Origin of the sequence: Aquibacillus sediminis, from assembly GCF_005870085.1 — a bacterium.
In the GTDB taxonomy this organism is placed as follows: domain Bacteria; phylum Bacillota; class Bacilli; order Bacillales; family Amphibacillaceae; genus Aquibacillus_E; species Aquibacillus_E sediminis.
Window position 1 is genome coordinate 230,685 of sequence record NZ_SZNM01000004.1, and the last position, 103,677, is coordinate 334,361.

113 protein-coding genes, 2 other RNA genes, 1 pseudogene and 2 riboswitches (1 of these 118 cut by a window edge) are annotated in these 103,677 nt (G+C 36.1%); of the genes and pseudogenes, 80 read left to right on the plus strand and 36 right to left on the minus strand.

Annotated elements, in window-relative coordinates; translation table 11 throughout:
- The 4 genes from FCI53_RS06410 to FCI53_RS06425 all read left to right on the plus strand — a co-directional run.
- A protein-coding gene (locus FCI53_RS06410; protein ID WP_138416995.1) for a menaquinol-cytochrome c reductase cytochrome b/c subunit crosses the window boundary here: on the plus strand, positions 1 to 524 show its 3' portion. Its footprint begins 244 nt before the window's first position; only the last 524 of its 768 coding nucleotides appear in the window; its start codon lies beyond the left edge, outside the window; its stop codon occupies positions 522 to 524.
- 60 nt (positions 525 to 584) lie between these two features.
- Positions 585 to 1,172, plus strand: coding sequence for a lipoprotein heptaprenylglyceryl N-acetyltransferase LhaT (gene lhaT, locus FCI53_RS06415; RefSeq protein ID WP_138416997.1), 588 nt, complete (start codon positions 585 to 587; stop codon positions 1,170 to 1,172).
- Between the two features lie 70 nt (positions 1,173 to 1,242).
- Positions 1,243 to 1,998: a sporulation protein YpjB gene (locus FCI53_RS06420; protein ID WP_138416999.1), complete on the plus strand. Its 756-nt coding sequence runs from the start codon at positions 1,243 to 1,245 to the stop codon at positions 1,996 to 1,998.
- A 70-nt stretch (positions 1,999 to 2,068) separates the two neighbouring features.
- Positions 2,069 to 2,758, plus strand: coding sequence for a zinc metallopeptidase (locus tag FCI53_RS06425; protein WP_138417001.1), 690 nt, complete (start codon positions 2,069 to 2,071; stop codon positions 2,756 to 2,758).
- 223 nt (positions 2,759 to 2,981) lie between these two features.
- Here the strand turns inward: FCI53_RS06425 and FCI53_RS06430 are convergent, their stop codons facing one another.
- Complete coding sequence (locus FCI53_RS06430; RefSeq protein ID WP_138417235.1) at positions 2,982 to 3,857, minus strand: YitT family protein; 876 nt, start codon at positions 3,855 to 3,857, stop codon at positions 2,982 to 2,984.
- A gap of 350 nt (positions 3,858 to 4,207) precedes the next feature.
- Between FCI53_RS06430 and dapB the strand changes: the two genes are divergently transcribed.
- The 16 genes from dapB to FCI53_RS06510 all read left to right on the plus strand — a co-directional run bounded on the left by dapB (position 4,208) and on the right by FCI53_RS06510 (position 20,052).
- Positions 4,208 to 5,008: a 4-hydroxy-tetrahydrodipicolinate reductase gene (dapB, locus tag FCI53_RS06435; protein ID WP_138417003.1), complete on the plus strand. Its 801-nt coding sequence runs from the start codon at positions 4,208 to 4,210 to the stop codon at positions 5,006 to 5,008.
- Between the two features lie 16 nt (positions 5,009 to 5,024).
- Positions 5,025 to 5,447 (plus strand): methylglyoxal synthase, encoded by a 423-nt coding sequence (gene mgsA, locus FCI53_RS06440; RefSeq protein ID WP_138417004.1) that lies wholly within the window; start codon positions 5,025 to 5,027, stop codon positions 5,445 to 5,447.
- Positions 5,444 to 6,574: an N-acetyl-alpha-D-glucosaminyl L-malate synthase BshA gene (bshA, locus tag FCI53_RS06445; RefSeq protein ID WP_138417006.1), complete on the plus strand. Its 1,131-nt coding sequence runs from the start codon at positions 5,444 to 5,446 to the stop codon at positions 6,572 to 6,574. The genes mgsA and bshA overlap by 4 nt, the downstream gene beginning before the upstream one ends.
- Before the next feature lies 1 nt (position 6,575).
- Positions 6,576 to 7,781: a CCA tRNA nucleotidyltransferase gene (locus FCI53_RS06450; RefSeq protein WP_171038086.1), complete on the plus strand. Its 1,206-nt coding sequence runs from the start codon at positions 6,576 to 6,578 to the stop codon at positions 7,779 to 7,781.
- Positions 7,757 to 8,734: a biotin--[acetyl-CoA-carboxylase] ligase gene (locus FCI53_RS06455; RefSeq protein ID WP_138417011.1), complete on the plus strand. Its 978-nt coding sequence runs from the start codon at positions 7,757 to 7,759 to the stop codon at positions 8,732 to 8,734. The genes FCI53_RS06450 and FCI53_RS06455 overlap by 25 nt, the downstream gene beginning before the upstream one ends.
- A 13-nt stretch (positions 8,735 to 8,747) precedes the next feature.
- Complete coding sequence (panB, locus tag FCI53_RS06460) at positions 8,748 to 9,545, plus strand: 3-methyl-2-oxobutanoate hydroxymethyltransferase (protein WP_138417013.1); 798 nt, start codon at positions 8,748 to 8,750, stop codon at positions 9,543 to 9,545.
- Between the two features lie 36 nt (positions 9,546 to 9,581).
- Complete coding sequence (gene panC / locus FCI53_RS06465; RefSeq protein ID WP_138417015.1) at positions 9,582 to 10,454, plus strand: pantoate--beta-alanine ligase; 873 nt, start codon at positions 9,582 to 9,584, stop codon at positions 10,452 to 10,454.
- 357 nt (positions 10,455 to 10,811) lie between these two features.
- Positions 10,812 to 13,616 (plus strand): ATP-dependent DNA helicase DinG, encoded by a 2,805-nt coding sequence (gene dinG, locus FCI53_RS06470; protein ID WP_138417016.1) that lies wholly within the window; start codon positions 10,812 to 10,814, stop codon positions 13,614 to 13,616.
- 58 nt (positions 13,617 to 13,674) lie between these two features.
- Positions 13,675 to 14,484 (plus strand): ComEC/Rec2 family competence protein, encoded by an 810-nt coding sequence (locus tag FCI53_RS06475; RefSeq protein ID WP_138417018.1) that lies wholly within the window; start codon positions 13,675 to 13,677, stop codon positions 14,482 to 14,484.
- A gap of 432 nt (positions 14,485 to 14,916) precedes the next feature.
- Positions 14,917 to 15,090 (plus strand): YpmA family protein, encoded by a 174-nt coding sequence (locus FCI53_RS06480; protein WP_138417019.1) that lies wholly within the window; start codon positions 14,917 to 14,919, stop codon positions 15,088 to 15,090.
- Entirely contained in the window at positions 15,056 to 15,586 is a 531-nt protein-coding gene (locus FCI53_RS06485) for a cell wall elongation regulator TseB-like domain-containing protein (RefSeq protein WP_138417021.1), read from the plus strand. The genes FCI53_RS06480 and FCI53_RS06485 overlap by 35 nt, the downstream gene beginning before the upstream one ends.
- Before the next feature lie 15 nt (positions 15,587 to 15,601).
- Positions 15,602 to 16,783, plus strand: a complete 1,182-nt coding sequence (locus tag FCI53_RS06490) for a pyridoxal phosphate-dependent aminotransferase (RefSeq protein WP_138417023.1) — start codon at positions 15,602 to 15,604, stop codon at positions 16,781 to 16,783.
- Positions 16,784 to 16,805: 22 nt separating this feature from the next.
- Positions 16,806 to 18,098: an asparagine--tRNA ligase gene (gene asnS, locus FCI53_RS06495; protein WP_138417025.1), complete on the plus strand. Its 1,293-nt coding sequence runs from the start codon at positions 16,806 to 16,808 to the stop codon at positions 18,096 to 18,098.
- Positions 18,099 to 18,322: 224 nt separating this feature from the next.
- Positions 18,323 to 19,021 carry a DnaD domain-containing protein gene (locus FCI53_RS06500; protein WP_138417027.1) on the plus strand — a complete coding sequence of 233 codons (699 nt, stop codon included), beginning with the start codon at positions 18,323 to 18,325 and terminating at the stop codon, positions 19,019 to 19,021.
- Between the two features lie 16 nt (positions 19,022 to 19,037).
- Positions 19,038 to 19,709 carry an endonuclease III gene (nth, locus tag FCI53_RS06505; protein WP_138417029.1) on the plus strand — a complete coding sequence of 224 codons (672 nt, stop codon included), beginning with the start codon at positions 19,038 to 19,040 and terminating at the stop codon, positions 19,707 to 19,709.
- Positions 19,702 to 20,052: a YpoC family protein gene (locus tag FCI53_RS06510; protein ID WP_138417031.1), complete on the plus strand. Its 351-nt coding sequence runs from the start codon at positions 19,702 to 19,704 to the stop codon at positions 20,050 to 20,052. The genes nth and FCI53_RS06510 overlap by 8 nt, the downstream gene beginning before the upstream one ends.
- Positions 20,053 to 20,101: 49 nt before the next feature.
- On the opposite strand, the gene FCI53_RS06515 is transcribed toward FCI53_RS06510, so the two are convergent.
- Entirely contained in the window at positions 20,102 to 22,684 is a 2,583-nt protein-coding gene (locus FCI53_RS06515) for a PBP1A family penicillin-binding protein (RefSeq protein ID WP_138417033.1), read from the minus strand.
- A gap of 18 nt (positions 22,685 to 22,702) precedes the next feature.
- On the minus strand, positions 22,703 to 23,293 hold the full coding sequence (recU, locus tag FCI53_RS06520; RefSeq protein ID WP_138417035.1) for a Holliday junction resolvase RecU: 591 nt from the start codon (positions 23,291 to 23,293) through the stop codon (positions 22,703 to 22,705).
- A gap of 138 nt (positions 23,294 to 23,431) precedes the next feature.
- Between recU and FCI53_RS06525 the strand changes: the two genes are divergently transcribed.
- The 12 genes from FCI53_RS06525 (at position 23,432) to FCI53_RS06580 (ending at position 33,121) form a co-directional block, all read left to right on the plus strand.
- Positions 23,432 to 24,370: a DUF2515 family protein gene (locus FCI53_RS06525; RefSeq protein ID WP_138417038.1), complete on the plus strand. Its 939-nt coding sequence runs from the start codon at positions 23,432 to 23,434 to the stop codon at positions 24,368 to 24,370.
- Between the two features lie 657 nt (positions 24,371 to 25,027).
- Positions 25,028 to 25,348 carry a hypothetical protein gene (locus tag FCI53_RS06530; RefSeq protein WP_138417039.1) on the plus strand — a complete coding sequence of 107 codons (321 nt, stop codon included), beginning with the start codon at positions 25,028 to 25,030 and terminating at the stop codon, positions 25,346 to 25,348.
- A 31-nt stretch (positions 25,349 to 25,379) separates the two neighbouring features.
- Positions 25,380 to 25,739 (plus strand): DUF1798 family protein, encoded by a 360-nt coding sequence (locus FCI53_RS06535; protein ID WP_138417041.1) that lies wholly within the window; start codon positions 25,380 to 25,382, stop codon positions 25,737 to 25,739.
- Between the two features lie 205 nt (positions 25,740 to 25,944).
- A complete protein-coding gene (locus tag FCI53_RS06540) occupies positions 25,945 to 26,391 on the plus strand; it encodes a CotD family spore coat protein (protein ID WP_138417043.1) in 447 nt (148 codons plus the stop codon).
- A gap of 140 nt (positions 26,392 to 26,531) precedes the next feature.
- Positions 26,532 to 27,098 carry an SLOG family protein gene (locus FCI53_RS06545; protein ID WP_138417045.1) on the plus strand — a complete coding sequence of 189 codons (567 nt, stop codon included), beginning with the start codon at positions 26,532 to 26,534 and terminating at the stop codon, positions 27,096 to 27,098.
- Between the two features lie 62 nt (positions 27,099 to 27,160).
- Positions 27,161 to 27,460 carry a cell division regulator GpsB gene (gene gpsB / locus FCI53_RS06550; protein WP_138417047.1) on the plus strand — a complete coding sequence of 100 codons (300 nt, stop codon included), beginning with the start codon at positions 27,161 to 27,163 and terminating at the stop codon, positions 27,458 to 27,460.
- A 95-nt stretch (positions 27,461 to 27,555) separates the two neighbouring features.
- Positions 27,556 to 27,943, plus strand: an RNA gene (gene rnpB / locus FCI53_RS06555) — RNase P RNA component class B.
- Between the two features lie 158 nt (positions 27,944 to 28,101).
- Positions 28,102 to 29,235, plus strand: a complete 1,134-nt coding sequence (locus tag FCI53_RS06560; protein WP_138417049.1) for a THUMP domain-containing class I SAM-dependent RNA methyltransferase — start codon at positions 28,102 to 28,104, stop codon at positions 29,233 to 29,235.
- Between the two features lie 6 nt (positions 29,236 to 29,241).
- Positions 29,242 to 30,750: a carboxypeptidase M32 gene (locus tag FCI53_RS06565; RefSeq protein ID WP_138417051.1), complete on the plus strand. Its 1,509-nt coding sequence runs from the start codon at positions 29,242 to 29,244 to the stop codon at positions 30,748 to 30,750.
- Positions 30,751 to 31,022: 272 nt separating this feature from the next.
- Positions 31,023 to 32,111, plus strand: a complete 1,089-nt coding sequence (locus FCI53_RS06570) for a type III polyketide synthase (RefSeq protein ID WP_138417053.1) — start codon at positions 31,023 to 31,025, stop codon at positions 32,109 to 32,111.
- Positions 32,108 to 32,617 (plus strand): isoprenylcysteine carboxyl methyltransferase family protein, encoded by a 510-nt coding sequence (locus tag FCI53_RS06575; RefSeq protein WP_138417055.1) that lies wholly within the window; start codon positions 32,108 to 32,110, stop codon positions 32,615 to 32,617. The genes FCI53_RS06570 and FCI53_RS06575 overlap by 4 nt, the downstream gene beginning before the upstream one ends.
- 225 nt (positions 32,618 to 32,842) lie before the next feature.
- Positions 32,843 to 33,121: a DUF6123 family protein gene (locus FCI53_RS06580; protein WP_138417057.1), complete on the plus strand. Its 279-nt coding sequence runs from the start codon at positions 32,843 to 32,845 to the stop codon at positions 33,119 to 33,121.
- Here the strand turns inward: FCI53_RS06580 and FCI53_RS06585 are convergent.
- The 3 genes from FCI53_RS06585 to FCI53_RS06595 form a co-directional block, all read right to left on the minus strand.
- Entirely contained in the window at positions 33,118 to 33,510 is a 393-nt protein-coding gene (locus tag FCI53_RS06585; protein ID WP_138417059.1) for a ribonuclease HI family protein, read from the minus strand. The two genes, FCI53_RS06580 and FCI53_RS06585, sit on opposite strands and share 4 nt — an antisense overlap.
- Before the next feature lie 107 nt (positions 33,511 to 33,617).
- A complete protein-coding gene (locus FCI53_RS06590) occupies positions 33,618 to 33,818 on the minus strand; it encodes a cold-shock protein (protein WP_138417061.1) in 201 nt (66 codons plus the stop codon).
- A 397-nt stretch (positions 33,819 to 34,215) separates the two neighbouring features.
- A complete protein-coding gene (locus tag FCI53_RS06595) occupies positions 34,216 to 35,265 on the minus strand; it encodes a C40 family peptidase (RefSeq protein ID WP_138417063.1) in 1,050 nt (349 codons plus the stop codon).
- 257 nt (positions 35,266 to 35,522) lie between these two features.
- Between FCI53_RS06595 and FCI53_RS06600 the strand changes: the two genes are divergently transcribed.
- The 13 genes from FCI53_RS06600 to FCI53_RS06660 all read left to right on the plus strand — a co-directional run bounded on the left by FCI53_RS06600 (position 35,523) and on the right by FCI53_RS06660 (position 43,977).
- Entirely contained in the window at positions 35,523 to 36,182 is a 660-nt protein-coding gene (locus FCI53_RS06600) for an anthrax toxin lethal factor-related metalloendopeptidase (RefSeq protein ID WP_138417065.1), read from the plus strand.
- Between the two features lie 22 nt (positions 36,183 to 36,204).
- Complete coding sequence (locus tag FCI53_RS06605; RefSeq protein WP_138417067.1) at positions 36,205 to 37,164, plus strand: thymidylate synthase; 960 nt, start codon at positions 36,205 to 36,207, stop codon at positions 37,162 to 37,164.
- A gap of 17 nt (positions 37,165 to 37,181) precedes the next feature.
- Positions 37,182 to 37,673: a dihydrofolate reductase gene (locus FCI53_RS06610; RefSeq protein ID WP_138417069.1), complete on the plus strand. Its 492-nt coding sequence runs from the start codon at positions 37,182 to 37,184 to the stop codon at positions 37,671 to 37,673.
- A 123-nt stretch (positions 37,674 to 37,796) separates the two neighbouring features.
- A complete protein-coding gene (tatA, locus tag FCI53_RS06615; RefSeq protein ID WP_138417071.1) occupies positions 37,797 to 37,991 on the plus strand; it encodes a twin-arginine translocase TatA/TatE family subunit in 195 nt (64 codons plus the stop codon).
- A gap of 21 nt (positions 37,992 to 38,012) precedes the next feature.
- Positions 38,013 to 38,201, plus strand: a complete 189-nt coding sequence (locus FCI53_RS06620; RefSeq protein WP_138417073.1) for a twin-arginine translocase TatA/TatE family subunit — start codon at positions 38,013 to 38,015, stop codon at positions 38,199 to 38,201.
- Positions 38,202 to 38,457: 256 nt separating this feature from the next.
- Complete coding sequence (gene tatC, locus FCI53_RS06625; RefSeq protein ID WP_246050033.1) at positions 38,458 to 39,210, plus strand: twin-arginine translocase subunit TatC; 753 nt, start codon at positions 38,458 to 38,460, stop codon at positions 39,208 to 39,210.
- A gap of 635 nt (positions 39,211 to 39,845) precedes the next feature.
- A complete protein-coding gene (locus FCI53_RS06630) occupies positions 39,846 to 40,067 on the plus strand; it encodes a YozE family protein (RefSeq protein ID WP_138417075.1) in 222 nt (73 codons plus the stop codon).
- A gap of 144 nt (positions 40,068 to 40,211) precedes the next feature.
- Entirely contained in the window at positions 40,212 to 40,595 is a 384-nt protein-coding gene (locus tag FCI53_RS06635; protein WP_138417077.1) for a DUF5365 family protein, read from the plus strand.
- A 65-nt stretch (positions 40,596 to 40,660) separates the two neighbouring features.
- On the plus strand, positions 40,661 to 40,909 hold the full coding sequence (locus FCI53_RS06640) for a DUF2584 family protein (protein WP_138417079.1): 249 nt from the start codon (positions 40,661 to 40,663) through the stop codon (positions 40,907 to 40,909).
- Between the two features lie 225 nt (positions 40,910 to 41,134).
- Positions 41,135 to 41,671, plus strand: a complete 537-nt coding sequence (vrrA, locus tag FCI53_RS06645) for a VrrA/YqfQ family protein (RefSeq protein ID WP_138417081.1) — start codon at positions 41,135 to 41,137, stop codon at positions 41,669 to 41,671.
- Between the two features lie 82 nt (positions 41,672 to 41,753).
- Positions 41,754 to 42,722, plus strand: coding sequence for a peptide-methionine (R)-S-oxide reductase MsrB (gene msrB, locus FCI53_RS06650; protein ID WP_138417083.1), 969 nt, complete (start codon positions 41,754 to 41,756; stop codon positions 42,720 to 42,722).
- 193 nt (positions 42,723 to 42,915) lie between these two features.
- Complete coding sequence (locus tag FCI53_RS06655; protein ID WP_138417085.1) at positions 42,916 to 43,683, plus strand: TerC family protein; 768 nt, start codon at positions 42,916 to 42,918, stop codon at positions 43,681 to 43,683.
- A gap of 90 nt (positions 43,684 to 43,773) precedes the next feature.
- Positions 43,774 to 43,977, plus strand: a complete 204-nt coding sequence (locus tag FCI53_RS06660) for a DUF6501 family protein (RefSeq protein ID WP_138417087.1) — start codon at positions 43,774 to 43,776, stop codon at positions 43,975 to 43,977.
- A gap of 259 nt (positions 43,978 to 44,236) precedes the next feature.
- On the opposite strand, the gene FCI53_RS06665 is transcribed toward FCI53_RS06660, so the two are convergent.
- On the minus strand, positions 44,237 to 45,388 hold the full coding sequence (locus tag FCI53_RS06665; protein ID WP_138417089.1) for a TIGR04053 family radical SAM/SPASM domain-containing protein: 1,152 nt from the start codon (positions 45,386 to 45,388) through the stop codon (positions 44,237 to 44,239).
- 246 nt (positions 45,389 to 45,634) lie between these two features.
- Here FCI53_RS06665 and FCI53_RS06670 point away from each other — a divergent pair, with 246 nt between their 5' ends.
- The gene (locus FCI53_RS06670; protein WP_138417091.1) at positions 45,635 to 46,078 is read left to right on the plus strand and encodes a DUF2243 domain-containing protein; all 444 of its coding nucleotides are present in this window, start codon (positions 45,635 to 45,637) and stop codon (positions 46,076 to 46,078) included.
- Positions 46,079 to 46,093: 15 nt separating this feature from the next.
- Complete coding sequence (locus tag FCI53_RS06675) at positions 46,094 to 46,543, plus strand: hypothetical protein (RefSeq protein WP_138417093.1); 450 nt, start codon at positions 46,094 to 46,096, stop codon at positions 46,541 to 46,543.
- A 96-nt stretch (positions 46,544 to 46,639) separates the two neighbouring features.
- Here FCI53_RS06675 and FCI53_RS06680 read toward each other — a convergent pair whose 3' ends face one another.
- Positions 46,640 to 47,830, minus strand: a complete 1,191-nt coding sequence (locus tag FCI53_RS06680) for a M14 family metallopeptidase (RefSeq protein ID WP_138417095.1) — start codon at positions 47,828 to 47,830, stop codon at positions 46,640 to 46,642.
- A gap of 315 nt (positions 47,831 to 48,145) precedes the next feature.
- On the opposite strand from FCI53_RS06680, the gene FCI53_RS06685 reads away from it, so the two are divergent.
- Positions 48,146 to 48,385, plus strand: a complete 240-nt coding sequence (locus tag FCI53_RS06685) for a ferredoxin family protein (protein WP_138417097.1) — start codon at positions 48,146 to 48,148, stop codon at positions 48,383 to 48,385.
- A 35-nt stretch (positions 48,386 to 48,420) separates the two neighbouring features.
- Here the strand turns inward: FCI53_RS06685 and FCI53_RS06690 are convergent, their stop codons facing one another.
- Both FCI53_RS06690 and FCI53_RS06695 read right to left on the minus strand, forming a co-directional pair.
- Positions 48,421 to 48,693: an acylphosphatase gene (locus FCI53_RS06690; protein WP_342774177.1), complete on the minus strand. Its 273-nt coding sequence runs from the start codon at positions 48,691 to 48,693 to the stop codon at positions 48,421 to 48,423.
- 66 nt (positions 48,694 to 48,759) lie between these two features.
- Positions 48,760 to 49,134 carry a PH domain-containing protein gene (locus FCI53_RS06695; RefSeq protein ID WP_138417101.1) on the minus strand — a complete coding sequence of 125 codons (375 nt, stop codon included), beginning with the start codon at positions 49,132 to 49,134 and terminating at the stop codon, positions 48,760 to 48,762.
- 284 nt (positions 49,135 to 49,418) lie between these two features.
- Between FCI53_RS06695 and FCI53_RS06700 the strand changes: the two genes are divergently transcribed.
- The 17 genes from FCI53_RS06700 (at position 49,419) to FCI53_RS06770 (ending at position 60,417) form a co-directional block, all read left to right on the plus strand.
- Entirely contained in the window at positions 49,419 to 50,351 is a 933-nt protein-coding gene (locus FCI53_RS06700) for a peptidase U32 family protein (RefSeq protein ID WP_138417103.1), read from the plus strand.
- 17 nt (positions 50,352 to 50,368) lie between these two features.
- On the plus strand, positions 50,369 to 51,595 hold the full coding sequence (locus tag FCI53_RS06705; RefSeq protein WP_138417105.1) for a peptidase U32 family protein: 1,227 nt from the start codon (positions 50,369 to 50,371) through the stop codon (positions 51,593 to 51,595).
- Between the two features lie 436 nt (positions 51,596 to 52,031).
- Complete coding sequence (locus tag FCI53_RS06710) at positions 52,032 to 52,295, plus strand: hypothetical protein (RefSeq protein WP_138417107.1); 264 nt, start codon at positions 52,032 to 52,034, stop codon at positions 52,293 to 52,295.
- Between the two features lie 284 nt (positions 52,296 to 52,579).
- Entirely contained in the window at positions 52,580 to 52,876 is a 297-nt protein-coding gene (locus FCI53_RS06715) for a helix-turn-helix domain-containing protein (protein WP_138417109.1), read from the plus strand.
- 126 nt (positions 52,877 to 53,002) lie between these two features.
- On the plus strand, positions 53,003 to 53,428 hold the full coding sequence (locus tag FCI53_RS06720; protein ID WP_138417111.1) for a hypothetical protein: 426 nt from the start codon (positions 53,003 to 53,005) through the stop codon (positions 53,426 to 53,428).
- 266 nt (positions 53,429 to 53,694) lie between these two features.
- Complete coding sequence (locus tag FCI53_RS06725) at positions 53,695 to 54,165, plus strand: GNAT family N-acetyltransferase (RefSeq protein ID WP_138417113.1); 471 nt, start codon at positions 53,695 to 53,697, stop codon at positions 54,163 to 54,165.
- A 706-nt stretch (positions 54,166 to 54,871) separates the two neighbouring features.
- Positions 54,872 to 55,108: a hypothetical protein gene (locus FCI53_RS06730; protein WP_138417115.1), complete on the plus strand. Its 237-nt coding sequence runs from the start codon at positions 54,872 to 54,874 to the stop codon at positions 55,106 to 55,108.
- A gap of 85 nt (positions 55,109 to 55,193) precedes the next feature.
- Positions 55,194 to 55,526 (plus strand): signal peptidase I, encoded by a 333-nt coding sequence (gene lepB, locus FCI53_RS06735; RefSeq protein WP_281279510.1) that lies wholly within the window; start codon positions 55,194 to 55,196, stop codon positions 55,524 to 55,526.
- A gap of 23 nt (positions 55,527 to 55,549) precedes the next feature.
- Entirely contained in the window at positions 55,550 to 55,786 is a 237-nt protein-coding gene (locus FCI53_RS21350) for a hypothetical protein (protein ID WP_171038087.1), read from the plus strand.
- Between the two features lie 96 nt (positions 55,787 to 55,882).
- A complete protein-coding gene (locus tag FCI53_RS06740; RefSeq protein ID WP_138417119.1) occupies positions 55,883 to 56,437 on the plus strand; it encodes a hypothetical protein in 555 nt (184 codons plus the stop codon).
- A 252-nt stretch (positions 56,438 to 56,689) separates the two neighbouring features.
- Positions 56,690 to 57,121: a hypothetical protein gene (locus tag FCI53_RS06745; RefSeq protein ID WP_138417121.1), complete on the plus strand. Its 432-nt coding sequence runs from the start codon at positions 56,690 to 56,692 to the stop codon at positions 57,119 to 57,121.
- A gap of 89 nt (positions 57,122 to 57,210) precedes the next feature.
- Positions 57,211 to 57,408 (plus strand): hypothetical protein, encoded by a 198-nt coding sequence (locus tag FCI53_RS06750; protein ID WP_138417123.1) that lies wholly within the window; start codon positions 57,211 to 57,213, stop codon positions 57,406 to 57,408.
- Between the two features lie 98 nt (positions 57,409 to 57,506).
- Positions 57,507 to 57,923: a GNAT family N-acetyltransferase gene (locus FCI53_RS06755; RefSeq protein WP_138417125.1), complete on the plus strand. Its 417-nt coding sequence runs from the start codon at positions 57,507 to 57,509 to the stop codon at positions 57,921 to 57,923.
- A gap of 500 nt (positions 57,924 to 58,423) precedes the next feature.
- Positions 58,424 to 58,606: a PspC domain-containing protein gene (locus tag FCI53_RS06760; protein ID WP_138417127.1), complete on the plus strand. Its 183-nt coding sequence runs from the start codon at positions 58,424 to 58,426 to the stop codon at positions 58,604 to 58,606.
- A 71-nt stretch (positions 58,607 to 58,677) separates the two neighbouring features.
- Complete coding sequence (locus FCI53_RS06765) at positions 58,678 to 59,175, plus strand: DUF6199 family natural product biosynthesis protein (RefSeq protein ID WP_138417129.1); 498 nt, start codon at positions 58,678 to 58,680, stop codon at positions 59,173 to 59,175.
- Positions 59,176 to 59,324: 149 nt separating this feature from the next.
- Positions 59,325 to 59,453 carry a hypothetical protein gene (locus FCI53_RS22015; RefSeq protein ID WP_281279505.1) on the plus strand — a complete coding sequence of 43 codons (129 nt, stop codon included), beginning with the start codon at positions 59,325 to 59,327 and terminating at the stop codon, positions 59,451 to 59,453.
- A gap of 433 nt (positions 59,454 to 59,886) precedes the next feature.
- Positions 59,887 to 60,417 carry a hypothetical protein gene (locus tag FCI53_RS06770; RefSeq protein WP_138417131.1) on the plus strand — a complete coding sequence of 177 codons (531 nt, stop codon included), beginning with the start codon at positions 59,887 to 59,889 and terminating at the stop codon, positions 60,415 to 60,417.
- Positions 60,418 to 60,502: 85 nt separating this feature from the next.
- Here FCI53_RS06770 and brnQ read toward each other — a convergent pair whose 3' ends face one another.
- Complete coding sequence (brnQ, locus tag FCI53_RS06775; protein WP_138417133.1) at positions 60,503 to 61,855, minus strand: branched-chain amino acid transport system II carrier protein; 1,353 nt, start codon at positions 61,853 to 61,855, stop codon at positions 60,503 to 60,505.
- A gap of 232 nt (positions 61,856 to 62,087) precedes the next feature.
- Here brnQ and FCI53_RS06780 point away from each other — a divergent pair, with 232 nt between their 5' ends.
- The 3 genes from FCI53_RS06780 (at position 62,088) to FCI53_RS06790 (ending at position 65,860) form a co-directional block, all read left to right on the plus strand.
- The gene (locus FCI53_RS06780) at positions 62,088 to 63,647 is read left to right on the plus strand and encodes an FAD-dependent oxidoreductase (RefSeq protein WP_138417135.1); all 1,560 of its coding nucleotides are present in this window, start codon (positions 62,088 to 62,090) and stop codon (positions 63,645 to 63,647) included.
- Positions 63,640 to 64,410 carry an alpha/beta fold hydrolase gene (locus tag FCI53_RS06785; RefSeq protein WP_171038088.1) on the plus strand — a complete coding sequence of 257 codons (771 nt, stop codon included), beginning with the start codon at positions 63,640 to 63,642 and terminating at the stop codon, positions 64,408 to 64,410. The genes FCI53_RS06780 and FCI53_RS06785 overlap by 8 nt, the downstream gene beginning before the upstream one ends.
- Before the next feature lie 310 nt (positions 64,411 to 64,720).
- Complete coding sequence (locus FCI53_RS06790; RefSeq protein WP_138417139.1) at positions 64,721 to 65,860, plus strand: glycosyltransferase family 4 protein; 1,140 nt, start codon at positions 64,721 to 64,723, stop codon at positions 65,858 to 65,860.
- A 144-nt stretch (positions 65,861 to 66,004) separates the two neighbouring features.
- Here the strand turns inward: FCI53_RS06790 and FCI53_RS06795 are convergent, their stop codons facing one another.
- From FCI53_RS06795 to FCI53_RS06820, 5 genes and pseudogenes are all read right to left on the minus strand, one after another.
- Positions 66,005 to 66,376, minus strand: coding sequence for an rRNA methyltransferase (locus FCI53_RS06795; protein ID WP_138417141.1), 372 nt, complete (start codon positions 66,374 to 66,376; stop codon positions 66,005 to 66,007).
- Positions 66,377 to 66,886: 510 nt separating this feature from the next.
- Positions 66,887 to 67,638, minus strand: a pseudogene (locus tag FCI53_RS06800) (AAA family ATPase).
- 40 nt (positions 67,639 to 67,678) lie between these two features.
- Positions 67,679 to 68,107, minus strand: a complete 429-nt coding sequence (locus FCI53_RS06805) for a hypothetical protein (protein ID WP_138417143.1) — start codon at positions 68,105 to 68,107, stop codon at positions 67,679 to 67,681.
- A gap of 250 nt (positions 68,108 to 68,357) precedes the next feature.
- A complete protein-coding gene (locus FCI53_RS06810; RefSeq protein ID WP_138417145.1) occupies positions 68,358 to 68,576 on the minus strand; it encodes a hypothetical protein in 219 nt (72 codons plus the stop codon).
- Between the two features lie 475 nt (positions 68,577 to 69,051).
- A complete protein-coding gene (locus tag FCI53_RS06820) occupies positions 69,052 to 69,270 on the minus strand; it encodes a hypothetical protein (protein WP_138417148.1) in 219 nt (72 codons plus the stop codon).
- A gap of 214 nt (positions 69,271 to 69,484) precedes the next feature.
- Here FCI53_RS06820 and FCI53_RS06825 point away from each other — a divergent pair, with 214 nt between their 5' ends.
- Positions 69,485 to 70,534: a LysM peptidoglycan-binding domain-containing protein gene (locus tag FCI53_RS06825; protein WP_138417238.1), complete on the plus strand. Its 1,050-nt coding sequence runs from the start codon at positions 69,485 to 69,487 to the stop codon at positions 70,532 to 70,534.
- A gap of 291 nt (positions 70,535 to 70,825) precedes the next feature.
- On the opposite strand, the gene FCI53_RS06830 is transcribed toward FCI53_RS06825, so the two are convergent.
- Both FCI53_RS06830 and FCI53_RS06835 read right to left on the minus strand, forming a co-directional pair.
- Positions 70,826 to 71,998 carry a tetratricopeptide repeat protein gene (locus FCI53_RS06830; RefSeq protein ID WP_138417150.1) on the minus strand — a complete coding sequence of 391 codons (1,173 nt, stop codon included), beginning with the start codon at positions 71,996 to 71,998 and terminating at the stop codon, positions 70,826 to 70,828.
- Between the two features lie 237 nt (positions 71,999 to 72,235).
- Complete coding sequence (locus tag FCI53_RS06835) at positions 72,236 to 73,114, minus strand: cytochrome c oxidase assembly protein (RefSeq protein ID WP_138417152.1); 879 nt, start codon at positions 73,112 to 73,114, stop codon at positions 72,236 to 72,238.
- An 865-nt stretch (positions 73,115 to 73,979) separates the two neighbouring features.
- On the opposite strand from FCI53_RS06835, the gene FCI53_RS06840 reads away from it, so the two are divergent.
- On the plus strand, positions 73,980 to 74,378 hold the full coding sequence (locus FCI53_RS06840; protein ID WP_138417154.1) for a class I SAM-dependent methyltransferase: 399 nt from the start codon (positions 73,980 to 73,982) through the stop codon (positions 74,376 to 74,378).
- Positions 74,379 to 74,624: 246 nt separating this feature from the next.
- Positions 74,625 to 74,725: riboswitch (purine riboswitch) on the plus strand.
- A gap of 95 nt (positions 74,726 to 74,820) precedes the next feature.
- Positions 74,821 to 76,116 (plus strand): NCS2 family permease, encoded by a 1,296-nt coding sequence (locus FCI53_RS06850; RefSeq protein WP_138417158.1) that lies wholly within the window; start codon positions 74,821 to 74,823, stop codon positions 76,114 to 76,116.
- Positions 76,117 to 76,419: 303 nt separating this feature from the next.
- Here the strand turns inward: FCI53_RS06850 and FCI53_RS06855 are convergent, their stop codons facing one another.
- The 7 genes from FCI53_RS06855 to FCI53_RS06885 form a co-directional block, all read right to left on the minus strand.
- Positions 76,420 to 77,376: a tyrosine-type recombinase/integrase gene (locus FCI53_RS06855; RefSeq protein ID WP_138417160.1), complete on the minus strand. Its 957-nt coding sequence runs from the start codon at positions 77,374 to 77,376 to the stop codon at positions 76,420 to 76,422.
- A 437-nt stretch (positions 77,377 to 77,813) separates the two neighbouring features.
- A complete protein-coding gene (locus FCI53_RS06860) occupies positions 77,814 to 78,755 on the minus strand; it encodes an arabinan endo-1,5-alpha-L-arabinosidase (protein ID WP_138417162.1) in 942 nt (313 codons plus the stop codon).
- Positions 78,756 to 79,067: 312 nt separating this feature from the next.
- On the minus strand, positions 79,068 to 81,335 hold the full coding sequence (locus tag FCI53_RS06865) for a PepSY1/2 domain-containing protein (protein WP_138417164.1): 2,268 nt from the start codon (positions 81,333 to 81,335) through the stop codon (positions 79,068 to 79,070).
- A gap of 83 nt (positions 81,336 to 81,418) precedes the next feature.
- Positions 81,419 to 81,838, minus strand: a complete 420-nt coding sequence (locus FCI53_RS06870) for a hypothetical protein (protein ID WP_138417166.1) — start codon at positions 81,836 to 81,838, stop codon at positions 81,419 to 81,421.
- A gap of 813 nt (positions 81,839 to 82,651) precedes the next feature.
- A complete protein-coding gene (locus tag FCI53_RS06875; protein ID WP_138417168.1) occupies positions 82,652 to 83,077 on the minus strand; it encodes a magnetosome magnetite crystal formation protein family in 426 nt (141 codons plus the stop codon).
- An 80-nt stretch (positions 83,078 to 83,157) separates the two neighbouring features.
- On the minus strand, positions 83,158 to 83,634 hold the full coding sequence (locus FCI53_RS06880) for a hypothetical protein (protein ID WP_138417170.1): 477 nt from the start codon (positions 83,632 to 83,634) through the stop codon (positions 83,158 to 83,160).
- A 149-nt stretch (positions 83,635 to 83,783) separates the two neighbouring features.
- The gene (locus tag FCI53_RS06885) at positions 83,784 to 84,653 is read right to left on the minus strand and encodes a patatin-like phospholipase family protein (protein ID WP_138417172.1); all 870 of its coding nucleotides are present in this window, start codon (positions 84,651 to 84,653) and stop codon (positions 83,784 to 83,786) included.
- A 75-nt stretch (positions 84,654 to 84,728) separates the two neighbouring features.
- Here FCI53_RS06885 and FCI53_RS06890 point away from each other — a divergent pair, with 75 nt between their 5' ends.
- A complete protein-coding gene (locus FCI53_RS06890; protein ID WP_138417174.1) occupies positions 84,729 to 84,980 on the plus strand; it encodes a DNA alkylation repair protein in 252 nt (83 codons plus the stop codon).
- Positions 84,981 to 85,060: 80 nt separating this feature from the next.
- Here FCI53_RS06890 and FCI53_RS06895 read toward each other — a convergent pair whose 3' ends face one another.
- The 4 genes from FCI53_RS06895 to FCI53_RS06910 all read right to left on the minus strand — a co-directional run bounded on the left by FCI53_RS06895 (position 85,061) and on the right by FCI53_RS06910 (position 91,169).
- Entirely contained in the window at positions 85,061 to 88,153 is a 3,093-nt protein-coding gene (locus FCI53_RS06895; RefSeq protein WP_138417176.1) for an AAA family ATPase, read from the minus strand.
- Positions 88,154 to 88,173: 20 nt separating this feature from the next.
- Positions 88,174 to 89,364: an exonuclease SbcCD subunit D gene (locus FCI53_RS06900; protein WP_138417178.1), complete on the minus strand. Its 1,191-nt coding sequence runs from the start codon at positions 89,362 to 89,364 to the stop codon at positions 88,174 to 88,176.
- Between the two features lie 136 nt (positions 89,365 to 89,500).
- Positions 89,501 to 90,343, minus strand: a complete 843-nt coding sequence (locus FCI53_RS06905; protein ID WP_138417180.1) for a deoxyribonuclease IV — start codon at positions 90,341 to 90,343, stop codon at positions 89,501 to 89,503.
- Between the two features lie 16 nt (positions 90,344 to 90,359).
- Positions 90,360 to 91,169 (minus strand): Fpg/Nei family DNA glycosylase, encoded by an 810-nt coding sequence (locus FCI53_RS06910; RefSeq protein ID WP_138417182.1) that lies wholly within the window; start codon positions 91,167 to 91,169, stop codon positions 90,360 to 90,362.
- 299 nt (positions 91,170 to 91,468) lie between these two features.
- Between FCI53_RS06910 and FCI53_RS06915 the strand changes: the two genes are divergently transcribed.
- Positions 91,469 to 92,419, plus strand: a complete 951-nt coding sequence (locus tag FCI53_RS06915) for a DNA polymerase beta superfamily protein (protein WP_171038089.1) — start codon at positions 91,469 to 91,471, stop codon at positions 92,417 to 92,419.
- A 101-nt stretch (positions 92,420 to 92,520) separates the two neighbouring features.
- Positions 92,521 to 92,703, plus strand: a riboswitch (Lysine riboswitch).
- A 153-nt stretch (positions 92,704 to 92,856) separates the two neighbouring features.
- Positions 92,857 to 93,747 (plus strand): 4-hydroxy-tetrahydrodipicolinate synthase, encoded by an 891-nt coding sequence (dapA, locus tag FCI53_RS06920; protein ID WP_138417186.1) that lies wholly within the window; start codon positions 92,857 to 92,859, stop codon positions 93,745 to 93,747.
- 98 nt (positions 93,748 to 93,845) lie between these two features.
- Here dapA and FCI53_RS06925 read toward each other — a convergent pair whose 3' ends face one another.
- Together FCI53_RS06925 and FCI53_RS06930 are read right to left on the minus strand one after the other, a co-directional pair.
- Entirely contained in the window at positions 93,846 to 94,097 is a 252-nt protein-coding gene (locus FCI53_RS06925; RefSeq protein WP_138417187.1) for a sporulation protein, read from the minus strand.
- 91 nt (positions 94,098 to 94,188) lie between these two features.
- Positions 94,189 to 95,061, minus strand: coding sequence for a CvfB family protein (locus FCI53_RS06930; protein ID WP_138417189.1), 873 nt, complete (start codon positions 95,059 to 95,061; stop codon positions 94,189 to 94,191).
- Positions 95,062 to 95,182: 121 nt separating this feature from the next.
- On the opposite strand from FCI53_RS06930, the gene FCI53_RS06935 reads away from it, so the two are divergent.
- Positions 95,183 to 95,629 carry a YaiI/YqxD family protein gene (locus FCI53_RS06935; protein ID WP_138417191.1) on the plus strand — a complete coding sequence of 149 codons (447 nt, stop codon included), beginning with the start codon at positions 95,183 to 95,185 and terminating at the stop codon, positions 95,627 to 95,629.
- 90 nt (positions 95,630 to 95,719) lie between these two features.
- Here FCI53_RS06935 and ssrS read toward each other — a convergent pair.
- The 3 genes from ssrS to FCI53_RS21355 form a co-directional block, all read right to left on the minus strand.
- Positions 95,720 to 95,909: non-coding RNA, 6S RNA (gene ssrS, locus FCI53_RS06940), on the minus strand.
- A gap of 40 nt (positions 95,910 to 95,949) precedes the next feature.
- Positions 95,950 to 96,444, minus strand: a complete 495-nt coding sequence (locus tag FCI53_RS06945; RefSeq protein WP_138417193.1) for a VanZ family protein — start codon at positions 96,442 to 96,444, stop codon at positions 95,950 to 95,952.
- Between the two features lies 1 nt (position 96,445).
- Entirely contained in the window at positions 96,446 to 96,583 is a 138-nt protein-coding gene (locus FCI53_RS21355; protein WP_171038090.1) for a hypothetical protein, read from the minus strand.
- 178 nt (positions 96,584 to 96,761) lie between these two features.
- Between FCI53_RS21355 and FCI53_RS06950 the strand changes: the two genes are divergently transcribed.
- Positions 96,762 to 97,112, plus strand: a complete 351-nt coding sequence (locus FCI53_RS06950; RefSeq protein WP_210238483.1) for a hypothetical protein — start codon at positions 96,762 to 96,764, stop codon at positions 97,110 to 97,112.
- A 258-nt stretch (positions 97,113 to 97,370) separates the two neighbouring features.
- Here the strand turns inward: FCI53_RS06950 and FCI53_RS06955 are convergent, their stop codons facing one another.
- On the minus strand, positions 97,371 to 97,565 hold the full coding sequence (locus tag FCI53_RS06955; protein ID WP_138417195.1) for a hypothetical protein: 195 nt from the start codon (positions 97,563 to 97,565) through the stop codon (positions 97,371 to 97,373).
- Between the two features lie 193 nt (positions 97,566 to 97,758).
- Here FCI53_RS06955 and FCI53_RS06960 point away from each other — a divergent pair, with 193 nt between their 5' ends.
- The 4 genes from FCI53_RS06960 to FCI53_RS06975 all read left to right on the plus strand — a co-directional run bounded on the left by FCI53_RS06960 (position 97,759) and on the right by FCI53_RS06975 (position 103,140).
- Positions 97,759 to 98,442: a response regulator transcription factor gene (locus FCI53_RS06960; RefSeq protein ID WP_138417197.1), complete on the plus strand. Its 684-nt coding sequence runs from the start codon at positions 97,759 to 97,761 to the stop codon at positions 98,440 to 98,442.
- Between the two features lies 1 nt (position 98,443).
- Positions 98,444 to 99,448, plus strand: a complete 1,005-nt coding sequence (locus FCI53_RS06965) for a sensor histidine kinase (RefSeq protein WP_138417242.1) — start codon at positions 98,444 to 98,446, stop codon at positions 99,446 to 99,448.
- Positions 99,449 to 99,886: 438 nt separating this feature from the next.
- On the plus strand, positions 99,887 to 100,570 hold the full coding sequence (locus FCI53_RS06970; RefSeq protein WP_138417199.1) for an ABC transporter ATP-binding protein: 684 nt from the start codon (positions 99,887 to 99,889) through the stop codon (positions 100,568 to 100,570).
- Positions 100,567 to 103,140, plus strand: a complete 2,574-nt coding sequence (locus FCI53_RS06975) for an ABC transporter permease (protein WP_138417201.1) — start codon at positions 100,567 to 100,569, stop codon at positions 103,138 to 103,140. The genes FCI53_RS06970 and FCI53_RS06975 overlap by 4 nt, the downstream gene beginning before the upstream one ends.
- Before the next feature lie 258 nt (positions 103,141 to 103,398).
- Here the strand turns inward: FCI53_RS06975 and tnpA are convergent.
- A partial coding sequence (tnpA, locus tag FCI53_RS06980; protein WP_138417203.1) for an IS200/IS605 family transposase occupies positions 103,399 to 103,677 on the minus strand: 279 nt, incomplete at its 5' end.

Below are 103,677 nucleotides of genomic sequence, written 5' to 3' on the forward strand. Positions count from 1 at the left end.
CAGACTGGTATTTCTTATTTTTATATCAATTTCTGAAATATGATTTTGTAACTACTGTATATGGAGCTGTAATCGTTCCAGGGATAGCATTTGGTGCTCTTTTCTTAGCTCCGTTTCTTGATAGAGGGAAGGAAAGACGTCCGCATAAACGGCCGATTGCTACATCACTCATGTTGTTAGGTATTATTTCGGTATTTTGGTTGACGTATGAAGCAGCTGCTGCTGTTGATTGGGAAGAAAAAGCTGAAGAAAATAAACCGGAACCGACATCAGAGGTTGAAATCGATACAGAACACCCAGGTTATGCAGCTTATGAGAACAGTTGTTTAAGCTGTCATGGTGGTGAATTAGAAGGTACAGCAGGGCCATCTCTGATCGGTATCGACTATAGTGCCGAAGAAATTGAAGAAATTGCAATTGATGGTATTGGAGATATGCCACCAGGACAATTTGATGGTACGGATGAAGAGTTACAACAACTTGCTGAATTTATTGTTTCTGTCAACGAACAGGCAGAAGACTAATAAGAGATTCCCTCGCCAATCTAGGCGGGGGTTTTTGTGCATGCGAAGGGAAGCGGTTAAATGATTTATCGAATTTTAACGGACCAACGTTTTTTATTATTGTTATTACTCATTAATTTGGGTGGGACGATTTACGGATATATGTGGTATCAAGGACAATTGACTATAACTCCGGCTAAGTTTTTGGTTTTTGTTCCTGATAGCCCAACTGCTAGTTTGTTTTTTGTTATCTTTTTATTCTTTTTTATACGAGGGAAAAATGTTCCTTATATTGAGGCATTAGCTATGGTTACATTGTTTAAATATGGGTTTTGGGCGGTCGTCATGAACCTATTAACGTTAATGGTCAATGGTTCACTATCGTGGGAAGGTTATATGTTAATGGCTTCACATGGTGCGATGGCTATACAAGGATTACTTTATTCCCCGTTCTATAAGATAAAGCTTAAACATATTGTTGTAGCAGGAATTTGGACATTACATAATGATGTGATTGATTATGTGTTTGAGATGATGCCAATATATGGTAGCTTGATGAATCATATGAAAGAAATTGGTTATTTCACTTTCTGGTTAAGTATTGTTTCTTTACTACTTACTTACTATTTAACCACTCGTCGTCATCTATCTAAAACATACAATTATTAAAAATTGGTCTAAACTTGTCTCTTCTCTCATATAGTTTTAAGAGAAACTGTGAAAAGAAGAGGGGATATCGGTGAAAGGTATACATAACATAATAAAGAGCTTAGTATTGATCGTACCGATGATTGCTATTAGTGTTTATTTTCTTCTACCTACCACAGCAGAACATGCTGATTTAAGAACAACAATGTATCACTATGAACGAATGATTGAAGAAGAACGATATGATCGTGCGCACAACTTGTTAAGCAATCATAGCAATTCAATTGAACACTTGTTTCGTAAGGTAGATTCAGAAATAAGTCGTGATAACCTAATCGATATATTGGAACAAAACAAAAATCGAACTAAAACGTATGAGGATTACTCCCATCAACAAATTGAAAAAGCAACATTACAATTAGTGTTAGCTGTTGACGCTATTGATAATCCAACGGCAGCCATTTGGCTGACATGGAAAGAAGATCTAGATCAAGCTGTGTCTCAGTTAATCGAACAAGAACAAGTATCTGCAGTCCAAATCAATGATGTTATCAATAATTGGGAAATTATCCAACCTGCCATGTCACTAACTGTTACACAGGAGAAAATGGAAAGTCTTGATCAGTCGATACAACAGCTAACTTCGGATGTTTCAACCAATGAAAACAAACAACAATTAAATGCATTTTATCAACAATCAATTGAAGTGGATCAAGTGCCGAATGACAATTCTACCTTCATGCTTTTAGTTGGTGTTGTCAGTGGTGTTATTATTCTTACATTATCTTACGTTGGTTGGAAAAAATATAAAGGCGAAAAACATAAGAAACAGCTAGAAAAACATTAGTATTGACTAAATGCATGTTTTTGACTAAAATTGACCTTAAAGAAATGTAGTGATAAATGGAGGAATGCACATGTTAGGTGGTTTTGGGGGATATCTCATATATATTGCACTCTTACTGATTGTTCCTATGTGGGCACAATCTAGAGTGAAGTCAACGTATAAAAAATACTCACAAATACCAACATCATCTTATATGACAGGTGCTCAAGTTGCACGAAAAATATTAGATGATAATGGTCTTTTCAATGTAAGTATAGAAGAAACGAAAGGCATGTTATCTGATCACTATGATCCACGAAAAAAAGTAGTACGTTTATCTACTGACAACTTTCACGGACATTCCATGGCTGCTTCTGCGGTTGCGGCACACGAAGTAGGTCACGCAATCCAGGATGCACAAGCATATGCGTTTCTTCGCTTTAGACATGCATTAGTTCCATTGGCTAATTTAGGGTCAAATATGTCCTTTATTTTAATTTTAGCTGGTATCTTTATGAGTTCTATGGAATTATTTCTAGGTGGGATTATTTTTATGTCCTTTGCCGTCCTATTCCAATTTGTAACCTTACCAGTAGAATTCGATGCATCCAACCGTGCGATGGCCCAGCTTGTTTCAACTGGCGTAATCCGCAATAATGAAGAACGACCAACCAAAAAAGTGTTAAATGCCGCAGCACTTACCTATGTTGCCGCAGCAGTAGTAGCACTAGCAGAATTGGTACGATTTATTCTCATGTTTGTTGCAGCAAATGATGATTAAAGTATCAGTTTGGTAAGAATAATTAAACATTAAAAAAGCTCAGATTAATCTGAGCTTTTTTTAATGTCTAAACAATAGGTATCCTATTGGAAAATTGTTATTCCACGTTTCAATTATTCGGAGGGCATTTAGTGAGGGATACTCACAAATACATAACGGAATATCCGCTTGTAACGATAGTCTCTTCATTCCGTTTAAAAGCATGGTTTTCAAACATTCTTTTTTAATCATCAGAAAGTGGTTTTTTGTTTTCATCAAGTGTAAACCCTTCTCCTAATACATCATGAACAGAAGTAACTGCCACAAAGGCGTGAGGGTCTATTGAATGTATAATAGCGGTTAATCGAACAATTTCATTCCGACCGACAATGCAATATAACACATCACGTTTCTCACCAGTATAGCTACCACGACCTTGCAGGACAGTAACACCTCTGTCCATTTCTTTCATAATTTTATCGGAAATGTCACTACTTTTATTAGAGATAATAGTGGTGCCTCTTGCTGCATAAGCACCCTCTTGAATAAAATCAATCACTCGGGCTGCTAGGTAAACGGCAACAAGTGTATACATTCCCTCTACTAATTCCAAATAGGTAATAATCGATGTTGCGATGACAATTGCATCGAATAGAAACATCGTTTTCCCCATACTCCAACCTGCATACTTTTTTACAATACGTGCGATAATATCGACGCCACCAGTGGTACCTCCAAAGCGGAAAATAATACCTAAACCAACACCAATACTGGCACCAGCATACAACGCGACTAAAGTCATATCATCCTGTAAATTCATTGCAATGGAATATTGTTGGAATATGTATAAAAATGCAGAAACAGCTAACGTACCGATTACTGTATAGATAAAAGTATTTCTACCTAATAGTCTCCACCCAACAATAAAAACGGGAACATTTAAAACAATATTAGAAATGGCAGGATCCCAATCGAATAAAAAGTAAAATAACAAAGTAATACCTGTAAACCCACCCTCACCTAAATTGTTTTGCATATTAAAATGTACGATCCCAAATGAGAATATCGCTGAACCAATAAGGATGAAGAAGATATTTTTAAATTTGATACCAAACCGCAATGTTTTCACCTCTATTTCCTTCTTATTATTATCAATGATTGTTACTATATCACAAATTTAAGTTATAGTTTAAAAAATTTGTCAAATTGAATCCTTTTAGCTAACATTAGACATAGTAAAAGAAGTGTGGTTTCGTACACATACATTAAGTTGGAATTTTTTTCTTTAACTACGACACCTATAATAAACGGAAATTCTATCGAAAAAGTAAATACTAAAGCCCAAAATTTTGTCCTTAATTACATATGTTCGTTCACGATACATGTATTTATCTGATATATTTAAATAAATCATAATAAGAAATAAGTGAGGAAGACGATTGGACAAAACGAAAACTAAGGAGGATACATATGAATAATATAAAAGTGATTGTAGCTGGTCCAAGAGGGAGAATGGGTAGTGAAGCACTGAGAATGATTGAAAAAGAAGACACCTTTGATCTGGTTGCATGTGTTGATCACAAATATAATGGTTTAAGAGTAAGTGAAGTAGAAGGGTTACCTGCTTTTGAAGCATTTATATTCGAAGATATCGAAGAATGCTTACAAACAACGGATGCGGATGTCCTTGTTGACCTAACCACACCAGAAGTCGGGTATAAACATACAAAATTGGCTTTGCAACACGGAGTGAGACCTGTTGTAGGGACTACGGGATTTACAACAGAGCAATTAGATGAGCTAAAACAATTAGCAGAAGAGAAAGGGGTAGGAGCTGTGATTGCACCTAATTTTGCTGTTGGTGCTGTTTTAATGATGCAGTTTTCTAAATGGGCAGCAAAATATTTCCCTGATGTAGAAATCATTGAACGCCACCATGATCAAAAGTTAGACGCTCCATCCGGTACTGCTGTAAAAACAGCTGAATTAATTCAAGAAGTTAGAGAAAGTAAAAAGCAGGGACATCCAGATGAAAAAGAGACAATTGAAGGAGCAAGAGGCGCTGATCATGATGGAATGAAAATACATAGTGTACGATTACCTGGATTAGTAGCACACCAAGAAGTTGTATTTGGATCTTCTGGTCAAAATTTAACCATTAAACATGATTCATTTCATCGTGAATCGTTTATGTCTGGTGTGAAGTTATCCATCAATCAAGTAATGAAATTAAACTTACTAGTATATGGATTGGAAAATATCTTAGAGTAGAGGGAGAGAATAAAACATGAATATTGCATTAATTGCCCATGATAAAAAAAAGCCTGATATGATAAATTTTACGGTTGCCTACACAGAAATTTTAAAACAGCATGACTTGTTTGCAACTGGTACAACTGGAAAAAAGATACAGGAAGCAACTAATATGGAGGTACACCGTTTTAAGTCTGGCCCTCTTGGTGGTGACCAGCAAATTGGAGCGATGATTGCGAATAATGAAATGGATTTGGTTATTTTCTTTAGAGATCCGTTAACAGCACAACCCCATGAACCAGATATTACGGCATTAATACGTTTATGTGATGTTTACCAAGTACCGTTAACGACCAATCTTGGTGGTGCGGAAATTTTAATTCGAGCGTTAGAACAAGGATTATTTTCATGGCGAGAATTAATAAAAAAGAATGACGAGCAGGGAAATGAAGAATGAAAAAAATTGGAATAACTTGTTACCCTTCTGTTGGGGGATCAGGGATTGTAGCAACAGAATTAGGAAAATCATTAGCAAAGCAAGGATATGAAGTCCACTTTATCACATCAAGTGTACCATTTCGATTAGATAATATTTATTCCAATATTTATTTTCATGAAGTCGAATTAAATCATTATCCTGTATTCCAGTATCCGCCATATGATTTGGCATTAGCTAATAAGATGGCAGAGGTAATTGATACAGAACAGTTAGATGTACTACATGTTCATTATGCGTTACCACATGCTGTTTGTGCGATTCTAGCAAGAGAAATCGCAACACATGATGTGAAAATTGTGACAACATTACACGGGACAGATATTACAGTGCTAGGCATTGATCAAAGCTTAAAAAAAATGATTAAATATGGCATTGAAAAATCAGATGCTGTGACCGCTGTTTCTAACAGTTTAGTCAAGCAGACAAAGGAAATGCTTGATGTACAGAAAGACATCCATGTCGTCTATAATTTTGTTGATAAACAAGAATATTATAAAAGGTCCTATCCACAATTAAAGCAACAATATGGGATCGAGGAAGAGGACAAAGTCATCGTACATATTTCTAACTTCAGAAAGGTAAAACGAGTTGAGGATGTCATCCATGTTTTTGCTAAGGTTGTGAAACAAACGAAAGCAAAGTTGTTATTAATTGGCGATGGCCCCGAGTATAGTCAGATTCATAATCTAGTTACTTCACTTGGACTGGACCATCAAGTCTTATTTTTAGGGAAGCAAAAAAATATACCTGAACTGTTATCGATTGCGGATTTAAAATTGTTATTATCGGATAAAGAAAGCTTTGGTCTTGTATTATTAGAGGCAATGGCATGTGGGGTTCCATGTATTGGAACGAATACTGGTGGGATACCTGAAGTGATAAACGATTCCGAAAATGGTTTTATTGCGGAGGTAGGAGACATTGATGCGATTGCCGATAAAGCATTACAATTACTAACAGATCAATCGTTATGGACTCAGTTCTCAAAAAATAGTATCGAACATGTCAAAAACCACTTTGACTCCGATAAGATTTTAGATCAATATCTATCGGTCTATAATGAAACCTTAAAGAATGGTGATTAATATGATAGATCAACGGTTTCAAACAGCTAAAGGAATCCTTGATAGACTGGAAGCATACCATCATAAAGCCTACTTCGTTGGTGGAGCAATTAGGGACCTGTTATTGGATCGAACAACAGGAGATATCGACATCGCTACATCAGCTAGCCCGCAACAAGTTCAACAATTATTTGACAAAGTCATCCCTGTAGGTATTGAGCACGGAACAGTTGTCGTCCGCTTTGAAGGAGAATCTTTTGAAGTGACGACTTTTCGTGTCGAGGGGGCTTATTCAGATTATCGCCATCCAGATCACGTTCATTTTGTTGATCAAATTGAAGAAGATTTGGCACGGCGTGATTTTACGATTAATGCAATTGCAATGGATAAAGCGGGGGATCTCGTTGATCCATTTTCGGGCCAACGTGATCTTAACCAGCAAATGATTCGTACAGTTGGTGATCCTGAGCAACGATTTAGTGAAGACCCGTTACGAATGCTAAGGGCGCTACGTTTCTCAAGTCAATTAGGTTTTACATTGGAACCGAACACGTATGCAGCTTTAAAGGAAAATATCGAGTGGATTGAGAAAATTGCAATTGAACGAATTACAACTGAATTGGAAAAAATGTTTGCAGGTACTTATAGTGGGTATGCAATGAAAATGTTCGTAAAAGCAAATGTTGCCGAATATGTACCATTATTAGCAAAAAGTAACAGATTGCTCAAGTTTTTGGAAGTCCTAGATAGACCTTTACATTCACTTACAGAAGTAATTGCAGCTTTTTCTGTAATCGAGCCTTCTATTTCAAATGAACAATGGGCTAAACAGTGGAAATTATCCAATCAAACGAAAAATCATGCAAAACAGTTATCTGATGCTATTCAACAGTGCGATAAAACGGGCTTAGACAAATGGCTTGTTTATCAACTTGATAAACATTTGCACGCTAGTTTAGTTCGCATTACACAGATTCTATCAAGAAAACAGACCATTAATCTGGAAAATATCAAAATGCTTTATCAGCAATTGCCTATTCATACTCGCCAGGATCTTGCAATTAATGGGCATGATTTAATTAGCCTGTTTCCAAAACGAAATAAAGGACCATGGATGAAACAGTTGTTGCGTGAGATTGAATACCAGGTTGTGGTAGGAAACGTGAATAATACTAAGCAAGCGATAGGGGAGTGGGTTAAAAAATGGAATCCACCAGAAACCAACTAATTAAATTGTTAGAACAAAATCAAGACAAGTATATGTCAGGACAAGAACTGTCTAAACAATTGAACATTTCGAGGACAGCTGTGTGGAAACATATGAATGAACTAAAAAAAGATGGTTATGTGATTGATGCTATATCGAACAAGGGTTATCAGATTAAACAGTTACCACAGCAAAAATTAAGCAGTAATACACTGCATTGGGGATTGCATACAACATGGCTTGGCCAGGAACTGATGCACAAAGATTCTATTTCTTCCACACAAACCCTCGGTCACCAATTAGCGGTTAAAGGTGCGGAACATGGCACCGTTATCATAGCTGATCAACAAACAGGCGGAAAAGGTAGAATGGACAGAAGGTGGGAGTCAGACAACACAAAAGGAATTTGGATGAGCATCATTCTTAAACCGAAGTTACTCCCCCATCATGCACCACAAATAACCTTACTTGCTGCAACGGTACTTGCTGATCTCATTCAGGAAGATATAGGGATAACAACTGCGATTAAATGGCCAAATGATGTATTAGTTAATGATAAAAAAGTAGCTGGTATTCTAACGGAAATGCAAGCAGAGCAAGATCAGATTAAATATATGGTGCTAGGGATTGGGTTTAATGTGAATCAAACAAGTGACATGCTCCCAGATCACCTACAAGATATTGCGACCTCCATCAAGATGGAATCAAACCAAAGCTGGAACCAACGAGAATTAGTACAACAATTGTTACATAGGTTTGAAGACCGCTATGATCAATTTATTAAAACAGGATTTTCAACGATAAAGACATCCTGGGAAAGTTATGGTTACAAGTTAGGAGAAACCGTTACAATAAGTACGTTTAACCAACAACGCGATGTAAAACTAATAGGAATTGAAAAAGATGGAGCATTGCGAGTTGAAACATTGAATGGTGAAAGAGAAATCTTGTATTCAGCTGAAATTCATTGGTGAGAGGAAGAGTGTTGTGCGAACAAAATCTCAATTTCAAACGATGAAACAAAATAACGAAAAAATAGCGATGATTACTGCCTATGATTATCCTTCTGCAAAACTAGCTGAACAAGCTGGAATGGATATGATCTTAGTTGGTGATTCATTAGGGATGGTCGTGTTAGGGTATGATTCTACAATTAACGTTACAGTTGAGGATATGATTCATCATGGCAAAGCTGTCGTTCGAGGTGCTACGGATACCTTTACGGTGATTGATATGCCATTCATGTCGTACCATATTTCTATCGAAGATTCATTACAAAATGCAAGAAAAATTTTTCAAGAAACCAATGCACAAGCATTAAAACTTGAAGGAGCATCTGAACAAGTATTAACGTCTGTTTCCCGTTTAACAGAGGCAGGCATTCCAGTTGTCGGTCATATTGGGCTTACACCGCAAACAGTGAACGTGCTTGACGGATATAAAGTTCAGGGGAAAAATCAAGCAGATGCTGAGAGGTTAATTGAAGAGGCACGAGCCTTGGAATTAAGTGGCGCGATGGCTATTGTATTAGAATGTGTTCCTAAAAATTTAGCAGAAATAATCACATCACAATTAACTATTCCAACAATCGGAATTGGTGCGGGTGTAGAGTGTGATGGACAAGTGTTAGTATTTCATGATGTGTTAAAATATGGTGTAGATCGTTTACCGAAGTTTGTTCAAACTTATTTTGATAGTAATACACATTTTACCGAAGCATTACAAGGATATGTACAAAATGTGAAAGAACGCCATTTCCCCGATGATAGACATTCCTTTAAATAGAATAGAGGAAAAAAACTATTAAAAGGGGGAAACGTAATGAAAATCATTGAATCTGTTCAAGAAATGCAAGCATACGCGCTTGCATGTAAAAAACAAGGAAAATCAGTTGGGTTTGTTCCAACAATGGGTTACTTGCACGAGGGACATGAAGCCCTTATGAAGCAAGCAAGAAAAGAAAATGATCTTGTGGTTATAAGTATTTTTGTGAATCCATTGCAATTCGGTGCGAATGAAGATTATGATGATTACCCAAGAGACGAAAGGCGCGATATCCAAGTATGTCGTAAAAACCAAATGGATGTTGTTTTTCTACCAAAAGTAGGAGATATGTATGCCAGTTCTCAGACAATTGCGCTACACGTTGAAAAGCGGACAAACGTATTGTGTGGTCGTACAAGAGTTGGACACTTTAATGGTGTTGTAACCGTACTCGCTAAATTATTTAATATCACCTTACCAGATTATGTCTATTTTGGTATAAAGGACGCACAACAAGTGGCTGTTGTGGATTCGCTTGTGAAGGATTTGAATTACCCGATCTCCATCGTTCCTGTACCAACAAAACGAGAAGCTGATGGTCTGGCCAAAAGTAGTCGTAATGTCTATTTATCAAATCAAGAGAGAGAAGAAGCAGCGCAACTTTACCAAGCCCTTCAATTCGGAAGAACATTAGTAAAAGACGGACAAACCAAGCCAGCGATCATTGTGTCGGAAGTAAAAAATTTTATTCGACAACATACAAATGGTCAAATAGAATATGTGGAATTATTAAACTACCCAAGTCTACATACGACAGAAGAAATTGACCAACAAGTTATTTTAGCGCTCGCTGTAACCTTTACAAAAGCACGTCTGATCGATAATATTATCTTTGATGAAAACGGAATGATTCAAAACCTAATCCTGTAGAAATCAAGTTAATTAAAAAAATGTTGTTTGAGACATATATGAAAGTCTAATAATATAGCAAACATACTAGCGACCATTGTAAAATGACATCATGAGTTTATGAAAACATACTTTTAGTAGAACGAAACTCTTGCCACTACGAATGGATAGGGTTTCGTTTCTCTTTTTTCCTGCATGAATAGGTAGCAAGCATAGGATTGGACAATTAAAATTTAAGATAAATACAATTAGCTGTAATGTGCGATTCGTTTAACTAATTAGGAGTGGGGTATGAATTACTATCGACTAATGGAAGTTTTACTTAACTTGTGTATAATTATGCAGTATAAATTACAAGAATAATATGGAGGTGATACCTTGAATAAATTCGTCATCGTTGATTTAGAAACTACCGGACAGACACCTGCAAAAGGGGAACGGATCATTGAAATTGGAATAGTGGTGCTGCAAGATAACAAAATCGTTCGTGAGTATTCCAAATTGATCAATCCGAAAATTCCGATCCCGCCATTTGTCAGTTCCTTGACTGGAATTACAGATAATGATGTGATTGGTGCACCAATGTTTGAAGAGGTTGCAGCAGAAATTGCCAGTCTTTTTGACGATAGTTATATTGTTGCACATAATGTACCTTTTGATTTAGGTTTTTTAAACTTTGAATTAAATCGAGCAGGTCTAGCCTCCCTTCACCAACCTGTAATTGATACAGTGGAATTATCTCGTATTTTATTACCTAGTGCGAATGGGTTTAAACTAAGTCAGTTATCGGAATACCTGTCATTGGAACATGGTGACCCGCATCGTGCCCTATCAGACGCGTATGTTACAGCGGAACTTCTATCTTTCTTGCTTGAGAAGCTTCAAACACTTCCATATGAAACGATTGCACAATTACAACAACTGGAACCTCGTTTAAAAAGTGATTTATTTCAGATTCTGGAAGAACGGTTACAGCAGTTGGCTTTTTCAACACAACCAAGAGAAGATTTAGAGGTTTATAGAGGTCTAGCCATAAAACAAGAACTAACAGAAGATGATTTCGAAATCAATCCATTGCCTTCATTCGGTGACTTACTCGATCAGTTATTTAATCATGACGGTTCCTTTGCTAATACAATGGAGGAGTATGAAGAACGTCCTGGACAACGTCAAATGTCTGAGCAAATTTTTGATGCGTTTCAAGCAAACCAACACGCCTTGATCGAAGCGGAAACGGGAACAGGGAAATCACTGGCATATTTAATACCAGTACTTTATGATGCGGTTAAAAATAAACAGCGAGTAATCATTAGTACACATTTAATCCAATTACAAACACAATTATTAGAAAAAGAAGCCCCTGTGCTAAAAGAGTTGTTACCATTTCCGTTTAAAACTGCTTTAATGAAAGGAAAACAACATTATTTAAGTTTACAGAAATTTGAACAAGAATTAATGGATTTGGGTCAAGATAACTATGATATAACACTAACAAAGGCAATTATACTTGTCTGGCTAACTGAAACCATCACTGGTGATATTGATGAGATCCAATTGCCTTCCAGTGGGATGCGCTATTTTAGACGGATTTCAACGGATAGTGAAGGAGTAATGGACCCTCATTCACCTTGGTTTTCAAGATCGTTCTATCAGAGAGCACGTGTGAAGGCTCACAAAGCTGATGTCGTAATTACGAATCATGCTTTAATATGTTCAGATATGACAAGTGAATCTAATTTACTTCCATCATATAAAAGATTGATTGTTGATGAAGCTCATCATTTAGAGTCGACTGCATCGAAGCACTTTGGCTTGAAATTAGATTATGTAAGTATTCATAATTTGTTGAATTCGATTAGCCTCTCAAAACAAAGCAACCTTCTAACAACATTAACTAACCAATATAAACCTATCAAAAGGGTAGTAGATGATTTTAAATGGGAAAAATTGTGGGAGCAAACAAAAGAGGAATCTGATGAATTATTTAGAATGATTTTCCGGTTTGTAAGCGGACATAGTGGAAAAGATATTACAGAAAATGATACGGGACGGTTGCAATGTCGAATTGACGACTCTGTCGTGAATACGAAACAATGGAATGTAATTAAAGAGATGGTAGATAGACTGTCATTTAATGTAAGAGATTTAATACATATTCTCTCTAATGTCTTGTTAGAAGTGAAGCAATTAGATCAATTGAAGGACCAGACAGAATGCGAAAGTGAATTAAGAAATATCATCGAGCTATTGCAACGTGTGATCGATGATTGTGAGGAGCTATTTATTAAACAAGTAGAAAACCAAGTAAGTTGGATAGAAATTGAAGCAAATGGTGCTAAAAATGCTGTTTATATTTATGCTGAACCAGTCAACGTTTCAACCTTACTTCAGGAAAACCTATTTGCGACGAAGCAATCCGTTGTACTAACAAGTGCCACCTTAACGATGAAACAATCGTTTGCGTTTATCAAAGAAAGACTGGGTCTTGGTGGGTATGAAGTGTTGGAATCGAAAATTGAATCACCATATGCTTATGAATCCCAAGTACAATTAATGGTTCCAGACGATTTTCCAAACATAAAACATGGAAAAACAGAGGATTTTATAGTGGCAACATGTGAAGCCATTTATTCACTTGCTGAGGTAACGAATGGGCGTATGTTAGTACTGTTCACATCGTATGATATGTTAAAAAAAACCTATTCCATGTTAAAAGAAATCATTACGACTGATCAATATATGCTGATCGCTCAAGGTATATCAAGTGGTAGTAGAGCTCGTTTAAAGAAAAATTTCCAAGCATTTGAAAAGGCAATTTTGTTAGGAACGAGTTCTTTTTGGGAAGGTGTTGATATTCCTGGTAGTGATTTGTCTTGTATTGTGATCGTTCGTTTGCCGTTCCAACCTCCTAATCACCCAATTTATGAAGCAAAGTCTCAGCAACTGAAACAGGTTGGAAGAAATCCATTCATGGAACTAGCATTACCTAATGCGGTTATTCGATTCAAACAAGGATTTGGTCGATTAATCCGTTCGAGTTCTGATCGAGGAATTGTCTTTGTCTGTGATGATCGCTTAATTAACGCTCGATATGGAAAATATTTTGTTGAATCGATTCCCAAAGTACCATTGTCCTATCAAAGCACGCAAAAATTAATTCAAAAAGCACAGGATTGGTTATGATACGTTTTGAATTTTTACATACCCTATGATTAGATTGATGAGGTTAGGGTGATAGAGAATGAGACGTTTCAGACAAATTATTATTTTGACATGCTTAGTTATTTTGTTCACGAATGTTATGGTTCCAATCAAGAGCGAAGCAGCAGAAAGTCAACCAAAACTCTACAAGGATGAACTATATGTTGCATTTTTTAACTTACCCGATGGGGAAGCAACCTTAATTAATGTAAAAGATGGACCGAATATACTTATTAATACCGGTTCGAAGCAAAGTGAAGAAAGTCTTTTGTCACAGTTAAAGGAATTAAATATTAGCATGATTGATACATTAATTCTGACAAAACAAACAAACGATTATTGTGGAAATACAAAACGGATTGTGGATCGGTTTAAGATCGAGGAAATTGTCCACGCAGGAGATATAAACGAAACCTGTATGGGGGACCTTCCACAAGAACAATTTAATCAATGGAAAACTTCTGACTTAAATGAAGTGAGTGATCAATTATTCTTTAAAGTATTGAAAGCAGAAATTGACGGTGAAATGTCCCTAGCCATTACTTACGGGGAAACTTCTGTGATGTACTTAAGTACTAGTGATGTAAAAGATGAAGAAGAGATACTAAATTATCCACTGGAACCTGAAATCTTAAAAATCGCGGATTATGGGACAGGTCAATCACCAAGTTCTTCCTTCTTGACTGAGATTGATCCTCATCTAAGTGTTGTATTTAATTGTGAAAATTGTATACCAAATGAAGGGTTAATTGAACGTCTAAATGAGTCATGGATTGATGTTTATCATTTAGAACGAGTGGGGACAACCATAATTCGGATGAACTTAGACACTTACGAAGTCGTCTCATAATTAATGAAACTGAACCTTTGAACATGAAACATGTTGCAGTTTTAATCCATTTTAAATAATAGCAAATTCGGCATTCCTAGTTGAATGCCGAATATACATATTATGGTAAAGTCTGTTCCTAAAGGGATGTAGTTTTGCTACAATAGAGGTTATAACTTGGAGTAAATGCAGAGTTGTACTAAGTTTATTTAGGTAGTATCCATTCGAAATGAGCATGAAAAAAAACTGTGCGCTATTAGAGCGCACAGAAAAAAATGTGAGTTAGGGAAATTTGTTGAAAAAAATACTGTTGTCCATCAAAATGGAAGATGAAACTGTTATAATAAAAAGGGTATTTGTTTTCAACTTATTACTATTGTTAATCATTTTCTCAAACTTATGACTTGTAAATTTTGAGAGTTTGAAAAAATAGTATTTGTGGAGGGTAAGGTTATGGATCATAATAAGATTGAAACATTATCAACAATAAAGATTCAATATTCCGAAGACCTATATAAGGTTGTAGATGGGTTGAATCGTACGTTAAAAGAAGATGATTTAATGTTTGGACTTGCATTGGATGAGGATGATCATGAAAAAGCGATATTTACCATTTACCGTACCTAGATGGTTGACATGGGTGTTACTCATTTGTTTTGTTTTATTCATTGTATTGGCGATTTATTTGATTTCAATATACAATGAAGTACAACAAAGCAAACAATCTGGGTTTCAAGCATCAGAAGAACTTGCTTTATCCAAAACAGATCTTACTTCAGTAAAAAATGTAACCAGATACCATGGAGAGACACATTATCATGTCGTTGTAGGATCAACCCAAGATGACGAGGCTGCAATTGTTTATGTACCTGTAGACACAGAAGAGCAGAAGCTACAATTCTTCGACGCAGAGTCGTTTGTTAGTAGGGAGGATGTCATCAGTAGTTGGCAAACTTCGTGTTCTTCTTGTCAATTTATCAGTGCAAATTTAGCGATTGACAATCAGCGTCCATTATGGGAAATAAAATACATAGATAATCAAGATCGTTATGTGTTTGAATATTTTTTATTAGAAGATGGCACAAGTTATGAACATTTTCGCTTACAACGATCTTTGTATTAGGGAAGGGGATTTTATATGGAATTAGCAAAAAGAGTGCAAACCTTAACACCATCATCAACATTAGCAATTACTGCCAAAGCGAAGGCATTAAAACAAGAAGGTCATGATGTAATTGGCCTTGGAGCGGGAGAGCCAGATTTTAATACGCCAGAACATATTTTAACGGCAGCTAGTAAAGCGATGCATGACGGACTCACCAAGTATACACCGGCTGGGGGAACCGTTGAATTAAAGCAAGCTATTGTTGATAAAATGAAAAAGGATCAAGGGCTAACATATGCTAGTGAGCAGGTGATTGTGACAACTGGCGCCAAGCATGCCTTATACACGTTATTCCAAGTATTACTAAATCCAGCAGATGAAGTGATCGTACCTGCCCCTTATTGGGTAAGCTATCCAGAACAAATTAAGTTGGCTGAAGGAACGCCGGTGTTCTTAGAAGCAAAGGAATCAAATCAGTTTAAAATCACACCAGAACAACTGGAACAGACCATTACCACCAAAACCAAAGCAGTAATTATTAATTCGCCAAGTAATCCAACTGGTGTAATGTACACGGAAGAGGAGCTAAAGGCGCTTGGTGAGGTTTGTTTAAAACATAATATTCTAATCGTTTCTGATGAAATTTATGAAAAATTAATCTATACGGATCAGGCACACATTTCGATTGCCCAAATTTCATCGGAACTAAAGGAACAAACGATTATTATTAATGGTGTATCGAAGTCCCACTCGATGACAGGCTGGAGAATTGGTTTTGCTGTAGGAAATCAAACCATTATTAAGGCGATGTCCAATCTAGCTTCTCATTCTACCTCGAACCCAACATCGATTGCACAATATGCAGCGCTTTCGGCGTACACATCGTCAGGTGAGCAAGTGGAAGTGATGCGTCGAGCATTTGAAGATCGACTTGCTAAGTTGTATGATTGGATTGTAGATATTCCAGGCATCACTTGTGTCAAACCTAAAGGTGCTTTTTACTTATTCCCAAATGTTAGTGAGGCTGTCAAAAATAATGGTTTTTCAACCGTGGATGATTGGGTGAAGGCATTATTAGAAGAAGAGAAGGTTGCACTAGTTCCTGGATCAGGGTTTGGATCGCCAAATAATGTTCGCTTGTCGTATGCAACTTCATTGGATCAATTAGAAGAAGCTGCAAAACGTATAAAACGGTTTGTGTTAAATCATCAATAAGTATTATCGGAGGTAAGAAGTATTGAAAACAACAATAGATCAAGTAGCAAAATATGTAGGTGAAGAAGTAACAATAGGAGCTTGGCTTGCCAATAAGCGTTCTAGTGGTAAAATTGCCTTTTTACAATTAAGAGATGGAACTGGCTTTTTCCAAGGTGTTGTTGTAAAAGCAGCTGTATCTGAGGAAGTATTCCAGCTAGCGAAAAGTGTCACACAAGAGTCATCATTATACGTTACAGGAACTGTTGCAGAGGACACTCGTTCACCATTCGGATACGAATTACAAGTAACAAATATCGAAGTGATTCATGAAGCGATCGATTATCCAATAACACCAAAAGAACACGGTACAGAATTTTTAATGGATCATCGTCACTTATGGTTACGTTCTAAGAAACAACATGCGATCATGAAAATTCGTAATGAGATTATCCGTTCAACCTATGAATTCTTTAATGAAAATGGCTATACGAAAATTGACCCACCGATTTTAACTGGTTCATCAGCAGAAGGAACGACAGAATTGTTCCATACGCAATATTTTGATGAGGAAGCCTATCTATCTCAAAGTGGTCAACTGTACATGGAAGCAGCGGCAATGGCATTTGGAAAAGTATTTTCCTTTGGACCAACATTCCGTGCTGAAAAATCGAAAACAAGAAGACACTTAATTGAATTCTGGATGATTGAGCCTGAGATGGCTTTTATGGACCATGAAGAAAGCTTACAAGTCCAAGAACAGTATGTCAGTCATGTTGTTCAATCCGTTCTGAAAAATTGTAAGTTGGAATTAAACACATTAGAACGAGATGTAGAAAAACTAGAAAAAATTCAAGCACCGTTCCCAAGGATTTCTTATGACGATGCGGTTACATTATTAAAAGAACAAGGTTTCGATGATATTGAATGGGGCGAAGACTTTGGAGCACCTCATGAAACAGCGATTGCAGAAAGCTTTGATAAGCCAGTGTTCATCACGAATTATCCTGCAGAAATTAAAGCATTCTACATGAAGCCTGATCCAAACCGACCAGAGGTTGTTCTATGTGCCGACCTAATTGCACCAGAAGGTTATGGAGAAGTGATCGGCGGTTCCCAACGAATTGATGATTTAGCATTAATGGAACAACGATACCAGGAACATAATTTAACTGGAGAAGCTTATCAATGGTATTTAGAATTACGTAAATATGGTAGTGTACCACACTCAGGGTTCGGATTAGGTTTAGAGAGAACAGTTGCTTGGATTGCAGGTGTTGATCATGTGAGAGAAACCATTCCATTCCCAAGACTATTAAACCGTCTATATCCATAAAATTTCTTAAAATCCCTTGTAACTGATATGTTACAAGGGATTTATATCTTTAACATTTGTGTGTGGTGTTGCTTTTTCATTAGTGTATTTAAACGTAAAATCACGTCGGATTTTCTATCTAAGTGAAAAACTACAACATACAAAAAGTGTGCATGTCTTGACAAATTTTGTGGTGTCTTACTTGTTGTTCATTCATGCTATAATATTTCTTGAGGTGAATGTTAATGGTTCAGCAGCAAATTAGTTATCAAGCAATTATTAATGATCAGATGGTGTTACCATCGATATTGTTTAAGAATTACCATTTATTAGGTTTAAATGAAACTGAGGTTATGGTGATTCTTCAAATTCATCGTTTTCAAAATGAGGGAAACAGTTTTCCGACACCAAGTGATCTTGCAGGCTTTCTTTCGATTACTGAAGACGAATGTTCGCAAGTATTAAGAAAACTGATCCAAAAAAATATTTTAGCGATTGAACAATATAAAAATGATCACAATATCTTAGATGAAAAGTATTCGTTAGAAAGTTTATGGAATCAATTATATAATCCCAAAAAACAAAAACAACCATCAAAAGAACAGGATTCATCCAATATCTTTATTTTATTTGAACAAGAATTTGGTCGTCCTTTATCACCATTTGAAATTGAAACAATTAATATTTGGATTGATGAGGATGAACAACAACCATCTTTAATCAAAGCAGCATTACGAGAGGCTGTTTTGATGGGAAAGTTAAATTTCAGATATATCGACCGTATCCTCAGAGAATGGAAGCGAAAAGGGATTCGTTCTGTTGAACAAGCCCGAAATCATAGTAAGTCATTCCATGGTAATCAAGCGACAAGCAAAGTGAGTCAAACAGAAAGCCAACCAAAAAGAGACGTATCTTTATATTATAATTGGCTGGAAGAAGAGTAAGTGAAGGTGAATAACAATGTTAAATAAAAAACAAATCAGGTATTGCCTGGATGCTATGAAAGAAATGTTTCCTAGAGCGGAATGTGAACTCGTGCATAAAAATCCTTTCGAATTAGTGATTGCTGTTTTGTTATCTGCGCAATGTACGGATGCATTAGTGAACAAAGTGACCAAAACGTTGTTTCAGAAATATCAAACACCAGAAGATTATTTGGCTGTTTCATTAGAAGAATTGCAGCAAGATATTCGCTCGATTGGCTTATACCGTAATAAAGCTAAAAATATTCAAAAACTATGTCGTATGTTAATCGATGACTATGATGGACAGGTACCATCGACAAAAGATGAATTAGAAAAACTAGCTGGAGTAGGGAGGAAAACAGCGAATGTAGTAGCTTCCGTTGCTTTCAATGAACCTGCTATCGCAGTAGATACCCATGTGGAACGAGTGTCTAAACGTTTGGCTATTTGTAGATGGAAGGATTCCGTTTTAGATGTCGAAAACACTTTAATGCAAAAAGTTCCTAAAGAAGAGTGGAGTGAGACACATCACCGGATGATTTTTTTCGGTAGGTATCATTGCAAAGCGAAAAATCCGAATTGTGATCAATGCCCCTTGTTGGAGCTTTGTCGAGAAGGACAAAAACGAATGAAGGCAAGAGAAAGAGAGAAGGGATCCAGTGTTTGATAAAGGAAAACAATATATAGCGGAATGGAAAAGAAGTAAAGATACAATCGCTACATTGTATAATGAACGAAAGTATAAAGATGCAGTAGAGCCAATGTTACAACAGGTGACTGCATTCAAAAAAGCTTTATACGAAGTAAATAAAAAGAATGATAGCTCGAGAGAAACTTTTCAATCAGATGTTAAAGATTTTAGTTATAAACCGATGAATGTCACAGATAGAGTCACATTTATCGAAGAAAATCCTGAACAATATCATTGCTATATTCAGCTTAATGAACTGTTTATGGAGCTTGAAAAAATTTACGCTAGAGCAGAAATTATGGAAGCGAGAAATAGTTAATTCAGAAAAAAGAGACAATCGCCAAATGGCAATTGTCTCTTTTATTATTTTACGCAGCATCATCATCAAGAAGGTTACCAGTTAATCCATCGATCACCTCGTCAGTTCCTGACTGTTCTTCGTCAGATTCTTGATCACTATCTTCATTATCTACATTCTCATTTTGCTCATCGTCATTTTCGTTACTGTTCTCTCCATCATTTTGATCATGATTGGAGTTTCCGCGGCCATTATTATCGGATTGGTTATTTTCATCATCTTCCGTTTCATTCTCATCTTCATCCAATTCATTTTCCTCGAATTCGTCTTCGTCTGACTCAGTAGGTTCCTCTCCTATAGGGATTTGTACGGAGACAGCTTCACTCGAATTGCCATCATTTTCATCACTAACAGCAACTACTTCAATCGTATATGTTGTTTCCTTCTCAACATTACTAATTTCGATTGTTTGATCTTTGGTTGTCGATAGTTTAGTCATTGGATCATCATCTGTTCCGGCTGATATTTCAAATGAGATTGTATCTACTTCTTCTGGATATTCCCATTCGGCGGTAATAACATTCTCTTCTGGATCATACTCAGCTTTTAAGTTTTCAACTGGTTCAATTTGATCAAATTTTTCTGATTCCTCAGTTGGTTCTGTTCCTTTAACGAACAACTCTGTAACTTTTTCTGATTCTGGTGTGTAATCACTTGGTAGTTTAGCAGGATTGGATCCTTTTTCAACAGTAACTTCTACAACAGAATTAGGTTTCTCAAAGTCTGGAGTTTCGATCCCCTCTGAAATATGAGACATCGTGTCTTTAAATAATAGTTTGGCTATATTTCGAGCAGAACCACTAGGAATGCTTTTGCTTGGTGAACCATAACCGGTCCAAACGGCAATCGTATAATTCGTGGTATATCCACTAAACCATGTATCTGGAACACCTCCATCATCAGAGTTGGTCGTTCCTGTTTTACCTGCTACGTGTAAACCAGGAATATTAGCTTGTGTCCCTGTTCCATCGGTAACAACAGACTTTAACATATCTGTAATCATATATGCCGTATAATCAGACATCACTAATGTTGGTTCTGGTGTTAAATCCTGTGAACGTCCATCACTAAACACGACTTCTTTAACTGCATACGGTTCATTATAAATACCTTCATTACCGAATGCTCGATATGCTCCTGCCATCTCCATTGGTGTTACATTATTGTTGGTACCACCAAAAGCATCACGTAATGACATTGGTTCAAGATCGATACCTAAACTCTCAGCAAATGATTCTGCATTTGCAGTTCCTACTTCTTCTAATGTTTTAACAGTTGGAACATTTAGTGACCACTCTAAGGCATAGCGGGCAGTCATCCAGCCTTGATACTCCCTATTCCAATTTCGGATAGGTCCACTTGCAGTTTGGATCGGAGCATCATCATTTAATTGATGGTAGGTGGACCATTGTTCTGTTTCAATAGCTGGCCCGTAGGCAGTTATTGGTTTAATAACCGATCCAGGTTGTCTTCCATCCCCTTGGAAGGCATAGTTCCAATCTCCAGTTTTACGGTTATGCCCGCCCCCAATCGCTCGGATTGCGCCTGTTTCTGTATCTAAAACTGTTAAACCAGCTTGAAATTCATCATCAGGGTAAGGAATTGGGTTTTCTTCACTATCATTTAATAAGAATTCTACATGCTGTTGTGCATCTTGGTCGATCGTTGTATAGATTTCCAGTCCTTCATTGTATATGTCAACATCTAACTTTTCGTCAACTTCGTTTGCAACTTTTTGTATAAAGGAGTCATATGGTGTTGTATTGGAACGTTTATCGACTAGCATCGATTCAACATCCACCTGTTTAGCTTGCTCGGCTTGTTCTTCTGTAATTTTTCCATGAAGCACCATTAAGTGTAATACAGTGTTCATCCGACTTTGAGCTCGTTCGGGATTAGTGTATGGATCATAAGCACTAGGACGTTGTGGCAAACCAGCAAGTAATGCGGCTTCTGGTAAAGTTAAATCATTTACATCATCTTTTCCAAAATATATTTCTGCAGCTTTTGCTACTCCATATGCACCAGCGCCATAATAGATTTTATTGAGATACATTTCTAAAATTTCTTCTTTTTCATACTGTCTGTCTAATTTTAGTGAGAGCCATTGTTCTTGCACTTTTCGTTCCAGCTTTTTATCCGTTGATAAAAACGACCCTTTGACAACCTGTTGTGTAATGGTACTAGCTCCTTCCGCACCAAAACCTTCCTTAATGTTGGCGATAATTGCACCGCCAATACGTCTTAAGTCAATACCATGATGATTAAAAAAGCGGGCGTCCTCTGTTGCGATCACTGCATCGACAAGAACATCTGGTAACTCGTCATAACTGATCTTTGTTCGTTTTTCTGTTCCTAAATCTGCAAATAATTCTCCTTGCATGTCATATACTTTAGTTGATGCAGGATCTGCTAATAAGGATGCATCGATTTTTGGAGCATCCGTAATATAATAAGCGAAAAGACCTCCAACCCCTAAACCAGATACGAGTACGATAATACCTAATATTAATACTATTTTTTTCCAAATTGGTTTCTTCTGCTGTTTCTTTTGTTTTCTTCTTGCTGTTCGAGATTGGCCTTGATTTGCCATAACTCATCTTCCTCCGTTCTAAAAATAAAGCTCGTCTATAACTGATAAATAGTCTACTTTTGCTTGTAAGCGTAGTGGTATCTCTATACCAAATTGTTTTACTTCTGCATATGGAATGGACTTCTTCCCACCATTAAATTGACGATTCCAATATGAAAAAAGTTTCATAGCAGGGAAAAAATACGTTTCTTGTAGACTTGCAAAACGAATGATTAAAAAGCAAATTCCACCATGTTCAACAATCCTTCTCATATGATTGATTTGGTGCTCGTGAATATTGGCAAGCGGAAAAGAAGTTTTATTCTTTGTTTCCTTTGCTTCAAAATCAATATATTTTTCTTTATAAATCCCATTATAATCTGTGGTGGAGGCCTGTTTGAAATAGCCTTCCTTTATAACCGCAGCACTTCGTTTAGGATAATCCACATTAACGATTTGGACAGGAGTTGGTTTTTTATGAATGACGGCCTTATTCATACTAAGATAATAGTCATTGGTATCATTAATATCTTTTTCTAGCGTCATCCCCCTATTACTAAAGGTGGTGTTACTCCGATTCGTTGTTCGTGAAGTATGTGTTGAACGCTTTTTTCCATTCGGATAGTTCATTATAGTATTCCCCCTATGCATGACAGTATCATACCAAAATCAATCAAGACTTGGAATAAAAATGTTTATATTTTTGTGTAACATTTTGTTTACAATAATAAATACTAGCAAATACTGTTCACAAAGTAGGTGTATTTAATGAATTATGTGGATTATATTAACAGAATAACAACCCAACTTAACTATGATAACATTTCCCGTACAAAAGCATATCAAACCTTTTATCGATTATTCCCTGAAATAAAGTGGGCATTTCTAGCTAGTATGGTGTCACGAAATGCAGGGTGGAATATGACAGACCTACAAACTAGGCCATTTAAAACAATTCTTTCATCAAGGATAAGAAAACAACTATTTTCAACTTATGAACGTGCTAATTGGCTTATATTTTCTGACGCTTATCCCCAGTTACTCATTTATCAACTTTCATCACAATTAAAACAGCCACTTTTTCATTTATTAATGAAATTGTCTATATCACGTTTTATGGTACGGGAATGGATTCATTTTTGGTACAACCAAGATACCGATAGACTAATGACAGCGTTAATTATAAATGAACAAAATGTGATTCAATCTCCTGTAACGAAGCATCCTTTCTTTAAACGTCATGTTTTTCGTAACTGGCCTTATGTGATACAAGATTTGTTTCAGCTAAATACAGTACTATTTCCTAGCCGGAGTGGATATGCATTTGGAATCAATGTTCATGACTTTGGTAGTACGTCAAAGCGGATAACATTAGGTAAAAAGTTAGCCGCAGTTTTATTTCATGATGATTATTATCCAGCCTTGTACGATTTTGCCATCCATACCGAACACACTGGATCAAGATATGATTATGAGCAATACTTTTATCCAAGAATTAAATTTACTGGTAATCCGACTCTTCGAATAGTTTATCCAGCCATTTCCCATCAAGATAAAATCCGTAAAGATTGGTATGTAATGAGAGGTTGTAAACATAAATGGTGGGAACCTGTATCAATGGATGGAAGTGAAAATGATTGGCAGAGTTTTTATCGAAAACGACAAGCTTTTAAAGGCATGTATCATCTGAAAAATTTTTTTAGTTGATGGCGCTTCGTTTTACTACCACATACCACATGTAATAAGGGGCTTTATTCTATAGTTGTTGTTGCTACAGATAAGCTGTATTATACGACATAACTCGCCGCTTCCAATAAAAGATGAGTGCTTTAAAGTCGCTGCGGCAATACACTACGCTTTCCGTGGGGGGGCTGAGGCCATGCCCACGGAAAGCGTAGTATTCTGCCGGAACGATGATAAAGCACTTATTTCAATCAGAATGCAAGATTGCAAAAAAGTTATGTCGAATAATACAGCTTATGCGACATAAAAACAACGTGGATGGCGAAAGAGTTTTAGAAACTGGTAGAATTAGGGTAAAAGTAAAACCTTTGCGCTAAAGCAAAGGTTTTACTTGTTTCTTATGTGGAAGGACGGTCTGGTCCTTCTAATTTTTTGTCTCCAAATCCTGCGCGACGTTCTTCTTGTTGTTTAACGCCGTTTTTCTTGTCATTTCTTTGTGCTTTTTTGTTACTCATGTCAAACCCTCCTTCATTTTGTAGTTTGGTTCAAATCGGATTAAAAAATACAGCAATAATTAACTAAAAATGTTTGTTTTCTTCTAGTTTTGTCGTCTGTGAAGGGATGTTTGAAACTAGGGCGAATACTGTGATTACAGAAAGTTTTAAGGAGGAGGAATCGATAATGGGAGTTGCAATGAGATCATTGGATGAAAAAAAGCATGTATCTAAACAAGAATTCGAAAAAGCTTATATAGAACTTATGGAAGACATACGTATGGTAGACCAAAAATTATCTACCAAAGCAGATGATGTTGTGTTGACTATGACTTTGGCACATCGTCAGGAGATCGAGGAGTTACAGGATGAACTATTGTACTTAAGAAAAGAAATCAAACAGTTAAAACAACATAGTCAAAATAAGAAAGAACCTGTTGTAAAGGACACAACTACACAAGTTCCATTATTACATTGGTTCAAAAAATTACAATTATCCCGCAGATAATGGTACAGTAGAAGGGAAAGGCGGGACCCACATGAATGAACTAAAACAGTTAACGGATCAATTACAACTAAAGATAGATGAGCTAAAATCGAGATATTTAACAAACGAAAAACCAGAAAACAAAAGAGATCGAGATTTCTTCATGTATGTGAAGGATCAAACCACACCAACTTATGAGATGATTCAACAATGGCAAGAAGTGGCTTTAGCATTTGTTAAAGATCGCAAGGTTCAAGTTCACCCACAACAAATTGAATCAACAAGTGAAAATTTAGAATTATTGTTAATGCATAGCTATTATATTGATGTGAAACGAAAGCGATATATGGAGTTACATCATTCTATCCATTATGTTTTCGATAGGTTGTTGGAAGACTTGGAATCAATATAATTTTAATATTGATTCCATGCTTAACTTGCTGTAAATGCTTAAAAGTTTTAATCTAACGCTTAGGGTTTATTTCAATAAAGAGGTAACACCCTGACACCAACTTTTTTAAAGGAATATCCTAAAATTAGGTAACTGTCTTAGACAGGTCTCTCTTTCTTTACATAGGTTATTAATGAATCTACTAAAGAAAGGAGATCATAAAATTATGAGACATCATAAACCCTATGGAATGCATTGTGGATGCCCAAAACCGATGGATACAGTTGTGTATCCAACCAAATATAATGAAGTTCACACATGTAGTGAAAACGAAGTGAAACACGTACACCCTTCGCATACCAATGTGGTAAACCATCATTTAACGAAGAACACACATGTATATCCACACTCCACTTCTTATGATAGTACGTTTGAAAGCGTCGATGTATATGGTGGTTCTTATCAAGTCCCAAGACCACCAAGACCAAATGTCGGTGCAGGTCCAATGCCAGGGCCAGGGGTATCACCACAAGCTGGACCAATGCCAGGACCAGGGGTACCACCGCAAGCTGGACCAATGCCAGGGCCAGGTGCTCCTATGCCACCGATGGGACCAAATGTAGCTCCAGGTTCTCCGAACGTTCCAGGTGGATTTAGAGGACCAAAGAAATAACAATGCATCAAGAAGAGCTGGTCTTATTCCAGCTCTTCCTTTTATGATCAATCAATATCATTGCGTACATAATTTAGGACTCTTTTCTAAAAAATTGATATAGTTTATGAAAGAAGGGTAATTTCTAAAGGGGAATCATAATGAAAATCCTTACCGTAACAGGATATAAACCAATGGAACTGAATATATTTAAACCAAACGATAAAAAAATTGCGATTATAAAAGAAGCCATTAAAAACAGATTAATATCGTATATAGAGGAGGGATTAGAATGGGTATTAGTATCAGGCCAAATGGGGGTCGAATTATGGACGGGTGAAGTTATCTTAGATTTAAAAGAAGAATATGATATTAAATTAGGTATAATTCCACCGTTTGAAAATCATGACCAAAGATGGCCTGAACATTATCAAGCAATATCCCAAGAATTATCAATGCTTGCAGATTTTCATCAACCCCTCTATCGTGATGAATACAAGGGGCCTTATCAATTTAAAGCAAGGGACAAGTGGTTAATTGAAAAAAGTGAAGCATGTTTAGTACTTCTTGACGAAGAATACCCTGGAAGTACCAGATTCTTTTTACAAGAAGCAAAAAAAGCAGTAGAACGAAATACATATGCCAGCTATACACTTACACCGTTTGATTTAGAGGAAACGGTACAGGAATTAATGGAGCAGGATCCCAATTATTGGAACAATGATTGACATTTGAGCTTTAATTTGAAAAAATAAAGATTAAGTTGTGTGAGATATGAGGTGAATAAAAAATGTATCTAGATCGCATTCAATTAAATAGTAAAGATATATTAGAGAAAAACTTTAAGACGGCAATGCGTGGTTACAACCAAGAACAAGTAGATGAATTTTTAGATATTGTCATTCAGGATTATGAAAACTTTTATCATGAAATCGAGAGGTTAAAACAAGAAAATGATCGATTAAAGAAAAACACAGATCAGCCAAAAACAAGGTCTACTACTGGTAGTCATCAAGTAAATTATGATATTCTTAAGCGGCTATCTAATTTAGAAAAAGCTGTATTCGGTAAAAAAGTGGTTGATTCTTAATTCCTTAAATTACCAGTGATTTTTCTTGGAATCTATGCTAAACTGTTTTTATTGACGAAATAACAATTTAACATTAAAATGATTAACGCGAATGAATGTTTGAGTAATCGCTGCACGCTTCTTTAGCGTGTAGAGGAAAGTCCATGCTCACACAGGCTGAGATGCTTGTAGTGTTCGTGCTTGACGAAATCATAAGTCAAGGTAACCATGATTGGTTAACGGCAGGGAAAATACCTAAGTCTCTTATGAGGTATGGTATGAATACCTTGAAAGTGCCACAGTGACGGAGTCAGGAAGGAAACTTCTTGAGTGGAACGAGGTAAACCCCACGAGTGAGCAACCCAAATATTGGTAGGGGCATCCTTGATTAGGGAATTCAACCGAAAAAGGGACAAGCAACTAGCTTGTAGACAGATGATTACTACTGGCGTACGAGGCTGACCACCGTTTGTAGTACAAAAGTACAGAACATGGCTTACAAAACATTCATTTGGTCCTTATTTCGATAAAACAGTACCCTTTCTAAAGTCAGTTTAGCTTTGGAAAGGGTTTTTTTATGTTGTAAAGAATGGGATAATAGACAAAGGATAGCATAGTAATATAGACTTTTGTACGGTCAATACATATAAAGGAGTGCCGTTATGAATCAAGAGGTAACATTAATCGCAACTGCAGCAATGGGATTGGAATCAGTTGTAGCACAAGAAGTAAAAGCATTAGGATATACCGATCTAAAGGTAGAAAATGGTCGAGTTCAATTTAATGCAGAAGTATCTGCAATACCTAGATGTAATTTATGGTTAAGAACTGCAGATCGAGTAAAAGTTTTAGTAGGGCAATTCGAAGCGAAGAGCTTTGATGAGTTATTTGAAAAAACGAAAGCATTACCATGGGAAAGCTTCATTGAAGAAGATGGGGAGTTCCCTGTTATTGGGAAGTCCGTCAAATCGAAGCTTTATAGTGTGCCCGACTGCCAAAAGATCGTCAAAAAAGCGGTTGTAGAACGATTGAAACGTAAATATGGAATTGCTTCATGGTTAAAGGAGTCTGGTGCATTTTATCGCATTGAAGTATCCTTACTTAAAGATGTTGCAATGTTAACCATTGACACCTCAGGAAGTGGCCTACATAAACGGGGATACCGTGTTGGTCAAGGGGAAGCGCCACTAAAAGAAACGTTGGCTGCTGCGCTTATCCAACTAACCAATTGGAAAGCCGATTTTCCATTCGTTGACCCATTCTGTGGTTCTGGAACTATTCCAATTGAAGCTGCATTGATTGGTCAAAATATCGCTCCTGGCTTTAATCGTGAATTTGCTTCTGAAGGTTGGTCCCTTGTTGGAAACAAAAACTGGGAGAAAGCACTTGAAGAAGCGGAGGACCTTGCTAACTATGACCAACCGTTAACCATTGTTGGATCTGATATTGATCACAAAATGGTTGAAATTGCCAAAGACAATGCAATTGAGGCAGGACTAGGGGATTTGGTTATTTGGAAACAAATGCAAGTAAAAGATATTAGCCCAAAACAAGAAAATGGCTATTTAATTGGAAACCCTCCTTATGGGGAACGACTAGGAGACAAACCAGAAGTAGAAAAAATGTATCAAGATCTAGGGATAGCAATGAAGCAACATCCATCTTGGAGTGTCTACATTTTAACTTCGAATGAGAAATTCGAAAGCTTGTATGGTAAACAAGCAACAAAAAAACGAAAACTATTTAATGGATTTATAAAAACAGACTACTACCAATATTTTGGGAAGCATAGCTAAAAGGAGATGGAGAGATTGGCTACAGTAAAACAATTAGAAACGGGGTTTTTGGAACTACTCAAAGAACAAAGCGCCTACCAAGAATCCTTAACCCTAATTCAATGGGACTTGCGCACCAAAATACCAAAAAAAGCGGTGGAACAACGATCTGAAGTAGTCGGATTTTTATCGCAAAAGTTACATAACTTGTCCACTTCTGATCAGATGAAACAGTACATTGATGGATTGAAGGGAAAGACAGAGGATCCAATCATTCAAAAAGCGGTGGAAGAATGTGAAGAGGAATATAATCGGAACCGAAAAATCCCTGAAGAGGAATATAAAGAGTTTATTATGATCCAATCAAAATCGGAATCAGTTTGGGAAGAAGCGCGTGAAAAAGGAGACTTCTCGCTCCTACAACCTTATTTAGAAAAACTGGTAGCCTATAACAAAAAGTTTGCAGATTATTGGGGATATGAAAACAACCGTTATGATGCATTGCTACATATGTATGAGCCTGGAGTAACAACAGAAATATTAGATAATGAATTTGCACAGCTAAGAACGTCGTTAAGTCAATTAGTAGAAAAAATTAATCAAGCAACAAATAAACCTGATCCTTCTTTGTTGCAACAGCCCTTTCCTAAGCAAGATCAACAACAATTTAGTTTACAGATCTTGAATCGAATGGGGTATGACTTTGATGCAGGAAGACTTGATGATACAATCCATCCATTTGCAATTGCCTTAAATGCAAATGATGTACGAGTGACAACAAGATATGATGAAGAAGATTTCCGTATGGCTGTTTTTGGCACGATTCATGAAGGTGGTCATGCACTCTATGAGCAGAACATTAGCCCAAAACTTGCGCAAACACCACTTGCAACTGGAACATCGATGGGTATACATGAGTCCCAATCGTTATTCTGGGAAAACTTTATTGCCAGAAGTGAAGCGTTCTGGCAAAATCATTATGATTTATTTAGAAATTATGCACCAAAACAGTTTGAAAATGTAGCTTTTTCTGATTTTTATCGAGCAATTAATGAAGTGAAACCTTCGTTTATTCGAATTGAAGCAGATGAGTTAACCTATTCACTTCACATTATGATTCGCTACGAGTTAGAGAAAGCTTTAATTAATGATGAGATTGAAGTAAAAGATTTGCCGAAGTTATGGAATCAGAAAATGGAAGAATATTTAGGAATTACACCACCTTCTGATAAAGAGGGCGTGTTACAAGACATCCATTGGTCTGGTGGAGACTTTGGTTACTTCCCATCTTACGCATTAGGATATATGTATGCAGCTCAATTTTACCATAAACTATCCACTGAATTAGACATTGATAAACTAATTCAAAATGGGGAGTTCAGCCCAATTAAAGATTGGTTAACCGACCATATTCACCAATACGGAAAAATGAAAAAACCTTTACAAATTATTAAAGATGTTACAAATGAAGAATTAAATCCGCAATATCTGGTAAATTATTTAACAGATAAATATCAAGGAATTTATCAATTTTAAAACATAGTTTAGCTCTATCTAGATCGAAAGGCAGCAAGTACATGTTACTTGCTGCCTTTCGTGGTTTCAGTTGTTAAAAAAGTAAATTAACAGGTGAAAATCCCTTAAATATCCTCATTTTACCATGAATTAAGAGGTTGGACACACTTTCTCCATACATATCAAGATTTTCACCGCAAAGCTATCTTAATTAAAATATAATAATTTTCTCGTAACCAAATGTATGTACAAACCATATCGGAGGCAGACTAATAAAAAAAGTGGTGTTGCATATGGCGTGTATTTGTTCGATTGGCACAAGTCTACCGGAATATCAAAAAACACAAGATGAAGTGAAACAATTAGTAGAAACCATTTTTCCGAGACCTACAAGAGAAAAACAACGATTACTGCAAGTTTTTGATCATGCGAATATATCGAAGCGACAATTTGTTGTTCCTGAACAATGGTTTACAGAAGATCATTCGTTCGCTGAGAGAAATAAGATCTATCAACACGAAGCAATTAAACATAGTATCAAAGCAATGGACCACTGTCTAACGAATGAATACTTTGTAGAAGAACCAATTACTTACGAGGCGATTGATGCGATCTTTTTTATATCAAGTACAGGACTTGCAACTCCGTCGATTGACGCCTACTTAATGAATGAGCGTCATTTTCGTGAGGATGTTGTCCGGATACCGATATGGGGGTTGGGTTGTGCCGGGGGTGTAAGTGCGATGGCACGTGCACATGATTGGTTACAAGCAAATCCTACAAAAACGGCATTAATTGTAAGCGTTGAACTGTGTAGTTTAACATTTCAAAAAAATGACACAAGCAAAAGTAATTTTGTTGGGACAGCTTTATTTGGAGATGGAATTGCCGCCATGTTAGTTGCTGGAAGTGAATCGAGTAATCGAAAATATATAAAAGGACCCTCACCACAAATAACGAAGACTAGTTCCCACTTACAGAAAAATACCCTTGATGTAATGGGATGGGATATCGCCAACACTGGGTTTGAAGTCATTTTCGCTAAAAGTATACCAAAATTAGTCGAAACTTTATGGAAACAACATGTAACACAGTTTTTACGTACTACAGACATACAGTTAGATGAATTACAATTTTTCATTGCCCACCCTGGGGGAACAAAAGTGTTACAAGCAATGGAAGACGCTTTAAATAAATCAAAGGATACATTTCGGTTTTCTTATCAAGTGTTAAACGATCATGGAAATATGTCGTCAGTAACGGTTTTCCATGTATTAAAAAGGGTAATGGAACAACGAATCCAGCCAGGGGTACAGACAATCGTATCAGCACTCGGACCTGGATTTAGTTCAGAACTATTAAGTTTGGAGTGGTCGGATTGAGCGGATGGCTTTGGTATCTGTTTGCATTTCTTGTTTTGCAACGATTGATTGAATTAGTCATAGCCAAAAGAAATGAGCAATGGATGTACCAGAAAGGGGCATATGAAGTGGGGAAAGATCATTATAAATGGTTTATTTTAGTTCATAGTTTGTTCTTTTTGGCCTTATTAGTGGAAGGGGATTTTCAACAGTCATTTTCGCCAGTACTATTTGGGCTGTTTTTGGTCACACAATTGCTACGTATTTGGTGTCTTGTCTCTTTAGGGAAGTTTTGGAATACGAAAATTATTATCTTACCAGGAGCGCGCTTAGTCGAGAAGGGGCCATATCGATTCATGAAGCACCCAAATTATGTCGTGGTAGCTATTGAATTATTCATCATTCCAATCATGTTTCATGCCTATGTTTTAGCAATTATCTTTCCACTATTACATCTGATCCTACTTACAAAAAGAATTCCAGTAGAAAATAAAGTCCTTATACAATGTAGTCACAAAAAGTCATAGACAATCGGATCATTCTTAAATTATACTAACCTTATCAACTTTAATTGCGTGTTAAAAAAGAAGGATAATATGGATAGAGAAGTTTTAGGCAATGTAGACCCTTAGGATCTTAACGATGTTTTAACATTCGTAAGGACAGGAACATCAAACCCAACTTAAAACACCGATCTGTCATTTTATCAGGCTTTTTTGACATCAACTTTTAGATTTTTAGGTGGCATCCTTATGAACAATACATATAAGTTAGCACATTATTTAGAAGATTTATGGTCAAAGGGCTTTAAACTAAAAGATGAAGAAGTACGTTTTATTTATTTTGGAAAAAATTATACAAATGCACATGATTGGAAAATTATTTTAGCAATCAATGTAACGATTTCCCTGCAATTTGATTTTGATCGGAGCTTTTTTTTAAGCCTGTTAGAACTCTTCGATGAAAATAATATTCAAACAGAGCAAGAAGCATTTAAGTTTTTAAAACAACTTGGTTTTGTGATTGATTAATCTTGGATATGGATTGCTTTTCTCGAAAGACGATCAGCATTTTTATTTTGCTTCTCTGGGATCCATTTAATAAAGCAGTAAGGGAAGCTTTGTATCCCTTTCTGTATTTCTGCTAATAGTGGCTTAAATGTTGGATTTTTTGTGAATTCTTTTTCAATTGTGTCGACCACTAATTTAGAATCAGAACGAAGTGAAATGATTTCGTTAGGGAACTGTTGCTTGCAAATTTGTAGTGCCTTAATAACAGCATGGAATTCTGCTTCATGGTTTGACAAATACCCTAAATGATACAAAAATTCCATCTGTTCATTACCGTTTTTGATATAAATACCAGCACCACTTAGGCCTGGGTCACCACTAGCCGCTCCATCTGTATAGACTTCAATCATATGCAAACCTCTTTCATGCTAAAGTTGTGACTCTTGTGTTTGATCTAACACTTATTGTAAACAAAAAAGTGATGATCATAAGTGATCACCACTTTTTAAAAACCAATTTATTGTTTAACTACGTTAGCTGCTTGTGGTCCGCGTTCACCTTCAACAATTTCAAAAGTAACTTGTTGACCTTCTTCTAGAGATTTGAAACCTTCTTCTTGAATAGCTGAGAAGTGTACGAATACATCGTTTCCTTCCTCAAGTTGGATGAAACCATAACCTTTTTCAGCGTTAAACCATTTTACTACTCCGTTTTGCATGTTAAATATCCTCCTAAAAACTTTCACGTAAAACGTGGTAATACAAACAAGATGATCGATCGAGCTAAATAAAAAAGTAGCCACAGTTAGAAGCGCTGGATTCTAATTCCATTGCACTTCTATCTGAAGCTACCTGTACTTAAATGAATCCATACATCTTCTTTGCTTGATTCAAATATAGCTTATTTTACCAGTTGAGTCAATACATAGAATGCAACGAATTTTAAAAAAATAAATACAATAGGTGAGTGCTTTTTCATCCTAGATAAGCTTAAGACAATCCTCGACATATAGCTTTTTACCACAAAGAGAATTGTCTTAAGATCTCTAGTGAGTAAGGCCTAGATCTAGACTTCAAAGATATAGAAATTCAAACATAAGCTTTTACCAAAGTAACTTATTTACCAACTACTCTTTTTGCCCCTAAATATCTTTTTTCCCAGTATGAACCACGCATATCTTCAATCTCGACTCCTGAAGAAGTTCCTGCATGAATAAATTTATGATCGCCAAGATAAATACCCATATGGGAAGGACCAGGTTTATAGGTTTCATAAAAAACAAAATCTCCAACCGATAATTTGTCTACGGGTTTTGTCGCATTCCATATCTCTTCGACACTTCGAGGAAGGTCAATATTTATCTCTTTAAATACATATTGGATGTAACCACTACAATCAAATCCATTTGGTGAAGTACCTCCCCAATTGTATGGTGTTCCAATATGTTGTTTTGCTTTTTTTATAAGTGTGGAGGGATCGTATGCTTTTTGTTTTGACACTGATTTAACTTTCGGAACGTTTTTCTGTTCTTCGGTTTCGTTCATCGTTAAATGTTCGATTTCTTGTTCCTGTTCTGTTTCGTTTTGGCTCTGTTCAGCAGCAACCATACGTTGAATCGTTTCTTCATCGATTTCATTTTTAATTTCGATGCCGTAATCATTTTGAAAAGCCTTTAGTGCCGTTTGTGTCATCGGCCCAAAAATTCCATCGATTTCCTCAGTATAGTAACCAAAGTAATATAAAGCGTTTTGAATTTTCTTGATATCGTCACTTTTTTCACCTGGTTGATAGACATGTTCTAACTCTAGTAAAGGCTTTAGATATTTTTCTCTTTCCTTTGTAATTAATGTTATAATGGTTGCTCGGTCGGCTTGACCGCTTGCAGTTAATTCGTGTTCATGTTGAAATTTTTTAAGCGCGTATTCAGTTAATACCCCAAACTCACCATCGATGGATTTATCAAAATAGGAAAGCTTCGATAATTTTTGTTGAAGAACTCTCACACCATCATTATGTTGACCATAATAAAGCGTTTTGCTATCTTCGATTACTTTGTTTTCTAACATTGGGTAGGCATCTACATAAAAGGAGAATGGTTGACTTAACGCAAAACCATAGGCCATTGAATGTTTAACAACATGCTGTACATTTGCGTCTGTAAGCATACAAATCCCCTTCCTAATCTAATCTCTTAACAAGTATTATGTTGGAATCTTCAAAATATGAAATGATCTGAAAAACGAAATATTTCTGTAATATGTATGTTACAATAAAAGTACCACGTCATGAATTATTATAGGGGAAAAGGGGACTAGACATGCTTTAGTCTTCAATTATGAAAAAATTTAAATTGAAGTGTATACTCATTATTTTTTTCTTAATCGTTCCTTTCACTTCAGTTACAAAGCCTTTCCACGGGATTATGCTGCATCAAGCAATGGGGGAAGTGACTACCGGTCTAATTGAGAAATTATCGAATGCTGATCTATTACAAGAGTTAGTGGTCGTTCCTAATCAATCGAATCAATATCAAGAGGTCCTCGACATGGTGAGTCGGATTAATCAAATCGATCGATCAGTGTTAAAACTCTTAGTGGAACAGAATGTAAAGATACGACTTTTTGAAGGTGCTTTAACTGATGAACCGCTGTTATATTATTTGAATTGGAATCAACCTCGTGGCAGGGGAGAGGGAACAACATGGGAAAACATACCTGGGTCAGGGGGCAATTGGCTCATATCCGCTAAAATTGGAGCGAGTGATCCTGGAAATGGACACGGTTCTAAAAATTTAGAGTTACATGAAATTGGCCATACCGTGTATAATTTATTAATGACTTCTCCAACATATGCTACAGCTATTCAGATGGCATGGGAAAAAGAAGTAACTATCTATTTTCCTGATAACGATTATTTTACAACTTATCCATCAGAATATTTTGCAGAAATGTTCGCTTTGTATTACTATGATGAAGATTCCAAAGAAAAAATGAAACAAATCACACCTCTTACTTATCAATTGTTTCAACAACTACAAACATTAAAGACTGATACCATTGAACGTAATTATTATGGGTTATAGGGATCAGGAAAGGAGTATACGAATGACAACAGATGAACAAGCCTATTTGGATTTATGCAAACATGTATTAACAAATGGCTCAACAAAAGAAGACCGTACCAAAACAGGGACACGATCTGTTTTTGGTTATCAAATGAGGTTTAACTTAGCCAATGGATTCCCGCTTTTAACAACGAAACGTGTACCATTTCGTTTAATCGCTAGTGAGTTGTTATGGTTTATAAAAGGGGATACGAATATCCGTTATTTATTAGAGCACAATAACAATATTTGGAATGAATGGGCTTTTGAAAAATGGATAAAAAGTGATGAATATCAAGGTCCGGATATGACGGATTTTGGTAGAAGAAGCCAACAAGACCCCGAGTTTCATAAACAATATATGGATGAAATGGATAAATTTAAAACTAAAATTAAAACTGATGACACATTTGCTGAAAAATATGGGGATTTAGGGTCTGTGTACGGCAGACAATGGCGGGCTTGGCAAACATCCAAAGGGGATACGATTGACCAGTTGAAGCAAGTAATTGATGCGATCAAACATAATCCCGATTCCCGCCGTCATATCGTAACCGCTTGGAATCCAGAGGATGTACCAGGTAATATGGCACTCCCACCATGTCACACGATGTTTCAATTTTATGTTGCGGATGGCAAGCTTTCATGTCAACTTTATCAACGAAGTGGCGATATATTTCTTGGTGTTCCTTTTAATATTGCTAGTTATGCTTTATTAACCCATCTAATTGCAAATGAATGTAATTTAGAAGTAGGGGAATTCATTCATACACTTGGAGATGCTCATATTTATTCCAATCATTTTGATCAAGTTCAAACACAACTTAACCGAGAACCTAGAGCCTTGCCTAAACTAGAACTGAACAAAGACGTTTCATCTGTATTTGATTTTGAGATGGAAGATATGACAATCGTTGACTATAACCCGCATCCATCAATAAAAGCACCTGTAGCTGTGTAAAAATTCAAGGAGGATATATGCTTTCATTATTATTTGCTATGGACCGAAATCGAGTGATTGGTTCTAACAATGATTTACCATGGAGACTGCCAAACGATTTAAAGTTTTTTAAGCAAGTAACAACTGGGAATACGATCATTATGGGAAGAAAAACGTTTGATTCAATTAATCGCCCATTACCTAACAGGGAAAATGTTATTCTTACTCGCGACAAGTCTTACCAACAAGAGGGATGTCAGGTCATTCATTCGATTGACACGATTATAAATTGGAATAATGAAAATCCTGAAAAAGAGTATTTTATTATTGGTGGTGCCGAGTTATTTAAACAGACATTACCATTTGCTGATCGAATGTATATGACGTATATTGATGAAACCTTCGAAGGGGATACGTACTTTCCGAGTTTTGATGAAAATAACTGGCAGGAAGTCAAGAGGGAAAAAGGTATAAAAAATGAAAAAAACCAATATGATTATTATTTTATTCAATTGGATCGGAAAATCTAACGAGGGCTTTCATGTAAGACAATGACACAAAAACATGTTACTATGATAGGGAAACATTGATACATATGGTCAATAAGAAGGAAAAAAATATCAAGTCTATTTTTAAAACATTGGGGTGAGATAATGCCAGCTACAATTGGAATTCCGGGCTTAATTTTGATTTTAATTATAGCGCTTATCGTTTTTGGTCCAAAGAAATTACCCGAAATTGGTAAAGCAACTGGACAAACATTAAAGGAATTTAAAAATTCAGCACGTGAACTAACAGAGGAAGAGAATGAAGTCAAGGGTGAACAAAAAAAGCTTGATTCTAAATAAAGCTTGATGGGGTGATGTGAGATGCTAAGTAGTATTGGATTTCCAGGATTAATTTTAATATTGATTATTGCATTGGTTGTGTTTGGCCCTTCTAAATTACCAGAGATTGGTAAAGCGGTTGGAACTTCCCTTAAAGAATTTAAAAAAGCTACCAATGATATCATGAATGATGATGAATCCAAAAAAGTAGAAGATAAAAATAATCAGTAGTTTATTCAAGGTGTAAGGGGCTAAACCTTACATCTTGTTTTCTAATCGGAAGCTTTTGCTATAGATTATAAGTTGAGTTGAAGTTAAAAACATAGCATCTGCATTGGAAGCTGAACCGCTGTTTCACTATTGATTAAAGGCGAGTAAAGTCGTTCGTTACAAAATGGTGAATAGTGCAATTAGGATCCAGATCGATCCCCAGCAACAATACATACAACACACAAAAAACGGAATTTAAAAAAGGGGGGAGAGCTTCTTGTCAGACAGTAAACAAGAAAGTACAACAGAGGAAATGAATTACCTTGACCATTTTTCAGAATTACGAAATCGTTTGATTTGGACTGCGGTTGTATTTATTCTATGTATGGCGATTGGACTTATATTTGTTAAAGATATACAATCTTTTTTTGTTCGTGGTTTAGAGGTGAACTTAAACTTTCTAGGACCTGGTGAAATTGTTTGGGTTTACTTTACAATGGCATTCCTAGTTGCTGCTATTGGAACCATTCCTTTCCTATGCTTCCAACTATGGTTGTTCGTTAAACCAGGTTTGACGCCAAAAGAACGAAAGGTATCTCTAGCGTATATCCCGGCTATATTTATCCTATTTATTAGTGGATTAGTGTTTGGTTATCTTGTGTTTGTGGAACTAATTTTTCCATTCTTATTATCATTAAATGATGGTATGTTTGATGTTATGTTTAGTGTGGAGAATTATTTTCGCTTTTTATTTAGGGTAACGATTCCTTTTGCGATTTTATTTGAAATACCAATCATTACCATGTTTTTAACTAGCTTAGGTATTGTAACACCAGAGTTTTTAACGAAAACGAGAAAGTATGCTTATTTTGTTTTAGTCATCATTGGTACAATGATCTCACCACCAGATTTTATTTTGCAAATTGTTGTAGCAATACCATTGATCATTCTCTATGAAGTTAGTATTGTATTATCACGGATTGTTTATAAAAAACGACAACAGAAACAAGAGGAAGCATTGCATGATTGATTTTCTTAAAGGCTGTTAGTTGCATATAAGCTATATTATGCGACATAACTTGAATCCCGTCCATTCTTAATATGGTGAGTGCTGAACGGCGCTGCGGAAATACACTACGCTTTCCATGGGGGCTGGTGAGCCTCCTCGCGCTGTCGCACTGCGGGGTCTCACCGATGCCTCTAGTCCCATAGGAGTCTCCGTGTATTTCCTCCGCTTTTTCCAGTATTCTGAAGTTTTACAGTGCTTTGCTTAATAAAAATTATATAATATACCTTTTATGTTAATTAACATGTTCTTGTTAATTGGCATGTTTTAACGTAACCTTGCAGTAAATTCTTTATTTTATTATCTTATAAAGTATTACATCTATTACTAATCAGAAAACTTATAGCAGCGAAGGCAGAATACGGAGACTCCCATGGGAACAGCACGAGCCGAAGATCCACTTGGTAAAGCGGTTTTCTTTACCAAGTTAGCTGAGGCCCGTGCCCATGGAAAGCGGAGTATTCTGCCGTAGCGAGTGGTATAACACTTATTCCAACCAGAATATTAGAAAGCAAAATACGAAAGTAATGTCGCATAATATAGCAAATGCGCATTAACAAGCAGTGCTTATGAAGAAAACGATAGTGAGGTGAGAATAGATGCGTTCTTTTTATCAATATATGATGCGGTATCGAGGTGCCAAACAACAAACAAATGAAAGTAAACTAGCTGAATGGATGTTTCGCGATCATGATTTTCCAAAACAATCCACTTCCTATGATGAAATTAGTAGGTACCTTGAATGGAATATCCCCTTTAAAGAAGCTGTACAGGTGTTTGATCAGCTTTGGGATGATTATCTAGCAACAGAAGAAAGCTAAGTTTCAACAGAGTGAACAAGATCTTCAGCTACTATTGCCAATAATTACACCTTAATAATCATGTGAAATACATGGTATAGTGTATAAAGGTAATATTATTTCACCTGATCCAAGCGTTGGGTTTACTAAGCTAGGAGGCAAACCATGAAAGTTATCACAGCATCAACTTCAGAGCAACACAAATATGTAAATGAGTTAATTGACTACTTATATGAAAAGATTTTTCCTTGTTTCTTTTCCTTAGAATACATACAAAAATTAAAAGAGTTTGAATTACTGACTGTACCAAATCTTCATGATTTAAGTTTGGTAGAAATTATGGAAGTAACAGCGGCAATCCAAACGATCACGACGATTTTGGAAGAATTGACGAAATCAAATCAGTCGCTGATAGAATATCAAACAGCTTTTAATAAAAATGTTGCTATTCTTCGTAAGTATGAAATTAATTTTCCATTTCAATTAAGTGATTTTAGCGGTGAGATGGATTCTTCCTATCATCCTCATGAAAGCACCTTTTATATGTAATCATTTTTTCACTCAGTGCATAAAATGATTAAAGGTTTTGACCATACCATGTTGGAGGGGTGTCCATGTCAATGCCTCTTTCTGTTGAATGGAAATTGATCACGATGGGAAGGGAAGAACGTTTGCTATCAGCGAACAATTTATTCCAAGTAAGATTTCCAGGATATAAATTATTTCCGATCGATGCAGTGATTGATCTACACCGTTATCAGCAGTCCAATTTGGTTGGAAAAGCTAAGATTATTGAATTGGTATGGAAAAATAACGAAACGATTTGTAACTACCAACTCATTTCTTTACAGAATGTTAATTAAATGCTGTTTGTTCAGACACAATTAAATGCCTAAAAACCTGTTACAGAGAGTAGACACCATTTGTCTACTCTCTTTTGTTGTGTTAGGTGGAACGGGTGGCATAACGACAGACCACCTAATCTAGTCGGTAAAAGTTCTTTTGTTATGGATGATTATGTTTGCCTACACTTATTATATCTGTCCTGCGTACTATAAAGTAAATACGATGTAAAAGAGGTGGAAGATATGATGCAGCCAAGACAAGTTCCATCACCATTTTCAACTTTTTCAAATCCGAACCACTTTGGGCAAGGTCACTTCATGTACAGAAATTTTCAACCACCAATGAATGTTCCATCAGGTGTACAAAGTGGTGGAATTCAAGGGTTGATGCAAAAATTCTTAAACCCTGGATTTTCACAAGCTGCAACTGGGGCTTCTGCAGGTGGTGGAATTACCAATATGCTTGGGAACGTACAACAAGTATTACAAATGGCACAGTCAGCAGCTCCAATCGTTCAACAATACGGTCCAATGGTAAAAAATTTACCTGCTATGATAAGAATGATTAAGGCTTTTAATGATGACAGTGACGAAATCGATGAAAATAATGAAAATGATAAAAAAGAATATGAATTAGATCAAGAATCTGACCATACTATAAAGATAGAGAATGATAATCTTAATAAAATAGAAACAGAAGTAACACCTCACCATTCAAATGAAAGAAAGAAGCAAGTGAACAATTCTAAAGGAGTATCAACACCTAAATTATATATCTAGTGGTGCAGACTACTTGATTTTTTAAGGGAAAGGATAAAGAATAAGACAAAATAGAAATTATAAATCATAGGAGGCATTAATAGTGGTTAACAATTTAGAAAAAGCAACTTTTGCTGGTGGGTGTTTTTGGTGCATGGTGGAACCATTCGATGAGCGCCCAGGAATCCATAAAGTGGTATCAGGATATACAGGAGGACACACAGAAAATCCTACCTATGAAGAGGTTTGTTCCAACACAACTGGGCATGTGGAAGCAGTACAAATCACATTCGATCCGGCGATTTTCCCTTATGCCAAACTGTTAGAAACATTTTGGCAACAAATTGATCCGACAGATGCAGGTGGACAATTTAATGATCGAGGAGAATCTTATCAAACAGCGATTTTTTATCACAATCAAAACCAAAAGAATTTAGCCGAAAAGTCAAAAGCTGATTTAGAAGCTTTTGGGAAGTTTAAAGATCCAATTGTAACCCCAATACTACCGGCTAAGACATTCTATACAGCGGAAGAAAAACACCAAGATTATTATAAAAAGCAATCCTTTCATTATCGTCTTTATAAAAAAGGCTCAGGAAGAGAGGATTTTATCAAAACGCATTGGAAACCTAAGTTTGACAAAGCAACATTAAGAGAAAAATTAAATCCGATTCAATATCATGTCACACAAGAAAATGGAACAGAAAGGCCATTTCAAAATGAATACTGGGATCATGAAGAGCAAGGGATTTATGTCGATATTGTGTCAGGGGAACCGTTGTTCTCATCAGAGGATAAATATGATGCTGGATGCGGCTGGCCAAGTTTCACAAAACCAATTGACCGTTCTCATCTACAGGAAAAGATGGATACTTCGCATGGCATGAGGCGAATTGAAATTAGAAGTGACCAAGCGGACTCGCACTTAGGTCATGTGTTTGACGATGGCCCTATGGATCAAGGTGGGCTTCGTTACTGCATGAATTCTGCCGCCATGCGATTTATCCCAAAAGATAAATTGGAAGCTGAGGGCTATGAATATTTAAGCTATTTATTCGATGATAAAAAATAAGATCCACTAGCAGGCGATTGTCCTATAAGGGTCATATTCTCAAACATTTCATCTGATCAAATGTTTGTTTTATTTGACCCTTTCTAGGTTGGACAACCCTTGTAATACATTAGAAAAATAGCAATCTATCTTGTTTACAAATCTTCTAATCTTGAAGCATTAAGTCTTCATTAAATAGAGAAAGAGGGTTACCATGGATTCAAGTATCCTTATTGAATATGGTTGGACATTACTCGTTTTAATAGGTTTGGAAGGACTGTTAGCTGCAGACAACGCATTGGTAATGGCGATGATTGTCAAACATTTACCCGCCGAAAAACAAAGGAAAGCACTATTGTATGGACTGGGTGGGGCATTTGTCTTTCGTTTTGCGTCATTATTTTTCATTTCCTTTTTAGTAGATATATGGGAATTACAAGCATTAGGAGCCATTTACTTATGTTATATTGCGTTAAATAACCTTTTGAAAACTTTCTTTCCTAATAAAGCTAAAGAGAATGAAAAAAAACGGTCAAATAATAAGCAATTAGGTTTTTGGCCAACGGTTTTAAAGGTTGAATTAGCAGATATTGCTTTTGCCGTTGATTCTATATTAGCCGCTGTTGCCTTAGCTACCACTTTACCCCATACAAGCTTACCTGATATCGGAGAGATGGATGGCGGTCAATTTTTTGTCGTGCTTTCTGGAGGGATGATTGGATTAATATTAATTCGGATCGCAGCCTCTTATATTGTGAACCTCTTGCAAGAAAGACCAGGACTTGAAACAGCGGCCTATGTAGTAGTTGGTTGGGTGGGAGTGAAATTAGCGGTACATACGTTGGCGCATCCGCAATTAAACATTATTGATCAACATTTTCCTGACTCGAGTTTATGGAATATGATCTTTTGGGGATTCATGATTCTAACCATATTACTTGGATGGTCATGGCAACCTAAAACATCTAATAACAAAGCTTAGCTATTCTTTGACCTCAATACGGCAAGCATCGAACGTGAAAACATGATACAATAGGGATAAAAGAAGAGTAACAACAAGGAGGAACATAAAGTGATACATAATAACTGGGAAAATAATAAAACTATCAAACAAATTAAGTGTGTTCATGCTAATGCTAAAAAGTTTGTCGTAGATACCACCTTAACACCTGGAAAAACATATGATGTAAAAAATGAAACGGATGAGTTTTATTTTATCATCGATAATTCCAACCGTATTGGTGGCTTTCGAAAAGAGTACTTTAAAGAGCTCTAAGCATACTCAGCCTAACTTCCATGAAATTTACTCTCGGAAAAACGCAGTGATTGCTTTATTGCATCACTGCGTTTGATTTCATGTTTGCTTTATTCTGGTAATGGACGATGAAGCATTTTTCACTCTAATTATAGTGACTGCTATTAAGTCGCTACGGCCTTAGGATACGCGTAGTATTTTTCCGCAACGTTTGCTTAGTTCATCCTCATTTTGAATTGTTTTAGGTTATTTAGTAAGTACTCATAAAAATCAGAAACATTCATACGTGTCTTTTTTTATCCCTCATTGCTTTTGGAATATAGACGCAGTATGGTTCACTTTGTAAATAATCTCCTGTTACCGCATAGGCTCTTGAACGTGATCCTCCACAGACATAACGAAACTCACACAAGCCACATTTTCCTTTATATAAATCTGGATTTCTAAGTTTCTTTAATATAGGAGATTCCCTATAAATTGTTTTCAATCGGGTATCCCTTACATTCCCAACTTTAATGGGAAGTAAGCCGCTTGGTAGGACATCACCAGTATGAGAGATAAAAATAAACCCATTTCCATCATTAACTGCTTTTGGGGCACGATTGATACCATCGATCATTGATGCATGATCCGTCGGAATAGTGTCCTGGTATTCAATCGATCCTTTTGTGATCAACTTTTCTTTTGATTTTTGTTGGAGTACAACACGACGATAATGTTGCGCAGCAGTTGTCTTGATATCGAACGGTGAGGTTTTATTCAATTCATATAACCATGTAAACACTTTTTCATGTTCAGCAGGTGAAATACAAGCTTCTAATTGCCCCCTTCCAGTCGGAACAAGCAAGAATATATACCACATAACAGCGCCTAATTCCTCGACTAAGTCAGCCATTTGTTGTAAATGGTCATAATTATAACGTGAAATTACAGTATTGATTTGAAAAGGGATACCAAGTGCTTTTAAATCCTCCAACTTTTCAATAGTTAAAGCAAAGGATCCATTTATCCCTCGAAACTGATCATGTATCTCAGAGGTTGGACCATCTAAGCTTATCGCCCAACGAGATAAACCAACATTTTTGGCCATCTTCATTTTGTCCTTGGTGACATTTGGGGTCGCGCTAGGTGTAATGGAAACACGCATGCCTTTTTTAACTGCATAATCGGCTAATTCGAATAAGTCTTCTCTCATCATACAATCACCACCAGAGAAAACGAGCATTGGATTATTCATCTCATAAATCTGATCAATTAATTGGAAACCTTCACAATGGTTTAACTCATCAGGATGTGGTTTTGTTTGTGCATCTGCTCGGCAATGCACACATTTTAATTGACAGGCTCTTGTCACTTCCCAAATAGCGATAAAGGGACTTTCATTATAATCAATCGTTTTCCCATGATGATGCGGATGGTTTAATTGCTGCATTTTATCACCTATTTTCGATTAAAATTTGGAGTATGTTTACATTATACCGATAATAATGGGTAATGGTGTTACATAGTTCTGACAATTTCCGAAACTAACAAATCCGGAGTCCTTACAATGTAAATAGGGGGAAATGGGATCCGTCTAATGTAAGAAAAACACGAATGAACCATTAATTGTATAACCTGACTCGTTTTAGGGAACAAATTGTGAAAGTGGAAGTTGTTGTTGTAGAGGGTGGTTTAGTTGAAAAAAGAAAATAAGAATTTATTTATATCTGGATTGATTTTAGGGTTGGGATTGTTAGGAGCAATCGATGGGATTGTATTTCATCAATTGCTGCAATGGCATCATATGGTCCTTAGTCCTAATATACAATTAGAGATTTTTACTGATGGATTATTTACTGCCTTATTCTCTGCTTTGTTGATATGGGGTGGAGTGAAAATCTTTCAGGACGCTAGAGAGGATAAATTAGGTACTAGTTGGAAAATTTTTTTGGGAGGTATATTTGTGGGTGGTGGTCTATTCAATCTAGTTGAAGGAATTGTGGATCACCACCTATTACAAGTCCATCGTGTGAAACCATTAGCAGAAAATCCGTTGCTATATGACTTGGGGTTTTTAGCTATTGGTCTCCTGCTTGTGATAATCGGTTTTATAATCATTAGGCTTGAAAAGAATGCGTAAGGGAGGTTATTTTCCATGAACAAGTTCAAAAGTTTTATTATTTTTTTTATTCCATTTTTACTATTCTTTTTTTATTTTACCAATCAACATGGACACAAACCTTTTTCTGCCAATCCATCACATGCTGAACATGGTTATGTTGAAGTTCCAGATGGGTATGATGTTCCTTCTGTGAAAATAGCTGTTACTATGGACCAATCGAATACTTGGCTATTGGAAGTTCAAACGAAGAATTTTACATTTAATCCTAAAAAAGTAGGGGCAGGTTTGCCGAGCTATAATGAAGGTCATGCCCATTTATACATAAATGGGGAAAAGATTAATCGATTATACGGAAACTATTATAATCTAGGTAAACTGAAACAAGGAAAAAATACCATTACAGTTACGCTAAATTCAAATAATCACAGTGTTTTAATGAACAACGGTAATAAAATTGAAGATCGTACAGTTGTTTCTAAATGAGTTCATATTTGTATATAAGAAAACGCCCAAGAGTAACAGATTCTGGACGTTTTTTCTACTGTGTACGTTGCATACAATGTGGAGAACTTGTTTAGTTTACATATATAAATTTGCTAATTGAATCCCTTTCGCTGCACGATAAATTTGATCAAACTGACTTATTGGGAGCGGGTTGGTTCCTAATCCTAATTCGACGGTGTACCCTGGACGGTTCCATTCTTGGATAAACCAGTCTTTATACCCTGCATAACTATCAACAGTACGAATAGGGGTATAACCACTAACATTTGCATATTCATTAACTATAACTTCAGCCTCTTGTGGTTCTTGGTTTTCAAATCCCCAATAAATAACTTGCCCCTGTGTATGCAACGCATTAACTCTTTGGAAGTCTCGTTGTCTTGTTAGGTTAGCAATTGCGTTCGCTTCAGGTTCTGACAATGGATTTGGACCCGGATAGTCACGTGGTGCTGGAGATTGTTGTTTTCTCTCCGCTTCAATTTCCCATTTAGCCGGATATTGGTTATTCAAATCAACCCCTCGGATATTTGCTTTCCAGTTAGAAAAGTCAACATTACCATTATTAATCTCAAGTACATTGCTGCGGTATGGCTCTTGTTCAGGCGGTCCGTTGAGTACTAAGTCAACACCATCTGGATTGACCATAGGTACTGCAGATAACATCGATGTTTGATACAAAGAATAAATGTTAACTCCATTCATTGATCCGTTGTTCGTCAAACTTAGTAAATAATCATTCATAAATCGCATGATCATTGGGGTTGTGATCCATTCATTTGCATGAAAAGAGCCATTCACATGAACACGTTTGCTTCCATTTCCGAGCCGCAATTCAGTAATATCTTTCCCCATAACAGAGTTGCCAATCGCTTCCGTTAGTAAAAATGGATAAATTGATAATAATTCGCGAAGATCTTGTTGCATTTTCCCATAATCATAAGCTTCCTTTCCATTTACAACTCGCCATGTTACTCGTGTTGGGATCTGAATTGTTTGCCCAACCGCTAACCTAGTAGGGTCAATCGCGGGATTTACTAACTGTAACGCATCTGGATTCAAATTTCTGCTCGTTGCAATTGCCCATAATGTGTCACTAGGTTGAATTTGATAATTTGATAATAGAAATCCTGGAATACGAACGGTTTGTCCTTGGTACAACTGATTAGGATTTATTTGCCTGTTTGAATCAATGATTAGTCTAAACGGCAATTGGAAAAGCTGACTATAATACCACAATGAGTCACCTTGACGTACCGTAATATCCATAATACACCTCCTCTAGAAAGGTCATAGAAAGCTTGATGACATGGATAATAGCCTCGCATATAATTAACTATATGTATGAGAACTACTAGAAGTTCATAAGTTGATTCGATATTTAAGGGACCAGGTATGACTCTGTGTACAGTAGTTCATGAACAACCTAACAGCAATCAACCGAAATTGGAGATATCATTTTTAGCAAACTTTTTGAACAACCTATATAAATTTATTTATTAATTGGAAAAAATAGTCTATAATGTTAATTGATGCACATAAATGCACCAATTATATATATATTAAGACGAGGAGGAGTTAATCGTGGCTTTTGTTATTACATCACCTTGTAAACAAGAAAAAGCAGGCGAATGTGTGGAAGTTTGTCCTGTCGATTGTATAGAAGAAGGCAAAGATATGTTTTACATTGACCCTGATATTTGTATTGATTGCGGAGCATGTGAAGCAGTTTGCCCTGTAGAAGCTATCTATATGGAAGACGAAGTTCCAGATGATGAGCACGAATACATTGCGTTAAATCGTCGATTCTTCGAGGAACAATAAAAGATGAATAAAACCGCTATCAAAACGATAGCGGTTTATTTAATGTCAAAAGTGGTATAGCCTTTCGTGTTTTCAAGTAATTGTTTTTCAACATGTTCTACTTTGATAAAGCGGCTAGGTCCATTTTCAATGAACTCAACAAAAGGATATACAATATTTGGCGGTCCTTCCGCTTCCAATTCAACTGTTCCATCGGATCGATTCCTGACCCAGCCAGTTACGCCCATTTCGCTTGCTTTTAGTTGGGTTGTTATTCGGAAACCTACACCTTGTACACGTCCACTGACAATCATATGTATGCGAATCATCATGACCACCTCAATCTTAACTATAAAATGAAGACAGGAAGGCTTGGTGATGCCAAGCCTATCCTCTTATAAAACAAATTTTCCTAATGTTTGATGAACCTTATGAATGTTATCATCTTTTCTAAATTCTTTTGACACAGGTTCTGCACTTCCTGAAATCCAAATTTTTAATTCAGCATCCAAATCAAAATTACCAGCTGTCTCCACACTGAAGTGGGTGACCGACCCATACGGTATCGAATGGTATTCCACTTTTTTACCAGTCATCCCTTGCTTGTCAATTAGTATTAGTCTTTTGTCTGTAAATACAATTAAATCTCGAATAATCTTAAACGCATTTTGCAGTTTTTCATTATCTGTTAATACGTTTTCCAAATCCGTTTCCACTTTTTTGATATCCACTTCTGAGGCATTTCCTAAAAATCCATCAAGTAATCCCATTGCTTCGCCTCCAAATTAATTTTTTTCAGTTCTATTATAGACGATAGGTAGTGTGATCACAAATTTAACAGAGATTTCAAGCACCATGTAACCACCTTATAAAATGGATCAAAACAGGGAGGTGGAGTCTAAGTGTACAACATTGTTTTTAGCGGGGAAGAACATCCCAACGAAATGAAGTGACGCTTTTTTAAAAATAAATGATTTTTTGTGACAAAAATCACTGAGAACATTTTCGAAATTTTTCATAATAAAAAGTAGATTGTAAAATTTGAGGTGGAATTATGAGTAATTATCAACCAGAGTTAATTGCAACAGCAAGAGATATAGAGGAAGTAAAAACTGTAGCAGAAGCAGGAGCTGATGCAGTCGTTATTGGCCATGAACGTTACGGATTACGTGTCGCAGGTAACTTTGATGTAACAGCTATTGGCCAAGCAGTTCAACACTTACATGCTTGTAATAAAAAAGTGTATGTCCTAACAAATGCGATTTTTCATAATGACATTGTACAAGAGTTACCAGACTATTTTACAGGCTTAGCGGAACTTGAAGTAGATGGCATCATTTGTGGTGATCCATCTGTGTTTCCCATTCTTAATGAATTAGATGTAGACCTAGATGTGTTTTGGAATCCTGAGACCTTATCGACCAATTACGAAACATTAAAATATTGGGAGACAAAAGGGATTAAGCGAGCGATTTTGTCTAATGAGCTAGCATTAGATGCGATTGCAACGATCAAGGAAAAAATCAATGTGCCAGTCGAAATCCAAATTCATGGGATGACTTGTATCTTTCAGTCAAAACGAAAACTGGTGACGAATTACTACAATTACATTGAGACAGATGAGCAACTAAAACAAGACATTAAGTCGAAAAACATGCACTTACGTCAATCGAATGAAACGGATACCCATTACCCCGTTTATGAAGATATTAATGGTACACATATTATGAGTAACGAAGACTTGTGTATGATTGAGCATTTACAAGAAATCATGGATGCACGTGTCGATAGTCTACGTATTAATGGCTTATTTAAATCAAGAGAATATCAACAAAAAGCTGTTGCGCTTTATCGTGAAGCAATTGATCGCCATCAAGATATCATAACAGACTATCAAAAACATCAGCTAAAACAACAAATTGTTACGATGCAACCAAATGATCGAAAATTAGATACAGGATTTTATTATAAAGAACAGATTTATTAACCTAGAGGTGAGTATAGATGAGTACCAAAGTAAAAAAACCAGAATTACTTGCTCCGGCAGGTAATTTAGAAAAATTAAAATTTGCGATTCATTATGGGGCAGATGCCGTTTATATTGGTGGAAAACAATTTGGACTACGTGCCAAAGCCGGTAATTTCTCGTTTGAAGAAATGGCTGAAGGGGTGGAATTCGCCAATCGTTATGGGGCTAAAGTGTATGTGGCAGCAAATATCATTGCCCACAATGAAAACCTTGATGGTGCGAAGGAATATTTTAAAAAACTCTATGAAATTGGAATTTCCGCCGTCATTATTGCGGATCCTGCATTGATTACTGCATGTAAGGAAGCTGCACCAAACTTAGAAATCCATATCAGTACACAAGCTTCTATTGCTAACTGGCGTACTGCACAATACTGGAAGCAAGAAGGTATTCCACGTGTTGTACTGGCAAGAGAAGTATCGGTTGAAGAAATTCGTCAAATGAAAGAAAAAGTCGATATTGAAATTGAGGCGTTTATCCACGGTGCAATGTGTATTTCCTATTCAGGAAGATGTGTGTTATCCAATCACATGACAGCAAGAGATGCTAATCGCGGTGGTTGTGCGCAATCTTGTCGTTGGAAATATGACTTATTTGAAGATGGTGTCGATGGTTCTGTTAATGTATCCGAAGAAGCGGATGAAGCCTACACAATGAGCTCCAAAGACTTAAGTATGGTGGAACACTTGCCAGACTTGCTCGAACTTGGTGTTGACAGTTTAAAAATCGAAGGTCGAATGAAGAGTATCCACTATATTGCGACAGTCGTAAATGTGTATCGAAAGATTATTGATTCGTATTACGAGAATCCAGAAAATTACCAATTGAATGAAGCATGGGTGGATGAAATTTGGAAAGCGGCGCAACGTTCGCTAACGACTGCATTTTACTATGAAGAACCATCTGAAAATGCTCAATTATTTGGTAAACCAGACCGGATTCCAAAGTATAATTTTGCTGGTCTCGTATTGGATTATGATGAGGACACACAAATCGCAACCGTGCAGCAACGGAATTCGTTTGCTAAAGGCGATGAAATTGAATTTTTCGGTCCTAACTTCAAACGTTTTAAACAAGAAATTACAGAGATTTGGGATGAAAATGGACAAGCAATCGACATTGCTAAACATGCAATGATGGTGACCAAAGTTAAAGTTGATCAACCTGTTACGTACTTTGATATGATGAGAAAGAGAAAGTAACGTTTCCAGACACATAGAATTAAAAAACTGATTAATAAGGCGTATAAATCTCGCAATGAGATTTATACGCCTTATTTTTTTGTGAAAGAAAAAAGGAACGGATAAGGTTAAGTGAATGAAAATTTTCTTCCTATTTCTGTTTGAACCTCATGCTTCCAGTTATTTTTTTCAATATACCTTATGAAACAATAGTGATATCCTTAATATATGAAGCATGTACCGTATGAGTTTTTTTCTCTTAATAGGCTTGAATGGATTCTCTTTAACCGTGAATGACTTAAAGGGTGTTTGTGTTTTTTATTAATTAAGTATTATTGAATCACCTCGGTTGATCAGAACAAAACGTTGTTGTCCCCTGCAAATAATTATTATCAAGCTATGGATTCGCCGTACAGATAACGAAAAGAGTTGATTATAAAATTTAGGGAGTGACCAAATGAAACGGACAAAGCCAATTGCTAAATGGATTCTTTTTAGAAATATTGTCTTCTCTGTAATGATTGTCTTTTTATTTATATTCATCCCTCCAGCGGATCGTTTTATTGATAATGCTATTCTGTTACTTGTTTTTGTTGGTTTTATGGTGTTAAAGGTGATACAAATTTTTATATCAAAAGATAAGATGAGTAAAATTGCCAGAATGATTACATTTGTCGCATCGGTAATTGTCTTGATTAGAGATATAACACTGTTTTACTAAATCAGGAATTGTAGTTGGTTTCTAGTACATTTATGGGGAATAACAAATTACGATAAAAGGAGAGGTGATCGTGCAAAAAATAATATTCCTTCCATTTTTGTTACTTGTACGAATAGGATGCACTACCGGTAATGATGAATTAACATTTTTGTAAAGATAGTTCCAGATGATAGAAAAGTATTGTTTGATTAATAAGGTGACAGTTGCGTACATAGTGTAGCTACTTATTTATAGGTATAACCTCGCTAGAATAAGAAAGGAAAACTTTTAGGAGACGGTGTAACATGAAAAAAGGGGATTTTATTAAATTACATAGAAAAAATGCCAATATGACACAGGATCAATTATCATTAGGAATTTGTTCTGTATCATATTTGAGTAAAATCGAAAACAATGATGTGATTCCGAGTGAGCAAATTCGTTCACTATTATTTTCTCGTTTAGGGATGAATCAAGAGAGTTCATTTGAGGAAGAAACGGAAACATTACATCATGACTTAACTGCATGGTATCAATCAATTGAAAATTTTCAAATCATTTTTAAGCGATCAAGGCTATGGCGAGTTATCCCATGTGTTTAACGGGAAACAAGGAAACAGATATAATAAGCTGTATAGTTTATACAACTCCATATTCTAAATAATGAACTTGGGAAAGAGCAGGGGAAAATACTTCCTAAGGTATATCATAATTTAGGATATATTAAGATGCGACAAACAAGTTATCTAGATGCGTTAGATTACCTCAACCAAGCATTACATATGACAAATAATGACTATAGTTACCTTAATAGCCTTCATCTGAAAGCAAAAACCCTATTTAAACTTGACAAGAAAACAGAGGCAAGTCACTGTGTCCACCTAGGAATAAAGCTAGCAAAGCTTGTTACGAATCAAAGGTTCATGTATAAGTTTAACATCCTTGTTCACCAAATCAAGGGGACAACGGATCAGCGCGAATTTGTAACGAAGCTAGAAAATGAAATGCTTGCCTATTTTGAACAAAATGAAAGAAAGGGAGATTATTATCAATGTTTAGAATTACTAGCTGACATTTTCTACAGACGCAAACATTACAAAAAATCATCCGATTATTATAAAACGTTGTACCATTTAAGCAAACTGGCAAGCTAGATAATTGGATCAATGGCCAAGTCAAACCTTTCCTTGACGGAGAGGTTATTTTTTTAGGAAATTTTACTTAAAAAAATCTTATTCATTCATGTATACAGCTTTTAATTTTCCCAATACAAAAAAATTTCATTTATTGATAAGATGAAGAGGAACTATGTATCAGCAATTATAGCGAGAAGAATCTTGGAACTGAAGAAATAGCAGTTGATGTTCTACCAACACAATATATTCAATGAGGTAGCAATAAATGGAATGGGGAATAGCAAATGACACCTGTAAAAATAGAGGAAGTAAAGCAATCGGAAAGGCACCAGTATATAAACTTTCTGCTGTTGGCTGATGAAAGCGAAGCGGTTGTGCAGAAATATATTCACGATGGTGATATGTTTTCCATTCATTATGAAAATAAAGTGGCTGGCGTAATGATATTTACTTTTCACTCAGATCAAGTAGTTGAATTAAAAAATATCGCATTAGACTCCAGATACCGCGGTAATGGATTAGGGACTTTCGTTGTGACAGAAGCTTTCAAGATTTACAAAAGAAGAGGAAAAAGAAAAATGGTGGTAGGTACGGCAAATTCAAGTATTGGTAATCTTATATTCTATCAAAAACTAGGGTTTAGAATGGTTGAAATAAAGAGGGATTTTTTTAAAGCATATCCGGAACCAATTATTGAATCGGGTATTCGAGCTTTAGACATGGTGATGTTTGAAAAAACTTTAACTGAAAATTAGTATTTTTTAATCAAGGGGAAATGGGTTTTGAAAATAGTGCGAAAACTAAATATTATGATGGCAATTTTGGGAATTGGTATGAGGAGGCTATCATTTATTTATTGAAAATATTCAATTGCCATTGTCTATCATCTTTTCCTTATTGGCAGTGATGTTTAATATTAGGAGGAATTGAAAAAGTGAAAGAAAGGCAAGAAAAGAAGGTTATGTATATATTGCTATAGCTATTTTTTTGTCTGTTGGGATTATAAAGGAAGTAGTGTTCCTTTTCGAATAAGTGTTACTATCAAAGATACACACTCTCGATACTGGATCAGAATATTAAACAATCGTGGATAAAAATATGAGGGATAAAATCTGAATCGATTAACTAAGAAACTTTTCTTTAAAGGCCTATTAGCTATTATTTCCATTTTGGTAGTAGGTTATTTATGTATCATGATGTTCGTTACTATTAGGTTGTCTAATGTTAAACAGGAAGTGTTAGACCATAATCCCAAAATAACTTCTATTGAAAGTGTAAATCGTATTGGGCATGGGGAGAGTTTTTTTCTAGATATGTGTTAATAGTTAAAAAAGGTACTGATACAACATATAGGATTTGGACCTCGGGTGATGGCGTAATTTCGGATGAGGAAATAATCAATGAATAGATTTTATAAACTGGTTAACGTGCGTTCAGTTGAGATTAACGAGGGGGATTATAATGGAAGATGTAAAAGATGGAAAACAAATATTATTGACAATAAGTTGGCTCGCTGCTTTTTTGCCTTATATTTTTAGTCCGATTGCATTCGGCCCTATTGCATTCTTTCTAGGAATGGTTTTAAGAAGGGATTATGAAGTTGGTAACCAAGGTAAAATCATCATGGTATTAGGAGTGGTTAATACAGTTGGCGGTATTATATTTGCTAATTGGATAAGGTATTACCTTGGGGCTTGAATGAATCGTGTAAGCGGCTAGGTATGACAGGGGGGTAATTACTTATGTTAGGAGAGTCAACATGAAGAAATAAATAAAGAAGGAGATTCTTGTTGAAGGGGAATCAATGTTTCCTACACTTGATGCTAGCAATAGGATTGTTGTTACGAAAACAACAGCATTAGAGCGGTTTGACTTGGTAGTCTTACAGGCGCCAAATAACAAGTCTAAATATGTGAAAAGAATAATTGGGATACCTGGTGATCGTGTAGAAATGAAAAATGATATGTTGTATGTAAACAGAAAAACTTTCGATGAAACATATGTTCATAAAGAGATCGAAGGGAGCAGCTTGAGTCAGCACACCAACAATCTTACGTTACAGGAAATTACTGGAAATTCAGTTGTGCCAGAGGGGTCATTACTTTGTATTAGCTGATAATCGTACGAGAAGTGAAGATAGTGGATTTAATAAAGATAATTCCGCCGTTGTCGGCAAGGCCAAATATCGTTTTTATTCATTTAATGATGTTTAAGAAATACATAATGGAGAAGAGAGAGGTCGGTAGGATGGAGTTTGTTATAGCTATTGGAGTTTTTGTGATAGCCATTACCTGTCTATCAATTGAAGGAAAATTAAGAAAAAACAATGAACTAAACCAACAAATCATAGAATTGTTAAAAAAGAAGCTTGATTAGTTTCTAGCCAGAAGCTATGTCACATCAAAGTGACCGGTGTGCTAGCCCCTATTTATCTTTAGCGACATGCATCAGAGATCAAGGAGGATTGATTATATGAAAAATAAGTTGACTAGCATAAGTTTTATTTTAGTCATTATACTTGTGATCGTACTTGTCTATCAATTATATGTGGCAAAAACACTTCTTAATATACAACAAGAAAGAGATTTTTTAAGTGTTGAATCGCAATTTGAACAGTTAGCTTATCGTTCAGATCGTATAGTAGAGGATTGGGATGATCAAGACTCAGATGCCTCGACAATACTAATGAATGAATTTATCAGGGCAGAAGGATTGCTTTGGGGCAGACCAGCAACAAAGTATTATGAGGTTGGTATTGGTATTCATTCGAATGCAAATTTCACAAGTTTAGCCGAGTTCCTGACCCACTATTATCGTACAGTTTCGAATGATTTAGAAAAACTAGAGTCAGGAGATCGGTCTACTAAACTAAAAGAACGTGTGACAATGATTTCCAAAGATATGGAATTCCTCTCAGAGCATATGAACAGGGAAACATTACATGAATTTTCTAACTATTATGATTTTTATAAACATTGGAGTAACTTAAAAGAAGAGTTAAAAAACAAAGAAGCTGCAAATTGGTAGCCTTTAGAGTTTTAATAAGACCCACAAGGGAGGGGGAGAAATTATTTACAAAGAAGGACTCCTTTTTATTCTATCGGTATTCATAGTGTTTGAATTAATTAGAAGGTATGACACTAAAAGCCCTACACCCATCAATCAATCCATACGTAACATTTTAGTGCCTAGTTTTCTTATATATATTATTACTTTTTTAGCTGATAAGTTTTTGTAGTGCAGGGTAGTATTTCTTCACTATACAAGGGTTTACTAGGAATGTCCAAGTATGGAGGGGATACGTTGAAAAGTAAAGTGATAGTAGTTATAGCTATCCTATCAGTAGCAGTTAATGTTGTATTCGTTGTGCTTTATTTAAAAGGTGAACCAGAAATAAAACATGATACGCCTATTGAAGTAGCTTCTTCCATAATGGTGGCCGCTGGAAATAATGACAATTACCAAAGTATTAAAAGATTGTTACATCAACCATATAGAGAGATTATTTTAGAAGATAAATTAAGACAAATCACTCAAATGCACACGGGTGGTGCAGAATTATTCTCATACTCTGTTGTGAGTTTTAGAGACGAAACAGGAAATGATCATGTCTTGTTATTAAAGTTAACTCCTAAATTAGAGGATGGAAAAATTAAAATCCAAGACATTAAAATAGTTCCAGAAGAATTGGGACAACTCCTAATTGAGTAGTTAATTTTCATTGATGGGTGCTGGATTGTGTGATTAAGTGATGCAGCAAAGGACATTAGAAGAGAATTTAAAGTAAGGGAGTGTTTGTTATGTTTTTATTATTAGCATCTGTAGGCGGTATAAACACTGGGGATATGATTATTCAATTCGTATCCTTTTTCATGTTAGTAGCTATTCCTGTGGCAATGATCATTTTCTTTATTGTTTTGCGAAAAAGTAGTGAAAGATTAAAGCGGGTTGAAGAGAAGCTTGATCAACTGATATCGGAAACAGAAAATAATAACTGACAGAGAGTTACTAGAGTAAATCCTGTATTGTCAAAAAAGCAGTATAGTGCAAGAAGAAGTTACGTTAAATTAGCAGAAATTTGAAAAGGGGAATAATTATGACAGATACTTTAACAATGAAAGAACTACAATCACAAAATGAAATTTTAGAAGCATTTCCAGTCATGAAACAACTACGAAAACATTTAGATGAGGAAACATATCTTGATTTAGTTTTAGATGCAAAAGTTAAAGATAGATATAAAATGGTTGCCTTAATGGATGGAGGAGAAATAGTTGCAGTAACTGGCTTTAAACCAATGATAACACTATACTACGGTCGATTTGTTTGGGTTTGTGATTTAGTGACTGACACAAATAAGCGTTCAAAAGGGTATGGTGAAAAACTACTCAAATATGTTCACGAGTGGGCAAAAGAAAACAATTATGAAAGTGTTGCTTTGTCTTCAGGGCTACAGCGAACGGACGCACACCGTTTCTATGAGGATAAAATGGACTATGACAAAGTAAGCTAAAGCGGCTTTAACATAACTAGGGAGCTAGAATTAATCTATTTTTTAAAGGTATGTCCAAAAGGTGCGAATGCGGAATAAATGTATCTCAATAGTAATGATATAAAAGGTATTAATATGGAATGGAATTTGAACTAAGCCTAAAAAGGAAACGAATTAGAATGTGGTTATATTTTGATGGTTCCCGCTTTTATCTTAGCAATCGCACTGTTCATTTTTCTGCCAAATGAATTTAGTATAGCGGGTACAGTGCCACTTGTAATTGCTTATTTTATTTACTTAGGTTGGGTTATTATGGTCAAAAGGAAACAAAAACAAATATAGCACGTTAACGAGTGGCACGTGTCGGGCAGGGAGTCTGATTTCTTTAGAAAACAGAGGAAACTTGTGTAAGTACAAAGTTATTGAAACTATTTTTAGTTTTATTTCGTAAATAATGATTAGATAACAATGCGGTTAAACTGGGTATAAGAACTTAGTTTCTACTTAAAGGAGAGCTTTCGATGTCACAAAAACTAACAAAATCATCGACGGACAAAGCGTTATTTGGTGTGTGTGGTGGGATAGCAGAATTTTTTGGTATATCTTCTTTCGTCGTAAGGTTAATATTTTTCTTCACTGCATCCGTTTCTGTTATTGTCTATGCACTTCTTGTTTGGGCATTATATGATAAACCATCACTGTAATAAACGTGGTAGTTTCGGTCACTGGCATTACCACTGCAAAAGAAAAGTACGCACTTAAGGAGGTGGCTTAGATGAGACTTACTATCGGTGTAATTATAATATTCTTTTTAAGCTTTCTTATCCCAACATCAGCAGCATCACCAGAAGAGATTGAATTATCGAATGGAGAAGTTGTGAAGGTATTTTTTGAAGAAAGCTCTGACGGTTACAGATATGAAGTTAAATTTGATAACGGTCATCATTACTATTATGAGAAATCTGGAAATATGGGACGTGGTGGCGGCTCATTGGAATTAACAGATGAAGAAAGGAATTTGGCAGAAGAAGCAATTAATACATATGAACAAATGAATGGAGAAGCAACTACATCTACTAATCCATCATCTGGGAATCCAGTTGGTATCTTATTCATATTATTCGGCTTATTGGGGGCGTTATCCCCACGTACAGCATGGTATCTAGAAATTGGTTGGAAACTGCGTGATGCTGAACCTAGTGAACTTGCATTGATTGCCAATCGTGTAGGAGGGATCATCGCTTCGATAGTTGGATTATCTATCTTAATATAATTAATAATAAAACGATAAGTTATGTAGTAGCTACAAGATTGAGAAGAATTATTGTACGAAAGAGGTATTAATACGGAATTGTGAGTTTAATAGATTATAATATTACCTCTTCCTTAACCATATAAAGGAAAACAAGCGGAGTGATTTTAATGGAAGAAACGTTGCAGCAAATACTCAGCGAACTTCAAAATGTTAATCAACGAATGGATGGTTTTGATAAACATTTTGATCATATAAACAATGATATGAAAGAACTAAAAGATGGCAAGAACAACTGAAAGATGGCACAATTAATGGATTTGAAGACCAACAAATGGTGATTGATACTTAAGCGGTTCATTCTGTCAAACAAGAAAGTGAAATAAAGGCTTTTAAACGGATACTGAAAAAACAATAAGGAGCGATTAGTCCCCTATTTTTTTGTCTTTAATTAGTAATCGTAATCTGTATGGTTTTATGATGATTGGTAACCGTGTTGGCATTGTGTGGTAAATTAAGTAGTGAATACGGGAAAAACATGGCAAGGGTGGTAAAATCATGTGGCCGTGCTCAGTAAGTGATTTTTATTGGAGGATCTAAATATAAGGGAGCACTTAGTATAAGATATGGTATAATCCTTGAAGCAATTTAAGCTCCTGCAGATAAATAACTGATGATAATTGGAATTATTAAAATATTGTTGTTTTCTCTAATATCAAGGGGGCACAATTTATGTCGAAAAGCCTATTGAAAATGACTGTGATCATTTCACTTATTTTTAATGTCCTATTTGGTTGGTTTTGGTATGCAAATCATCAAGAAAACAATGACATCAAAAAAGGATTAATTATTCAGTACGTGTCCCATCAAGAAAGAGTATTGTTACTGTTAGAAGAAGCAATAGATCAGACGAATGACAGGGAAAAATTTATTGATTCGCTCCAAGAAGTTATCACAATTTTGTACCATAATAAGCAAATCACTGGTAATGGAACCCCGATTGGACAGTATGGCGATATGCCTTTCAATTTATTTGACCTTAATGGAGAATATGCAGAAGTCGTATACAAGGCGTTAACACAAGCAAAAAATGATCAATTAACAAATCAGACCATTAAGCAATTAGAAGATTATACAGCTAATTTATCAGAGGTAGTAAAAGAGCTTGATTATCGTAATAAACTATGGAATGAAAATTTAACAGAGAACAAACAAGTTTTAAAAGAAGTGAGTGATGTAATAGATCAGTTGTTTAAAAATTAGCATAGCACTTATTTATATTAAAAACAAAGTGTAAAAAAGGCCAGGCACACAATAAAGTTTTGTGCAACTGGCCTTTTTACTTTTATTAACTGATTTCTGTTTGATGTTTATTTGTTGGCCATAGATAACCGATAATTGCTCCAATTAAGGCTGGAACAATCCAACCAAGTCCAATGCCGTAAAGTGGTAAATAGTCTAAGTAGACATTTGTAATTGCTTCCAGGATGGAAAATGTTAGACTAGGTAAGCTCTCGACTAAAGCGCTATAGCCATCAATAATGCTAACGAAGAAGGTTAAAATCATCGATACGACATAAACCCCTTTTTTATGGTCAAAAACAGAGGAGCTTAGACCTAAGACAATAAGTACAATTGCTAACGGATAGAGGAACATTAGAACAGGTATTGCAAATTGTATAATATTGTTTAAGCCAAAGTTGGCAATCGTAAACGATACAAGACATAAAATAAGGACGAACATTTTATAACTCACTTTTGGAAATACTTCATGAAAAAATTCACTACATGCCGTGATCAGTCCGATACTCGTCTTTAAACAAGCAAGTACAATAATAATGGCAAGTAAAATAGCTCCAAATGAACCGAAATAATGTTGGGCTACAGCAGCAAAGATGAGTCCACCATTTTCATATGTTCCAATCGCAGCCACACTGGAAGCTCCCATATACGTGATCAATCCATAAATAATTGTCATTAGTCCCATTGCAAAAATTCCTGATTTCCATGTAGCACTTGCAATTCCCTTCACATCAGTAATTCCTCGCCCCTTAATGGCGTTTATTACGACAATACCAAATGCAAGCGAGGCAAGTGCATCCATTGTGTTATATCCCTCTTGAAATCCAGTCATAAATGCCATGTTTGTATAATCCCCAATTGGCTCATTGAATTGCCCCATCGGCTTCACTAACGCAACAATAATTAATAGGAATAAAAACACTAAAAATGCAGGTGTTAAATACTTACCGATGTAGTCAATAATTTTAGCTGGATTTAGCGAAAAAACATAAACAATCGCAAAAAATAAAAAACTAAATATCCCTAGCCACAAACTGATGTGTTCGGGTTGTATAAAAGGTTCAAAACCAACAACGAATGGTACGGTTGCTGTACGAGGGATCGCGAAAAATGGACCAATCGTTAGATATAGGGCCATACTAAAAACTAAACCAAACAGCGGGTGTACCCTTCCTGCTAGGTCACGTACCCCATTACTCCCAGATAAGCCAATCGCTAAAATACCGAGTAACGGCAGTCCGATCGTTGTTAATAAAAAACCAATGATTGCTGGCCAAAAGTTCGTTCCAGCTAGCTGTCCTAGTTGGATTGGGAAAATGAGGTTCCCAGCTCCAAAATACATACCGAATAACATCGTACCTACGACAGCATAGGTTGATAAAGGTACCTTTTGTTGCATATGCATTGCTCCTTCTTGTTGTTTGTTGCTTTCTTAGTTATGTCGAGTAAAGATTAATAGTAACAAGGATAAGCAAAAGGCACAATACATTTTTTGAAAATTTTTATTAAACAGTAAACAAACGTTTACTAATAATTTAAAAAAGGTGATACAACTCATCAGATTAAACACATAGAAAGCCCATGTTTGCAGAAACTAACGGAAAACATTTTCAATGATGGAGGACATATAAATGGATAATCATTTAAACAATTATCACTTACCACAGTTCCCTGAACCGTATTGGAGAGAATCAACTTCTATTCCTGAGTTTCCGAAATTAGATAAGAGTATCCATGCTGATATTGGTATTGTTGGAGGTGGAATCACCGGAATTACCACTGCTTATTTATTGACGAAAAAAGGATACAAGGTTGCACTTTTGGAAGCAGATAAGCTACTAAACGGTACGACAGGTCATACGACTGCCAAAATTACCGCACAGCATGGTTTGATTTACGATGAACTGATCCAGCATGTGGGGGAAAACAAAGCACAAAAGTATTATCATGCCTGCATGGATGCAAAACAATTTATAAAAGATACGATCACCGAATTTAATATTTCTTGTGATTACAGCAAACAAGACGCCTATATTTACACGAATTCTGATAATTACATTTCCAAAATCGACAAAGAAATGACTGCTTATCAAATGTTAGGTATTGATGGAGAATTAACAAATGAAATTCCGTTAGATTTACCAATCAAAAAAGCGATTGTCATGAAAAATCAAGCACAATTTCATCCTTTAAAATATTTAAAAGCATTGGTCGAATATATAGCGAAAAACGGGGGGCTTATATTTGAAAATTCGACCGCCATTGACGTGGAAAATGGAGATCATCCTAATATCATAACGAGAGACGGTCATCGTGTAACATGTAACCATGTTGTCGCAGCGTCTCACTTTCCATTTTATGGTGGGCAAGGTTATTATTTCGCAAGAATGTATCCAGAACGCTCATACATTGTAGCAGCAAAATCAACGAAGAACTATCCAGGTGGTATGTACATCAATGCGGAACAACCAACAAGGTCGATTCGTTCAACAACAATCGATGATCAAGAATTATGGCTTATTGGTGGGGAAAACCATAAAACAGGCCAAGGGGAGTCGACAATCAAACATTATGAGAAATTAGCACAATTTGCATGGGAAACGTTTGGATTGGAAACATTCCCATATCGCTGGTCTGCTCAGGATTTAACAACATTAGATAAGATTCCATTCATTGGTCGCGTTACAGACGACCAACCAGAAGTTTTAATTGCGACAGGCTTTCGGAAATGGGGCATGACAAGCGGCACCATTGCAGCCCACGTTTTAACTGATTTAATAACGGATCAAGATAATGACTATGTCGATTTGTATGCGCCATCACGTTTTCATGCCGATCCAGATGTAAAAAAATTCTTAAGCATTAATACCGATGTCGCCAAACATTTTATCCATCACAAATTAGAATTCCCAAGTACAAAGATAGAAGAAATAGAAAAGGACCAAGCCAAAATTGTGCGTATTAATGGGAACAGAGCGGGTGTATATCGAGATCAGGATGGGGAAGTACATGCTGTTGATACAACGTGCACCCACATGGGATGTGAAGTGAATTGGAATGAAGGAGATCGCACCTGGGATTGTCCTTGTCATGGTTCGCGTTTTTCCATTGATGGTCAGGTGATGGAGGGACCAGCTCAACAACCATTACAAATGTATCATGTTCAACAGCAGGAGGACACAAATGATTAAAGTTGAAGAACTAGGGACATCTGTGTTTTATGAAAAACTCGGACAAGGGATTCCTATTATATTTATTCACCCACCTGGAATGGGAAGGAGAGTATTTGATTACCAAAAACATCTGTCCGATCAATTTCAACTTCTGTTACCAGATTTAAGTGGTCACGGAGATTCCACATCACCAGAGACGGATGACCTAATTTCTCAATATGTCAAGGAAATTCGGATGATATTAGACCATGAAAACCTAGATAAAGCGATTATTTGCGGTTATTCTGCAGGGGGGATGATCGCTCAGCAGGTTGCATTTTCACATCCTGAACGTTTAAAGGCGTTAATCTTATCTGGCGGCTATCCAAAGGTCAATAGTATTATATTGGCCTCACAATATCACATAGGGATGCGTTTATTCCAAATGTCACCTGACACCCTTGCGAAAATTCTTGCATTCAGTCATACGAATAACCGTAGTTATCAACATATTTTATATCACCATATGAAAAAAAGTAATGTACAAAAATGGTATCAGTTTTATGATGAAACACTTCATTACAACTGCACAACCGAATTGGGCAGTATTCATGTACCGTCTTTAATCATATATGGAAACAATGCGTTTTGGATGAAAAAGCATAGAGGTTATTATCAACATTTACCCTATGCGAAGATTGCGTATATAAAGGAAACATTTCATCAGGTTCCAACTAAACAATGGCAGGCATTCAATCATGTCATAAGGCACTTTTGTAAGATGAACGTAGATTCCAATTAAAATTGTTGTCCATCACACATAATTCGATTATAATAGACATTGGATTTTTCTGCACTGATATAATGAGGAGTAGGGAGGAGTCTCCATTCCCATTTATCCCGCATGTAACTGGCCGTAAGACTCCCACTTCAATCTAACGAGGTAAAAACCAAAGAAGTGGGGAGGGCTGGCTGCTAGTAAATGTCCGATTCTGTTTAACTAACAACCAATGGGGGATGAAAGAACCCCCACTGATTGAAGTTTCACTTTATCCTACTTAGTAATTGTTTTACCATCTATTTCATGGAGATAGAAAAAGGGGTCTTTCGTTTTGAAAATAGTTATAATTACAGAAACATTTATACCATCAACAGACGGAGTTGTGACACGACTTACACATGCTATTAAATATATGAAAAAACAAGGACATGAGGTAGTGGTGATTGCACCAGATTTGGGTGTCTATGAATATGAAGGAGCACAAATCGAAGGGGTAAAAGCAACAACATTACCATTTTATCGTTACAGACCGTTTGCCTTACCACAGAAAAAGGTGAAACGTCTCTTACAAAAACATAACCCTGACCTTGTGCATGTGGTAAATCCTGCTTTGATTGGTGCTACAGGTGTCCATTATGCAGAGAAATTAGGATATCCTTTAATCGCTTCTTATCATACTCATGTACCAAAGTATTTTGATTATTATAATTTCGGACTTTTAAAACCTGTTTGTTGGAGTTACTTTAGAATGTTACATAATAAAGCTGATATCAATTTGTGTACGTCAGGAACCGTACGTAAAGAATTAATAGAAAAAGATTTCTTTAATGTACATCTTTGGGAACGTGGTGTTGACATTGATCGTTATCATCCAATTCATAAGAATGAATCGATGAGAGAGCGTCTTACAAATGGGAGCAAAGATAAAAAGTTACTTTTATTTGTAGGACGCTTAGCAAGCGAAAAAGAAATTCACAAATTGAAGCCATTAGTAAAACAAAGGGATGACGTGTGTTTAGCAATTGTTGGTGACGGACCAGCAAGAGAGGATTTAGAACAAACATTCTCTGGAACAGATACCGTTTTTACTGGCTTTATGCATGGGGAACAATTAGCGCAAGCATTCGCTTCAGCGGATGCATTTATGTTTCCATCTGTCACCGAGACACTAGGGTTAGTTATTTTAGAAGCGATGGCTTCGGGGTTGCCTGTCATAGCAGCTAAAAGTGGACCAACGATGGAGCAAATCACTGATGGTAAGACAGGAATCCTATTCGAAAATGAAAATACAGCAAGTTTAATTGAGGCAGTTAATCAATTAGATAATGAAGTTTTGTATAAAGAGTTGCGAAAATGCGCCCGAGCAGAAGCAGAAAAATTCAGTTGGTCACGGCCATCCGCGCAGTTACTTAAGTTTTACGAAAAAACATTACAATTAAATGATGTAGAAATTGTTGCAACACAAACATAAAAATCATTTTATAATTTTTTGATATCTCAATATCTCAAGGTTACTTAACCTTTGAGACTTGAGATATTGTTTTACCATTAACTTCCGATAATATATATTATGACCGGGGCGTTATTAGAAACTTACAAAAACCCCCCTTTCTATTTATTCAACCCTATATCGATAACTATGATCTTTACTGTTTTCAATATCAATAAATTTCGCGCTATACTCAATAACATCATTCACATTATACTGATGTTTTTTTGCAAACTCTTTAACATTCTCTATTAATTCCTTATCATAAGTCGTTTTATATTGAACCCGGTCTTTAGGTCGTGTTTGCTTGTCAAAATCAATCGAATCTTGCTTTAAAACTTTTGTTAGACCTGTTTCTAATAAATAATTGGTGTGTGTACCATTTTCTTCTGCAATTTGATTTAGTTCTTCTATAAGCGACTTACTAATGTTTGTTCGAAATTTAACTCTACTAGTATCCGTTGTTTGAACTAATTTGCCTTTAACAACTTTCCACATTAGTTTTACACTCCTTTGATTGCTAGATGTCATCATTCTTTTTTTACAACAACATGATTCATGTCATTCATTTGAACTGTTTTCGGGCACTCCAAGCTTATAAAGCGAACAAACGTTCTAAGTGTGTGTATTGACCACACAATGTCCTTAATGGGTTAAGTATATATGGTTAATCATCTTCTTAACAGCTAAAACTCATTTTCATTACCACCTTGTTACGAAGTTTATTATACAAATTTTCAACTTATATCCAAGGCCATTCCAATTAATATATTAACGGAAATGGTGTCGACTTTTGCAAAACTCCTTGAAATTGAAATTTGTATTGCTCATCATTTAGGATATGTACTTCTTTGTAACTAGATCCGCAAGACAGTACTCTTTCACTCCTGCTTTTTCAAAAAGCTTAAATTACTTCCTACGTCTACTTTATCTAATTCAGATAATCCTATCTGGTCATCCATTACATCCTTTGGCATCTTCAGGGAGAAATTAAGTCATTTTTCATTATTATTCGAACAAATGATGTAACAAGCGATCTTTATCCTCGAAAAATTGCTTCATAATCCTATAATGTTGACTTTCCTCTAGTTTGACATCGTCCATGCCCTCCTCGGTTAGTTCTATGATTTTCGCATGCGGATATGCCATAAGGATTGGTGAGTGTGTGGAGATAATAAACTGCGACCCTTGATGAACAAGTTCATTGATTCGAGCTAATAAGGACAATTGCCTTAAAGGGGATAATGCTGCCTCAGGTTCATCCAACATGTATAAGCCATTCCCTGAAACCGTTCATTAAAAGCAGCAAAAAATGACTCTCCATGGGATTGCTCGTGTAATGATTTTCCTCCAAAGGAATCAATAATTTTACCCCCACCAGGTTCTTTGTCTAAATTTTCGATATTGGTTGCTACATTGTAAAACGTTTCCGAACGAAAGAAAAATTGATCCTTTGCACGATACGTCCCTTTTACAACACGCAAATAGTCATCTAAGTTAGAATGGGAATCGAAGCTAGAAAAGTTAAAATTAAACGTGCCACCTTCAGGATTAAAGCCTAGAACAACAGCAATGCCTTCAAGTAATGTTGACTTTCCCGTGCCATTTTCACCGATAATATAGGTGACGTTTGGGTGAAGTTTTAATTCGTTAAATTTTCGAATGGTTGGTAGTGACAGTGGGAACTGATCATAGGATGGAATCTGATCCCTTTTCAAATATACCTCTCTTATAAATTGGGTATCATAGTTTAATAGCATGGTGTCCTCCTCCAAAGCATTTAGATAAAATTAAACTCGCTTATGGTGCAAATGGGAAGTACGTAAAGGCAACAATAAATAGCGCAAATCCTCCAACCCAAATGTATAAGATACTAAACAAAATGACGAAACCTATCCATCCCCAGCGCTGCCAAGATTGTTTTGTTAACGCTAGCTTGACTAAGCGATAGTTGATGATCCCAAGTACATAAAAACCTAATATTAAAAAACATGGTACGACCCACTGACCAACTGACGTGGAAGCTTCTGTTGTCCGTGCGGAAAAGAAGCCTGACTGGAGTTTTATGATTTGCGACACTACTATGAATATAACAGCAAACACAGCACCAGTGCCACCAATCCACTTCTTTTCTACTTTAGTCATCCCTATCAATAAACACCAACCAATCACAATAAATAAAATAAATAAAATATAATCGATTGTAGACAGCTCCTTTTTTGCCAACATAACAGACGCGCTTTTCCACCTTAAGGTTAAGGTTCATAATAATTATCAAAAAGAGTCCGCTTTATTTAAGTAACATCCGGCGGCGATGAGGAACCTCGCCCCTGGATGGTGTATTACTTTAGATATAGTTGTGACATAATTGCCGTTGATTTTCATTCCAGATAAATTTGTTAAATAAACAATAGGATGACTAAATCAATATTTCTTTTCATCATTTCTTTATCCACCAGCATTATTTCTCACTTTTAATTTATCCTTTATTTTTATACTCACAGGAGAAATGGGCTATTTGTAATCCAGATCTTTCAATGGTGGGAAGACCACCTTTATCATAGCATTTATCTACCATGTTTTTGACTTCTATATAGTTAAAATACTGCTGCGTAATTAATATAAAACCAGCAATGATAATTAAACAGGCAATGATGATAACTATTGGATTTGACTGTACGAACGATTTAAAATTCATTAATTAACCCCTTATCTTTTTGTTTTGATTCCTCAAACATCTCATTTGTTGTTATTCCCCAATATTTACCAACCATTTACGTAACTTAGCTTTTGGATAATATACTATACCCTTTACAGTGATGTGTGGAGCGTTAGGATATGCTTCTAATAAAGCTTTTTCATCCTATTTCCCTACACCGATAAAGTAATGGACTTCTGTTCCTTTTATTAGCTCATGATCATTTTACTTTATCAAAACGATCAAAAAATTTTGGGTTACGGGGTTTCTGAAATTTTAAGTCCCTCACCGATAAAATAACCAGCGACCTCAATTCGAATCGCGCTCCATCGTAGTAATGATCCTCTTCTCATTTATTCAATATAGATGAATTTTTCGAAATTTTCAATTGATCAACACGTTGTAACTAATACCTAGAATCTCAAACATGAACTTTTATTTGACTCTTACTAACCGATTGTTCTATTCGGATTCCCTATCTTTGTTTCATTTCTTCTAAATATTTTTTTACATCCATTGATTTAAAAAGTAATATAATTATGGTTAGTGCAATGACTATAAGGATAAGACTAATCATCGTTGAGATCAAACTCCCACCAGTATAAAGAATAACAAGCTGTAAAATCGTAACCGTTAACCCAATAAATACCAAACTTCCTATTCTTAATTTATGCAGTTCTGTTAACTTATTCATATACCCCCCTAAAAGTCACAGACCTACCATCCTTATTCTACATACGACTCACACATAAAAAAGTTTCACTATATTTAGGACATAGGGACAGGTTTGTTGTCCCACCTGTTGGTCCTTCCGCCTTTTAACAGGTGGGCGGGATAGTTCACTATCCACTTGTCCCAATAAAAATGCAATCAATGGGAATAGTAAAGGGTGAAGGATGGTGAACTATATGGAAGCCTTTACTCATTATAAAATAAAAGAGACAGATGATGGCTTTGAGGTCATTTTATATCTAGATGAAAACTTAACAGAGTTCTCAGATGAGTTAGGAACTGTCCCCAAGATGAAGGAGTCGGATATTGAAAAGGAAGCAGTAAGTTATGTAAAAAGGCTCCTTCCCTCTTTAAAGGTGAAATCAGTTAAAATTATGGCTGGTGCTATGTTGTTAACATCATTAGCATTCGGTGCCGTCACAGATCATCAAGTAGCCGCGGCTGAAAGCCCTGTAAATCAAACACAAAGCCTGTCTTCCTATACTGTATCAGCTGGAGATACTCTATATGGGATTGCTAAACGCACTGGCACTACGGTAGATGCAATCAAACAAGCAAACCAGTTATCGTCAAACGTGATACAAGTCGGCCAGACATTAACGATACCTACTAGCGCTACATCCAATCCAACTCAAGCAAGCGGAACAACCTATCAAGTCGTTTCAGGAGATACCTTATATGGAATTGCAGCACGTAACGGAACAACGGTAGATGCAATCAAACAAGCGAACCAATTATCATCTAATTTGTTACAGGTTGGTCAGACGCTAACCATACCTGGTACTGCATCATCGCCGATGCCGACAGATACAACATTATCATCACCAACAAAACAAACAGAACAACAGGAAGATCTAAATCAGGAAGAAGTAGAGTGGCTAGCGAAGATGATATACAGTGAAGGTAGGGGTGAATCCTTAGAAGGACAAATTGCTATTGGAGCTGTGATTATGAATCGTGTAGAAAGTCCAATATTTCCGAACAATGTAAAAGATGTTTTATTTGAGAAAAGTTATGGGTATTATCAATTTACGCCAGCAGAAACGGGCGCGATTAACAATGCAACACCGAACGCACAAAACATAGAAGCGGCAGAACGAGCGATTCAAGGGGAAGATCCAACAAATGGAGCATTATTTTTTTACAACCCTGATAAAACATCAAGTTCCTATCTTAAAAGTCGTACCGTTTCAACTATTATAGGTAACCATACGTTTGCGTTTTAAAATGGGACAGGGTTGCTTTCCCCCTTCTTTTTTTGCTTAAAAAAGGTAGCCTGTCTCCTTGTACTACCAATGTTAATCTGAACATTTTTTCCTTTCTTGGACAGGATTTTTGCTCGTTGTCAGTCAATGGGCGGATCTGTCTCCCTCCTGTCTCTTCTTTTATCTTTTGGCATATTAAAAACCCCCCAAAGTTAGTTTTTCTAACTTTTGGTGGGGTTGTACAATCCGCTTGCTCTATTTCCTCTTCGGCTAGCCATTAGTGGGTTGCTAAATATGTCGCTTTGTCTCTACTTACTGGGACAGAGTCCCTGTCCCCATGTCCCACCCTTTGGCTTTTTCGTTGGTCATTTTTACAAATTTATTTTCATAGGTGCGTTTTTTCTTGGTGTTACCGGTGGCTTCGAAGAATTTAATGGTATCTGCAAGGGCATTTTCTAATAAGTCTGGGTCATTTGTTTTTTCGATTTCTTCGATGGCGTTCTCATAATTTCTTCCAGCCTGTAATGTATTTGGTTGTTCTTTATTCTCCAAGCAGTATGCATATTGCATATAGATCATACCAACTTCTTTAGGAGAATAATTAGGGAGTTTCAAATGAATAGCAATTGCCTGTTCATAGTATGGAACTGCTTGATCATACTGCGATTGATCAAAATAATTAAATGCCATCTCTGTATACGCTTCTGCATGGACTAACTTATTGGCAAGAGTTGATTCATCAAACATTGGAAAGGCCTCTTCCAAATACATATTAGCTTTTTCATACTCATTTTTACTTCCATACATTTTAGCGATACTTACGAGACTATTAATTTTAATTTCTGCGTTCGTATCTCCAGCAAGTTCAAGTGTCTTTTGTAAATAATCAATCGCATCATCTGTTTCATTGATCATGGAATGGAGCGCACCAAGTTTGAAATGAAGAAACAGTACCATTTGGTTTTGATCATTTTGTGCATTTTCTTGTTGAAAATAAGTTAAACCACGCTTATAATACTTGATTGCTCTAAGGAACTTTTCTAAATTTTCTTCCGCTTCCCCTAGTACGAGATAAGCACGTGCCGCTTTTATCTGGTCAATTGGTTCCTCATTTTCGATTTGTTTCACGGCGTCTGACATAATTTTTCGCGCAAGCTTATAATCGCACATAAATGCTAAATTACCATATAAGATAATTTCATCGGTTGATTTGTCTTGCATATCTTGATATAAGTCTTTAATAATCGCTGCTGCTTGTCTTCCTTCTCCTATTTGCGAATGACAAGTTGCATCAAGAAGGGACAAAGTGGTCCCCAACGTTTTACTTGTTTCATGGTTTTGTCGAAACTCTTTTGTTTTTGATAACACATTAGGAAAGTGTCCGCGTTTGAACTCATCCACAATTACTTGCACTTCCTCTTTGTTATCCTCATTTATGTATGCTTTTAGATTTTCTTCTACATTTAAAATATCCATTGTTGACATATATCTTACTCCTATCTTTCCAAATTAGTAGTCGTTTATCACTTTTAAGTGGTCACTTAAAAAAAGCAACGTTCTAGTTAGATAGCTTACCTCATCATGCACGTTAAGATATCTAGTTCTATTACCATATTTACCTATTTAGAATCGTTTTAAACTATGCATTCCAAGCTAACAGTAGTAATCTAATGGTTCGTAATTGCAATTTTAACGCAATAATAGTGCATCTTTAGATTTAACTTAGCGTTTTTTTCCCTTATCTCGGTGATTGTGTTTGTCTAACTGAATCACAACCCCTTGGACAACCCGTGTATTACCATCCACTTTTCCTTCGTTTTCTTCTTCCTTCGTTCCCCATAATTTCAACAAGTAATAGATCGCAATCGAGTAACTTGTAAGTTGCATTAATTTCAAGAATCCTCCTGCTAATTGTTGATCATTCAATGCGTTCAGGGCAGGAATTAGTTCACCGGATACTGTCATGTATGGAGTGTACATCGGCTGCTGTGCAACAATTAAAAATATAGCAACAGGCATTAAAAACAACACCATAATAAAAACGTAGGCCCCGCGAAGGAAATAGCTATGATCAGCAATTTCCTCTGATGGTTGAATAATCATCCACCAAGTAAGAAGAGCGAACATAACTAACAGTACCTCATAGAAAAATTGTAACAGTACACTTCCAGTAATCGCATTAAATGCCGGCGGTAGGGTGAATATCGTGATCAATGCATTAAATAGTAACGCAAGCGGCCATGGATGTGCGAACAGTACTTTAGCAATAGCCGCCTTCTTATGACGCCAAAAAAATACTTGCACATATTGCTTCGGCAAACTCAAAATAAACAATGGTACTGCGATAAAAATGATAATGGATAGCTGTAAAATCAAGGCACTGACTAAATAATAATCTGCAACCACAGCAAATGGCGTTCCTTTAACAAGAAAAAATAACGAGATAGCCGTGAAAAAATAAATCTTCTGATTCGTTGTTGGGTTGTAATGTGGTGAGTGAATCATCGTTTTGACATACCAATAACAAAGTAACATGGATATCATCAATGTAAAGGGACCAACTAGTTCATACCAAGCATGATTGGCTAGTAAATAACTCATTTTGCATTACCTCCAAGATTATGATCAGCAGATGTGTTATGCCAATTTTTTGAGTATGCAATTAATGTGAGCTTCATTTCACCTATTCATTCATCGAGTAACGTTCCTGTTGAAATGGTTATTATCTTCAAAAGTATCGTTAAACGACCGCTCACAATAACCTGTTACTAGTTATCGTAGACAATTCAGCATTCCTTTTCAACAAACTAACTAGAATCATTTCCATAAATCTACTATAATCGATATCTATTCTAAAGGGTGTGATTTATTTTATACGACAACTTATTTTTTTCTATATATCCAAATCCCCACATTTCTTAAAAAAGCTAAGTGAATTGTTCCTATTACCTATTTCCTTATTTGGCTTAGATAATTTCTGTTATGTATCGTCTCATTGTTATAATAATCATCACGATTAGTGTTTATGTAGGAAAAAATTATTAAATAAATGTGTCGATAAATCCAGTATGTTCCTATTCTTCATATATATATTCCCTAGTAATTTAACATAAATTCTCCTATTATTTGGTATAGACCATTTCAAGTGTGAATGTTATGTAGTTATAATTTTTATGTAACGTCCTAATAAACAATATGAAAAGGAAGAGATAAATGCTAAATATCATAATTATTATCGTATTGATCTGTTGGGCTATAGCACTTATAGATATTATATTAAGACCAATTAGAAGATTATTTAGAAAGGATCATCGATAGGATAGATGATTAGTAGTATATGGACGAAACTAAGAGTCATTGACTAGGGTAGAAATAATCAGAGAGTAGAGGCTAATGTAGGCTTTATAAGTTAAAGAAGTCTATTCTAAATACTGAGCATTCTGTTATATAGGGGAGAAAGCCTTTTATGCAAAAAACTTTTGCAAACTACTACGACAAAGCAATGGCACCGTTAGAGAAAAGGTATATCCATAGATGGCGCAAGAACTTATTAGCGAAAACAACCGGTACAGTACTAGAAATTGGCTTTGGTAGTACTGGCATTAATTTTCCTATTTACGAGACCTGTGACAAAGTTATCGCCATTGAGCCCAACCCTTATATGTTGGAAAAAGCGAAACACCGAACACACCAAACTAGTGTACCAATTGATCTTGTAGAAAGTATAGCAGAGCAACTGCCGATTGCAGATGATTCAGTTGATACGATTGCGATGACATTGGTGCTTTGTTCCGTGATGATATGGAGCCAGTGTTGCAAGAGTGCAAACGAGTGCTTAAACCGAATGGGAAACTTTTGGTGTTAGAGCATATCAAGATGAAGCAACCAATAATGGCTGGAATGCAGTACCTTTTCACCTCAATTTGGAAGTGGACCTGCGATGGTTATCACCTTAATCGCCATACGCAAAAATCAACTAAAGAAACTGGATTGAGATTTTAGAGTGTAAACATTATCTATCTAGTTTAGTCCTCTCACTTGTCGCACGACTTTAACAAACTTTTTATTGACGTTTTTCGACAAAACTGATATTATTTCTCTATTATTCTTAAAAACAAAACAACATCAACCTTGTATAAGTTCAAGAATATGGCTTGAACGTTTCTACCAGCTACCTTAAATAGCTTGTCTACAAGGAATAAGAAATATAATGGTATATTTCTTATTCCTAAATGTAGAGCAAACTTTGGCTGTTAGTAGCCAAAGTTTTTTTGTGTGTAAAATAGGAGATTAGGAGATGAAACACCATGAAAAATTTCTTTCGTATGGAGGAAAGAAATACGACATTTAAACAAGAAACACTTGCAGGAGTAACAACCTTTTTGTCTGTTGCTTATATTTTAGTGGTGAATCCACTTATTCTTAGCCAGGCGGGAATGGACAAAGGAGCTGTCTTTACCGCAACTGCATTGACCGCGATAATTGGATCACTTCTAATCGGTATATTAAGTAATTATCCAATTGCGATTGCCCCAAGTATGGGGTTGAATTCATTCTTTACCTTTTCTGTTTGTATTGGGATGGGGATTCCATGGCCAGTTGCCTTAACGGGAGTGTTTATTGCTAGTATTTTGTTTGTATTGTTAAGTTTATTAAAAATACGGGAAAAAATCATTAACATCATTCCGGCTGATTTAAAACATGCAATCGCTTCAGGAATTGGCTTTTTCATCGCCTTTATTGGCTTAAAAAATGCCGGTATTATTATTTCAAACGAAGATACGTTTGTTGCGATTGGAAACTTGGCATCACCTATGACGGTCCTTGCAGTCATCGGTCTAATTTTAACGATTTATCTACTCTTGCGCGGAGTTAGTGGAGGTATTTTTTATGGGATGGTCGTCACTACCATCATTGGGATGGTTGTCGGACTAATAAACACGCCGAATTCTGTTATTGGTACGATACCAAGTCTTGAGCCAACATTTGGTGTTGTATTTACTCATCTACAAGATAGTTTCACCCCTGAATTATTGGCTGTTATCTTCACGTTTTTGTTTGTTGCATTTTTTGATACGACTGGTGCATTAATAGCTCTTACTAGTCAAGCTGGATTAATGAAAGGTAACAAACTTCCAAATGCAGGAAGAGCATTACTAGCGGATTCAACAGCGGGTGTGATTGGTGCGATTTTCGGAACATCCACCCCAGCTACGAGTGTAGAATCTTCTGCAGGTATTGCAGTTGGCGGACGGACTGGATTTACATCGGTTGTTATTGCAGGGTGTTTTGCGATTGCATTACTCTTTTCTCCTGTTCTTGCTGTGATTACAACAGAAGTGACCGCGCCAGCACTAATCATTGTTGGTGCCTTAATGGCAATGGAAATTAGCCATATTCGTTGGGATAAATTAGAAGTGGTGATCCCTGCTTTTATGACAATTATTATGATGCCTCTCACTTCTAGTGTGGCAACAGGAATTGCGTTTGGTTTCGCACTATATCCATTAACACTAATCGCCCAAAAACGATTTAAAGAAATTCATCCGATTATGTATGTGTTAGCGGTATTGTTCATTTCTTACCTTGGTCTCTTGGCCTAGAAATAGGTGGTTACATAATGGATAAAAAACTCCCTAAGGAACGATTTTTTGGACCTTAGGGAGTTTTTTTGAATCTGATTTTTTGCCATGTCATTCGTCACCGATCTTGCTAAATGGCATATGTTATCAAGGAGGGGCGTACAAATACTATCAACTTCTCTCAAATAAAACGATTGGGTTCGTCACTATAGACAAAACGCAAGCAGATAAATTAACTAGTGTTGCAGTTAGTCCTCTGCAACGAACGATTATCATATTCTTTTTCCTAATGAAATGGTGTCGCTCCGAGAACTAACTATAGGTTTAAGTAAACACATCAATATCCATTTCATCCATGACTTTTTGTTTGGCAGCGTCAGATACGTGGGTATATTTTTGTGTTGTATTTAAATTGGCATGTCCCAATAATTCTTGCGCTGTTCTAATATCATATCCATTTTGTATTAAGATCGTCGCAAATGAATGTCGCAATTTGTGACTAGAAATCTTCTTTTGTTCCCAATCATGATAGCTTCCACTCTTTAGTAAACTCCTGACTACTTTTTCAGCAATGTTTTGAATTCGTCTTACCGATAAACGTTTGCCATAGCGGCTCAAGAACACCGCATCTTTATGTCCTTCAATGCCAAACTCGCGATGATTTTCAATATAGTCCACTAATTCGTCATATAACTGTTTTGGTAATGGAATGTAACGAGTTTTGTTCCCTTTCCCGTGTACAGTTAATCCTTTAAGTGTATGGTTGATACTTGATTTATTCAATAAATGAACTTCATTCACGCGCAAACCACAAAATGCCATCAATCCCATGATCACTTTGTTTCGTTTTACATACATTTTTTTGCTAACTTTGCTAATTTCGTCAAAAAATACTTTTAATTCCTGTTTCTCCAAATAAGTAGGTAAGGGATTTTTTTGCTCTTTGGCACGATCGACCCCCATGGCAGGGTTGTTTTCAACAAATTCATATTCGATTAAACACTTATAAAAAGAACGGATTGAAATCAACCTTCTATTTCTAGTCGCTGCAGCATTTCCTTTCTTATTTTTTAAAAAATTCATAAATAAGGTAAGATCCATTTTCTTTACATGTTCAAGTGATATAGGTTCTGATTTTTTTCGATTGATAAATTGCAAAAATAATTGAACATCTCGTAAATAATAATCAATCGTATGCTTGGAATAATCTTTGTTATCCATGTGGGTTTCAAATATTAATAATTCATCTTCATAAAATTCTTTGATTTCAATTGCATCCATATGTTGTCACCTTCGTTTGTTATCTTTCATTCCAGTTGTTTTTGGCAAAAACCGCCACTAAGCCTGTTATTATGCACTCTTTCCCTAAATTTCTTGTTTTTTAATCACGTACAGACATGGCGTGTTATAAGTATTATACGCCATGTCCGCGAGAAAAGTAAAATAAGAACATTATCTTCCATTTTATGGATGAAGTATCGGTTCCTTTTAAATATTAGTTGAGTTTAAAATAGTAGGAAAAAATGGTAGGAATTAGGATGCTTTGAAATGATATTTAAAAATGGTATAAAAAAACGCTTGGATTTTAATTAATCCAAACGTTTTTCGTTTAACATATCTATTGAAGGTTTATTACCGTATGATTGCTTTATCTGCTAAACTTGTAGTTTATAAAAAAAGAGACCTTAATAGATTTTTTCACTAGATTAAAAGTCTAATTATAAATGTGGCCAACCATCTGCATCCCAATACAAGGCTCTGATTTGTAAGGTTGGTTTTCCTTCATTTAAAGCATCGTAGACATGATTGACAAGAATGGAGGAGTCGTCTCCGTGATAAACTGCACAATGTCCGGGTCCTATCCAACGGTCATCGCCTGCATCGATCAATGTTCCGCCTCCCTCCATCATCGATACGCCATTTTTATCCATATAAGGTCCAGTAATGTCTTTTGATCGTCCAACGACAATTTTGTATGTACTTTCTAACCCGCGGCAACAGAAATCAAAGGATACAAATTGATAATAATAGCCGTTATGATAGATAATGAAAGGCGCTTCAATCGAGTTAGGTTGTTCTGTTCGACTGGAGATAGATAATAGTTCAGCACCTTCTTCCGGCTTCATCGTTTCAGGATTCAATTTAATTAATTTATTACCAGACCAGAAGGATCCAAAATTTAACCATGGCTGGCCTTGTTGATCAACAATTAAATTAGGGTCAATCGCATTAAAATTGTCTTCAGTTGTTGAGTGGATCACATACCCCTTGTCGTTCCAGTCATAGTTTGAATTATTTGAATCAAGTGTTGTATTGGTGACTAAACCAATCGCGGATGTATTTTTTCCAAATGTAGAGACGGAATAATATAAATAGTAGGTTCCATTATAAAGAGATATATCTGGTGCCCAAAGACTCTCATCAGTTTTTTCAGGTACATACGCTTTACTCCATTCTGGTAGACGTTGAAAAATGGAACCTTCTGCCTTCCAATTGGAACCATCTTCAGAAGATTTAATTTGTACGCCTCTTCCTGTATGAAATACATACCAGTAATTCCCTTCCCTAGAAATTACAGGATCATGTGCCCATAAATGACCATTCAGATTCCAATCGATATCGTAAAAGTTAACCCCTTCAAAAGGTTTGGTATTAAACATTAGACATTCTCCTTTCTATTAATAAAGTAAACCCTTTCATAACCACCTATTATTTTAACATAAAGTACCAATTGCATTTTGTATGTACTAGCATTAACTTCATTTTGTCATAATTCATTCACATTAAATTGCTTGTTTTTGGTTTCAGGATTATTGTGATGTAGCGAATGTTTGCATATTACTTAAACAGTTGGAAGATTCAAATCTTATGTAAAAGTAAGATTTAGCAAATGCAAACCAAAAGTATATAAGTTTTGAACAAAAGAAAGGTAGACCAAATCAACGATGCGATTTGGTCTACTAGAACTTCATTTAATTTAAAGCAAAATCTTCTGATGCACTTAGTTTTGCGAGTGCTATATTTGCGACTGCTAATTGTGCATAGGTTACTTCATCTTGTGGTAAAAATTTATTGTCCATATCTCGGTTAAGCAACCCAAGTGAATCGGCTAAGACAACATACCCTCTATTTATGTCACTTATTTCATCTGCGTCAGCAAAATCATACTTAAAAATGTCGTGTCTGTCTGCAACTGGATTAAGATTTAGTGCACGAATATGCCAAAAGGCTAGAGTTTCGCGAGTTAAAGGTTCATCAACATCGAATGTGGGACTTTGGTCATCTAAAATCCCTGTATCCACCGAACGTTTAATAATATCGTATAATGGATGGTTTTGATCAATATTGGTGAACGGGCTATTCTCCTCTTCATTTTGATATGGATCCTGATAGATTCGAGTCAGTGATTTAGATAAAATCTCAAGCGCTTCCCCTTTTGTTACTGCCTGGTTAGGATCGAATGATGCTAAATCCTCTACCTCGATGATATTATTTTTGATCATAAATTGAAGTTCTTCTTCTGCCCAAGGATGGCCTAATGTGATGTCTTCATATTCACTTCCTTGTTGATTTGGATTACTGTTTTGCCACTCTTCAGTAACGGCATTAAAAAAGGATGATTGATTATGACCGTCTCTGAGATAGCTCAATTTATATTGCAAGCTGTTGTTATCCTTATCTGTATTTGCAGCATAGTAGAGTTCTAAGTCTAAATGTTCTTTGAATGCTTCTAGTGCTTTATCTTTACGAACGACATTTTCTGGATTAGGCCATTCGTCAATCTCACTACGATTGATCAATAATGATACTAATCTTCCATCCTGTTTGGAAACACCAACTCGAATAGTATCTCCTTCCACAATCAAACCATTTTTCACACGGGGGAAAGAAAAATAATAGTTGGAATCATTGTGCTGGTATGTTTCCTTATTTGATGCTATTGGATAGGCGTACTCATCAAGATTTGTGTATGCATACTGTTCTAAATAGTTGATCGCTTTATCTAATGCTTGTTCTTGTGTCACATTTATCTCGACTTCCTCATTCGGATTATAGTTACCATCTGCCGAGAATCGAATAAGTTCGCCAGTTGCTTGTTTGATTTGGACCGTTGAACCATGACCGCTATTACCGGTTTGGTACATGTATCTTATGTCGTACGTTTTTTCCCCATTTGCTGTTTCATTCTCCATCACACCTTCAATGTGCAACGTGGTCCCTTCTTCTTGTGGTTCCAGTAATTGTTTGGCTATTGTTTTTGCTTCATCTCGCGTCACAGACGTTTTTGCTTTCGTTGAAGTAGCTAATTGTGTTAGTTTTTGATCATGATCGGGGATTTCATCCGTATATTCTCCATTTATGAAATAACTTCCATCTTTTGCTGATATACCTTGGATGATCGGTGTTTCACGATAAGTTAAATGGGCAGTTGTTTTCATTGTTTGGTGGTCACGTCTGATCAAATAGCGTAGTTCAAGATCGAGCTCATCTTGTAATGTATTCAAAATGACATCTTTTGATTTTAACCCAGTGGTATCTTCAAATGTTGCTTCCTTGTTTTGGAAAGGTCCGTTATATTGTATCACTTCTCCGTTAGATAACACATTAATGGACACAGACTGATTCTGTACCGGAATATCATCTTTCAATTTATTGAACGTAAACCGATATTCAATTGGTTCCGTAAGTGGCGAATTCATGTTTGTGTAGCTGTGGTACATTTCGTTGTTTAGTCGATAGTTTTCGTTTGGATTAATTTGTTTCATAAAGTCTCTAGCAATCTCTTCCGCTTTTTGTTCAGAAACTTTAGGTGGGAAGAGTGCTTCTGATGGGTCTTCTACATCAAAATAAAATTGTGATAGTTCCAGTTCTTCCCCAGTAAACTCAAAGCTTGCATGCCTTGGTTGATTTGTTGCGGTTTGCTCAAAAAATGATACTCGATAGCTTTTCACATCGTTATCTTCAGTGCGATTAGGTGTGAATTCTAACTGAAAATCTTGTTCATTTGCTGAAGCGAATTTCTCTGGAAACAGATTTTTTATTTTTGTGATAAGTTGATCCAACGATATTCCTTGTTCCCCTACTACCGTTGAAGCTGAAGAACTATGTGAATCTACTGTTTGTTCTGATGTAATCGTAGTTGTTATCGAACTGCTGTCTTGTCCATGTACCATTGGTGGAATTGCACCAAGCAATAGTAATGACGAAACTGTCATGACACTTGTCTTTTTCCAACCCATATGTATTCCCCCTTTGCCATACTGCGATTAGTATAACACAAACAATCGAATTTTTCTGAAAAAACAAAAAGATAAGACTTTCCTCACCCGTCACGATAAATAAAAACATCCTTATCAGTTACTATGCAGTTTAATTGATTTTTATCCATATAAGCTTCGCAACTTTGGAATAATAGCTTTTCAATCGATTCAAAATACAGGTTTTTTAGGATAATGGCATGTAATTTTGCTTGTAAAGCCTGTCTATTGTGTGTCTTTTGTAGGGATAAAATTGATTCTATTGCATGGTATTTTGCTTTAAATAATAATTGATTAAACGGTTTAGTATGATTCTTTTTCACTACACGATCCAATGGTTGTACATGAAAGTTAATTTCTACCTTATCAATTCTAGATATCAGGTATTGTAATTGTAGTTGAAATTCGATGTGATCGATCCGATCCTGTTTATATTCGTGTACAATTGTTATAAGTTGTTCTATTAGTTCGTCAATTAGTTTCATTTCTACCACCTGTGTCAATTAGTTGCAAAAAATGAAAAAAGCTCAAATGACTGATTTGAGCTTTTAAAAAAAAGTTTTTACCATTTGTTCTTGATGATGACAGTTTTGACATTGATACTCGATTTCTAGTGCATACTCTTTTACAACATGTGTTGTCTCTTGGTTACACCGCTCACAATATCTTTTTTCATGTATTTCTTCCACTTTATCACCACTATTCTAGATTGGTTCTACTATTGTTTTATCCAAAATGGAACGATTTATCCTCACAAACTGAGCATATATTTCATATCTGTCGAACAATCGTTATGGGAACATCATAAAATATCTTAAGCAATTGAATTAAACAGGCCGATTGACAATATAATGGAAGAACAGAAAGGGGGATTACATTTGAAACATCTAGATTGGCCACTCGTTATATTTGTGGGATCCTCTGTTATTCATGATCTATGGTTAAATTGGGGATTAACCAAAATATATTATTGGGAATTAAAATGTGAGTACCTTAAAAAGAAATGAACCTTCCACAATAATCCGATTCCGGGAAACTTGCCTTCCTAATTAGAAACAGCAGTATCCCCCTGTTGAATTGCTTCCTTAAATATCAATGAAATAGTTCATTAAAAATTCATTGCAAGAAACCTCACACTAAAAAGTTCTCCATATAATAATAATAAATCCATTCTGCTTCCCTAGCGAATGGATTTATTTGTCTTATATAAATGATAGCGCTTATCCGTACTATCTTAACGCATATTTTAGTGCTCAAATACACCATTTATAATTTTTATTTTTAAACAGCAATGTACCTTATTTAACGAATTTAATGATTAACGGAACGCGAATCCATTGTCCGAATAAAGTAAAGATGATCAAAACCATAAGCACTGCCATGATGAGAAGTGTCGCTATAATGATAAAGAAAATAGAGGATATTCCTCCTAATGTCAAAGTTATTCCAATTAAAGGAACCTTCTCAGTCAACCATTCTAGGACCCCTCCCATATTGGGAACAATGAGAAATAAAAGTAAAAATACAAATACGTATACATGATAGCTCGTGATGAGGTTAACGTTCTGTTTTAAATGATTTTGCACAAAAACAGAATGTCCACGTAACAAATAATAAAACAACCAGGCGATCGCGACCGAGAGTAACGGAACTGCTACTAACATGGTGAGACCGTACGCAGCCGCTGCGATCAACCGCTCATTCATAGAAGTTTGACTTGCCATACTAATCAATAATGCTCCTTTCTTTAAAAGATTCTTTCCATTAGTTGAAATACCATGCTTCAATTAAATAGAAGAATTTATTATAATTCGTGCATCTCTGTTTTAATAAATCGAATCACAAGTGGGATGCGTGTCCACTTGCCCATTAATACGAAAATAATTAGCAGTCCTAGCGCAATGTGGAATACTGATTGGAGTAGTAAGGTGAAAAAGATAGGAGACAATACTCCAAGGAAAAAGAACAATGGTTGCAAAAATACTTGTTCAGCTATCCACTCTTGAAGTCCTTCCCCTCCCATAGACAATACTCGTTCAACTAAAAAAATAAATAAATTAATGATTCCCCTGTATAGATAATAACTTAGCACCACATTCACGTTTTGCCTGACATGATGAAAGAAAAACCTTGACTGCTTCCTCAGTATGAAATAATAGACTAAAACTGCTCCCACTGTCAGTACGGCATCGATCGACAGCAAAGGGCCAGATAGGAAGATAGGTAGAGCATATCCAATTGAGGTGATCACCCTATCTTTTAATGGTGGTTGAAGATCCACAACAACATCCCCCCTCTCATTGTTTAATATATGTATAGACTTCTTTATCTCACTAATCACGACACTTCATGATTTTGAATGGGAGGTTAGGTTTACCTCCCCAAAATTTAATCACCATTTAGTTGCACCTGACTTTCCTCTATCTTTTCTTAACTATGAATTGGGGTATGACTGTTAAGAAAGTACTGTAAGGAGGCATATTGTTTTTTTGCATCTTCATAGCCAAGTTTGTATAAACTGGTTAACTTAGCTGGATCACGTTCTGCACGGCTTACCTCAAGATCCACACTAGGTTGGATAACAAATAGACGATCGTTTTGTTTTTCTTCCTCCATAAAGTCCAACGTATCATTATAGGTAACATAACGTTGGTTTAATTGTTCACTAATTTTGGGGTATTTTCGATAAATCATTTTCATGACCGAAGAAAACTTACTCCGTTTTTTACGATAATCCTTTGGTTTGGTCATCACGACAACATTTTTCGAAAACCCATCTGCTCGTGCTTTTTTTACCGGGATCGGATCAGAGATTCCCCCATCTAGTAAGTGTTTATCCTTATAAGAAACACTTGGCGCCACAAATGGCAAGGAACTTGATGCACGAATTAATGTTAACATTGCGTGTCCATCTTCTGCCTTTGTATAATAAACAGGTTTGCCTGTTGCACAGTCGGTTGTGCCGACGACAAGTTCCTCTTTACTAGATAAAAACGTATCAAAATCAAATGGAACAAGTTTATTAGGAATTTCATCAAAAATAAAATCCATGCCAAATAATTGACGCTTTTTCCATAGATTGGAATAAGAAATAAAACGGGCATCATCCACAAAATCAATATTTACTTTTCGATTTCGGTCTTTTTGACGGGATAAATAAGAAGCTGCCATGCATGCTCCTGCCGATACGCCTATGACATATGGGAAATATAATTCTTGTTCCATAAAAAATTCGAGTGCGCCAGCAGTGTACAGCCCCTTCATCCCCCCACCTTCTAAAACTAATCCGATGTCTTGCATTGGTTACACCTCATTTCCTGAAAAATTCATAGTATCCATTGTAAAGGGAATGATAGATCATGGAGGTGTATAATAATGACGAATCCATATCTATGCCCTAATTGTAAAACAAATCGATCTCGATTTAATGTGATTGAACAAGTAGCAACACCAGTTAAATTGGACCCAGCGACAGGTCAAGTAACGAATGAATTTACGAGTGATAGCTTAGATCCATTCCATACACCATATAATGGCCCAGACAAAAAAATCCAGTGTGGCTCTTGTGGTTTAATAGAGGATGAGATACAGTTTATCAAAAATGCAGAAAATAATCCAAGAGGTTAACTTGAAAAAAAATTTCTTTTCCTTTCAAACATAACAAAACGTCCACCTCAATGAGTGGACGTTTTTACCCTAAAAACAAGCTATTGCACAACAAATTTCGTTTTACTGTAACCTTCTTTTGTCTTCTCTACTTGCAAGATGGCTGGAATTGCTGTTTTTAATTCTTGTACGTGAGAGATGACACCGATCATTCTGCCTGATTTTTGTAAGTCAATTAACGTATCAATCGCATTGTTTAATGATTCATCATCTAATGACCCAAATCCTTCATCAATAAACATCGTATCAATCGATACCCCGCCCTGGAAACTTTGAATCACATCTGCCATCCCAAGCGCTAGGCATAAAGAAGCATTAAATTTCTCTCCACCAGATAATGTTTTCACATCACGAGTTTGTCCTGTATAGGCATCATACACATCCAACCCTAAACCACTTTGCTTCCCTCGGCTTTCCATGCGGTCACTTCTCATTAAGTAGAATTGTCCATTGGAAATTCGCTTTAATCGTTCGTTGGCGGCATGAATAATTTGTTCGAGATATTCAATTTGTAAATAGCGTTCAAACGATATTTTCGAGCTGTTTTGCCCTCTAATCACATCGTATAGATCAGCAACCTGATTCCATAATTTTTCTTGTTCAATTACTTGTTGGTTTGCTTCCATGATGTTCACTTTTAATTCTGTTGCATCTTTATGGAAGTCCTTGGATTGATTCCATTCTTTAAATGCCGACTCATATGCCCGACGGTAATGCTCCAGTTCTTCTTCTAATTTTTGGATATCTACTTGCTGATGGTCTTGTAGCGACTCTTTTAATTCTTTCACTTGTTGTTCTAACAGGGAGAGAGATTGTTTAAATTGATTAATCTCTTCTTTTAATTGTTCTCTAGTTTGTTCAGGTATTTTTGCTTGGGTATAAGCATCACTCGACTGAAAATCTGCTTTTGTTAAAGCTTCTATAAAGGCGTTTTCGGCCGCTTCTGTTTTCGATTTAGCCTCATCCACTTGTTTGTTAGCATGTTCAAAGTCTGTTTCTGCTTTGGTAAAGGTTTGTTTAGCCGCTTCCAGCTGTTTCTGTGCTGATTCCCATGCTTGGTCTAGTTTTTCTTTCTGGACGGACACTTGTTGAATTTGCTTTTCTAATTCCGATAACTGACGAACTTGTTCGGGAATTGACTCAACTTTTTCTTTATACACTGCTAGCTTGGATTCATAGTTAGTTTTTAACTCATTATAGTTGTGAATGATCTGCTGCATTTTAGAATCCAATTGTTCTAGTTCTTTTTCTAGTTTTTCATATGCTTGTCTTTGTTTTTCTAGGTTTTGTTTATCAGTTTTTAATTGCTCGGTTTCTTTATTTAATTCCTGACCTTGTTCTTTCAGACTTTTACGTAATGCATCAATTCCATCGATCTCAGTAGTTATTTCTTCTATTTCTTCTTGCTTTTGTTGCACTTGTTTTTGCTGGTTTTCAAATTGTGCCATCACATTACGGTAATCTGTCTCTACTTGATCTAAATGTTTTTTTGCAGCTTGTAATTGCTCTTTCGTTGGAGAATCGTGTTGGACGTCGTTTTTATGTGGATGTTCCACACTTCCACATACAGGGCACGCTTGTCCATCATGTAAATGGGCAGCAAGGACACTAGCTTGTCCGTTAATCCAATCATTTTCTAACGTTGCATAATCAGCTTTGGTGCGTGTAAATAATTCCTGTTTATTCTCGTATTGTTGTTTGAGCTGCTGCTGTTTATCCCTTAATTTAATAAACTCATCAATTTTACGATACTGTTCTCTCATTTCAAGTAACTGCTCTTGTTTCTCAATTAAAGTGTTCGTGGATTGTTCGAGTACTTTTATGTCACTGCTAAGTTTTTGCTTGTTTTCTTTAGCTTTTGTAACTTGTGATTCTAATGCTTTATAATCCTTTTTTTGCTGTGTCACTTGCTGATACAAATTCGCTAATTGTTGCTTTTGGTCATCGATCTCTTTTACAACTGGTAAATATTCGGTAAGCTTATCTAACTGTTTTGCGACTTTTTCTCGTTCACTAGTTTTTGCTTGTTCGTGTTCATAGACATTTGTCGCGCGATTTAATTGATCCGTTACTTTTTCCAAATGACTTTTGGCTTGTGTCTGCTCTGTTTGTTTTTCTTTCACTGTTCGCAACCAATCTTGATAATGATTTTCATGAACTTCTACTTGACTAGCTTTTTCTGCTAATTGTAGTGTTGATTCTTTTTCTGTAAAAATTGGGACCTGTTCTTGAAGCTGTTTTAATCTTTCTTGTTTTTGATTTAATTGTTGGAAACGGTCATTGATTGCTTTTGCTTGATGGTAAGCCATTTGTTTCTGGTCATGAATGCGATATGCTTGGTGATAGTTTTTCTCGTCTTCTGCTATTTTGTCTTGATAGAAGGTGATTTCTTCGTCAAGACCTGTAAGCACTTGATGGACATTATAATGGTCTTCTGCAAGCACTTGAAAAAGCAGCGAGGAATCGCGTTCGGGTAAAGTAGCATTTATGCCACTAATATATTGGGATAGCTGTTGTTCCGCCTGTTTAAAGGACTCCTCTGCGACCTTCTTCTTTTCCTTCAGCTTTTCACCAATTTGCCGATACGGTTCCGTTTTAAAAATTCTTCGCAGTATCGCTTCTTTATTTTCGGTTTGAGAGGTTAATAGTTTACGAAACTCGCCTTGTGGCAACATGACAATTTGGCTGAACTGGTCCATTGTTAAACCGATCAATTGCTCAATCTTTTGATTAATTTCCGTTACAATTTGCCGATCAACACAAGGGATTTCTTTGTCTTCTACCTGCTCGTAAAATTCGTATTTTTCACCTGTCGGACTTTTATTTCCCTTCTTTACATGTCCAAGTTGACGCAAAACACGATAAAACCGTCCATTCAATTCAAAGATTAATTCTGCTGAAGTGTGCACGTCATCATCAGCAAAATCACTACGTAACATTTTGGTATCATTGCGGTCTTCCCCACTTGCTGATCCATATAAAGCAAAACAAATCCCATCAAAAATAGTTGTTTTACCTGCACCAGTTTTCCCTGATACTACAAATAAACGATTGTTTTTCAGGTCCTTGAAATTGATCGTTTCTGTATATTTATAAGGGCCAAACGCTGTCAGTCTTAATGAAATAGGCTTCAATTGCCGACACTCCTTTTTTCTTAATTGGATACAGATTTTTTACGTTTATCAACGGTTTGTTCATGATCATCATGAAGTAATTCTTGTAATACCTCTTTGAAAATGGATTTGGTCTCTTCTGATGCCTCTTGTCCTTTTACTTCTTTATAAAACGCTTCAAATAAAGAAAAATCATCCATTTTAGTACGTTTCGTGACATCTTCTGCTTGGCCATTTTCGATTGGTGAACGACTCAACTTCCGCTCAACATGCATGGCATTTGGATAAACAGAACGTACTTTTTCCATTGGGGAAAGGATCGGAACATCATCTAACAGGCGAACAAACACATAGTCATCATGTTTAGGGTGTGTCAGCAAATCATTCATTGTAGCTTCGACTGTCCGAATATCATGCTTCGGCACCAACGGGTGTTTTTCAATTGTAACTGCTCCCGTTTCATCTATATCCACAATGTGGAAACCTTTGTTATGACTTTCCTCTGAAATAGAATATTTTAATGGAGAACCAGAATATTGAATGGTTTCATTTAACACATAGTGTGCCTGGTGGAGGTGTCCAAGTGCGGTATAGTTAAACTTTGTAAAAAGATTTGCATCAACATGCTCCGCACCACCGATGGATAGTGGACGCTCAGAATCACTAGTATTATCCATAGATTCACCATTCGGTGTCACAAATGCATGACCAACGAATACATGTCGACTTGAAGGATCCCATTGACTTTTAATCTTTTCTACGATTTTGGTCATCGCGTCATTGTGTGTTTGAATTTCCTCATCATCGAGAACATGTCGAACAACACTCGGGTCTGTATACGGAACAAGATGAAAATGAACTTCCCCATGGTGATCAGATAGTATTACTGGTTCAAACTCTTCCGGGAATTGTCCAACCATATGATAGCCATTGTATTTCATCATATTGGTTCCAAAATTTAATCGACCTGGGCTATCATGGTTTCCGGCAACTGCTATTACTGGTGTCTTTAAATCTAGCACAATCGTTTCTAGCACCTCATCTAATAGATTAACAGCATCTGTTGGTGGAACCCCTCTATCATATAAATCTCCCGCAATAATAACAGCATCAGGTTGTTCTTGTTTAATGGCTTCCACGAACTGGTCAAGAATGTAACGTTGATCCTCCGTCATATAGATCCCTTGAACAAGTTTTCCTAAATGCCAATCAGCTGTGTGAAATAACTTCATTAAACCGCTCCTCTCAAGGATATAGTAAACTCTATCTTGTATTATACTAGATTTTGTCGATTTATCCTTCATGATCGAGTTAAAATCGACTAATTTTTATTAGTAATTATCACCAACTGTCTAATTTTTTTCACAATTAGCCCTCTGGCCATGTTTTATGCAACTCTGCTAATTCTCGTTGATGGGTTATTTCTTGATGATTTGGTGTTTCCATAATCATCGGTATCTTTTTTACCATGAAGTATTCCATCAAATCCTGCCATTGTTCCTTGCTAATATGGCCATGGTGAAAAATATTCGCATGACGATCTTTCCCAGATGCTGTTGGGTATTTGGAATTGTTTAGATGGATCGCTTGTAAATGATCAAAGTAGCCTAAGGCTTCCCCATTATGTACAACTCCCTGCCAATTATTACCATTCCACAATCCACTAGCAAATGCATGACATGTGTCAAAGCAAAAGCCGATTTTTTCAGGATAATTAGAAAGTTTCCGTACTTGAACAAGTTCCTCTAGCGTTGTTCCGATTGTACCTGGTTTACCTGCATTATTTTCAAGTAGAATTTTACAATCCCCGTTCCATTGTCCAAGAACCGTATTTAATGTCTGAATCATGATTTGATAACTAGCAAGTGGGTCTTGTGCATCGATATGTTTGCCGAAATGAACGACAACACCGATTGATCCGCAACTATCGGAAATATGTAAGTCATTTAGTAACGATTCCACCACTTGCTTCTTTTTCTTATCTGTTGTTGGTACAAGACTCGTCGGGTATGGAGAATGGGAAATTGAAACCAATTGCTTATCTTGACAATAGTTCTTACATTCCTTTGCATCAGATCGATCAAAATCTTTGATTGATAAACTACGTGGATTTTTTGGGAAATACTGATATGCTTTAGCCCCTATCTTTGTTGCATATTGTGCAGCACCTAAATAGCCATCTCTTATGCTGACATGACAACCAAATTTCATCGTAACCCTTCCTCCTTTATTGTTGACAAGCAGTACAATAAAAACATTTACGTGAGGACACTTCATCCCGGGTAATCGTCGTTCCACAGCGTGGACAGTTTTCCGCTTCACGATTATATACTTTAAAAAAGTGGTGATATCTCCCTGTTTTATGATCATTTACATATAATGGCGTATCCATATAGCCACCATGTTTTAATCCCTGTTGCAGCACATGACGAATGGAATGATAAAGCCTTACGCTTTCTTCGTTACTTAATTCATTAGTTTGCCGTGTAGGTAACAACTGAGCATCCCAACAAATTTCATCCGAATAACGATTCCCTATTCCAGCTAAAAATTGTTGATCCACCAGTGCGGCTTTCAATTTCCCTCTTTTTTCTCTAACATCACTTAAAAATGCATCAAGTGAATAATTAATATCCAATGGTTCAGACCCTAGATCTTGTAACTCTTCGTCTAACTGTTGTTGTGTTAACAGATGAAGATAGCCTAAACGTAAGCCAATAAAATAAAGATGCTCCTCCCCGAAACTTAACCGTATCTGGATGGTGCGATCAGGTTTATCCAATCCTGCTCCATAAAACATCCACCCGCCAAGCATTAAGTGAAGTAATAATTTGTCTCCAGTATCAAGCGTGAAAACCAAATATTTGGCACGACGTTTCACTTCTACTATTTGATGGTGTTGGACTCGATTTATGAATTCATTAGTCGCCACATTGATTGATTTTTCTCTATTCACTTGTACATCTGTAATCGTTCGCTCACCAATTTTCTTCGTTAATAACCGCTTGTAATTTTCCATCTCAGGTAATTCCGGCATGTTTATACCTCTTTCTTTTGTTAAAGTATAACTATGTGTGTCTCCTAACCTCACACTTCGTAGTTGATTAAACACCGACTTGTTGTCGATCGAGATGGATCGTATAACGTTTAAATAAAATTCTCATTTTTGAAGAACAAACGAAACATCCCATTCCGCTAATCTAATTCACACTTACTACCACGTCGCAGTCTATATGTAAAACAACTGAACAGACAGCAGTTTGAATCGTATGAATGATCCATTATAATAAAAATAAGTCTAGACCTATTTTTAACCAAGATGGAGGGTGTCATTCCGTGCAACTAGAGATACTACAAGCAAATACGATTTATCAAGTTATTACTGGGTCAACTGCCTATGGTTTAGCAACGGAAACAAGTGATGTCGATCAGAAAGCAGTTGTCCTTTTACCACCAGCATATAATCTTCAACTATCAAAACCATGGGAAACCACTACCTATCACGATCCAGATATTGAATTTCACTCCTTAAAAAAGGCCATGCACTTGTTTCGCTCGCAAAATCCAACCATGCTTGAAACATTATTTGTGCCAGAACAGTTTATTGTCAGTCAAAACAAATACGGAAAAATTCTCAGGCAACAACGACACTTATTTTTGTCGCAGAATTGTTACAATGCTTTTGGTGGTTATGCAAGAGACCAACTAATGCGGATAAAAAATGGCTTAGGGAAAACAACGAAACAGGATCATTATGACCATTTACACGAAACACTTGAACGGATGAGTAGCCAACTATTACATAAGCTTGATAGCAACGATGTAAAACCTATTGAAATCACGCGTGTTTATTCTAATCCCAACCAGCAGCAAGAGGTGGATGTTGATATGAATTTTACTTCTACCCCTTTATCACAAATCAATCGATTTGTCTCTGAGTTAGCAAATACATTGAAAAGCTATAATAAAAAGAAAAAATCAATTAAACAACCGACAAATAAACTTTACAAACATGCCATGCATGTCGTTCGCCTGCTTTTGATGGGGATTGAAGTATTAGATACTGGAGAATTAACCGTTTATCGTGAAAAAGACAGAGATTTTTTATTGGCCATTCGTAACGGGAACTACACATGGGACGAAGTATTTCAACAAACCAATGAACTTTTTATAAAATTAGAACAAGCGAAACAAACAAGTATATTACCTGAGAAAGTAAATCAAGCTAATATTAATCAACTATATGTTGATTTGATTTCCGATTGTTACGGAATAAAGAAAGTGTAAAAGATTAACAATTATTCTTTTCGAACCATTGCATCTACTACATTTATTTGATATAGTCTAGATATACAATTTAAACAAACTTTACTTCAATAAAACATTGAAGTGAGGATAGAGGAGCGAAGACCATTAGTAGGTTACAGGAGGAGAGTGAGATCCACTGAATGTAACTGAAAGGGGGATTTGCCGAAGTGAGTAGGAACTCATTTTTCTACTTCACTGGTTCTGCATTAAATAAATGCAGGGCTGTCATATAGCATCTTGCTATATGGAGGGCTATCTCACGCATCATAATGAAGATTACTGATGCAGCAACGATAGCCACGTTGCTGTTTTTTTGTGTTCTAACATGCTTTGTTGTGATGAGATACCCTCTATTCATATGAAAGTCCGTTAAGTTGATCGAATTTGTTTAAAACTATGGATAGAGGTGAATGGAAATGAATTTTGGTAATGTATTAACTGCGATGGTAACACCTTTTGATCAAAATGGAAATGTGGATTATGGAAGAACGGAAACGTTAATTAATCATTTGCTTACAAATGGTACGGATGGATTGGTGGTAGCTGGTACAACAGGTGAATCCCCTACCCTTTCCAAAGAAGAAAAGCTTTCGCTACTTCAGTTTGTCGTAAAGACAGTTAAAAATCGTGTTCCAGTTATTGCTGGTACAGGCTCAAATAACACGCGCGAATCGATTGAACTAACAAGACAAGCTGAAACAATTGGTGTTGATGGAATTATGTTAGTAACACCATACTATAATAAACCTTCACAAGAAGGAATGTACCAACATTTTAAGGCAATTGCCGATTCTACAAACTTACCAGTAATGTTGTATAACATTCCTGGTCGTAGTGTAGTCGGTATGACGCCTGAAACGGTTATTCGACTTTCACAAGTGGAAAATATTGTTTCTATAAAAGAAGCAAGTGGAGATTTAGATGCCATGACAACGATTATAAGAGAAACAGACGATTCGTTCTCTCTTTATACTGGTGATGATGGACTAACGTTACCTGTTTTATCGATTGGTGGTAAAGGTGTAGTATCTGTTGCATCACACGTCATCGGTAACGACATGCAGGAAATGGTTCGTAGCTATTTGCGTGGGGAACCACAAGTGGCGGCAACGATCCATCAAAACGTTTTACCAATTATGAAGGCGTTATTTATGGCACCAAATCCAACCGCAGTAAAAGAAGCGTTAAATATGACCGGGGTTCCAGTCGGTTCTGTTCGCTTACCGTTAATTCCTTTAAACAACGAAGAAAAGCAAATGTTAGAACATAGCATGAGTTTTCTTCGAACAAACTATAATGTAGGATAACAAATAACCAAGGCAAACCTTTTTAGGTCATTGCCTTGGTTTTATTATTTTTATAGTCCATAGACCAAGATTGAAATTATGTTGTACCATTATAATCACTAATAAAGCTGTTCATACACTTCATTTAGTTGATATCCACGTTCATGATCCCCTGATTCATTTGCATGATGCATTTCTTTTTGTAAAATTTGCGTTAACATTTGAATGTCCTCTTGTTGTAAATCTTTAGCAAATGCCTCCTCTGATGGATACCGGTTTGCTCGAAGCTTCTGATCAATATGACGAATCGCATCATTTTCCTCTAAATAATTTGATAAAACTTCATGTAAGTAAGCTAAATTTTGATCCACTTTTATCCACCCTTTCACTATTGTTAAAAATTAACTCATACGAATAGCATGGTAGGAATAAAAGATAATATTCATTTGGATCAAATAGTCACTAGATTTCTCTTTCAGTTCGCAAACGTGTAATGCCATCTTTTTGTTCAATTCTCTTTTCTTTCATTAGTTTTCCTAATGCACGTTTAAACGCACTTTTACTGATTTGGAACTGTTGCATGATTACTTCGGCATCACTTTTGTCCCCATATTGCATTTCTCCACCATTTTCTTGTAAATAATGAAGGATTTTTTCCGCATCATCCCCCATCTTTTCTTGTTTGCGAGGTAATAAGGATATATTGATCGCGCCATCTGCTTTAACCTCAATCACACGTCCTTTTACCCACTCGCCAAGCCTGGGTTCCTGTTTACGTTCCGAATGATGAATAAACCCACGATACCCTTCTTCTGTGATGATCACCGCACCTTCTCGATCCGTACGAATTATTCTTCCACTAATAGATTTATTATGAAGTTCTTTAGGAGCTTGTTCAAAATTATCGTCAAAGTCATTTTCCGAAACAGGTTGTGCGATTAGTCTTCCTTTCTTGTCCGTATCCAACGCAACATATAGCTCGTCACCCTTCACGGGCCAGACAGATTCCCATAAAGGTAAATCATCGCTGGATACTAGGATTTCCTTCTGAATACCAATATTAACAAACACACCTAAATCTTTCTTTACTTCCACGACCTCTGCCCAATCAAAGGCATCCAAACGAACGGTTGGGATCGTCATGGTAGCGACTGTTTGACTTTTTTTGTCCTGATAAAGGAATACTTCGACCTCCGCACCCTCTTCTATCTCCTCACTTGACGCTTCATTCATATGTAAAAGCACTTCCCTTTGACCATTAGATAACACATATCCAGTCTCAATATTTCTTGCTACAGTTAATTTTTGGATAGTTCCAACTTGTAAATCGCTCATATTAACCCTTCTTTCTCTGTAAGTAAAATCATTATGTAAATGAAAATAATTCCTTTATTATGTTATAATACCACACATTAAACAGCATCATTCGATTGAGAATCAATTAAAGGAGAATCTTATGAAAATTTATGTCGATGCAGATGCATGTCCAGTTAAAGAAATTATCATTCAAGAGGCAACAAAACGTCGTATTCCAGTTGTTCTTGTTCAAAGTTTTTCCCATTTTTCCAATGCTCAACAACCAGATGGTGTCGACACAGTTTATGTAGATGCTGGTGCAGAGGCTGCCGATTACAAAATCATGAAATTAGCTAGAAAACAAGATGTAATTATCACGCAAGATTATGGTCTCGCTGCACTTGTTCTTGGAAAAGGCTGCATTGTCCTTCATCATAAAGGATTTATGTATACGGCAAAGAATATCGATCAATTGTTAACGACTCGACATGCAAATGCCAAAGCACGTAAAAGTGGGTACAAAACGAAAGGCCCAAAAGCATTAACGAATGAGGACCGTGAAAAGTTTCGTTCCGTGTTCCTAGAAGTTATCGAGACAACCACGTAAGACGAAAATTCCTACCTTTTCCAATGAAAGAATTCATAAAAAAACCAAAAAACCAGTTCCGAAATCGGAACTGGTTTGATTATTTGATATATAGCAGCCACATATGCCGTAATGGTTATAAGAAAGTTCTAAACCACCACTCCTCAAAGTGGGTGTTCGCAGAAACATTCCTGTCGTCCACTCTAGTTCGGAGGCATGACATTCCAGCTTCAATGTTAAACTCCCTATTACAGCATTAAAGGTTAAAACTTAATTATCATTACGCACATCGCAGCTTGTATTTATATATTACATGCTTATGGATAAAATGTAAATGGGAATTAAATGTAAAATCGATATTTAAATGATTTTAGCAGCTGTTTCATAATTCGAAACAAACCATATCCAACCATTCCACCACTAGTATTAAGAATGACATCATCAATATCCATCGCCCCTACAGAAAAAGCAAATTGTAAACTTTCAATCGTAATCGATGTCATCATAGACAATATGGCAATTTTTATTAACCTTCTCATCCTCCCATACAGACAGGAAAGCAAAAATCCAAACGGCATAAAGGCAAGGATATTACCAAAAAAGTTATCCGTTAGTAATCCAGTATGAAAGCCTGAGAATGTAGATAGATACTGGAATATGGATGTAAACGGGATTAAATTAACAGAGTTCATCCCTTGAACAGACTGGCGATAATGAGAGAAAAATAATAGATAAATTAATAGAGCAAGATAAATGATCAGGCAAAGATATAAGGTACCTCTCCAAAGAAATGTTCCATTTCGTTTCCTATTTCCCCCTTGTTTCACTGGTAACATACTACTGTTCTTCTACAATTTTCGCAATCTTACTGGCATCCCACCGTCGGGCTGTTGATTCATTGACCTCATATTCTTTTCCTTTACGTAATATCTTCCCATTATAAGTTGTTTGTACTATCATTTGAACTTTTAACATTTTCATTCCCCTTCTATTATATTTTATTATGTATTGGTAAAGTATACCTTACGTGTCATTTGATTAACAAGTTTAGGGAATTTGGGTGAATGTCCCTTACAAAGTGATCCACGGTTCATATGATAATAACGCATAGCACATTAGACATTTCCCTATTGGGTAGAAAGGAGAATCATTCATGTATCATCAATTCCCAACAGCAAACATTCACCCGGCTCATCCTCATGCACAACAACATGATAGACAATTCGGCATCGGACCAGTAGGTGCTGGACTATTAGGCTTTGGACTTGGATATTTAGGTGGAGAATTATTCGATCAGTATGGACCTGGTTTCGGACCTGGTTTCGGACCAGGATACGGAGGTTATGGCTATCCTGGAGCAGGTGTAGGATATGGATATCCAGGCGCTGGTTTCGGTCCTGGTTTTGGAGGCTATCCTGGAGCAGGTGCTGGCTTCGGTGGCGGATATGGTTATCCCGGTCCACGACCTCGCCCAGGTATAGGTTTTGGTCCAGGTCCATTTTAATAAAGTAAAACTTAAATCAGTGGGGAATTCTTTCATCACCACTGATGGCTAGTAACGCAAGGAGAGACCCGCAGTCCCTCAACCACTAATCTTCTTTGGTTTTACCTTGTAGAAAGTGATGGAGCTTACTTCCAGTTACATGCGGGAATAATATTATAGATATAAAAAGGGCTTTCAACGTTTTAGGAAGCCCTTTTTTGGATCTAGGTATCCGACAACTTAACCATAACTCATCCTCCCTTTATGCACGCTTCTTAATTAAAATATAAATATTGCCAATGCGACTAATGACCCTCCTATCGCCACTATATAAATAAACGATAAAAGTGTTATATTTTCTTTTGCTTTATTATTGTAGCCTTCATCACTTTTTCCACCCAACAACAAAGTGGCAACTAAAGCAATCACTGAAATAACAGCAATTAATGTTATCGAAATCCCCATATTTACCATGTTATATCACCTCTACTATTTTATATTACATTTTTTTCTTTAAAGCCCCTGTTTAGCTTAAGATCCATATCAACTCATTCTAACATAATTTTCAGACAACTATATTAGTTAATTTAATTTAATACTTACTACCTTTGACGAATCGCCACCATTTCCAATATGATAAAAGAAAATAAATTGAAGGATGAACGGAATGAAGATTTTATTAGCGGAAGATGATCGAACAATTGCTTCTGGACTAGAGTATTCGTTGCAACAAGAAGGTTACGAAACGATTCTCTGTCATAATGCAACAATAGCAAAAGCTATGATGAACAGTAAAATAGATGAAATCGATTTGTGCCTATTTGATTTATCATTGCCTGATGGTAGCGGCTATGAATTATGTGAACAAGTAAAAAAGCTTGCAGATTTACCGGTCATTTTCTTAACGGCTTATGATGATGAGGTCAATGTTGTAATGGGACTAGATATGGGAGCAGATGATTATATTACCAAGCCATTCCGTATTCGCGAGCTGTTATCAAGAATTAGATCGGTATTACGTCGGTACCATAAGCAAACACATTCAACCAATCTAATTAAAATTGAATCAATTCAGATTAATACATTAACAGGTAAAGTATTCAAACATGATCAGGAAGTATTACTTACTGCTTTAGAATATCGACTTTTTCTTATTTTTGCTAATCATATTGGACAAGTTCTCACCAGAGCACAGCTGTTGGACCGTATATGGGATGTTGCTGGGGATTTCGTCAATGACAACACCTTGACTGTCTATATTAAAAGGTTACGAGAAAAATTAGAACACAATCCGCAAAGCCCAACCATTATAAAAACAGTACGTGGCATGGGTTATAAGGTCGGTGACTGAATTGTTTCGAAATCGGGAAATTAAACAACTCATTACAATACTCTCCCTTATTACTACGATTGGATTTGTTGGAGCTGTCGTATTTTTCTCATGGCCTGTTGCATTTTTTGTATTAGGTATCGCTTTCCTATTAATGATATGTGCACTTATTTTCACCAAATGGCGCTATCGTGAATTGGAGAAGCTTTCAGGCTATTTGAGACAAATTAGTAGTGGTGACTATACCCTTGATGTCCGTGACAATAGTGAAGGAGAATTGAGCATCTTAAAAAGTGACATATATAAAGTAACCTTAACACTTGCTGAGCACGGGGTTGGATTAAAAGAAGAAAAAGCCAAACTAACCAATGCAATATCAGATATCTCGCACCAGTTAAAAACACCTCTTACATCAATGCGGGTCATGGCAGATTTATTACGTGATAAGAAATTAGAAAATGAAAAGCGATCCGAGTTTACTCGTAACATCCAACTCCAGTTAAAACGGATGGAATGGCTTGTTTCTTCCTTGTTAAAACTTTCAAAAATCGATGCTGGTACAATTGCTTTTAAAAAGGAAACAATCCATGTTGTTGATTTGATTCGTCGAGCCATCGAACCTTTAGCAGTACCAATCGATATCAAAATGCAACAGTTATACATTGAAGGTGATGAACATGCAGTATTTTTAGGTGACTTTAATTGGTCAGTAGAAGCGCTAATTAATATCTTGAAAAATTGTGTCGAACATACAAATGAAGGTGGCAACATTAGGGTTACTTATTCAGAAAATGCCTTATATACGGAAATTTCTATTCGTGATACTGGAAACGGAATTCCAAAGGAAGATCTCCCTTATATTTTTAAACGTTTCTACAAAGGAAGAAATGCAAGTGATGATAGTGTTGGCATCGGTCTTGCGATGGCATACAGTATTATAACAAGTCAAGACGGTGATATTAAAGTAACCAGTGAACCAGGTAAGGGGACATTATTTCAAATCAAATTTTTTAAACAGGTGATATGAGTAAGCGGTTTTCTGCTTACTCTTTCTTTGTGCGTTAGCAAAGTGAATAAATTTGTGCTACGTATTAGTGGAACTTGGCCACTGTCATTGCCAGATTATCTTTATTAAGACTGTTTTCTAAAAGAATATTATTTAGTCAAAATAACGGTAAACTTCGACGTAATAGATAAGGTGAACAAAGGAGCAATGAAGACGGTGGTTTCTAAATAACGGAATGATCCGTTTCCGCTTCCCCTCGAGAGCACGTTTTTATGTCGGAGTTTCTATCAACTAAGAAATCTTGCAACAAGAGCCTTACTAAAAGATAGGTATTTATTAACATTCCCCTCCCACTCCGCGCTTAGAGCTCAAAGTGAATAAATTGTCACTTATGAGTCACTTTAAAGTCATACTTGACAGATATACTAAGGCTATAATAAAAAATTCGGAGGTTTTTTCATGAATATATTAGAAATTCAACATCTGTCAAAAGTGTATGGCAAAGGAGAAACGGCAGTTAAAGCACTTGATGACTTATCCTTTTCCGTAAAAAAAGGTGAATTCGTTTGTATTATTGGACCGTCTGGTTCAGGCAAATCAACACTACTTCATTTACTCGGTGGAGTTGATCGTCCAACAGGCGGGAAGGTCTTGATTGATAACACAGATATTTATAACTTGAATGAAACACAGCTAGCAATTTTCAGAAGAAGACAAATTGGATTGATTTATCAATTTTATAACTTAATTCCGATTTTAAATGTAGAAGAAAATATTACATTGCCAATGTTATTAGATGAACAAAAAGTTGATGAAACTCAGTTCAATAAAGTGGTTGATATTTTAGGATTAAACAATCGTCTCACCCACCTTCCGAATCAGTTATCAGGTGGTCAGCAACAACGTGTGTCAATCGGACGCGCTCTAATAAGTAATCCTGCAATTATGCTTGCAGATGAACCAACTGGAAACCTTGATAGTAAAAACAGTAACGAGATCATGGAGCTATTAAAAATGTTCAACAAAACATATAATCAAACACTTATTGTAATCACCCATGATGAAGACATCGCACTTCAAGCAGATCGGGTCATTTCGATTGAGGACGGTAAGATTGCCAAGGATGAGGTGATCCGTCCGTGAATATTATCAACAAATTAACAACTAGGCATTTAAAAGCAAACAAACGACGCTCACTAGTAACAATTATAGGTGTAATTATTTCGGTTGCGATGATTACCGCTGTCGCAACACTCGGTGTTTCATTTTTAGATTTATTAATTAGACAGGAAGTTTCTAATAATGGCGAATGGCACGTTCAGTATGAGGATGTGACTAAAAACCAAATTGAAGCGATTGCTGCTGATAGTGAAACTAGTGAACTGATTGTCGCAAGTGATGGCTACGCAAACTTAAACACATCTGAAAAAGATGATAAACCTTACTTATTTTTTCAAAACTACAATCATACTGGGATGAATCAATTTCCGTTAAAAGTTATGGAAGGAAGACTGCCAACCAAAGAAAATGAGATTGCTATTTCGGAAGATATTATTAACAAAGCAGAGGCTTCCTACAATATTGGAGATCAACTTTCTTTTGATATTGGTGATCGATGGGATACCACACAAGGTAAAACACTCACACAAAGTAATCCTCTGAGTCGTTCTGAGGAAGGAATAACAGAGAAACTTCAAATCAAAGAAAACAAAACAGTGAAGATTGTTGGAACAATTGAACGACCTAGTTGGGAACCAGCCTGGTCACCTGGTTACACTGTAATTGGCTATGTCGATCAGCAGGCACTTAACAAAAACGATGAGGTCGATGCATTTGTTGTGTTAGACAAAGTAAAAGGTTCCTTATTTGACCATGCAGAAAAGATTGCGAATCAACAAAATATCGGTCAAGTCCATTTTAATTCAGATTTACTTCGTTATTATGGTGTTACAGATAATGATGATTTGCGTAAAACCTTATTTACGTTAGCAGGTATTATTATGGCGGTGATTATCATTGGTTCTGTCGCATTGATTTACAATGCTTTTGCGATCAGTGTTTCAGAACGTGCCAGACACCTTGGCATGCTTTCTAGTGTTGGAGCAACCAAAAAACAAAAACGAAACTCGGTCTTTTTTGAAGGAATTGTTATCGGAGCAATAAGTATTCCAATTGGGATTATCTCAGGAATTGCTGGTATTTGGGTAACATTTGCGTTTCTTAACACGTTACTCGAAGGGGCACTCGGTATTTCAGAGGAGTTAAAACTAGTCGTTACACCCGTGTCTGTCCTCGTTGCATCTGGTATTTCAATTGTGACGATTTTTATTTCTACCTTTATCCCAGCACAAAAGGCTTCAAAAGTATCAGCCATCGACGCTATTCGACAAACTCATGACATAAAGCTATCTAGAAAAAACATCAAAACCTCTAAGTTTGTCCGAAAATTGTTTGGCATGGAAGCTGAAATTGGACTAAAGAATGTAAAAAGAAATAAAAAACGTTATTTAGCAACAGTATTTTCTCTTGTCATCAGCATTGTATTGTTTTTATCGGTATCCTATTTTACAGACAACCTGAAAAAAACAATGGAAATGACGCAAAACGATATTAGCTTTGATATCCGAATTTCTGGTGATCTGGAAAGCCAACAGATGGAACGGTACAAGCAGCTCACAAATGTAACGGATGCAACAAGCAGTAAAGAAATTTATTTAGAAGCATTAATAGACAAGGAAAAAGTTGCGGATGAATTGAAACAAAGTATTCAAACGGACGATTCCATACTAGTAGAAGGAAAATACCCTTATTATGTAGGCGTTCATGGGTTAGATCATGAAAGCTTTCAAACGTATGTCAAACAAATAGGCGTAGATATCGATGATTTTAACAATCAAGACTCACCGACAACAATTGTGATTGATACGATTTCTTATCAAGATTATGAAACAGGGAAATTTGTTGAAACTAAATCGATCCAATCAGAAGTCGGGAGTTTAATTCCGTTATATACAATGCCACGAGGAGATTCTCCGCAACGGGATTATGTAAATAAAGTAAAAATAGGGGCACTGACCGATCAAGTCCCAATGGGTGTAAGTACAAGTGTAATCGGTGGATTAACGATGGTTGTACATGAAGACGCAATTGACCAATTGACCACGGAGCAGTTAAATGTTAATACTACTATTTTTCTAAACACCACAGATCCAATGGCAACACAAGAATCCATCGAAGAACTAGAAGAAGATAATATTCATGTTTACAATGTTTACCAACGAAGACAACAAGAAGAACAAATGATTTTATTCATGTCTGTCTTCACTTATGGTTTTATCACATTGATTTCGCTAATCTCGATTGCCAACATTTTTAATACTATTTCGACTAGCATTTCCCTAAGAAAGCGGGAATTTGCCATGCTTCGTTCAGTCGGAATGACACCTAAAGGCTTTAACAAAATGATAAATTATGAAAGTATTTTCTATGGAGTTAAGGCATTATTATACGGTCTTCCAATCAGTATTCTTGTTATGTTTGGTATCCATCATTCACTTGGGTTTACTTTCGAATACGGATTTAGCTTACCATGGTTAAGTATTTTGTTCGTCATCGTTGTTATTTTCTTAATCGTTGGCTCTGCGATGCTCTATTCGATCTCAAAAATTAAAAACGAAAATATTATCGAAAGCTTAAAACAAGAAAATATATAAGTTTACGAAAGCCAAAGGTATTGCTATGTTTAGCAATACCTTTTCTATTTAACCGATTGTTGGTCTTGTTTACTATTTCCCCGTTAACAGTTTACTATTTATTCTCTAAAATGCTGATTCTCATTTTATTAAGACCATTAAACGACCACCTGCTAAAGCAGGTGGATTTGGACATGAAATGTCTACGACTAAAGTCGTTGTTAAGACTAAAGTCATCTCAAAGATCAAATGCTGAAGCAAACTGAAATTTTACTGAACTCAATCTTCAATCCTAAATGATTCGTTCTTTTCTTCACTAAACTGATTGGCTATATAATTTCTAATTGTTTCTTCATCCACTGATCCTACTGTGGCACAGAAGTAACCTCTTGCCCATAAATGTTGTCCCCAGTATTTCTTTTTAAGATCGTGGAATTGGTCCTGGAGAAGTCTAGATGATTTCCCTTTTAAGTACTGCATTATTTTACTTGGGGCAAGGCTTGGTGGACACGAGATTAATAAATGGATGTGATCTTTTCCAACACTTCCCTCAAGGAT

What these genes read in the sequence shown, in the direction of transcription:
- lhaT (WP_138416997.1), top strand. Translation starts at nt 585, where the DNA reads ATGATTTATCGAATTTTAACGGACCAACGTTTTTTATTATTGTTATTA.
- FCI53_RS06425 (WP_138417001.1), top strand. Translation starts at nt 2,069, where the DNA reads ATGTTAGGTGGTTTTGGGGGATATCTCATATATATTGCACTCTTACTG.
- dapB (WP_138417003.1), top strand. Translation starts at nt 4,208, where the DNA reads ATGAATAATATAAAAGTGATTGTAGCTGGTCCAAGAGGGAGAATGGGT.
- mgsA (WP_138417004.1), top strand. Translation starts at nt 5,025, where the DNA reads ATGAATATTGCATTAATTGCCCATGATAAAAAAAAGCCTGATATGATA.
- bshA (WP_138417006.1), top strand. Translation starts at nt 5,444, where the DNA reads ATGAAAAAAATTGGAATAACTTGTTACCCTTCTGTTGGGGGATCAGGG.
- FCI53_RS06450 (WP_171038086.1), top strand. Translation starts at nt 6,576, where the DNA reads ATGATAGATCAACGGTTTCAAACAGCTAAAGGAATCCTTGATAGACTG.
- FCI53_RS06455 (WP_138417011.1), top strand. Translation starts at nt 7,757, where the DNA reads ATGGAATCCACCAGAAACCAACTAATTAAATTGTTAGAACAAAATCAA.
- panC (WP_138417015.1), top strand. Translation starts at nt 9,582, where the DNA reads ATGAAAATCATTGAATCTGTTCAAGAAATGCAAGCATACGCGCTTGCA.
- FCI53_RS06475 (WP_138417018.1), top strand. Translation starts at nt 13,675, where the DNA reads ATGAGACGTTTCAGACAAATTATTATTTTGACATGCTTAGTTATTTTG.
- FCI53_RS06480 (WP_138417019.1), top strand. Translation starts at nt 14,917, where the DNA reads ATGGATCATAATAAGATTGAAACATTATCAACAATAAAGATTCAATAT.
- FCI53_RS06485 (WP_138417021.1), top strand. Translation starts at nt 15,056, where the DNA reads ATGAAAAAGCGATATTTACCATTTACCGTACCTAGATGGTTGACATGG.
- FCI53_RS06490 (WP_138417023.1), top strand. Translation starts at nt 15,602, where the DNA reads ATGGAATTAGCAAAAAGAGTGCAAACCTTAACACCATCATCAACATTA.
- FCI53_RS06500 (WP_138417027.1), top strand. Translation starts at nt 18,323, where the DNA reads ATGGTTCAGCAGCAAATTAGTTATCAAGCAATTATTAATGATCAGATG.
- nth (WP_138417029.1), top strand. Translation starts at nt 19,038, where the DNA reads ATGTTAAATAAAAAACAAATCAGGTATTGCCTGGATGCTATGAAAGAA.
- FCI53_RS06515 (WP_138417033.1), bottom strand. Translation starts at nt 22,684, where the DNA reads ATGGCAAATCAAGGCCAATCTCGAACAGCAAGAAGAAAACAAAAGAAA.
- recU (WP_138417035.1), bottom strand. Translation starts at nt 23,293, where the DNA reads ATGAACTATCCGAATGGAAAAAAGCGTTCAACACATACTTCACGAACA.
- FCI53_RS06525 (WP_138417038.1), top strand. Translation starts at nt 23,432, where the DNA reads ATGAATTATGTGGATTATATTAACAGAATAACAACCCAACTTAACTAT.
- FCI53_RS06530 (WP_138417039.1), top strand. Translation starts at nt 25,028, where the DNA reads ATGGGAGTTGCAATGAGATCATTGGATGAAAAAAAGCATGTATCTAAA.
- FCI53_RS06535 (WP_138417041.1), top strand. Translation starts at nt 25,380, where the DNA reads ATGAATGAACTAAAACAGTTAACGGATCAATTACAACTAAAGATAGAT.
- FCI53_RS06540 (WP_138417043.1), top strand. Translation starts at nt 25,945, where the DNA reads ATGAGACATCATAAACCCTATGGAATGCATTGTGGATGCCCAAAACCG.
- FCI53_RS06545 (WP_138417045.1), top strand. Translation starts at nt 26,532, where the DNA reads ATGAAAATCCTTACCGTAACAGGATATAAACCAATGGAACTGAATATA.
- gpsB (WP_138417047.1), top strand. Translation starts at nt 27,161, where the DNA reads ATGTATCTAGATCGCATTCAATTAAATAGTAAAGATATATTAGAGAAA.
- FCI53_RS06560 (WP_138417049.1), top strand. Translation starts at nt 28,102, where the DNA reads ATGAATCAAGAGGTAACATTAATCGCAACTGCAGCAATGGGATTGGAA.
- FCI53_RS06565 (WP_138417051.1), top strand. Translation starts at nt 29,242, where the DNA reads ATGGAGAGATTGGCTACAGTAAAACAATTAGAAACGGGGTTTTTGGAA.
- FCI53_RS06570 (WP_138417053.1), top strand. Translation starts at nt 31,023, where the DNA reads ATGGCGTGTATTTGTTCGATTGGCACAAGTCTACCGGAATATCAAAAA.
- FCI53_RS06580 (WP_138417057.1), top strand. Translation starts at nt 32,843, where the DNA reads ATGAACAATACATATAAGTTAGCACATTATTTAGAAGATTTATGGTCA.
- FCI53_RS06585 (WP_138417059.1), bottom strand. Translation starts at nt 33,510, where the DNA reads ATGATTGAAGTCTATACAGATGGAGCGGCTAGTGGTGACCCAGGCCTA.
- FCI53_RS06590 (WP_138417061.1), bottom strand. Translation starts at nt 33,818, where the DNA reads ATGCAAAACGGAGTAGTAAAATGGTTTAACGCTGAAAAAGGTTATGGT.
- FCI53_RS06595 (WP_138417063.1), bottom strand. Translation starts at nt 35,265, where the DNA reads ATGCTTACAGACGCAAATGTACAGCATGTTGTTAAACATTCAATGGCC.
- FCI53_RS06600 (WP_138417065.1), top strand. Translation starts at nt 35,523, where the DNA reads ATGCTGCATCAAGCAATGGGGGAAGTGACTACCGGTCTAATTGAGAAA.
- FCI53_RS06605 (WP_138417067.1), top strand. Translation starts at nt 36,205, where the DNA reads ATGACAACAGATGAACAAGCCTATTTGGATTTATGCAAACATGTATTA.
- FCI53_RS06610 (WP_138417069.1), top strand. Translation starts at nt 37,182, where the DNA reads ATGCTTTCATTATTATTTGCTATGGACCGAAATCGAGTGATTGGTTCT.
- tatA (WP_138417071.1), top strand. Translation starts at nt 37,797, where the DNA reads ATGCCAGCTACAATTGGAATTCCGGGCTTAATTTTGATTTTAATTATA.
- FCI53_RS06620 (WP_138417073.1), top strand. Translation starts at nt 38,013, where the DNA reads ATGCTAAGTAGTATTGGATTTCCAGGATTAATTTTAATATTGATTATT.
- FCI53_RS06630 (WP_138417075.1), top strand. Translation starts at nt 39,846, where the DNA reads ATGCGTTCTTTTTATCAATATATGATGCGGTATCGAGGTGCCAAACAA.
- FCI53_RS06635 (WP_138417077.1), top strand. Translation starts at nt 40,212, where the DNA reads ATGAAAGTTATCACAGCATCAACTTCAGAGCAACACAAATATGTAAAT.
- FCI53_RS06640 (WP_138417079.1), top strand. Translation starts at nt 40,661, where the DNA reads ATGTCAATGCCTCTTTCTGTTGAATGGAAATTGATCACGATGGGAAGG.
- vrrA (WP_138417081.1), top strand. Translation starts at nt 41,135, where the DNA reads ATGATGCAGCCAAGACAAGTTCCATCACCATTTTCAACTTTTTCAAAT.
- FCI53_RS06655 (WP_138417085.1), top strand. Translation starts at nt 42,916, where the DNA reads ATGGATTCAAGTATCCTTATTGAATATGGTTGGACATTACTCGTTTTA.
- FCI53_RS06665 (WP_138417089.1), bottom strand. Translation starts at nt 45,388, where the DNA reads ATGCAGCAATTAAACCATCCGCATCATCATGGGAAAACGATTGATTAT.
- FCI53_RS06675 (WP_138417093.1), top strand. Translation starts at nt 46,094, where the DNA reads ATGAACAAGTTCAAAAGTTTTATTATTTTTTTTATTCCATTTTTACTA.
- FCI53_RS06680 (WP_138417095.1), bottom strand. Translation starts at nt 47,830, where the DNA reads ATGGATATTACGGTACGTCAAGGTGACTCATTGTGGTATTATAGTCAG.
- FCI53_RS06690 (WP_342774177.1), bottom strand. Translation starts at nt 48,693, where the DNA reads ATGATTCGCATACATATGATTGTCAGTGGACGTGTACAAGGTGTAGGT.
- FCI53_RS06695 (WP_138417101.1), bottom strand. Translation starts at nt 49,134, where the DNA reads ATGGGATTACTTGATGGATTTTTAGGAAATGCCTCAGAAGTGGATATC.
- FCI53_RS06700 (WP_138417103.1), top strand. Translation starts at nt 49,419, where the DNA reads ATGAGTAATTATCAACCAGAGTTAATTGCAACAGCAAGAGATATAGAG.
- FCI53_RS06705 (WP_138417105.1), top strand. Translation starts at nt 50,369, where the DNA reads ATGAGTACCAAAGTAAAAAAACCAGAATTACTTGCTCCGGCAGGTAAT.
- FCI53_RS06710 (WP_138417107.1), top strand. Translation starts at nt 52,032, where the DNA reads ATGAAACGGACAAAGCCAATTGCTAAATGGATTCTTTTTAGAAATATT.
- FCI53_RS06715 (WP_138417109.1), top strand. Translation starts at nt 52,580, where the DNA reads ATGAAAAAAGGGGATTTTATTAAATTACATAGAAAAAATGCCAATATG.
- FCI53_RS06720 (WP_138417111.1), top strand. Translation starts at nt 53,003, where the DNA reads ATGCGACAAACAAGTTATCTAGATGCGTTAGATTACCTCAACCAAGCA.
- FCI53_RS06725 (WP_138417113.1), top strand. Translation starts at nt 53,695, where the DNA reads ATGACACCTGTAAAAATAGAGGAAGTAAAGCAATCGGAAAGGCACCAG.
- FCI53_RS06730 (WP_138417115.1), top strand. Translation starts at nt 54,872, where the DNA reads ATGGAAGATGTAAAAGATGGAAAACAAATATTATTGACAATAAGTTGG.
- FCI53_RS06740 (WP_138417119.1), top strand. Translation starts at nt 55,883, where the DNA reads ATGAAAAATAAGTTGACTAGCATAAGTTTTATTTTAGTCATTATACTT.
- FCI53_RS06745 (WP_138417121.1), top strand. Translation starts at nt 56,690, where the DNA reads ATGTCCAAGTATGGAGGGGATACGTTGAAAAGTAAAGTGATAGTAGTT.
- FCI53_RS06750 (WP_138417123.1), top strand. Translation starts at nt 57,211, where the DNA reads ATGTTTTTATTATTAGCATCTGTAGGCGGTATAAACACTGGGGATATG.
- FCI53_RS06755 (WP_138417125.1), top strand. Translation starts at nt 57,507, where the DNA reads ATGACAGATACTTTAACAATGAAAGAACTACAATCACAAAATGAAATT.
- FCI53_RS06760 (WP_138417127.1), top strand. Translation starts at nt 58,424, where the DNA reads ATGTCACAAAAACTAACAAAATCATCGACGGACAAAGCGTTATTTGGT.
- FCI53_RS06765 (WP_138417129.1), top strand. Translation starts at nt 58,678, where the DNA reads ATGAGACTTACTATCGGTGTAATTATAATATTCTTTTTAAGCTTTCTT.
- FCI53_RS22015 (WP_281279505.1), top strand. Translation starts at nt 59,325, where the DNA reads ATGGAAGAAACGTTGCAGCAAATACTCAGCGAACTTCAAAATGTTAAT.
- FCI53_RS06770 (WP_138417131.1), top strand. Translation starts at nt 59,887, where the DNA reads ATGTCGAAAAGCCTATTGAAAATGACTGTGATCATTTCACTTATTTTT.
- brnQ (WP_138417133.1), bottom strand. Translation starts at nt 61,855, where the DNA reads ATGCAACAAAAGGTACCTTTATCAACCTATGCTGTCGTAGGTACGATG.
- FCI53_RS06780 (WP_138417135.1), top strand. Translation starts at nt 62,088, where the DNA reads ATGGATAATCATTTAAACAATTATCACTTACCACAGTTCCCTGAACCG.
- FCI53_RS06785 (WP_171038088.1), top strand. Translation starts at nt 63,640, where the DNA reads ATGATTAAAGTTGAAGAACTAGGGACATCTGTGTTTTATGAAAAACTC.
- FCI53_RS06795 (WP_138417141.1), bottom strand. Translation starts at nt 66,376, where the DNA reads ATGTGGAAAGTTGTTAAAGGCAAATTAGTTCAAACAACGGATACTAGT.
- FCI53_RS06805 (WP_138417143.1), bottom strand. Translation starts at nt 68,107, where the DNA reads ATGTTGGCAAAAAAGGAGCTGTCTACAATCGATTATATTTTATTTATT.
- FCI53_RS06810 (WP_138417145.1), bottom strand. Translation starts at nt 68,576, where the DNA reads ATGAATTTTAAATCGTTCGTACAGTCAAATCCAATAGTTATCATCATT.
- FCI53_RS06820 (WP_138417148.1), bottom strand. Translation starts at nt 69,270, where the DNA reads ATGAATAAGTTAACAGAACTGCATAAATTAAGAATAGGAAGTTTGGTA.
- FCI53_RS06825 (WP_138417238.1), top strand. Translation starts at nt 69,485, where the DNA reads ATGGAAGCCTTTACTCATTATAAAATAAAAGAGACAGATGATGGCTTT.
- FCI53_RS06830 (WP_138417150.1), bottom strand. Translation starts at nt 71,998, where the DNA reads ATGTCAACAATGGATATTTTAAATGTAGAAGAAAATCTAAAAGCATAC.
- FCI53_RS06835 (WP_138417152.1), bottom strand. Translation starts at nt 73,114, where the DNA reads ATGAGTTATTTACTAGCCAATCATGCTTGGTATGAACTAGTTGGTCCC.
- FCI53_RS06840 (WP_138417154.1), top strand. Translation starts at nt 73,980, where the DNA reads ATGCAAAAAACTTTTGCAAACTACTACGACAAAGCAATGGCACCGTTA.
- FCI53_RS06850 (WP_138417158.1), top strand. Translation starts at nt 74,821, where the DNA reads ATGAAAAATTTCTTTCGTATGGAGGAAAGAAATACGACATTTAAACAA.
- FCI53_RS06855 (WP_138417160.1), bottom strand. Translation starts at nt 77,376, where the DNA reads ATGGATGCAATTGAAATCAAAGAATTTTATGAAGATGAATTATTAATA.
- FCI53_RS06860 (WP_138417162.1), bottom strand. Translation starts at nt 78,755, where the DNA reads ATGTTTAATACCAAACCTTTTGAAGGGGTTAACTTTTACGATATCGAT.
- FCI53_RS06865 (WP_138417164.1), bottom strand. Translation starts at nt 81,335, where the DNA reads ATGGGTTGGAAAAAGACAAGTGTCATGACAGTTTCGTCATTACTATTG.
- FCI53_RS06870 (WP_138417166.1), bottom strand. Translation starts at nt 81,838, where the DNA reads ATGAAACTAATTGACGAACTAATAGAACAACTTATAACAATTGTACAC.
- FCI53_RS06875 (WP_138417168.1), bottom strand. Translation starts at nt 83,077, where the DNA reads ATGGCAAGTCAAACTTCTATGAATGAGCGGTTGATCGCAGCGGCTGCG.
- FCI53_RS06885 (WP_138417172.1), bottom strand. Translation starts at nt 84,653, where the DNA reads ATGCAAGACATCGGATTAGTTTTAGAAGGTGGGGGGATGAAGGGGCTG.
- FCI53_RS06890 (WP_138417174.1), top strand. Translation starts at nt 84,729, where the DNA reads ATGACGAATCCATATCTATGCCCTAATTGTAAAACAAATCGATCTCGA.
- FCI53_RS06900 (WP_138417178.1), bottom strand. Translation starts at nt 89,364, where the DNA reads ATGAAGTTATTTCACACAGCTGATTGGCATTTAGGAAAACTTGTTCAA.
- FCI53_RS06905 (WP_138417180.1), bottom strand. Translation starts at nt 90,343, where the DNA reads ATGAAATTTGGTTGTCATGTCAGCATAAGAGATGGCTATTTAGGTGCT.
- FCI53_RS06910 (WP_138417182.1), bottom strand. Translation starts at nt 91,169, where the DNA reads ATGCCGGAATTACCTGAGATGGAAAATTACAAGCGGTTATTAACGAAG.
- dapA (WP_138417186.1), top strand. Translation starts at nt 92,857, where the DNA reads ATGAATTTTGGTAATGTATTAACTGCGATGGTAACACCTTTTGATCAA.
- FCI53_RS06930 (WP_138417189.1), bottom strand. Translation starts at nt 95,061, where the DNA reads ATGAGCGATTTACAAGTTGGAACTATCCAAAAATTAACTGTAGCAAGA.
- FCI53_RS06935 (WP_138417191.1), top strand. Translation starts at nt 95,183, where the DNA reads ATGAAAATTTATGTCGATGCAGATGCATGTCCAGTTAAAGAAATTATC.
- FCI53_RS06945 (WP_138417193.1), bottom strand. Translation starts at nt 96,444, where the DNA reads ATGTTACCAGTGAAACAAGGGGGAAATAGGAAACGAAATGGAACATTT.
- FCI53_RS21355 (WP_171038090.1), bottom strand. Translation starts at nt 96,583, where the DNA reads ATGTTAAAAGTTCAAATGATAGTACAAACAACTTATAATGGGAAGATA.
- FCI53_RS06950 (WP_210238483.1), top strand. Translation starts at nt 96,762, where the DNA reads ATGTATCATCAATTCCCAACAGCAAACATTCACCCGGCTCATCCTCAT.
- FCI53_RS06955 (WP_138417195.1), bottom strand. Translation starts at nt 97,565, where the DNA reads ATGGTAAATATGGGGATTTCGATAACATTAATTGCTGTTATTTCAGTG.
- FCI53_RS06960 (WP_138417197.1), top strand. Translation starts at nt 97,759, where the DNA reads ATGAAGATTTTATTAGCGGAAGATGATCGAACAATTGCTTCTGGACTA.
- FCI53_RS06970 (WP_138417199.1), top strand. Translation starts at nt 99,887, where the DNA reads ATGAATATATTAGAAATTCAACATCTGTCAAAAGTGTATGGCAAAGGA.